General features: G+C 68.9%; 95 protein-coding genes (2 of these 95 running past the window's edge). 54 read left to right on the forward strand and 41 right to left on the reverse strand.

The features are described from left to right. Positions 1–714, reverse strand: the 5' portion of a protein-coding gene (locus DAT35_RS34450) for an AMP-binding protein (protein WP_108073222.1). It extends 927 nt beyond the left edge of the window; only the first 714 of its 1,641 coding nucleotides appear in the window; its start codon is at positions 712–714; its stop codon lies beyond the left edge, outside the window. A gap of 282 nt (positions 715–996) precedes the next feature. Here DAT35_RS34450 and DAT35_RS34455 point away from each other — a divergent pair, with 282 nt between their 5' ends. The 4 genes from DAT35_RS34455 to DAT35_RS34470 all read left to right on the forward strand — a co-directional run bounded on the left by DAT35_RS34455 (position 997) and on the right by DAT35_RS34470 (position 4,603). After that, on the forward strand, positions 997–1,659 hold the full coding sequence (locus DAT35_RS34455; protein WP_108073226.1) for a TetR/AcrR family transcriptional regulator: 663 nt from the start codon (positions 997–999) through the stop codon (positions 1,657–1,659). Between the two features lie 98 nt (positions 1,660–1,757). Continuing rightward, positions 1,758–2,894, forward strand: coding sequence for an MFS transporter (locus DAT35_RS34460; protein WP_108073556.1), 1,137 nt, complete (start codon positions 1,758–1,760; stop codon positions 2,892–2,894). Between the two features lie 134 nt (positions 2,895–3,028). Next, positions 3,029–4,027 carry a BON domain-containing protein gene (locus DAT35_RS34465; RefSeq protein WP_108073230.1) on the forward strand — a complete coding sequence of 333 codons (999 nt, stop codon included), beginning with the start codon at positions 3,029–3,031 and terminating at the stop codon, positions 4,025–4,027. A gap of 39 nt (positions 4,028–4,066) precedes the next feature. Next, on the forward strand, positions 4,067–4,603 hold the full coding sequence (locus DAT35_RS34470; RefSeq protein WP_108073232.1) for a BON domain-containing protein: 537 nt from the start codon (positions 4,067–4,069) through the stop codon (positions 4,601–4,603). Between the two features lie 30 nt (positions 4,604–4,633). On the opposite strand, the gene DAT35_RS34475 is transcribed toward DAT35_RS34470, so the two are convergent. After that, the gene (locus DAT35_RS34475) at positions 4,634–6,268 is read right to left on the reverse strand and encodes a R3H domain-containing nucleic acid-binding protein (RefSeq protein ID WP_108073236.1); all 1,635 of its coding nucleotides are present in this window, start codon (positions 6,266–6,268) and stop codon (positions 4,634–4,636) included. Positions 6,269–6,475: 207 nt separating this feature from the next. Between DAT35_RS34475 and DAT35_RS34480 the strand changes: the two genes are divergently transcribed. Both DAT35_RS34480 and DAT35_RS34485 read left to right on the forward strand, forming a co-directional pair. Beyond that, entirely contained in the window at positions 6,476–6,940 is a 465-nt protein-coding gene (locus tag DAT35_RS34480; protein WP_108073239.1) for a hypothetical protein, read from the forward strand. A gap of 94 nt (positions 6,941–7,034) precedes the next feature. Continuing rightward, complete coding sequence (locus tag DAT35_RS34485) at positions 7,035–7,250, forward strand: hypothetical protein (RefSeq protein ID WP_108073242.1); 216 nt, start codon at positions 7,035–7,037, stop codon at positions 7,248–7,250. 38 nt (positions 7,251–7,288) lie between these two features. Here DAT35_RS34485 and DAT35_RS34490 read toward each other — a convergent pair whose 3' ends face one another. Further along, positions 7,289–8,398: an AAA family ATPase gene (locus DAT35_RS34490; protein ID WP_108073244.1), complete on the reverse strand. Its 1,110-nt coding sequence runs from the start codon at positions 8,396–8,398 to the stop codon at positions 7,289–7,291. 79 nt (positions 8,399–8,477) lie between these two features. Here DAT35_RS34490 and DAT35_RS34495 point away from each other — a divergent pair, with 79 nt between their 5' ends. The 6 genes from DAT35_RS34495 to DAT35_RS34520 all read left to right on the forward strand — a co-directional run bounded on the left by DAT35_RS34495 (position 8,478) and on the right by DAT35_RS34520 (position 15,266). Further along, positions 8,478–9,344, forward strand: coding sequence for a hypothetical protein (locus tag DAT35_RS34495; protein ID WP_108073246.1), 867 nt, complete (start codon positions 8,478–8,480; stop codon positions 9,342–9,344). 74 nt (positions 9,345–9,418) lie between these two features. Further along, on the forward strand, positions 9,419–10,252 hold the full coding sequence (locus tag DAT35_RS34500; RefSeq protein ID WP_233261894.1) for a DUF3396 domain-containing protein: 834 nt from the start codon (positions 9,419–9,421) through the stop codon (positions 10,250–10,252). 145 nt (positions 10,253–10,397) lie between these two features. After that, entirely contained in the window at positions 10,398–11,099 is a 702-nt protein-coding gene (locus DAT35_RS34505; RefSeq protein ID WP_158502028.1) for a DUF2339 domain-containing protein, read from the forward strand. A 1-nt stretch (position 11,100) separates the two neighbouring features. After that, positions 11,101–11,775, forward strand: a complete 675-nt coding sequence (locus DAT35_RS34510) for a hypothetical protein (protein ID WP_108073252.1) — start codon at positions 11,101–11,103, stop codon at positions 11,773–11,775. A gap of 279 nt (positions 11,776–12,054) precedes the next feature. After that, positions 12,055–14,451: a transglycosylase SLT domain-containing protein gene (locus DAT35_RS34515; protein ID WP_158502029.1), complete on the forward strand. Its 2,397-nt coding sequence runs from the start codon at positions 12,055–12,057 to the stop codon at positions 14,449–14,451. An 8-nt stretch (positions 14,452–14,459) separates the two neighbouring features. Beyond that, entirely contained in the window at positions 14,460–15,266 is an 807-nt protein-coding gene (locus DAT35_RS34520) for a GNAT family N-acetyltransferase (RefSeq protein ID WP_108073256.1), read from the forward strand. Between the two features lie 6 nt (positions 15,267–15,272). Here DAT35_RS34520 and DAT35_RS34525 read toward each other — a convergent pair whose 3' ends face one another. Both DAT35_RS34525 and DAT35_RS34530 read right to left on the reverse strand, forming a co-directional pair. Beyond that, positions 15,273–16,121 (reverse strand): DUF3014 domain-containing protein, encoded by an 849-nt coding sequence (locus DAT35_RS34525; protein ID WP_108073258.1) that lies wholly within the window; start codon positions 16,119–16,121, stop codon positions 15,273–15,275. 48 nt (positions 16,122–16,169) lie between these two features. Next, a complete protein-coding gene (locus DAT35_RS34530) occupies positions 16,170–17,750 on the reverse strand; it encodes a sigma 54-interacting transcriptional regulator (RefSeq protein ID WP_108073260.1) in 1,581 nt (526 codons plus the stop codon). Between the two features lie 227 nt (positions 17,751–17,977). Here DAT35_RS34530 and DAT35_RS34535 point away from each other — a divergent pair, with 227 nt between their 5' ends. The 4 genes from DAT35_RS34535 to DAT35_RS34550 all read left to right on the forward strand — a co-directional run bounded on the left by DAT35_RS34535 (position 17,978) and on the right by DAT35_RS34550 (position 20,405). Then, positions 17,978–18,532: a peroxiredoxin gene (locus tag DAT35_RS34535; RefSeq protein ID WP_108073262.1), complete on the forward strand. Its 555-nt coding sequence runs from the start codon at positions 17,978–17,980 to the stop codon at positions 18,530–18,532. Positions 18,533–18,538: 6 nt separating this feature from the next. Next, complete coding sequence (locus DAT35_RS34540) at positions 18,539–19,066, forward strand: carboxymuconolactone decarboxylase family protein (RefSeq protein WP_108073264.1); 528 nt, start codon at positions 18,539–18,541, stop codon at positions 19,064–19,066. Positions 19,067–19,150: 84 nt separating this feature from the next. Further along, complete coding sequence (gene dps / locus DAT35_RS34545) at positions 19,151–19,657, forward strand: DNA starvation/stationary phase protection protein Dps (RefSeq protein ID WP_255415229.1); 507 nt, start codon at positions 19,151–19,153, stop codon at positions 19,655–19,657. Positions 19,658–19,769: 112 nt separating this feature from the next. Further along, positions 19,770–20,405 (forward strand): hypothetical protein, encoded by a 636-nt coding sequence (locus DAT35_RS34550; RefSeq protein ID WP_108073268.1) that lies wholly within the window; start codon positions 19,770–19,772, stop codon positions 20,403–20,405. Between the two features lie 32 nt (positions 20,406–20,437). Here the strand turns inward: DAT35_RS34550 and DAT35_RS34555 are convergent, their stop codons facing one another. The 3 genes from DAT35_RS34555 to DAT35_RS34565 form a co-directional block, all read right to left on the reverse strand. Continuing rightward, complete coding sequence (locus DAT35_RS34555) at positions 20,438–20,818, reverse strand: hypothetical protein (protein ID WP_108073270.1); 381 nt, start codon at positions 20,816–20,818, stop codon at positions 20,438–20,440. Positions 20,819–20,935: 117 nt separating this feature from the next. Next, a complete protein-coding gene (locus DAT35_RS34560; protein WP_108073272.1) occupies positions 20,936–23,158 on the reverse strand; it encodes a prolyl oligopeptidase family protein in 2,223 nt (740 codons plus the stop codon). A gap of 98 nt (positions 23,159–23,256) precedes the next feature. Continuing rightward, the gene (locus DAT35_RS34565) at positions 23,257–25,335 is read right to left on the reverse strand and encodes a M13 family metallopeptidase (RefSeq protein ID WP_108073274.1); all 2,079 of its coding nucleotides are present in this window, start codon (positions 25,333–25,335) and stop codon (positions 23,257–23,259) included. Between the two features lie 256 nt (positions 25,336–25,591). On the opposite strand from DAT35_RS34565, the gene chrA reads away from it, so the two are divergent. Continuing rightward, entirely contained in the window at positions 25,592–26,773 is a 1,182-nt protein-coding gene (chrA, locus tag DAT35_RS34570) for a chromate efflux transporter (RefSeq protein ID WP_233261895.1), read from the forward strand. Between the two features lie 127 nt (positions 26,774–26,900). On the opposite strand, the gene DAT35_RS59340 is transcribed toward chrA, so the two are convergent. Then, positions 26,901–27,062 (reverse strand): hypothetical protein, encoded by a 162-nt coding sequence (locus DAT35_RS59340; protein ID WP_158502030.1) that lies wholly within the window; start codon positions 27,060–27,062, stop codon positions 26,901–26,903. A gap of 269 nt (positions 27,063–27,331) precedes the next feature. Between DAT35_RS59340 and DAT35_RS34575 the strand changes: the two genes are divergently transcribed. Beyond that, positions 27,332–28,105, forward strand: coding sequence for an SDR family NAD(P)-dependent oxidoreductase (locus DAT35_RS34575; protein WP_108073278.1), 774 nt, complete (start codon positions 27,332–27,334; stop codon positions 28,103–28,105). A gap of 17 nt (positions 28,106–28,122) precedes the next feature. Here DAT35_RS34575 and DAT35_RS34580 read toward each other — a convergent pair whose 3' ends face one another. Continuing rightward, positions 28,123–28,935 (reverse strand): glutathione S-transferase family protein, encoded by an 813-nt coding sequence (locus tag DAT35_RS34580; protein ID WP_108073280.1) that lies wholly within the window; start codon positions 28,933–28,935, stop codon positions 28,123–28,125. Positions 28,936–29,122: 187 nt separating this feature from the next. On the opposite strand from DAT35_RS34580, the gene DAT35_RS34585 reads away from it, so the two are divergent. The 7 genes from DAT35_RS34585 (at position 29,123) to hemA (ending at position 36,075) form a co-directional block, all read left to right on the forward strand. After that, positions 29,123–29,929: a hypothetical protein gene (locus DAT35_RS34585; RefSeq protein ID WP_108073282.1), complete on the forward strand. Its 807-nt coding sequence runs from the start codon at positions 29,123–29,125 to the stop codon at positions 29,927–29,929. A gap of 21 nt (positions 29,930–29,950) precedes the next feature. Further along, positions 29,951–30,397 carry a hypothetical protein gene (locus DAT35_RS34590; RefSeq protein ID WP_108073284.1) on the forward strand — a complete coding sequence of 149 codons (447 nt, stop codon included), beginning with the start codon at positions 29,951–29,953 and terminating at the stop codon, positions 30,395–30,397. A gap of 26 nt (positions 30,398–30,423) precedes the next feature. After that, on the forward strand, positions 30,424–31,020 hold the full coding sequence (locus DAT35_RS34595; RefSeq protein ID WP_108073286.1) for a TetR/AcrR family transcriptional regulator: 597 nt from the start codon (positions 30,424–30,426) through the stop codon (positions 31,018–31,020). A 67-nt stretch (positions 31,021–31,087) separates the two neighbouring features. Beyond that, positions 31,088–32,224: an alpha/beta fold hydrolase gene (locus DAT35_RS34600; RefSeq protein WP_233261896.1), complete on the forward strand. Its 1,137-nt coding sequence runs from the start codon at positions 31,088–31,090 to the stop codon at positions 32,222–32,224. Further along, a complete protein-coding gene (locus DAT35_RS34605; protein ID WP_108073290.1) occupies positions 32,221–33,120 on the forward strand; it encodes an alpha/beta fold hydrolase in 900 nt (299 codons plus the stop codon). The genes DAT35_RS34600 and DAT35_RS34605 overlap by 4 nt, the downstream gene beginning before the upstream one ends. 66 nt (positions 33,121–33,186) lie before the next feature. Continuing rightward, positions 33,187–34,452 carry a pyridoxal phosphate-dependent aminotransferase gene (locus tag DAT35_RS34610; RefSeq protein WP_108073292.1) on the forward strand — a complete coding sequence of 422 codons (1,266 nt, stop codon included), beginning with the start codon at positions 33,187–33,189 and terminating at the stop codon, positions 34,450–34,452. Positions 34,453–34,830: 378 nt separating this feature from the next. Then, positions 34,831–36,075: a glutamyl-tRNA reductase gene (gene hemA / locus DAT35_RS34615; protein ID WP_233261912.1), complete on the forward strand. Its 1,245-nt coding sequence runs from the start codon at positions 34,831–34,833 to the stop codon at positions 36,073–36,075. A gap of 48 nt (positions 36,076–36,123) precedes the next feature. Here hemA and DAT35_RS34620 read toward each other — a convergent pair whose 3' ends face one another. Next, on the reverse strand, positions 36,124–37,599 hold the full coding sequence (locus DAT35_RS34620) for a PLP-dependent aminotransferase family protein (protein WP_108073296.1): 1,476 nt from the start codon (positions 37,597–37,599) through the stop codon (positions 36,124–36,126). Between the two features lie 83 nt (positions 37,600–37,682). On the opposite strand from DAT35_RS34620, the gene DAT35_RS34625 reads away from it, so the two are divergent. The 4 genes from DAT35_RS34625 to DAT35_RS34640 all read left to right on the forward strand — a co-directional run bounded on the left by DAT35_RS34625 (position 37,683) and on the right by DAT35_RS34640 (position 42,130). After that, positions 37,683–38,192, forward strand: a complete 510-nt coding sequence (locus tag DAT35_RS34625; RefSeq protein ID WP_108073298.1) for a cupin domain-containing protein — start codon at positions 37,683–37,685, stop codon at positions 38,190–38,192. Between the two features lies 1 nt (position 38,193). Further along, positions 38,194–39,084, forward strand: coding sequence for a dihydrodipicolinate synthase family protein (locus DAT35_RS34630; protein WP_108073300.1), 891 nt, complete (start codon positions 38,194–38,196; stop codon positions 39,082–39,084). 138 nt (positions 39,085–39,222) lie between these two features. Continuing rightward, entirely contained in the window at positions 39,223–41,352 is a 2,130-nt protein-coding gene (locus DAT35_RS34635; protein WP_158502031.1) for an FUSC family protein, read from the forward strand. A 130-nt stretch (positions 41,353–41,482) separates the two neighbouring features. Beyond that, positions 41,483–42,130: a LysE family translocator gene (locus DAT35_RS34640; protein WP_108073304.1), complete on the forward strand. Its 648-nt coding sequence runs from the start codon at positions 41,483–41,485 to the stop codon at positions 42,128–42,130. Between the two features lie 26 nt (positions 42,131–42,156). Here DAT35_RS34640 and DAT35_RS34645 read toward each other — a convergent pair whose 3' ends face one another. After that, the gene (locus tag DAT35_RS34645) at positions 42,157–42,552 is read right to left on the reverse strand and encodes a hypothetical protein (RefSeq protein WP_108073306.1); all 396 of its coding nucleotides are present in this window, start codon (positions 42,550–42,552) and stop codon (positions 42,157–42,159) included. Between the two features lie 553 nt (positions 42,553–43,105). Here DAT35_RS34645 and DAT35_RS34650 point away from each other — a divergent pair. Continuing rightward, on the forward strand, positions 43,106–43,360 hold the full coding sequence (locus tag DAT35_RS34650; RefSeq protein ID WP_108073310.1) for a hypothetical protein: 255 nt from the start codon (positions 43,106–43,108) through the stop codon (positions 43,358–43,360). Positions 43,361–43,656: 296 nt separating this feature from the next. Here the strand turns inward: DAT35_RS34650 and DAT35_RS34655 are convergent, their stop codons facing one another. Genes DAT35_RS34655 through DAT35_RS61180 form a run of 3 tightly spaced genes read right to left on the reverse strand, consistent with a single transcriptional unit; the run spans position 43,657 to position 44,669 of the window. Then, entirely contained in the window at positions 43,657–43,974 is a 318-nt protein-coding gene (locus DAT35_RS34655; RefSeq protein WP_146210015.1) for a hypothetical protein, read from the reverse strand. Next, positions 43,971–44,501, reverse strand: a complete 531-nt coding sequence (locus DAT35_RS34660) for a hypothetical protein (protein WP_146210016.1) — start codon at positions 44,499–44,501, stop codon at positions 43,971–43,973. Before DAT35_RS34660 ends, DAT35_RS34655 begins: the two co-directional genes overlap by 4 nt. A gap of 36 nt (positions 44,502–44,537) precedes the next feature. Continuing rightward, the gene (locus DAT35_RS61180) at positions 44,538–44,669 is read right to left on the reverse strand and encodes a DUF1993 domain-containing protein (protein WP_146210017.1); all 132 of its coding nucleotides are present in this window, start codon (positions 44,667–44,669) and stop codon (positions 44,538–44,540) included. Here DAT35_RS61180 and DAT35_RS34665 point away from each other — a divergent pair. Continuing rightward, positions 44,668–45,090 (forward strand): hypothetical protein, encoded by a 423-nt coding sequence (locus DAT35_RS34665; RefSeq protein ID WP_146210018.1) that lies wholly within the window; start codon positions 44,668–44,670, stop codon positions 45,088–45,090. The genes DAT35_RS61180 and DAT35_RS34665 overlap by 2 nt on opposite strands. 421 nt (positions 45,091–45,511) lie before the next feature. Here the strand turns inward: DAT35_RS34665 and DAT35_RS34675 are convergent, their stop codons facing one another. Next, positions 45,512–46,126: a hypothetical protein gene (locus DAT35_RS34675; RefSeq protein ID WP_146210019.1), complete on the reverse strand. Its 615-nt coding sequence runs from the start codon at positions 46,124–46,126 to the stop codon at positions 45,512–45,514. 1 nt (position 46,127) lies between these two features. Beyond that, on the reverse strand, positions 46,128–46,364 hold the full coding sequence (locus DAT35_RS34680; protein WP_108073325.1) for an N-acetylmuramidase domain-containing protein: 237 nt from the start codon (positions 46,362–46,364) through the stop codon (positions 46,128–46,130). Between the two features lie 187 nt (positions 46,365–46,551). Here DAT35_RS34680 and DAT35_RS34685 point away from each other — a divergent pair, with 187 nt between their 5' ends. Then, positions 46,552–48,156, forward strand: a complete 1,605-nt coding sequence (locus DAT35_RS34685) for a HEAT repeat domain-containing protein (protein WP_108073328.1) — start codon at positions 46,552–46,554, stop codon at positions 48,154–48,156. 191 nt (positions 48,157–48,347) lie between these two features. Here the strand turns inward: DAT35_RS34685 and DAT35_RS60135 are convergent, their stop codons facing one another. Next, positions 48,348–48,623 (reverse strand): FAD-dependent oxidoreductase, encoded by a 276-nt coding sequence (locus tag DAT35_RS60135; RefSeq protein ID WP_199243082.1) that lies wholly within the window; start codon positions 48,621–48,623, stop codon positions 48,348–48,350. Between the two features lie 158 nt (positions 48,624–48,781). On the opposite strand from DAT35_RS60135, the gene DAT35_RS34695 reads away from it, so the two are divergent. The 6 genes from DAT35_RS34695 (at position 48,782) to DAT35_RS34725 (ending at position 55,437) form a co-directional block, all read left to right on the forward strand. Further along, complete coding sequence (locus DAT35_RS34695) at positions 48,782–49,735, forward strand: hypothetical protein (RefSeq protein WP_146210020.1); 954 nt, start codon at positions 48,782–48,784, stop codon at positions 49,733–49,735. Positions 49,736–50,055: 320 nt separating this feature from the next. After that, positions 50,056–50,568, forward strand: coding sequence for a VOC family protein (locus DAT35_RS34705; protein ID WP_233261897.1), 513 nt, complete (start codon positions 50,056–50,058; stop codon positions 50,566–50,568). 245 nt (positions 50,569–50,813) lie between these two features. Further along, positions 50,814–51,437 (forward strand): GNAT family N-acetyltransferase, encoded by a 624-nt coding sequence (locus DAT35_RS34710; RefSeq protein WP_108073337.1) that lies wholly within the window; start codon positions 50,814–50,816, stop codon positions 51,435–51,437. A 399-nt stretch (positions 51,438–51,836) separates the two neighbouring features. Further along, positions 51,837–52,640 carry an SDR family NAD(P)-dependent oxidoreductase gene (locus DAT35_RS34715; protein WP_108073339.1) on the forward strand — a complete coding sequence of 268 codons (804 nt, stop codon included), beginning with the start codon at positions 51,837–51,839 and terminating at the stop codon, positions 52,638–52,640. A gap of 173 nt (positions 52,641–52,813) precedes the next feature. Further along, positions 52,814–54,646 carry a serine/threonine-protein kinase gene (locus tag DAT35_RS34720; RefSeq protein ID WP_158502032.1) on the forward strand — a complete coding sequence of 611 codons (1,833 nt, stop codon included), beginning with the start codon at positions 52,814–52,816 and terminating at the stop codon, positions 54,644–54,646. Next, the gene (locus DAT35_RS34725; RefSeq protein WP_108073343.1) at positions 54,643–55,437 is read left to right on the forward strand and encodes a hypothetical protein; all 795 of its coding nucleotides are present in this window, start codon (positions 54,643–54,645) and stop codon (positions 55,435–55,437) included. Before DAT35_RS34720 ends, DAT35_RS34725 begins: the two co-directional genes overlap by 4 nt. Here DAT35_RS34725 and DAT35_RS34730 read toward each other — a convergent pair. The 3 genes from DAT35_RS34730 to DAT35_RS34740 all read right to left on the reverse strand — a co-directional run bounded on the left by DAT35_RS34730 (position 55,358) and on the right by DAT35_RS34740 (position 59,834). After that, complete coding sequence (locus DAT35_RS34730; protein ID WP_233261898.1) at positions 55,358–58,408, reverse strand: kelch repeat-containing protein; 3,051 nt, start codon at positions 58,406–58,408, stop codon at positions 55,358–55,360. The genes DAT35_RS34725 and DAT35_RS34730 overlap by 80 nt on opposite strands. Before the next feature lie 35 nt (positions 58,409–58,443). Beyond that, entirely contained in the window at positions 58,444–58,863 is a 420-nt protein-coding gene (locus tag DAT35_RS34735) for a hypothetical protein (protein WP_108073347.1), read from the reverse strand. A 62-nt stretch (positions 58,864–58,925) separates the two neighbouring features. Then, positions 58,926–59,834 carry a LysR substrate-binding domain-containing protein gene (locus tag DAT35_RS34740; RefSeq protein ID WP_108073349.1) on the reverse strand — a complete coding sequence of 303 codons (909 nt, stop codon included), beginning with the start codon at positions 59,832–59,834 and terminating at the stop codon, positions 58,926–58,928. Positions 59,835–59,954: 120 nt separating this feature from the next. Here DAT35_RS34740 and DAT35_RS34745 point away from each other — a divergent pair, with 120 nt between their 5' ends. Beyond that, positions 59,955–60,659 carry a glutathione S-transferase family protein gene (locus DAT35_RS34745; protein ID WP_108073351.1) on the forward strand — a complete coding sequence of 235 codons (705 nt, stop codon included), beginning with the start codon at positions 59,955–59,957 and terminating at the stop codon, positions 60,657–60,659. Here DAT35_RS34745 and DAT35_RS34750 read toward each other — a convergent pair. From DAT35_RS34750 to DAT35_RS34760, 3 genes are all read right to left on the reverse strand, one after another. After that, positions 60,651–62,441 carry a cytochrome c gene (locus DAT35_RS34750; RefSeq protein WP_108073353.1) on the reverse strand — a complete coding sequence of 597 codons (1,791 nt, stop codon included), beginning with the start codon at positions 62,439–62,441 and terminating at the stop codon, positions 60,651–60,653. The two genes, DAT35_RS34745 and DAT35_RS34750, sit on opposite strands and share 9 nt — an antisense overlap. Positions 62,442–62,623: 182 nt before the next feature. Then, positions 62,624–63,913: a ribonuclease H-like domain-containing protein gene (locus tag DAT35_RS34755; RefSeq protein ID WP_233261899.1), complete on the reverse strand. Its 1,290-nt coding sequence runs from the start codon at positions 63,911–63,913 to the stop codon at positions 62,624–62,626. Positions 63,914–64,147: 234 nt separating this feature from the next. Further along, positions 64,148–66,565: a DEAD/DEAH box helicase gene (locus DAT35_RS34760; RefSeq protein WP_199243083.1), complete on the reverse strand. Its 2,418-nt coding sequence runs from the start codon at positions 66,563–66,565 to the stop codon at positions 64,148–64,150. A 150-nt stretch (positions 66,566–66,715) separates the two neighbouring features. On the opposite strand from DAT35_RS34760, the gene DAT35_RS34765 reads away from it, so the two are divergent. Both DAT35_RS34765 and DAT35_RS34770 read left to right on the forward strand, forming a co-directional pair. Next, positions 66,716–67,405 carry a phosphoribosyltransferase gene (locus DAT35_RS34765; RefSeq protein ID WP_108073357.1) on the forward strand — a complete coding sequence of 230 codons (690 nt, stop codon included), beginning with the start codon at positions 66,716–66,718 and terminating at the stop codon, positions 67,403–67,405. A gap of 151 nt (positions 67,406–67,556) precedes the next feature. Beyond that, on the forward strand, positions 67,557–73,958 hold the full coding sequence (locus tag DAT35_RS34770) for an AAA family ATPase (protein ID WP_158502033.1): 6,402 nt from the start codon (positions 67,557–67,559) through the stop codon (positions 73,956–73,958). A 140-nt stretch (positions 73,959–74,098) separates the two neighbouring features. On the opposite strand, the gene DAT35_RS34775 is transcribed toward DAT35_RS34770, so the two are convergent. The 4 genes from DAT35_RS34775 to DAT35_RS34790 form a co-directional block, all read right to left on the reverse strand. Further along, complete coding sequence (locus DAT35_RS34775; protein ID WP_108073361.1) at positions 74,099–74,818, reverse strand: DNA-3-methyladenine glycosylase; 720 nt, start codon at positions 74,816–74,818, stop codon at positions 74,099–74,101. Between the two features lie 53 nt (positions 74,819–74,871). Then, on the reverse strand, positions 74,872–75,588 hold the full coding sequence (locus tag DAT35_RS34780) for a double-CXXCG motif protein (protein ID WP_108073363.1): 717 nt from the start codon (positions 75,586–75,588) through the stop codon (positions 74,872–74,874). A gap of 23 nt (positions 75,589–75,611) precedes the next feature. After that, on the reverse strand, positions 75,612–76,337 hold the full coding sequence (locus DAT35_RS34785) for a TIGR02269 family lipoprotein (protein ID WP_233261900.1): 726 nt from the start codon (positions 76,335–76,337) through the stop codon (positions 75,612–75,614). Positions 76,338–76,400: 63 nt separating this feature from the next. Then, a complete protein-coding gene (locus DAT35_RS34790; RefSeq protein WP_108073365.1) occupies positions 76,401–77,909 on the reverse strand; it encodes an FAD-dependent oxidoreductase in 1,509 nt (502 codons plus the stop codon). Positions 77,910–78,132: 223 nt separating this feature from the next. Between DAT35_RS34790 and DAT35_RS34795 the strand changes: the two genes are divergently transcribed. Together DAT35_RS34795 and DAT35_RS34800 are read left to right on the forward strand one after the other, a co-directional pair. Then, the gene (locus tag DAT35_RS34795) at positions 78,133–79,452 is read left to right on the forward strand and encodes a HAMP domain-containing sensor histidine kinase (protein ID WP_108073367.1); all 1,320 of its coding nucleotides are present in this window, start codon (positions 78,133–78,135) and stop codon (positions 79,450–79,452) included. After that, entirely contained in the window at positions 79,449–79,856 is a 408-nt protein-coding gene (locus DAT35_RS34800) for a response regulator (RefSeq protein ID WP_108073368.1), read from the forward strand. Before DAT35_RS34795 ends, DAT35_RS34800 begins: the two co-directional genes overlap by 4 nt. 10 nt (positions 79,857–79,866) lie before the next feature. Here the strand turns inward: DAT35_RS34800 and DAT35_RS34805 are convergent, their stop codons facing one another. The 6 genes from DAT35_RS34805 to DAT35_RS34830 are packed head-to-tail and all read right to left on the reverse strand — an operon-like array spanning position 79,867 to position 86,505. Continuing rightward, on the reverse strand, positions 79,867–80,604 hold the full coding sequence (locus DAT35_RS34805; protein WP_199243084.1) for an RNA ligase family protein: 738 nt from the start codon (positions 80,602–80,604) through the stop codon (positions 79,867–79,869). A 46-nt stretch (positions 80,605–80,650) separates the two neighbouring features. Beyond that, complete coding sequence (locus DAT35_RS34810; RefSeq protein ID WP_233261901.1) at positions 80,651–81,580, reverse strand: DUF4340 domain-containing protein; 930 nt, start codon at positions 81,578–81,580, stop codon at positions 80,651–80,653. An 11-nt stretch (positions 81,581–81,591) separates the two neighbouring features. Beyond that, positions 81,592–83,394: a Gldg family protein gene (locus DAT35_RS34815; protein ID WP_233261902.1), complete on the reverse strand. Its 1,803-nt coding sequence runs from the start codon at positions 83,392–83,394 to the stop codon at positions 81,592–81,594. Next, positions 83,391–84,116 carry an ABC transporter permease gene (locus DAT35_RS34820; protein ID WP_233261903.1) on the reverse strand — a complete coding sequence of 242 codons (726 nt, stop codon included), beginning with the start codon at positions 84,114–84,116 and terminating at the stop codon, positions 83,391–83,393. Before DAT35_RS34820 ends, DAT35_RS34815 begins: the two co-directional genes overlap by 4 nt. Then, positions 84,113–85,045: an ABC transporter ATP-binding protein gene (locus DAT35_RS34825; protein WP_108073374.1), complete on the reverse strand. Its 933-nt coding sequence runs from the start codon at positions 85,043–85,045 to the stop codon at positions 84,113–84,115. The genes DAT35_RS34820 and DAT35_RS34825 overlap by 4 nt, the downstream gene beginning before the upstream one ends. A 50-nt stretch (positions 85,046–85,095) precedes the next feature. After that, complete coding sequence (locus DAT35_RS34830; protein ID WP_108073376.1) at positions 85,096–86,505, reverse strand: TIGR01777 family oxidoreductase; 1,410 nt, start codon at positions 86,503–86,505, stop codon at positions 85,096–85,098. 35 nt (positions 86,506–86,540) lie between these two features. On the opposite strand from DAT35_RS34830, the gene DAT35_RS34835 reads away from it, so the two are divergent. The 5 genes from DAT35_RS34835 (at position 86,541) to DAT35_RS34860 (ending at position 92,053) form a co-directional block, all read left to right on the forward strand. Continuing rightward, complete coding sequence (locus DAT35_RS34835) at positions 86,541–87,512, forward strand: L-threonylcarbamoyladenylate synthase (RefSeq protein WP_108073378.1); 972 nt, start codon at positions 86,541–86,543, stop codon at positions 87,510–87,512. A 124-nt stretch (positions 87,513–87,636) separates the two neighbouring features. Further along, the gene (locus DAT35_RS59345; protein WP_158502034.1) at positions 87,637–88,170 is read left to right on the forward strand and encodes a hypothetical protein; all 534 of its coding nucleotides are present in this window, start codon (positions 87,637–87,639) and stop codon (positions 88,168–88,170) included. A 252-nt stretch (positions 88,171–88,422) separates the two neighbouring features. Further along, a complete protein-coding gene (locus DAT35_RS62180; RefSeq protein ID WP_199243085.1) occupies positions 88,423–89,616 on the forward strand; it encodes a hypothetical protein in 1,194 nt (397 codons plus the stop codon). A gap of 314 nt (positions 89,617–89,930) precedes the next feature. Next, the gene (locus tag DAT35_RS34855) at positions 89,931–90,545 is read left to right on the forward strand and encodes a pentapeptide repeat-containing protein (protein WP_233261904.1); all 615 of its coding nucleotides are present in this window, start codon (positions 89,931–89,933) and stop codon (positions 90,543–90,545) included. Positions 90,546–91,051: 506 nt separating this feature from the next. Continuing rightward, positions 91,052–92,053 carry a hypothetical protein gene (locus DAT35_RS34860; RefSeq protein WP_108073391.1) on the forward strand — a complete coding sequence of 334 codons (1,002 nt, stop codon included), beginning with the start codon at positions 91,052–91,054 and terminating at the stop codon, positions 92,051–92,053. On the opposite strand, the gene hemH is transcribed toward DAT35_RS34860, so the two are convergent. The 6 genes from hemH to DAT35_RS34890 form a co-directional block, all read right to left on the reverse strand. Continuing rightward, on the reverse strand, positions 91,998–93,086 hold the full coding sequence (gene hemH / locus DAT35_RS34865; RefSeq protein ID WP_108073393.1) for a ferrochelatase: 1,089 nt from the start codon (positions 93,084–93,086) through the stop codon (positions 91,998–92,000). The genes DAT35_RS34860 and hemH overlap by 56 nt on opposite strands. 6 nt (positions 93,087–93,092) lie before the next feature. Further along, entirely contained in the window at positions 93,093–93,476 is a 384-nt protein-coding gene (apaG, locus tag DAT35_RS34870; RefSeq protein ID WP_108073395.1) for a Co2+/Mg2+ efflux protein ApaG, read from the reverse strand. Positions 93,477–93,537: 61 nt separating this feature from the next. Continuing rightward, on the reverse strand, positions 93,538–94,527 hold the full coding sequence (locus DAT35_RS34875; protein WP_108073397.1) for a TerC family protein: 990 nt from the start codon (positions 94,525–94,527) through the stop codon (positions 93,538–93,540). Positions 94,528–94,627: 100 nt separating this feature from the next. Then, the gene (gene glgX, locus DAT35_RS34880) at positions 94,628–96,766 is read right to left on the reverse strand and encodes a glycogen debranching protein GlgX (protein ID WP_108073399.1); all 2,139 of its coding nucleotides are present in this window, start codon (positions 96,764–96,766) and stop codon (positions 94,628–94,630) included. Continuing rightward, positions 96,763–99,846 carry a malto-oligosyltrehalose synthase gene (treY, locus tag DAT35_RS34885; RefSeq protein ID WP_199243086.1) on the reverse strand — a complete coding sequence of 1,028 codons (3,084 nt, stop codon included), beginning with the start codon at positions 99,844–99,846 and terminating at the stop codon, positions 96,763–96,765. The genes glgX and treY overlap by 4 nt, the downstream gene beginning before the upstream one ends. A 164-nt stretch (positions 99,847–100,010) precedes the next feature. Beyond that, positions 100,011–100,346: an SWIB/MDM2 domain-containing protein gene (locus tag DAT35_RS34890; RefSeq protein WP_108073401.1), complete on the reverse strand. Its 336-nt coding sequence runs from the start codon at positions 100,344–100,346 to the stop codon at positions 100,011–100,013. 196 nt (positions 100,347–100,542) lie between these two features. On the opposite strand from DAT35_RS34890, the gene DAT35_RS59355 reads away from it, so the two are divergent. The 3 genes from DAT35_RS59355 (at position 100,543) to DAT35_RS34900 (ending at position 109,242) form a co-directional block, all read left to right on the forward strand. Beyond that, positions 100,543–100,701: a hypothetical protein gene (locus tag DAT35_RS59355; protein ID WP_158502036.1), complete on the forward strand. Its 159-nt coding sequence runs from the start codon at positions 100,543–100,545 to the stop codon at positions 100,699–100,701. A gap of 526 nt (positions 100,702–101,227) precedes the next feature. Further along, positions 101,228–105,199: a serine/threonine-protein kinase PknK gene (locus DAT35_RS34895; protein ID WP_108073403.1), complete on the forward strand. Its 3,972-nt coding sequence runs from the start codon at positions 101,228–101,230 to the stop codon at positions 105,197–105,199. Positions 105,200–105,273: 74 nt separating this feature from the next. Continuing rightward, entirely contained in the window at positions 105,274–109,242 is a 3,969-nt protein-coding gene (locus DAT35_RS34900) for a serine/threonine-protein kinase (RefSeq protein WP_108073569.1), read from the forward strand. Between the two features lie 39 nt (positions 109,243–109,281). On the opposite strand, the gene DAT35_RS34905 is transcribed toward DAT35_RS34900, so the two are convergent. Beyond that, entirely contained in the window at positions 109,282–110,748 is a 1,467-nt protein-coding gene (locus DAT35_RS34905) for a D-arabinono-1,4-lactone oxidase (RefSeq protein WP_108073405.1), read from the reverse strand. An 888-nt stretch (positions 110,749–111,636) separates the two neighbouring features. Between DAT35_RS34905 and DAT35_RS34910 the strand changes: the two genes are divergently transcribed. The 3 genes in view from DAT35_RS34910 to DAT35_RS34920 are tightly spaced (at most 17 nt apart) and all read left to right on the forward strand, a layout consistent with a single transcriptional unit that may run on beyond the window. Beyond that, positions 111,637–112,302: an HAD family phosphatase gene (locus DAT35_RS34910; RefSeq protein WP_108073407.1), complete on the forward strand. Its 666-nt coding sequence runs from the start codon at positions 111,637–111,639 to the stop codon at positions 112,300–112,302. 17 nt (positions 112,303–112,319) lie between these two features. After that, positions 112,320–113,933 (forward strand): lactate racemase domain-containing protein, encoded by a 1,614-nt coding sequence (locus DAT35_RS34915; protein WP_108073409.1) that lies wholly within the window; start codon positions 112,320–112,322, stop codon positions 113,931–113,933. 12 nt (positions 113,934–113,945) lie between these two features. Beyond that, positions 113,946–115,343, forward strand: the 5' portion of a protein-coding gene (locus tag DAT35_RS34920) for an AMP-binding protein (RefSeq protein WP_108073411.1). It continues 3,009 nt past the right edge of the window; the window shows 1,398 of its 4,407 coding nt (coding positions 1–1,398); its start codon is at positions 113,946–113,948; its stop codon lies beyond the right edge, outside the window.

The raw sequence follows: 115,343 nt of genomic DNA on the forward strand, positions 1-115,343 counted from the left end.
CACCATGCCGAAGCAGTGGTAGAAGGGCACGGGGATGCAGACGCGGTCCTCGGCGCCCAGGCGCAACGCCTCGCCCACGAAGAAGCCGTTGTTGAGGACGTTGTGGTGGCTGAGCGTGGCGCCCTTGGGAAAGCCCGTGGTGCCGGACGTGTACTGGATGTTGATGGGATCATCGAACTGGAGCGAGGCCTCGCGGTCCGCGAGCGTGCGCTCGCTCACGTGGGCGCCGTTCTTCAGCAGCAGCTCCCAGTCGTCGTCCAGCACCAGGGAGACGCGCAGGCTGGGACAGCGCGGGCGCACCTCCTCGAGCATCTTGCGGTAATCCGTCTGGCGGAAGCCGCGAGACAACAGCAGCACGCTGGCGCCGGACTGCTGGAGCGCGTACTCCAGCTCCGCCGTCTTGTAGGCGGGGTTGAGGTTCACGAGGATGGCGCCAATGCGGGCCATGGCGTACTGGGCCACCACCCACTCGAAGCGGTTGGGGGACCAGAGGCCCACGCGATCTCCCTTCTCCACGCCGAAGGCCAGCAGGCCCAGGGCCACCCGCGTCGTCTGGTCCCAGAGCTGGCGCCACGTGGCGCGGTAACCCTGTGAGACGACGACGAGCGCCTCGCGATCGCCATGGCGCTCGACGGTGCGGCGCAGGTTCTCACCGATGGTGTCCCCGAGCAGCGGGGTGGTGCTGGTGCCGTGGGCGTAGGAAGGAGTGGGCATGGCCGATGATGTCCGCGAGTCGGCCCCCCTCGCAATGAGCAAGGTGTGCGCTCCGGACAGCCCCGCTCACGAGGAGACAGCCCCGGTCTCCTGCCCGGAGAAGGTGGGACGTCCAAGAAAGGCCGGACTCATATCGTTACGGCCCGTATCGAAATCCAGGAGATTTTCTAAGCGGAGGAATGAGCGCGGCCCTGGCAGCCAGAGGGTGGGCCCGAAGCCGCGATTGAATGAATACGCACCGGATTGTAATGCATGGGCGCGTTCTCCCAGGAAGGCCCAGGAATGAGTCCGGTGAAGACCCAGCGGGAAGTGGCTCGGCGGCCCGGCCGTCCTCGCGACGAGCGCCTGGACGCGGCGATTCTCGATGCCGCGCTGGCGGAGCTCTCGGAGGCGGGTTACTCCGGCTTTTCCCTCGAGGCGGTGGCGGCACGCGCCGGTGTCAGCAAGCCCGCCATCTACCGGCGCTGGCCCACCCGGCAGCACCTCATCATCGACACCATCGCCCGCACACTCGGCTCGGATCCCGCTCCGGACACGGGCAACACGCGTGAGGACATCATCACTGGAATCTCCACGCTCGTCTCTTCCTTCGCGGGGACGGTCACGGGCCGGGTGCTGCCCGGACTGGTGAGTGATCTGGCGGAGGATCCACAGCTCACCCAGACCTTTCTGGACCGCACCTTCCGCCCGCGCCGCGCATCAATGATCCGCGCCCTCCAACGAGGCATGGCGCGCGGCGACATCCGGCCAGACATCGACGTGGAGCTCATCCTCGACATGCTGGCCGCGCCCGTCTACTACCGCGTCCTCTTCCGGCACCTTCCCCTGACTCCGCAGGTGGCCGTGGAGGTCGTGGATCTCTTGCTCGCTACCCTTCGCCCCCAGGCGACACGCGAGCAGCAATCGCAGCAGGACCGGCCCCGCCGGCCACGAGGTACCCGATGAAGACCCAGCTCCTCGAATCCACGGTGACCGGCCCGGCCGAGACCGTCACGCACACCCCCTCCGAGCCCCACAGCCTGAGCCCAGGCCTCGTCTGGTTGATGGCGATCGCCGCGGGCATCTCGGTCGCGAACCTCTACTACCACCAGCCCCTGCTCGGAGACATCGGGCAGACGTTCCACGCCTCGGACCAGGAGCTGGGGCTCATCCCCGCCTTCTCCCAGGTGGGCTATGCCCTGGGGCTGCTGCTCATCGTCCCACTGGGGGACAGCCTCGAGCGGCGGCGCACCATCGTCGTCATGTCCGCGCTGGTGAGCCTCGCGCTCATGGGCGTGGCGCTGGCGCCGAGCCTGCCGTGGATGATCGTCACCAGTGGCCTGGTGGGCGTGACGACCGTGGTGCCGCAGTTGCTCATCCCCCTCGCCGCCCACATGGCCCCCGCGACCCAGCGCGGACGGGTCCTGGGCACGGTGATGAGCGGGCTGCTCGTGGGCATCCTCCTGTCGCGCACCGCCTCGGGGTTCCTCGGAGTGCAGTTCGGCTGGCGCGCCATGTTCTGGATCGCCGCGGCGCTGATGCTGCTCTTGACGGTGGTGCTGCGCTTCACGCTGCCGAGCCAGCCCGCGAGCTCGTCCCTCTCCTACCCAGCCCTGCTGCGCTCGCTGGGGTCGCTGGTGCGAGAGGAGCCGGCGCTGCGGCTGCACTCGGTGCTGGGAGCAATCTCCTTTGGCGGCTTCAGCGCCTTCTGGAGCACCCTGGCGCTCTACCTCCATTCCCTGCCGGAGCACTACGGGCCCCAGGTGGCGGGACTGTTCGGAGCGGTGGGCGTGGCCGGCGCCATCGCCGCGCCGCTGATCGGCCGCTACGCCGACAAGCGCGGGGACCGGCTCATCAACATGATCGGCATCGGCATCCTGCTCCTGTCCTTCGTCGTGCTCGGGCTGCTCGGCCGGTGGCTGTGGGGTATCGCGCTCGGCGTCATCCTGTTGGACCTGGGCGCGCAGGCCAATCACATCTTCAACCAGACGCGCGTCTACGCACTGCGCCCCGAGGCCCGCAACCGGCTCAACACCGTCTACATGGTGACGTACTTCGTGGGTGGCGCCACGGGAGCATGGCTGGGCAGCCTCGCCTGGAGTCACTGGGGCTGGAGCGGCGTCTGCGCCGTGGGCGCGGCCCTGGCGTTCATGGGGCTGATGGTGCTGAGGCTCGACGGGGCAAAGCGAAAGGAACCGTAACCGGCGTCCTCCGGTGAGCGAAGTCGTCCATTGCCGGGGAGGCTCGGCCGAGCAGCCTCCCCCACCCCGCCTCCTTGCCGTAGGTGCGAGCCGGTACGACCCTCTGGGCGATCCACACCCCAAGGGAGGTGGCGATGGCGGACGGGCGGCGGCGGCATGGTGTCGATTGGCAGGGACGAGGGCAGGATCCGGAGCGCGGAACCCGGCGTGACGTCACGGAGCGCGGGCGGGACACGGGCCGCACGCGGGAGTTTCGGGATGAGGATCGGGGACCGGGCCGCGGTTATCGCGAGGAGGATCGGGATCGCGACCGCTTCGGCGGGGGTGGCGTGGGCCCGGGAGGACGCGGCATCAGAGCCCGGGACTCGGGCCGCTACGGCCGGGGCTACGAGTATGGCGGTGACGAGGATCTCGGCCGCTTCGATCAGGACAGCCGCGAGGAGTACCAGCGTGGCGGGCTGATGCGCGGGGCTCCGGGGAGGCGTCGGGCCGGCGGCCCCGGCGAGGAGTTCGGCGAGGGCTTCTGGAGCGAAGTGACGCGGGAGCGGACCCGGGGCGACTTCAACCGCTACGGAGATCGCGGCGTCGTACGCACCCAGCCGTATGACACCGAGCGCTGGGACCGGGGTACCTACGGACTGGGAACCGGGGACCCGGGCGACGACCGGGGCTACAACACGCGCGGCTGGGCCTCGGAGGATGTGGCGGCCCTGCCTCTTCGCGAGCGCCCCCAGTACATGGAGCGCCCGGGCGTCGGCTACAGCACCAGCCCCACACGAAACATGGATCGGGACACGGGCCATGGCGCCGGGCGCGGCGGCATGCAGGGGGCATATCCGCGCCAGGGACGCGGGCCGCGCAACTACCAGCGCGCGGATGAGCGCATCCGTGAGGACATCTGCGATCGGCTGATGCAGGGCTGGATGGACGCGGACGCCGTGGACGTCCGGGTGGACGGGGGCGAGGTCACCCTCTCCGGCACGGTGGGGAGCCGGAACGAGAAGCGTGCCATCGAGGACCTGGCCGAGGAGGTGCTCGGGGTGAAGGAGGTCCACAACGAGATCCGGGTCGCCCGCGAGCCTCAGCGGGAAGAGGATCGGGGCGCGCAGCAGCAGGACCGCACGCTGCAGTGAGGCGGGACTTCACGCATCCGACGAGAGAGGAGCCGACGAATGGCACGGCGAGATCAAGACATCCAGGGCCAGGAGCAACGCTTCCCGGTGCGCGCGAGGTGGCAGGAGCATCCAATCCGTGACGAGGGCACACGCCGCGGAGCGGAGGGCCGCCCGGGCTACGGCGCATCCGGTGCCGAGCGTGGTTACAACCAGGGAGGCCGGGGAGGACTGGGCGCCTACGAGCGCGGCTACCAGCCCGGCAGCTATGACTGGAAGCTGGAGCGGAGGGAGGCTCGGCAGGGCCAGGTGAGGCCGCCACGAGGCTACCAGCGCTCGGACGAGCGCATCCGCGAGGACGTCTGCGAGCGGCTCATGGAGGGCCCCGTCGACGTGGGAGAGGTGGAGGTCATCGTCAGCGATGGGGAGGTGACCCTGAGCGGCACGGTGCAGGTGCGCTGGCAGAAGCGTGCCATCGAGGACCTCGCCGCCAGCGTGCGCGGGGTGCATGACGTACACAACCGCGTCCGCGTGCGTCCCGCGGAGGAGGTTTCGGCCTGGGAAGAGCCGAGGGAACAGCCGCACATGGGCACCTGACGGCCCGAGGAGCGCGTGGGGGCTCCGGCCTCAGGCCAGGCCCTCCGCGCCCTCCGCCCCTTCCACCTCCCGGTCCCGGGGCAGGTCCACCAGCGCGCCGAGCGGGTAGATGACGAGGTGCCGCTGGGGCTCACTGCCGTGGCTCACCGTCTCCAGGTGGTAGCGCGAGACGAGCCGGTGTTGCAGCTTGCGCAACCGGGGCGGCCTCGGGGCCAGGGGCACCACCACGCTCTCGCTCAGTACACGCTGGATGGCGTGCTCGGCCTCGAGCACCGCCTCGCGGACCAGGTCCTCATCCATCCCCTCGGCGAGGAGGAAGGCGTCACGCAGCACCCGACGCATCTCCGACGAGCTGTTGCGCTTGATGGCCAGCACGCGCGCCCCCGACTTCTCCGACACCTTGCGCAGCTTCGGGTCATTGGCTCGCGAGCGCAGCGTGATGATGACATCCGCGTTCTCCAAGCGGCCCACCACGCGCGCGTCCGCGCCCAGATCTCGCAACACCCGCTCGAGCAGATCGCGGCTGGTCGCGTGGGCATAGACGCGAGCGGTGCCCTGGCGCAGGCCGGGCTCTCGCCGAGGAGCGGCCACTCCCTCCCGGGAAGGTGGCTCGGTGGGTCTTCCAGGCCGGGCCGGCAGCGGGGCCACCGCCTGCGGCTCCTCCTTCACCTCCACCTGTCCCCCGACGAGCTGGCGCCGCTCGCCGCCCACGTTCTCACCCGCCAGCAGCCGGTCCACCGACTGGGCGGTGTCACGGTGCACCAGCACCTCGTCGCGGCTCACCATCTCCACCACGACGTCGAAGGTGGGCGGCGCCCGCCGCTCGTTGATGGTCTTCTGCGTGTGGCGACGCCGTGCCTCTTCATCGCTGAGCGTGACCGTGTGCACGCCGCCCACCAGGTCCGACAGCGTGGGGTTGAGGACCAGGTTCTCCAGGGTGTTGCCATGGGCCGTGGCCACGAGCTGCACGCCGCGCTCGGCGATGGTGCGGGCCGCGGAAGCCTCGGCCGAGGTTCCAATCTCATCGACGATGATGGCCTCGGGCATGTGGTTCTCCACCGCCTCGATCATCACGTCATGTTGGCGATCCGGCCGCGACACCTGCATGCGGCGCGCTCCACCGATGCCCGGATGGGGGATGTCGCCGTCTCCGCCGATCTCGTTGGAGGTGTCCACCACCATGACGCGCTTGCCCAGATCATCGGCGAGCACGCGGGCCACCTCGCGCAGCTTGGTCGTCTTGCCCACTCCGGGCCGGCCGAGCAGCAGGATGTTCAGGCCGGTGCCGATGAGATCCTTGAGCATGTCGATGGTGCCGTAGATGGCCCGGCCCACGCGCAACGTGAGGCCCACCACCTTGCCCTGACGGTTGCGGATGGCGGAGACGCGGTGGAGGGTGCGCTCGATGCCAGCACGGTTGTCCTCGCTCACCGTGCCCACCTGCGCCAGCACGTGCTCCAGGTCCTTGCGGGTGACGGCGGACTCGGACAGGCGCACCACGCGCCCGGTGAGCCGGGCCTCGGGCGAGCGGCCGAGGTCCATCACCACCTCGAGGACCTCGCCGGGAGGCAACTCCCGCACCGCGGCCTGCAATGGTTCGGGGAGCGTGCCCACGAGGAGCCGGAAGTCGTCATCGGGAACGGCAATGGCGTCGCGCGGGCTCATGGCGTGTCTAAAGGTGAATCCTTCCGAGTCGGGTTGCACGTGTCCCCGTGCCCGAGGGGCAGCGAGGCATCCAATGCTAGCGGGCATCCGGGAGCTCCGCCGCTCTCTCGTGACTGGGTACAGGCTCTCGCCCTGCATAGCTCAGCCGTAAGGGGCATGACTGGGGGCTCCCCGCCTCCAGCCTCCACGCCCGAGGAGCGACCCCAGATGGCCCGGTACGACAAAGACAACGACCGTCCCCTCAACACCCCGAGCACCCAGGAGAACATCGACAAGCCCAAGGGGCAGATGAGCATCCGCGACGCCGCCGCCAGGGAGATGCCGACCCAACATCTCGAGACCGGAAGGCACGCCAAGATGGCGCACGGCTTCGGCAACGGCGCCGAGACAGCGAAGCGCCATACCGAGATGGGCGTGGACATGATGAACCTGGGAATGGAGGAGCCGAGTACGGGTGCGTCGATGACGGAGCTCATCGAGCGTATCTTCCAGCTGCCATTCCAGGCACAGGTCAGCGTGACGCGCATGGTGGCGCTCCGGGTGCTCGGCGCCATGGACGCGAGGGATCAACAGAGCTTCATGAACGACCTGCGCTCGGAGCTCGGCAAGGTGTCGGGTGAGGACAGCACCGAGGTCCGGCCGACGAGCACCGAGGACATCCAGGGCACGTGAGCAGGTCCGCTGGCACTTCGAAGGCCGGGCAGACAGGCCGGGAAGTCATTCCATGAGCATCTTCGGGTGATTGCTCGAGGAGGGAGGCCCACACATGACAGAGCCAATCAAGGAACGAGGCCTGACGGCACCACCCAAGGACGAGCAGTCCGATGAAGCCCGGCAGGAGGCGAGCCGTTCGAGCGGACAGGATGCAGTCCCCGCCTCCCCCGAAGGAGAGGCCAACGCGGGGATGGGCGAGCAGATCGTCGGAGTTGCGATGGACACCATTGTCGACGGCGAAGGGAACATCCTGGAGCCACCGGATTGAGAGACGTGGGGCGAAGACGCGGCGGGCGCGCTGTACCACTAGTCCTCCGGCGCCTCACTCCCCGCCACCATCGTGGCTCCGAGCTCCTTCGTCAGGCGCACCGGCTCCGCACCCGAGCGTTTCGCGATGGCCCGGGCCAGGGGCTCCGCATGGGTCGTCACCCAGACCTGACTGTGCACCGAGGCATCCGAGATGAGTCTCGCCAGCGGCTCCAGCAGGTCCGGGTGCAGGCTCGTCTCCGGCTCGTTCAACGCGAGGAACGCGGGAGGCCTCGGGCTCAGCAGCGCCGCCAGGAGGCAGAGGTAGCGCAGTGTCCCGTCCGACAGCTCGCGCGCCGCCAGAGGACGCAGCAGCCCCGGCTGGTGGAAGAACAGACTGAAACGCCCTCGCGGGGCCTGCACCTCCACCCGCGAGCCTGGGAACGCATCCGAGACAGCCCGCTCCAGGGCCTTCTGGTCCCCAATCTCAATGATGGTCTGGAGCGCGGCGGCCAGGTCGCGTCCATCATGAGCAAGCACGGGCGTGCGCACGCCCACCTGCGGCGAGCGCTGGGGCGCCTCCGGGTCCGTGCGGAAGTGGTGGTAGAAGCGCCACATCCGCAGCACGCGCTGCAGCTCGGCCAGGCGCGGGAAACGGTGGGGCTCGGCGAGCTGAGACATCACCGACTCACCGGCCCAGAGCTGCACGGGGAAGGTGGTCCGGTGGCCCTCCGAGTCCCGTAGGAAGGCGGTGCGGTCCTTGCGCTCCATCAGCACCGCGCGCCGCTTGCCCTCCAGCGCCCACAGGTGCTCCTCTTTCACCTCCGGGTCCAGGTTGAAGAGGCTCAGGGGCTCCCCGTTCTCATCCAGGGCGGGCGGCACCGGTCCGATGCTCAGCTCGTACGCCAGGTCATCGAGGGTGACGCCCACGTTGAGGCGCACGGGCTTCTTCTCGCGCGAGCCCGCCCACAACACGCTGGGCACACCGCCCTCCTCCGCGAGGACCTGCGCGAGCCGGCCCTCGGCGGCGGCGGACAGCAGGTAGAGCGAGCGGTAGAGGTTCGTCTTGCCGCTGCCGTTGGGTCCCACGATGACGGTGAGCGGACCCACGGGCAACGCGAGCCTGCGCACCGAGCGGTACCCGGCGACCTCGAGCTGGGTGATGGCCATGCGCCACACCTTACGCCGCGATCCACCCCACTGGAATCCACTACACTCGAAGTGCACTCCACTTGGAGGAAGTCGAAGCATGTCCATCCGACACCAGCAGCCCATCTCGAGAGTACCGGGGCTGCTCGTTCTCCTACTCCTGGCCGGATGCGCCACGGGGGCACCGGCGGGGAGCATGCCTGGCCCCATCACCGCGGCGAGCCACCGCGCACCGGGCCATTACGCACAGTCCACGGACTCGGCAACAGCCGGCTGCCTGCGCAACCCCGCCTGCTACAACACGCTGCCAGGCGAAGAGGCGATCATCCCCTGGCTGTCGAACGCCGCGAACGCGGCCCGCACCGGCACCACCGTGGCGATGATGCTGCAGGGCGCGGATATCAAAATCATCCAGCAGACCCTGGTCCAATGCGCCCAGAAGGCGAATGAGCAGGTCAACAAGGAGGATGAGGAGCTCCAAGGACAGGAGCCCACCCGGGAGCAGTGCAAACAGGTGGTGCGCCGGGAGGGAAACCAGGATGTGACGCGAGCCATGGACCTCGGAGCCAGGAAGCACAAAGTGGCCCTCGACTGCGTACGAGAGGCATTCGCGAAGCAATTCTCGGAGAACATCCGCGTGGAGCCGACCTACCAGAAGGACCCCAGCACGAGACTGTGGCGATGGATCGACCCCAAGCAGGTCGCCGAGTGGCTGCAACTCGGGCTGACCAGCCAACTCTGGGGAGCACTGGTTCCCGATATCGTGATTCACGCCACGGGCAATCCGAACCAGCTCCAGCGCGTCTACGACTTCAAGTTCCCTTGCCCTGCCACCAATAGTCCCCAATGGGGGCGATACACAAAAGACCAACCTCATCACCCAAATGATCAGGGCAAGATGTATGAAGACGCGCTCCTCGGAGGAAAGAGCAAGCCCATGCGCGTTACTTCCCAGGGAGTCCAATGATGAGCGAGCACTACCCGCATATTCGTATCGATATGCTCTTTGCTCAGAGACGCCTCCTGAAAATCCGGGAGAGCGTGAGCATCACCTTCTACATGAAGCGCTCCCACCAGGAGGTGGTGCAGCACGTGCTACGAGCCCTGGAGGTGTATCGCCGCGCGGTGAAGCCCCCATCACTTGGTTGGTACGCCCATCCCTATAACGAAGATTGGGATGAGCTCGATGACAAGGGCTGGGCGTACATCCGGCAGCACATGCTCGAGGAACCCGCTGCCTATCTCTGGCTGAGCGAGTCCCCCAGTGAAACCCTGGGATACGAATTCCTCTACGACGGCCTTCTGCTCGAGATCTACGAGAGGGATCCCGCGAGCCAGGTGTCCTTCTTCCTCCCCACGGAATACCTGGAGGAGCACGGACCGGGGCGCGTGCGCGAACTGGCGATGGAGCTGGCGGCGGAGTTGCCCTTCAACTCCGGCCACGCGGGGCTCTGCTTCCACTTCCCGGGTGCTGTCCTCGGTATCACCCGCCCCATCCGAGACCTGTCCTTCCGCTACCCGGGCCTGGACATTCCAGAAGCGCGCTCCGCGACCCTTGCTATCGGTACGCGGATAGATGGGGTGCACTGGCTGAACTTCCTGGGGCAGCCCGTATTGGAGGAACTGGGTGGCGCCGAGGGCCTGCGCGCGCGCCTGCACTCGCCCAGCAGCACCGTGCAGGAACTCGATGCCGAGCGGGTCGTGGTGTCGCTGGGAAAGTGGCCCGAGGCGGGGGACACGGAGCAGGGCCACACGCTGCCCGCCTACCGCGAGCTGGCTCGCGTGCTGGAACCCTGGTTGTACATGGCTCGTCCTGTCGAGCCCAGCTTCAGCGAGGAGGACATGCGCCGGTGGGAGCGCCGCTTCCTCGACTGACGTTCGCTGCACATCGCACCTCGCGCCTGTGCGCACCGTTGCACAACCGTTGCACACCGCGCCCTCTCCGTCCCTCTGCGTGACGCACGGCGGCACGGTTGGCTCGCTCGGTGCAATGCCCCCTCGCCCAGGAGGGTCGGAATCCATGAACGCAACGATGTCGACGAAGTGGGATGTCCGCGTGCTGGCTGTGGCGGGCACGGGGATGTTGGGACTCGCGGGCGTATTCCTGTGGAGGGACCTGCAGGTACCGCACGAGCTGCTGCTCGCAGTGGCCGCGGTGCTCGCCTCGGCGGTGGCCCTCGCCGAAGTGCCTCGTGAGCGCCCGCTCGCCGGTCCTCTCGTCCTGCTCCTCACCGGCATCGGCGGCGGCCTCTGGTACGCGGCCACCAAGTCCGGGCTACTGCTCGTGGGCCTGGGTCTCACCGTCCTCACCTCGGCCATCACCGTGGCGCGCACCTGGCGCCACTCCGAGGCACGCGAGGACAGGTTGCAGGCAGTCCTCCTCTGGTACGGGCTGACTGCGGCGGTGATCGCCGCCTCCTGGGCCTTCTACTTCCACTTCTTCACCCTGGGCTTCGCCGCCGATGACATCGGCCGCCGGCTCGTGCTCACCCTCGGCTGGCTCGCCACGGGCGTGGGGCTCGTGGTGTACGGCCGCATGCGCGGAGAGGGCGTCATCCGCGACGCGGGCTTCGCCTTCATCGCCATGGCCCTGGGCAAGGCGCTCCTCTATGACACCACGCACCTGAACGGCACGCTGCGCGTCGCGGGCCTGGCTGGCGCGGGCGCGCTGATGCTCGGCGGCGCCTGGCTGTCCTCCCAGCGCACCGCCCGGAGCGCGTGACATGCATGCCCTCACCGCACTCGTGATGCTGCTCACCGCGGGCTCGCCCAATGACTCCTGCTTCGTCCCCTCGGACCAGACGGCGGGGTGGAAGCGAGTGCTCCTCCCGGAATGGGCCCCGGCCCTCGCCGCTCCGGCGGACGTGGACCAGTTCCGCACCGGCGAACCCGTGCTCCTCTTCGAGCAGGACGCCTCCGCGTACACCGGCGCCGAAACGGAGAACCCCGGCCGCATGGCCTACCGCTTCCGGGTGCCTCGCGGCGCGCGAAGGCTGGAGCTCGGCTTCCTCGGGGATCTGCGCGGCGCGAAGGTGAATGCCGTGGCCTATGCGAGCGACCGCTCCTTCCCGCTGCTCGACGAGAAGCGGCTCTCGGGGACACAGCTCGCGCTCGACTGGACGATGCCGGATGTCGACCACGTGGTGGTGTCCGTGCACCACCACTTGCGCGAAAAGCCCGTGGTGCGCACATGGCGCGTGGGCCGCCTGTTCGAGCCCTGGAAGGATCCGGCGGTCGACCCGGCCTTCTCCACTCCGCACGCGCTCTACTTCCGCCACCCGGGCGGCAAACGGCTGGAGCTGTGCAACGCACCGGGGCGCCCGCTGCAACTCTCCCGCTGGCCCGAGAAGGAGGGAGCAAAGCCCATCAATGCCCTGGTCGTACCGCCGCATCCGTGAGGGCTCCTGCCTCGTCACACCACCCGCTCTCGCATTCTGAGAGCGGGTGAGCCGCGCGGCTGTCCTGTCACATAGCCCGCTCGCCTGCTCCCCCATGGACATGTGTGCCGTGCACGAGGCAACGCACGCGCACGAAGCTCCAAGCTCCCACACTCCCCGTGCCTGCAAGCCATCCCTAGCTCTTGCGCCTCACGCGATGTGCGTGCCTCGAACAAGGGGGATGGTGTGGGACTGGAACACGCGACGCTCCGAGGCATCCTGCGGTCCGCGAGCACGTGGATGAGCTGGCCGCTCGTGGCCGCCCTCTGGGTAGCGCCCGCCCGGGCCGAGGAGCAACCGGCGCCCGGCGCCAAGGACGCGGTCCAACAGAAGGAGGGAGACATCTCCGATCTCGCGGAGAGTGCCTCCTCCCGGCACCAGTTGGACTCCTCGCTGGACAGCGAGAGCGAGGAGGCCCCTCCCGAGTTCACCATCGGACCCTCGGAGCCCGTGGCTCCCGGCGAGCGCCGGTGGGTGCGCAAGTTCGAGCTCTCGGACATCAAGTCCTACTTCGCCGAAGGAGAGCTGGCGAAGGCGAAGGCCGCGTATGACCGGGGCCGCTACCGCACCGCGCGTCAGTTGCTGGAGACCCAGGACGCCACGCCGCCGGTGCGCTACCTCCGGGCGATGAGCGCGCTGCGCATGGGCCAGTGGGCCACGGCAACCGAGGAGCTCGCGTCCCTGGCGGAGGACCATCCGCCCCTGCGGGACTACTGTCACTTCGAGGCGGCGCGCGCCTACGAGCGGATGCGCAAGTGGACCGAGGCCATCCAACACTACGGCGCCGTATCTCCCGGGGCGCGGCGCTACGAGGACGCGCGCTTCGACATGGCGTACATCCTCGAGAAGAAGAAGCGGGACTACGCCGGGGCCGTGGCGGCGCTCACCCCGCTCGTCCAGACGGACTCGCCCAAGCCGAACAATCCCGCCCAGGCCGAGGCGTGGCTGACCATCGCCCGGCTCGCGCGCTACCAGGCCGACTACAACGGCGAGCACCGGGCCCACCTCGCGGTGTGGGCGCTCCATCCCTTCTCCAAGGAGGTCTCCGCGGCCGTGAAGGGGCTGAGAGATCTGCCCTACGTGCCCAAGTGGAAGGTGGCGCGCGCCGAGACGCTGCTGTCCCTGCACCACAACCAGGAGGCGCTGAACATGCTGGAGCGGATGCTCCCGAAGATGGAGCTGCCGGATCCGCTCACCTGCCGCGCGCAGTTCGCCTACGGCACGGCGCTGCGCAAGGAGCGCAAGCACTCGCTGGCCATCCGCGCGCTGCGGCCCGTCGTCGAGCAGTGTCAGGACGCCAACCTCCGGGCCCGCGCGCTGTACGTGCTGGGCTACTCGGAGGGGGTGGTGGAGCCGGACAGCGCCATCGCCACCTATCTGAAGCTGGCGCAGGACTACCCGGAGCACCCGTACGCGGATGACGCGCTCTTCTACGCGGCGCAGAAGTCGCTGGAGCGTGGCAACAAGGCAGCGGCCATGGGCTACCTGGACCAGCTCATCGCCCGCTATCCGGACGGCAACTTCGCCTCCGAGGCCCTCTTCGAGCGCTTCATGGTGCACCGCGCCGAGGGAAAGAATGAAGCGGCGCTCGAGGCGCTCTCGCGCATCGAGGAGCTCAAGGGCAAGGGCTCCACGCACGAGTCGGTGCAGAGGGCCCGCTACTGGCGAGCGCGTGTGCTGCTGTCGCTGGGCCGTGCCGAGGAGTCGCACGCGCTGATGGAGCGGGTGGCGGCCGAGGGAGCGGCCACGTGGTACGGGTTGCTGGCGCGCTCGCGCCTGACGCATGAGGCGCCGGAGCGGGCGCGCGCCGTGCTGGAGCGGCTGCGCAGCCCCGCCAACGCCTCGGCCATCTGGCCCCTGGACGCGGGCAACCTCGCGCAGGATGCGCACTTCATCACCGGCATCGAGCTGATGAGACTGGAGCACCGCGAGGCGCCCGCGGAGCTGCTGGCCGTGGACCGCAAGGGCCGCAGCGAGGAGTCCATCCGGCTGCTCTTCCACATCCTCCACGCGTCCGGCTACGAGCGCTACGCGCGCAGCATCGCCTGGGCCCTGCGGCGTGAGGGACTGGCCGCCCCCACCGAGGCGGAGACGCGCCTCATCTACGCGGCGGCCTACCCACACACCTTCCGCAACCTGGTGGTGCAGCACAGCCGCGCGGCGCGGGTGAACCCGGACCTGATGCAGGCCCTCATCCGCGAGGAGAGTGCCTTCAATCCCAACGCGCGCTCGCCCACGGGTGCGCTGGGACTGGCCCAGCTCATGCCGGCCACGGCCTTCGCGGTGGCGCGCCAGCTCAACGTGCCACTGGCCACGCCGTCGGCGCTGCTCGAGCCCCGGGAGAACATCCGCCTGGGCTCGGCGTACCTGGGCAGCCTGCAGCGGCGCTTCGCGGGCAACCCGGCCTACGCAGTGGCCAGCTACAACGCGGGCCCGGGAGCGGTGGACCGCTGGCTGTCGCGCTTCCCCGACGCCGAGCTGGACGAGTGGGTGGAGCAGATTCCCGTGGAGGAGACGCGCCTGTACGTCAAGCGCGTGCTCGGCAGCGCCGCGGCCTATCAACTCCTCTACACCTCGGGCTCCTTCACCACGCTGGCCTTCGGGGAGCGCGGCTCCAATAATGCGGGCTCTCGCTGAGCCCCCACATGTCCATCGACGAAATCCACGAGTCCAATGTCCGGTTCCATGACTCCTGGCGTTTCTTCGCCAGGAACAGCGTCGCTGGCGAAGTGCACGACCTGCCGGAGGTGTGCGTCGCGTCGAGCAACGTCTCGTGGTCGATGATGAACGCGGCCTTCCTCCCGGCCCCGGTAGAGACGGAGGAGGTACTGGAGCGGGCCGCCGCCGCCGCCGCCCGCTACTTCGTGCCCCGGAGACGGGGGTGGATGCTCGCCCTGTGCGAGGACTGGGTACCGGCGCGGCTGCGAGAGCGGGCCGGAGCACTGTTCGCCCCCCACGGACTGAAGCTGACCATGGTGGCCACCGGCATGGTGGCCGAGCGCCTCGCCCCCCCCATGCGGCCCCTGCCGTTGATGGACATACGCCAGACGAAGGACTCGAGGGGGCGCGGCGACATCGCCGACGTCAACGCCCTCTGCTACGACGTACCGGTTCCGGTGGGGCGCGAGGCCTTCGACGTGCCGGGCCTCTTCGCCGGCGACAGCAAGGGCTTCGTCGGCTACCGCCACGGAGAGGCCGCCACCAGCGCGGCCGTCATCCGGGTGGACGACGTGGCCTACATCGCGATGGTGGCCACCCTGCCCTCGCACCGGAAGCTGGGCTGCGCCGAGGCCGTCATGCGCCACGCGCTCGCCGAGGCGAAACAAGCCTGGGGAATCGAGCGCACGGTGCTGCATGCCACCCCGGTGGGACTGCCCGTGTACCGCCGCATGGGCTACCGGCCCGTGACGCGCTTCCTCTTCTACATGGCGGCGCCCCAGCCGGGCCGGTGAGCCGGCTCAGCGGCTGGCCGTGGGCAGGGCGAGTGCGTTGCGCAGCTCGCGCAGCTTCGCCTGGATGGCTCGGGCGTTGGCCGGCCCCATGCGCAGCAAGTGCTTCTGCGCGGCGCTGAGCTGCTCCAGCTCTGGAGCCGCGTAGGCGTAGTTCACGCCCGGCGTGTCCAGCACCTCGATGTCCCCCTCGGGCACGGGGGTGTCGAGCATCCGCTGGATGGCCCGGGCGAGCGTCTGGTCGAAGCGCTGACCGGGGCGGCTGATCTCCTTGTAGGCCTCGTCGATGAGCGGCTTGAGGGCCTTGTACGTCATCGCGCTGGTCTGCGTATCGAGCGAGGTGATGACACGCGCCACGGAGTCATACCGGGTGAAGCTGTCGGGGGCGATGACGGTGCGGCCGTCGTGCTCGACGACCTGGAAGGCCCCCTGGGGCGCCATGAACGCGAGCGCGGCGCGCGGGCTCTCCCCCTCGGCGATGTTGCCAACGGCCGAGGAGAAGCGCCGCACCAGGTCCTCGGTGGAGGAGAGCCACTTCTGCAGCGTGGGCTCTGGGGACAGCAGGCCCACGAGCTCGCGCACGCGGGTGTCGCTCTGTCCCAGCGGGGGCATGCGCTGAGCGGAAGTCACGGACGCCTGGTCCGTGGACGGCCCCGGGGCCTCGACCACGGGCTGGGCGGGAGGCATCGCCGGAGGAGCGGCCGGCTCCTCCCCTCCCCGGAGCAGCGCGTACCCACCGATGGCCAGGATGGCCACCACCGCAACCACGGTGATGAGCACGGGCGTGCGTGAGGAAGCGGGCTTCGGTGCGCCAGCGGGCGCACCTTCTCGAGGCTGCAGCGGCTGTGGGTCGCTCATGATTCCTCCTGGGAGGGGTGCGCCGGATGGAACGGCTCGGCGCCCCCACTATTTCGCCACGTATTGCTCCAACCGGGCGATTCCCAGCTTCTTCATCCGGCTCTGGAGCGTGGAGGGTTTGAGACCCAACAACGCCGCGGCGCCGCCCGGGCCGTAGATCCGGCCTTGCGTCAGCGTCAGCACGCGCAGGATGTGCTGGCGCTGCACCTCCTCCAGGGTGGGCACCATGCCCTCACGCAGGGGAGGAGCCTCCACGATCACGGGCGTGCCCGGCACGCGGATGGGCAGGTCGAACGCCTCGGCCCCCAGCTCCGGTTTGCGCGACAGGATGGTGGCACGCTCCAGCGCGTTGGCCAGCTCGCGGATGTTGCCCGGCCAGTCGTAGGCCGAGAGCCGGGCGATGCCCTCCGGCGTCACGCTCATCCCCCGCCGTCCGGTGCGCTTCGCCTGCTCCTCCAGGAGGAACGTGCACAGCAGGGGCAGGTCCTCCAACCGCTCGCGCAGCGGAGGCAGCCGCAGCGGAAAGACGCTCAGCCGGTAGTACAGGTCCTCGCGGAAGCTCCGCTGGGCGATGGCCTTCTGCAGATCCACGTGCGTGGCCGCGAGAATCCGCACATCCGCGCGCACCGTGCGGTCGCTGCCCACCGGCTCGAAGGTCTTCTCCTGCAGGGCCCGCAGCAACTTGGCCTGCAGCTCCACCGGCAGCTCCCCCACCTCGTCCAGGAAGAGCGTGCCCCCGTGCGCCATCTGGAAGCGCCCGGCCCTGTCTCGAGTGGCACCGGTGAAGGCCCCCTTCACGTGGCCGAACAGCTCGCTCTCGAGCAGCCCCGCGGGAATGGCCGCGCAGTTGAGCGTCACGAAGGCGCCCTCCGCCCGAGCGCTCCAGCGGTGCACCGCTCGCGCCAGCCGCTCCTTCCCCGTGCCCGTCTCGCCCAGCAGCAGCACCGGCGTGTCCGTCTCCGCCACCTGCCGTGCCCGGAGCGCCAGCTCGCGCACCGCCGGGCTGCGCGACGTCTCCAGCACCCCCACCTCGTCTCCGCCCAGCTGAGACTCCAGCAGCCGTGCGTGCTCGTGCTCCCGCCGGTGCAGCCGCTCGAAGGTGTTCTTCTGCTCGGCTTCCTGGAGCGACGTGGCCAGCATCTGACCGTACACCTCCACCAGGTCCACCACCGCCTGCGGGTACGTCTCGCACTCCGTCCTGTCCAGCGTCAGCAGCCCGTAGCAGTGCTCCCCCGCGCACAACGGCACCACCATGCACGAGTGTCCCGGCGGCAGATCCAGCACCCCATCGAAAGGGTCTCCATCCCCGTGCGCGTGGTCCTCCTGGGTGAAGGCCCGGGCCCGGCGCGTCTCCAGCGCCTGACGCAGCGTGGGGAAGTCCGTCAGCCGCAGCTCGTGGTGCCGCACCTGGTCCGAGGCCAGCGGCCCCTTCGCCGCCACCGCCACCAGTTTCCCTTCTCGCAGCAAGAAGAGCGTGGCCAGGTCGAAGCGCACCACCCGGGTGAGCCAGTCCAGCCCCCGGCGCAGCAGCTCCGCCACGGCCTCCTCCGAAGTCACCAGCTCGATCGGGTTCCGGGCATCCCTGCGCAGCTCGGCCCGCGTTATCGACGAAACGATGTCATCCGCCATGCGTCCGTTTAAATAACCGGGGCGCCACCGAAATGTCAGTGGCGCCGGGCACCGATATTTCGGTATGCACCGGTCCGGCGGCGGCGTCCAGGGAAGTGGGGAGGAGTCAACCCTTTGGAATCACTGGTGGAGATTCCCTGGCACGAACGCTGCTCAAGGTAGTACGCGAAGAAACCCTGTCCGGCCTGCAGACAGGCAGGCCTCAACCCCCAAAGGAGTCGAACCACATGCTGACCGTTGGCGACAAGATCCCCAGCTTCAACCTCACCTCGGTGGTGAGCCTCGAGAAGGGCAAGGAGTTCAAGGAGATCAACCAGGACAGCTACAAGGGCAAGTGGCTGGTGCTCTTCGCCTGGCCCAAGGACTTCACCTTCATCTGCCCGACGGAGATTGCCGAGTTCGGCAAGCGCGACAAGGACTTCCAGGACCGCAACGCGCAGGTGCTGGGCCTGAGCACCGACAGCGAGTACGTGCACCACGCGTGGCGCACGCACCACCCGGACCTGAAGAACCTGCCCTTCCCGATGCTGGCGGACATCAAGCGCGAGCTGAGCGCGGGCCTGGGCATCCTGCACAAGGACGCGGGCGTGGCGCTGCGCGCGACCTTCATCGTGGACCCGCAGGGCATCATCCGGCACGTGTCGGTGAACGACCTGTCGGTGGGCCGCAACGTGGGCGAGACGCTGCGCACGCTGGACGCGTTCCAGACGGACGAGCTGTGCCCCTGCAACTGGCAGAAGGGCGAGGAGACCCTCACCAAGAAGCTGGCGAAGGCGGGGTAATACGCCATGGCGTCGCTCGAAGTCGTTCGCGGTGAGCTGGCGGATGCCCACAAGGACACCCGGCTGAATCTCCAGTCGGTGCTGGAGAACAACAGCCTCACCCCCGAGCAGCGTTGGGGGGTGGCGGTGGCGTGTGCCTATGCGGCTCGGAACGAGCTGCTCAAGAAGGCCATGCTGCACGAGGCCCGCCAGGCGTTGGGAGAGAAGGCCGAGCCCGTCATCGAGGATGCGCGCGCTGCGGCCTCGTTGATGGGGATGAACAACGTCTACTACCGGTTCCGCCACATGGTGGGGAAGGAGTCGTACTCCACCAAGCGGGCCGGGCTGCGGATGAACCGGCTGGTGCAGGTGCTCACCAACAAGGTGGACTTCGAGCTCGTCTGCCTGGCGGTGAGCGCCATCAACGGCTGTGAGATGTGCGTGCAGTCGCACGAGAAGGTGGTCACCGAGGGAGGTCTCTCGGAGGACCAGGTGCACGACGCCGTCCGCATCGCCTCGGTCGTCCACGCGGCGGCCGTGGGTCTCGAGTCGTAGGCGTTCCGCTTCACGCTGACATCAGACGCGCCCTCCGGTGATGACATCGGGGGGCGCGTCGTTTTGTGTCGTCACACATCGAATCTGTCGAACGAACACGAAAGGAACGAACGTATGTACCGCAGCCCGAGCCACCTTCCCGAGCAGAGCCGCTCCACCATCTCCGCCTCGCTCAACGAGCGCCTGGCGGACGGGTTGGACCTGCACAGCCAGATCAAGGTCGCCCATTGGAACATCAAGGGCCCGCAGTTCGCGGCGCTCCATCCGCTCTTCGAGACCTTCGCGGTGAGCCTGGCGAACCACAACGACTCGGTGGCCGAGCGCGCCGTGACGCTGGGAGGCAAGGCGTACGGCACCACCCGGCACGTGGCGAAGACGAGCCGCATCCCGGACTACCCGCAGGAGACGACGAAGGATCTGGAGCACGTGCGGCTGCTGGCGGAGCGCATCGAGGCGTACCTGGCGGGTGCGAGAGAGAGCCGCAAGGTGGCCGAGCAGCATCAGGACACGGACACGGTGGACATGTTCACCGGAATCATCACCGAGTTCGAGAAGCACGCCTGGTTCCTGCGCGCCTCGCTCGAGAACTGAGGCCACACGCCGGGACACTGTCGGTTGGTGGATGCGGTGCCCCCGGTGAAGTGACGGGCCTTCCCGTGCCGGACTAACCTCCTCGTCACGAGTCAACGCGAGGAGCCGCGTCATGGGAGGCCAGGATTCATCCCGTCCACGGGCCGTACCACCCGAGGGCCCGCGGCAGGAGTCGCCGGGCCTGCGCGCGGTGGACGGCAGGGCGGACGCGGACAAGCGCACGCTGAGCGACGCGGAGGTCCAGTTGCTGCGCCGGGTCTTCGGCGACGGCATCTCCTACGGGCCCGTGCGGCTGGTGCGGATGGCCCCGTTCATCGCGAGCATCAACGGCAACCGGGCCTTCGTGCTGGGCAACACCCTCAACCTCCCCTCTCCGGACTACGACGCCCTCCAGCGGGGGGAGAAGGCATGGTTGCTCGTCCATGAGTGCACGCACATCTGGCAGTACCAGCACCACGGCTGGGGCTACGTCGCCGCGTCCCTGTGGGCACAGGGTTTCGGCGATGGCTACGACTACGTGAAGGCACTGCGCGCGGGGACGCCCTGGCGGAAGATGAACCCCGAGCAGCAGGCCCAGTTCATCCAGGACGCCTTCTGGGGCGGATACTTCGAGGAGCCCGGAACACGCTTTGGAGCGACGGGCAACAAGGCGGGGGTCCTCCGTGCCGGAGGGACGCCACTCGAGGGCTTCACCGACCACACCCCCGTCCTCATGGCGGCGGTAGAGGAGTTGCGCAAGCCCGCCTGAAGCCTGCTCCGGGCAGGCTTGCGCTCGTGGGACTAGCGTTGCGACACGCTGGCCGTCGGGCCCTCGTCGATGACGGTGGCCTTGCCTCCCTCGATGGTCTGGCGGTGGTCGGTGTGCCGATCGAAGCTGCGCTCCACGTCCGTGGGGGTCCGCAGCACCGTGTTGCCGGGTGCTTCCTCGGGAGCCCAGATCTGCCCGTCACCGGTGAGCACCGCGTTGCCCGGAGCACCGGTGGGCTCGGCGACGTAGACGGTGGGGGCGCTCATGCGGCTCAGCTGCGCCACCGTCTTCGGGTTTTCGATCTGCGTCATGGGAGGCTTTTCAGCCTGCACCCCGCCGTGCGCGTCCGATTCGTGGGCACAACCCCAGAGGGTGAGCGCACAGGTGGCCGTCAGCAAGGCAAGCGTCTTCATGGAGCATCTCCTTGTCCGAGTCGTCCTCAAGGACAAGGTGGATGCCCTCCAGTCGGAGACAAGGAAGCAAGTGGGCACCCGGGGATGGGCCCGGGTGCCCACTTGCGCCGTCAAGTCTCAGTGGGACTGGTTCGCCGCGACGGCCGGCTCACCGCCCAGGCCCATCTGGTACAGCGAGAAGGCCCACAGGTCGCTGTACTCCTCGATGATCTTGGTGGTGGGCTTGCCCGCACCGTGGCCGGCCTTGGTCTCGATGCGGATGAGCACCGGGGCCTCGCCCTGCTGCGCCGCCTGGGCGGCCGCGGTGAACTTGAAGCTGTGACCCGGCACCACGCGGTCATCGTGGTCCGCGGTGTGGACGAGCATCGCGGGGTAGCGCGCCGGCTTCAGGTTGTGCAGCGGCGAGTACGCGTAGAGCGCCTTGAACTCCTCCGCGTTCTCCGAGGAGCCGTAGTCGCTCGTCCACGCCCAGCCGATGGTGAACTTGTGGAAGCGCAGCATGTCCATCACGCCCACGCCCGGCAGCGCCACGCCGAACAGGTCCGGACGCTGCGTCACCGCCGCGCCAATCAGCAGGCCTCCGTTGGAGCGGCCGTTGATGGCCAGACGCGCGCTCGAGGTGTACTTGTTGGCGATGAGCCACTCGGCCGCGGCGATGAAGTCGTCGAAGACGTTCTGCTTCCTCAGCTTCGTACCGGCCTCGTGCCACTCACGGCCGTACTCGCCACCACCGCGCAGGTTGGCCACGGCATAGACGCCGCCCTGCTCCATCCACACCAGGTTGGCCACGCTGAAGCCCGGCGTCATCGGCGCGTTGAAGCCGCCGTAGCCGTAGAGCAGCGTGGGGTTCGTCCCATCCAGCTTCAGCCCCTTCTTGTGGCTGAGGAACATGGGGACGCGCGTGCCATCCTTGCTCGTGTAGAAGACCTGCGTCGTCTCGTACTGCGACGGGTCGAACTTCACCGACGGCGTCTTGAACACCTGGCTCTGGCCCGTCTTCAGGTCATACCGGTAGATGGTCGTGGGCGTGGTGTAGCTGGAGTAGGCGTAGAAGGTCTCCGTGTCCTGACGCTTGCCATCGAGGCCGAAGGCGGTGCCCAGGCCGGGCAGCGCCAGCTCACCCTTGACCTTGCCCTCGCGCGAGTACAGACGCACCTGGGAGTGTGCGTCCTTCATCACGTTGACGATGAACTGGTCGTTGACCAGGCTCACCGTGGAGAGGGTCTCCTCACCCTGGGGAAGGATCTCCTTCCAGCTCTTGCGCTCCGGCTTGCGCAGGTCCACGGCGACGACCCGGCCGCGCGGCGCATCCAGGTCCGTCTTGAACCAGAAGAGCGTGCCGTCGTTGCTGATGTACTCGTACTCCGCATCCCAGTCCTTGAGGAGCTCGACGACCTTGGCCTTCGGGTCCTTCAGGTCCTTGTAGAAGACGAGGTTCTTCTGCTCGGTGCCGCGCGAGACATTGATGATGAGGTAGCGCCCGTCCTCGGTGGTGAAGCCGGTGAAGCCCCACTCCTTCTGGTCCTTGCGCTCGTAGACGAGGGTGTCCTCGCTCTGCGGCGTGCCCAGCTTGTGGAAATAGAGCTTCTGGTAGAAGTTGGTCCCGCTCAGCGCCTCACCTGCCTTGGGCTCGTCATAGCGGCTGTAGAAGAAGCCCTTGCCGTCCTTCGTCCACGAGGCGTTGGAGAACTTCACCCACTTGACGACATCCGGCAGGTCCTTGCCCGTGCGCACATCACGCACGCGGAACTCCTTCCAGTCGCTACCGGCGGAGGCCACACCGTACGCCAGCAGGTTGCCATCCTGGGTGATGGCCAGACCCGCCAGGGCCACCGTGCCATCCGCGGACAGGGTGTTCGGGTCGAGCAACACCCGAGGCTCGGCTCCGAGCGATTCCGTCGTGTAGAGCACGGACTGGTTCTGCAGGCCGTTGTTGCGGTTGAAGAAATAGCGGGAGCCCTCGCGCCAGGGCATGCCGTACTTCTCGTAGTCCCACAGCTCCGTCATCCGCTGCTTGATGCGAGCGCGGGCGGGAATCTTCTCCAGATAGTCGAAGGTGAGCTTGTTCTCGGCGTCGATCCACTGGCGGGACTCGGGCGAGTCCGGGTTCTCCAGCCAGCGGTAGGGATCTGCCACCTTCGTGCCGTGGTAGTCGTCGACCACGTCCTGCTTCTGCGCGACCGGGTAGGCCAGGCGCACGGGAGCCTGGGACGCGGAGGCGGAAGTGGCCTCGGAAGCGGGAGACGCGCTGGGAGCCTGGGCCTCCAGCTGCGTCGGAGCATGGCTGCAGTGCGTGAGCCAGAGAGCGCACGCAACGGCGGAGAGGGAGCGGATTTTCATGGTGGCGCGCGAACTTAGCAGCCCGGGGGCATATTTCCGAAACGGGCCATGACTTGCCGCCTTGGAAGTGCCCCCGGGTGCGCGCCCTCAGGAAGAGCTCACCAGATCTTGACGCGCTTGTCGGGCGACAGGTACGCGCCGTCGCCCTCCTTCACGCCGAAGGCCGAGTAGAACTCGGGCATGTTGCGCACCACACCGTTCACCCGGTACTCGCCCGGAGAGTGCGGATCGGTGAGCAGTTGCTGCCGGAGCGCGTCGTCGCGGTTGAGCGTGCGCCACACCTGGGCCCAGCCGAGGAAGAAGCGCTGGTCATCGGTGAAGCCCTCGATGACCGGGGCCTTCTGGTTGCCCAGCGACAGCTTGTAGGCCTTGAAGGCCACCGTCAGGCCGCTCAGGTCGCCGATGTTCTCGCCCAGCGTCAGCTTGCCATTGACGTTCAGGCCCTGCAGCGGACTGAAAGTGCTGTACTGGTCGGCGAGCATGCCGGTGCGCTGCTGGAAGGCGGACTTGTCCTCCGCGGTCCACCAGTCGCGCAGGTTGCCGTCGCCATCCGAGCGGGAGCCCTGGTCGTCGAAGCCGTGGCTGATCTCGTGCCCGATGACGCCGCCGATGGCACCGTAGTTGGTGGCATCATCCGCCTCGGGATTGAAGAACGGCGGCTGGAGGATGGCAGCCGGGAAGACGATCTCGTTCATCGTCGAGCTGTAATAGGCATTCACCGTCTGCGGCGTCATGCCCCACTCGAGCCGGTCGATAGGCTTGCCGAGCTTGTCCGCGTTGCGGCGGAACTCGACCTCGCTGGAACGCTTCACATTGCCCACCAGGTCGTTCTTGTCGACGGTGAGCGCGGAGTAGTCCTTCCACTTCTCCGGGTAGCCGATCTTCACGTTGAACTTCGCCAGCTTGGCCTGGGCCTGCGCCTTGGTGGCGGGGCTCATCCACTCGAGCTGGTCGATGCCCTGCTTGAAGGTGACCTGCAGGTTCTTCACCAGCTCCTGCATGCGGGCCTTGCTCTCGGGGGTGAAGTGGCGCTCCACGTAGAGCTTGCCGAGCACCTCGCCCAGCGCGTTGTCCACCGTCTCCACGCCGCGCTTCCAGCGGGGGCGGTTCTCCTGCAGGCCCTGGAGTGTCTTGCCGTAGAAGACGAAGTTCGCCTCCTCGAAGGGGCTGCTCAACAGGGGCGCGTACTCGTCGAGCACCTTGAAGGTGAGGTACGTCTTGAGCGTGGGCAGCGGCGTGCTGGCCAGCACCGTGTCGAGCGCCTGGAAGTAGTCCGGCTGGCGGACGACGACGCCCGGCGTCTTGTCCTCGCCCAGGGCCTTGAGATAGCGCGACCAGGAGAAGCCCGGCGTGAGCTTGTCCAGCTCGGCGACGCTCTTGAGGTTGTAGGTGGCCTCGCGGTCGCGGTTGCGCACGCGATCCCAGTGCTTCTCCGCCAGCGAGGTCTCCAGGGCCAGGATGGCCTTGGCTCCGCCGGCCGGATCCTTCTCACCCGCGAGGCGCAGCAGCGTCTCGATATAGGAGAGGTACGCGGTGCGCGTCTCGACGAAGCGCGGCTCCTGCTTGAAGTAGTAGTCGCGATCCGGCAGGCCCAGCCCGCTCTGGCCGGCATAGACGATGTAGCGGTCCGCCTGCTTCGCGTCCTGCATCACGAAGGAGACGAGCGGCGTCTGCACGCCCAGGCGCACGAACGAGGCAAGCAGCTCCGGCAGCTCCTGCTTGTCCTTGAGCGCGGCGACACGGTTGAGCTCGGGGCGCACCGGCTCGAAGCCGAGCGACTGGATGCGCGCCGTGTCCATGAAGCTCTGGTAGAGGTCGCCCACCTTCTGCGGATCCGAGCCGGACTTCTTGTCCGGGGCCGCGGCGGCCTCCTCGATGATGGCGCGCAGGGCGGCCTCGCTCTTGTCGCGCAGCTCGATGAAGGAGCCATAACGGCCCTTGTCGGCGGGAATCTGGGCCGTCTTCAGCCACGTGCCATTGACGTAGCGGAAGAAGTCGTCCTGCGGGCGCACGCCGGTGTCGAAGTTCTTCGTCTCGACGCCGAGTGCCCGGGGCTTCGCGGTCTGCGCCGCCGCATCCTGCGCGGTGTTGCGCGTGCTGGCCGTGCACCCCAGAAGGAGGCAAGCCCCCAGCGTGCTCGTCGCCCAGGAATTCCGGAGGAACTTCATGCTGTTCATGCGTTCTCGCTGTGCTGTGTGGTGGGACGAAGGTAGGTAACCCCGGAGACGGCTGGGAATTCCCAGAACCGCCCGGATTCCACCGGCCTTCGGTGGCGCGCATGGTGCCCGGACCAGGAGCGCAGCGTCCACCCTCCCCCAGTGGCGCCCTCCGACACGGAGCGTCGTGACAGACATCTGATGTCGTCCAGCGCCGTCTTCCTGCTACGCAGCGGCGAGGGACCCCCGCGGCCCCGTCTGACGCACGGAGATGAATGTGACCGAGGCGACATACCCGCCACCGGATGAGGCAACCCCCCGAGCCCGCGCGCTGCGAGAGCTGGCGCTGCTGTTCCTCCGGTTGGGGACGACGGCCTTCGGCGGCCCGGCGGCCCATATCGCGCTCATGGAGGACGAGGTCGTCCGGCGCCGAAAGTGGCTCACGCACGAGGAGTTCCTGGATCTGCTCGGAGCCGCCAACCTCATCCCCGGGCCGAACTCGACCGAGCTGGCCATCCACATCGGCCACCGGCGCGCGGGCTGGAGCGGCCTGGTGGTGGCGGGCACCTGCTTCATCCTCCCGGCGTTCCTCATCGTGTCCGCCATCGGCTGGGTGTACACGCGCTACGGGCAACTGCCGGAGGTGGGGCACCTGCTCTACGGTGTGAAGCCCGTCATCATCGCCGTGGTGCTCCAGGCCATCTGGGGACTGACGCGCGGAGCGGTGAAGTCGAAGTTGCTCGCGGTGGTGGGCGTGGCCTGCGTGGCGCTCGGCTTCCTCGGGGTGAACGAGCTGCTCCTGCTGCTCCTCGCGGGCGGCTTCGTGGCGCTGTCACGGCGGGTGGCCCGGAGCCGAGAGGGCGGCGGAGTACCCCCTTCGGTGAAGGCGCTCGTCCCCGGCCTGCCGCTGGGCGCGGTGGCGGCGGCGACGGCGGCCCCGGGCTTCAGCCTCGGCGGCCTCTTCCTCTTCTTCCTGAAGGTGGGCTCCGTCCTCTACGGTAGCGGCTACGTGCTTCTGGCCTTCCTGCGCGCGGACCTGGTGGAGCGCTGGGGCTGGCTCACCGAGGCCCAGCTGCTCGACGCGGTGGCGGTGGGTCAGGTGACGCCCGGGCCCGTCTTCACCACGGCCACCTTCATCGGCTACGTGCTCGGAGGGTTCCCGGGAGGAGTGGTGGCCACGGTGGGCATCTTCCTGCCCGCCTTCTTCTTCGTCGCGGTGAGCGGGCCGCTGGTGCCCCGCATGCGCCGCTCGTGGGTGGCCGGTGCCTTCCTCGACGGCGTCAACGTGGCCTCGCTCGCGTTGATGGCCACCGTCACCTGGCAGCTCGGGCGCTCCGCGCTCGTGGACGTGTGGACGGTGGGCCTCGCGCTCGTCAGCGCCGTGCTGCTCATCCGCTACCGCGTCAACTCCGCCTGGCTCGTGCTCGGGGGGGCGGCCCTGGGACTGCTGGTGGGTTGAGCAGGACGTGCTCCGAGAGGCCCAGGCTTCTGACGAGGGAGCCCGATTCCTCGGGCTCCCGACTCCTCATTGTGCGCTCACGTCAGTTCCTCACGTGGCGCATCCGTGCCCGCGATTCGCGGAGTGGTCACTCCTCCGGACAGGGGATGCAACGGCCCCTGCTGTCGCGACAGGTCCAGTCCACCGGGCAGGGGGACATGTCGGACCGCGAGAACGCCACCGCCGCCGTCGCACCACCCAGCACACCCGCGAGCAACACGGCGACCATCATCACGTTCTTCTTCGTCATGTAGCACCTCCAAGGGATGACCAGCCCACTGAGGCTGGAGCCGCAGCACACCGTGAGTGAAGTCTCCTTGTCAACATGTGAAAGCCGGGATGGCACGAGCGCCTGTGCGGCGATGACTGCGTCGGAGCGCTCGCACCAGGTGGCGTCGCTCGCGTGGATGGCCACCGTCACATGGCAGCCCGGACGCCCTCTTGCCACAGTGTTGCATCCATCCGGACAATGCGCGGAGCCGGGGCAGACCCGGCCCATCACTCCCGACAGGGGCAATCATGCAGAGGCTGGGCAACAAGGTCGCCATCATCACGGGCGGCGGTAGCGGCATTGGCGCGGCGACGGCGAAGCTGTTCGTGCAGGAGGGCGCCAAGGTCCTGATCGTCGGCCGCAACGAGGCCAAGCTGCGCAAGACGCTCCAGGAGATCAACCACGAGAACATCAGCTACACCGTGGCGGACGTCTCGCAGGTCGAGGACACGAAGCGCTACATCCGCCATGCGGTGGAGCGCTACGGCGGCATCGATGTGCTGGTGAGCAACGCGGGCACCGAGGGGCCCTTCCAACACATCGCCGAGCACTCCGTGGAGGACTTCGACCAGGTCATCGCCACCAACGTGCGCGGAGTCTGGCTGTCCATCAAGCACGCCTTCCCCGAACTGCAGAAGCGAGGAGGAGGAAGCATCATCCTCACCTCGTCGGTGGTGGGTGTCGCCGGCTTCCCGGCGAGCTCGTCGTACACCGCGAGCAAGCACGCCATCATTGGCCTGGCCCGTGCGCTGGCACATGACGGCGCACCGTTCCGCATCCGGGTGAACGCGGTATGCCCCGGCATCGTCGACAACGACATGATGGTCTCCATCCACGCGCGGCTCGCGCCTGGTGCCGAGGACCAGATTAAGAGCACCCTGTCGGCACGGGTCCCCCTGAAGCGCTACGGCGCCAGCGAGGAGATCGCCCGGATGAACCTCTTCCTCGCCAGTGACGAGAGCAGCTACAGCACCGGCGGCGTGTACATGGCGGACGGAGGCATCACGGCCGGCATCATGTAGCGGGAGCTCCGGCGGCCTCAGCCGCTCGCGGTCTCCGCGCGGGCGCTGAATCCCCGGGCCTGTCCGCGGCGATCCTCCTGGTAGCGCCGCAGCAGCCACTGCCCCGCGGGCCTCGCCATCACGGCCGCGCGCATCTCGGTGACCTCCGGGGGCAGGACCTCACCGGGCCGGAGCACAAACGGGGAGCCCTCGGCGCCCACCAGCGGGGCATAGAGCGACGCCGCGGCGATGTCCGCGATCGACAAGGAGTGACCCGCCAGGTAGCGCGACGGGTCTCCTTGAATCTCGCGCTCCAGCCGGTCGAGCCCCTCCAGCAGCTTCACCTTGGACTCCGCCACCTTGTCGGGAGTCAGCGCGTACTGGCTCCGGATGACCCGCTTGATGACGGGGATCAGCACGTGTCCCACCAGACGCAGCGGCAGCGGGAAGCCGCCGAACATGAGCGGCTCGATGTCCGTGCCACTGGCGAAGAGCTTCGCGTACACCCAGCGGCGCACGTGCTTGCCGGCCATCTCGTCGAAGTAGGCCTCCAGCTCGAGCACCCGCTCGCGCTCGGGCCCCTCGGCGGGAATCAGCGCGGGCGCCGACGGATAGCCCCGCTCCAGGTACAGCGCGATGTCGGTCGAGTCGGTGACGACGGTCCCCCGGTCCACCAGCACGGGCACGGTGCCTCGGGCGCCCTTCGTCAGCCGCTTCGTCACCAGACGGTGCGCGCCGGGAAACAGGTTCTCGATGCGGAACGAGAGCCCCTTGGCGTCGAGGTTCCAACGGGTCTTCTCGCAGTAATGGGAGATCGGGAACTGATAGAGCGTGCGTTCAGCGTGGGCCATGTCGGGAGCCTCGGACGAGGGGCGCGAGCACGGCGACAGCGGCCAGTTTCATCCCCCCCGGTTCAAATCGCCGGGAGCATGCCGCCTTCACGCCTTCCGGTACAACCTTCCGAGCCGCCACCCGGTCATCAGCGCCCCCAGTGTAGGGGTGTCGCCGGGCGCCCCTCGATTCGAGGACAATGCCTCCATGAGAATCCGCGCCTGCCTCGCTCTCGTCATCCTCGCCACCGCCTGCGGCCGGGAGCCGCCCACGAAGGAGGAAATCGAAGACGCGAAGTCACGGGTGGACCTCGCGGTCCACGCGGCCCACCAGGCCCGTGTGGCGCTCGAGTTACTCGGAATCCTGCCCGTCTACACCTGCGGTGAAGCGCGGCGCACCTTCGTGGGCCGCGTCACCGAGGGCGCCCAGGTGAAGGTGGCCTGCATCACCGCCACCACCGAGGCCCTGGACGACACCACCGACGCGGTGGTGCTCTCCTTCCCTGAAGGCCAGTGCTCCGTGAACGGGCACACCGTGTCCGGGCAGAGCGCCTTCCGCTACCAAGGTGGCGAGGACCGGATGGACGTCTTCGCCGACCTGCGCGGACTGAAGGTGGATGGCCAGGCGCTCCAGGCCAAGGTGGGCTACGGCACCTGCGGTGACGAAAAGCGCTTCTGGGCCGAGGCCGCTGGCGACCTGCCAGACCGGGCCGGCAGCAGCTACCGCGTGGACGGGCGGGTGGGCCTGCGCGAGGGCCTGCCCCTCATCGGCGGCACCACGCTCGTGTTCGACGGGCCGGCCGAAGTGTCCGGGCCCCTCGGTACGGATCGCATCACCTTCACCGGGCTGCAGTACGAAGTGGGCGAGTTCCTCCCCGCGAAGGGCGAGGCCCTCATCGAAACCGCCCGTGGCCACCGGGTGAGCGTCCACTTCAGCGAGGTGCTCTGGCGCCTGGGTAAGGTGGAGGTTGAAATTGACGACAAGGCCCCGGTGACGGTCCCCATCGTCCGCTGAGTCCGAGGTACATTCGGGGGCATGAATCCCCCAGACTCCCGCCCCTCCCCTGGCCTGCTCGCCCGTGCCCTCAAGAAGGTCGGAGAGCTCACCAGCCCGGAAACCCGCTCGGGCAAGGTCTTCGCGAAGGCCGAGCAGGGTCTCACCCAGGTGGCCGCGCGCCTCGCCGAGAGCCCCACCTTCCTGCGCGTCAGCGGTGGCCTCATGCGCCGCGGCTTCACCCAGCAGATCCGCCGCACCTCGGTGATGGAGAAGACGCTGCACTCGCTGCGCGTGCCCACCTCCTCCGAGGTCGACGCCCTGCGCGACCAGCTGCGCCGCATGGGCGACCAGGTCGAGGCGCTCGGCTCGCAGCTCGAGCACGTCGTCGAGCTGCTGGAGCGCCAGGAGCAGCAGCCAGCTCCCTCCTCCTCCGTCCTCGACTCCATCCCCTCACCCCGTCGCCGCAAGACTCCGGTCCCCAAGTAGGACTCGCGGCTCCCGGGTCGCCCCTCATGCCTCGAACGGCGCAGCAGAACCAGCGGCTGAAGGAGGAGCGCAGGAGCGCTCTGCTGAAGGCCGCACGCGAGCTCTTCGCTCGTAGGGGGCTCGCGGCCACCAAGATGACGGACCTCGCCACCGCGGCAGGCATCAGCTACGGGCTCGTCTACCATTACTTCCCGGACAAGGAGGCGGTGTTCCTCACACTCGTCGAGGAGGCCGTCCAGGGCGGAATCCAGCTCCTCACCGACGCCCGGAGCGCGCCCGGCTCTCCCTGGGAGCAGCTCCATGCCGTCTGCTCCCGGATGCTGGAGGAAGCCCGGGAGAACTCCTCGTTCCTGCTCATCCTCGTGCAGGCCCAGGCGTGTGAGAACCTTCCCACCGAGGGTGAACAGTCACTCGCCCGCCACACCGCGCGCTTCCTTCAACTGCTGGTGGAGCTCATCGAGGACGGACAGCGCGCCGGCCAGGTGGTGGACGTCCCCGCAGGAGAGCTCGCGCGCACCTTCCTCGCCACCGTGGAGGGGCTCGCGCTGACCCGGCTCATCAAACCCCGCTCGAACCTGCCGTTCCCCTCGGCGGACACAGTTCTCCGGTTGTTCGAGGCTTGAGCCTCCCGCTCCCATGCGGGCCCCGCCGCGCTATGGTAGCGGACCATCTTCCCCCAGGAGTTCTCCTGTGAATCGGCCTGCCCAAGCCTTCCAGCGGATCCGCTCGTTCGTCTCGTCCCAGGTCGACGTGTCGCGCTCGCTCGCGCAGGCCCTGCAGGACCGCTCCATCAACCCCTACCCGTACCTCAAGCCCTTCATCGAGAAGGCCGCCAACGTCCGCGAGCCGCCCATCAGCCCCACCCCGCACGCGGTGGTGTACACGCGCGGCAGCATGCGCCTGCTCCGCTACGCCGCGCCCCGGCGCCGCTACCGCACGCCCATCCTCTTCGTCTACTCGCTCATCAACCGCTGGTACATCCTCGACTTCCTGCCCGGCCGCAGCCTCATCGAGTACCTCACCCGCCAGGGCTACGACGTCTACGCCATCGACTGGGGCCTGGCCGGGCCGGATGAGCAGAACCTCACCTGGAGCGAGCTGCTCGGAGGCCACCTGCGCTCCGCGGTGCGCTGGACGTTGCGCGTGAGCGACAGCGAGGACCTGACGCTCTACGGCTACTGCATGGGCGGCACCATGTCCCTGGCCTACACCTCGCTCTACCCCGAGGGCGTGCGCAACGTGGTGGTCCAGGCCACTCCGGTGGACTTCACCAAGGGTGGCATCTACTCGCTGTGGACGCAGCAGCGGCACTTCGACGTGGACTCGCTGGTGGACGCCTACGGCAACGTGCCCACCTACGTGCTGGAGAGCGGCTTCTTCATGGCCGGCCCCGTGCAGCGCATCACCAAGTGGCTCGACGTGTGCCGGCAGATCGACGACCCGAGCTTCGTCACCACCTTCCTCGCCCTGGAGCGCTGGGGCTCGGACGCGGTGCCCTTCCCCGGCGAGGTCTACCGGCAGTACGTCAAGGACTGCTACCAGCAGAACCTCTTCTGCCAGAACCGCATGGAGGTGGGTGGCGAGCGCGTGGACCTGGGCCGCATCCAGTGCCCCGTGCTCAACATCATCGCGGAGCATGACAACATCGCCCCGCCCGCCATGAGCGAGCCGCTGCCGGGCCTGGTGGGCACGAAGGACTGCGAGACGATGCGCTTCCCGGTGGGGCACATCGGCCTGTCGGCATCCAGCAAGGCTCCGGTGAAGGTATGGCCGCACATCGCCGGCTGGATGGGACAGCGCTCGGCGACGATGGAGGACGGAGCATGAACGAGGCGCGGGTACGGGAGGGCACGGTGCAATCGAGAGAGGGCTCCATCCGGCTGCGCGACGGGCGCAAGCTGGCCTATGTCGAGTCCGGGAACCTGGAGGGCTCGCCGGTCATCTTCATGCATGGCAACCCGGGCTCCCGCTACATGCGGCACCCGGATGACGGCCTCACGGCGAGCCTCGGGGTGCGGCTCATCGCACCGGACCGGCCGGGCTATGGGCTGTCGGACTTCAAGAAGGGCCGCACCCTGCTGGACATGCCAGCGGACATCGAGCAATTGGCCAACGCGCTGGGGCTGGGCCGCTTCGCCGTCATGGGCGTGTCCGCGGGAGGCCCCTACGTGGCGGCCTGCGCGTACCGCCTGGGCGAGCGGCTCACGGGAGCGGCCATCGTCTCCGGCTCGGCGCCGTTCAACCGCACCGGGGCCATGGCGGGGGTGAATCGGGACTACCGCGCCGCCTACAGCATGGCCATGTGGCCGGGCTGGTTGCTGAAGCCGGTGATGACCCTGCATGACCAGTCCGTCCGCAGCAAGCCCGAACGCGCGCTGGAGACGCTGATGAAGGAGTGCTCGGCGGATGACCGGGCCGTGCTGTCGAATCCAGCCATCGGCGCACAGGTGAAGGGCTTCCGCTTCGAGGCCTCACGTCAGGGCGTGCAGGGAATGATTCAGGAGGCCCGCCTGCTCACCTCGCCGTGGGGCTTCCCGCTCGAGGACATCCGCATCCCCGTGCACCTCTGGTACTGGGAGGGAGACTCCATCGTGCCGCTGCAGATGGGGCGCTACCTGCACTCGCGCATCCCGAGCACGGTGCCCCACTTCCTGCCGGGCGGAGGACACTTCGCCCTGTACTCGCACTGGAAGGACATCCTCTCCGCACTGGTGCGCGGGTGACGGGACCAGGACTCGAACGCCGCTTCCCTCGTGAGCCGGAGCCCGTTCTCCGGTAGCGTCCCGGGCGTGAGCGACGATACCTCCCTGCCAGCGTTCCGCACCGTGCCTCGCACGGGCGTCATCTACGTCACCGCCGAGGCCATGCGCCGGGGCTACCGCGGTGGAGACCCCGACTGGTGCAACCTCGGTCAGGGTCAGCCCGAGACCGGTGAGCTCCCCGGTGCCCCGCCCCGCATCGGCAGCGTCTCCGTGGACGTGAATGACCTGGAGTACGCCCCCGTGGCCGGCCTCTGGGAAATCCGCGAGGCCGTCGCCTCCCTCTACAACCGCCTCTACCGCCGCGGCCTCCCCAGCCAGTACACCGCCGAGAACGTCTCCCTCTCCGGCGGCGGCCGTGCAGCCCTCACCCGCGCCGCCGCCAGCCTCGGCTCCGTCAACCTCGGCCACTTCCTCCCCGACTACACCGCCTACGAGGAGCTGCTCGACGTCTTCAAGGCCTTCACCGCCATCCCCATCCTCCTCGAGGGCGAGCGCGGCTACGCCTTCACCCACGAGGACCTGCGCCGCGAAATCCAGGGCCGCGGTCTCTCCGCCCTCCTCTTCTCCAACCCCTGCAACCCCACCGGCAAGCTCGTCCAGGGCGACGAGCTGGCGCGCTGGGTCTCCGTCGCCCGCGAGCTCGAGTGCACTCTGCTCATCGACGAGTTCTACTCGCACTACGTCTGGACGGGCCGCCCCGGCCAGCTCCCCGTGGAGAGCGCCGCCCGCTACGTGGAGGACGTCAACAAGGACCCCATCGTCCTCTTCGACGGCCTCACCAAGAACTGGCGCTACCCGGGCTGGCGCATGACGTGGACCGTGGGCCCTCGCCAGGTCATCGAGGCCGTGTCCAGCGCCGGCAGCTTCCTCGACGGCGGCGGCAGCCGGCCCCTTCAGCGCGCCGCGATTCCCCTCCTGGATGAGCAGCTCGTGGTGAAGGAGACGCTCGCCATCAACCACCACTTCCGCGAGAAGCGCGACCGCTTCCACTCGCGTCTGGAGCGGCTGGGCATCCGCACGGACCGCTCCCCCGATGGCACCTTCTACGTCTGGGGCAACGTGTCCGGGCTGCCCGCGCCTCTCAATGACGGCATGGGCTTCTTCCGCGCCGCGCTCGACCAGAAGATCATCACCGTCCCCGGCGAGTTCTTCGACGTGAACCCCGGCAAGCGCCGCGCCCGCCCCTCGCGCTTCCGCAACTACGTGCGTCTGTCCTTCGGACCCTCCATGGAGGTGCTCGAGAAGGCCCTGGATCGGCTGGAGGCCCTGGTGCTGCGCCACACCAGCGGTTAATCCCTTCGTACACTTCGGCGCGTCCGGAGCCTGAGCCCGCTCGGAGAGCAGCCAGGCTCCATACCCATCACATCCCGGCGCATTCCCATCTACCCAGCAGCAGGAGGAGGCAGACCTCTTCACGGCTGGGCAGCGCAGCAGGCCTCCTGTGCAACACCCAGCCCAGGAGCAACCCCGAATGTTGAAGTTCGCCGGCGTCAAGCTGGGGCCGTAGCCGTAGGAGTCGTGTGTGCTGCTCGGGGACCTCGCGAGAGGGCCCCTTTCCTTCCCTTCGACCGGAGCAGGACGGACATGCGTGGAACCGAGCCTGGCCATCCCTCATCGAAGTCGCACTGGAGCAGTGCCACCCGTGAGGCGCTCGCGGCGGAGTTGCTATGCATGGGCCTGTCCTACCGGACGGCCCCCCTGGCGGTGCGCGAGCGGCTGGCACTCCCCGAGGCACGGCAGTTGGAATTGCTGCAACGGCTCGGAGAAGCACCCGCCGAGGCGCTGCTCATCTCCACCTGCAACCGGGTGGAGCTGTACCTGACCGCGCCGGACGTGGCCGTGGCCCGTCAGCGGGCCCGGGTGAAGCTGGAGCGCCTGGGAGGGACAGAAGTGCTCGAGCACCTCTACGAGCACCAGGGCGAGGCCGCGCTGCTCCATCTCTTCCGAGTGGCCTCGAGCCTGGACTCCATGGTGCTGGGCGAGGCGCAGGTGCTGGGCCAGGTGAAGGACGCCCTGGAACAAAGCCAGACAGCGGGCACTGCGCGCGGCGAGCTGTCGCGCATGTTCGCGGCGGCCTTCCGGTGCGCCAAGCGGGTGCGCACGGAGACCGGCATCGGCATGGCGGCCACGTCCATGGCTGGCGCGGCCGTGGCGCTCGCCAACAGGACCCTGGGCGGGCTGGAGGGCAAGACGGTGCTGCTGGTCGGCGCGGGCGAGATGGCGGGGCTGGCCGCCCGGCACCTGAAGCAGGCGGGAGCGGGCCTCATCGTGGTGGTCAACCGCACACTCTCTCGCGCCGAGGCCCTGGCGGCCGAGGTGGAAGGCATCGCACGCCCCTTCGATGAGCTGTTCACCCTGCTCGTCTCGGCGGACGCGGTGGTGAGCGGCACCTCCTCGCCGGTGCCCCTCTTCCACCGGGAGAACGTGGCGGCGGTGCTCGAGGAACGGGGGCACCACCGGCCTCTCGTCCTGGTGGACCTGGCCGTGCCGCGCAACATCGCCGCCGGGGTGGACTCGCTGGCGCAGGTGCGCCTCCATGACCTGGACGACATCCAGCGGTTCGTGGCCCACAACGAAGCGGTCCGGGCCGAGGAGGCTCGGAAGGCAAGCCAGCTCGTGGATGAGGAAGTGGCGCGCTTCCTGCGCGACCAGGCCGTGCGCGAGGGGATGCCCGTCCTGTGCCGCCTGCGCCAGCGCGCGGACGCCATCGCCCGGGCCGAGGTGGAGCGCACCCTGTCCTCGCTCGGCGAGACGCTCTCCGACAAACAGCGCAAGAGCGTCGAGGCGATGGCGCGAGCCATCATCAACAAGCTGCTCCATGAGCCCACGGCCCGGCTGCGGACAATCGGCGTCGAGCCAGAGGGGGAGCAGTACGCCCATGTCGTTGCCGATCTCTTCGGGCTCATACCCACGTGAGGACCGGCACCGTCTCCCCCGCGCCGCGGCCTGGACGTCCCGCCCTGCTCAGCCCCGCCGCGGGCGAGCGAGGGCCAGGCGCCGCACCCCCTCCCTCAGCTCCTGAGGCGTCAACGAGGCGAAGCCCAGCCGGAAGGCGGAGGGACCGCGTCCCTCGAGCGCGAAAGCACGTCCCGGAGTGACGTGCACGCCCCGCGAGGCCGCACGCTCCGCCCAGGCCTCCACATCGAGCGATTCATCCACCCGGGCCCAGAGCGAGAGACCACCGGCCGGAACCTCGAAGTCCACGCAGCCGCCCAGCTCGCCGCGCAGCGCCTCCGCCAGCACGTCCCTCCGAGCCTGGTACTCACGGCGAGCCTTGCGGGCATGCCGCTGGAGCTCTCCCTCTTCCAGCAGATCCGCCAGGGCCCGCTCCAGCGGCGCATCACCCTGGCGGTCCACCACCGTCCGCAGTGCCGCCAGCGCGCGCACCAGCGGCGCGGGAGCCACCACGTAGCCAAGCCTCAGTCCCGGTGCGACCAGCTTGGAGAGCGAGCCCACGTACACCACACAACCCGCGCGGTCCGAGCTCGCCAGGGGCAGCACGGGCCTGCCCTCGTAGTGGAACTCGTGGTCGTAGTCGTCCTCCACCACCGCCATGCGAGCCTCGGCCGCCACGCGCAGCAGCTCCATCCTCCGGGCGGCGGTGAGAGTGACGGTGGTGGGGTACTGGTGGTGGGGCGTCACGTACACGGCGCGCACCGGCCGCTTCGCCATCAGGGCCTGGAGCGCATCCACCCTCAGCCCCTGTTCATCCACCGGCAACCCCACGAGCCGGGCTCCCGCGAGCCGCAGCGCGTCCCACGCCGGCAGGTACCCGAGCGCCTCGACGGCCACGACATCTCCCGGGCGGACGAGCGCACGCGCCACGAGGAAGAGGGCCATCTGGCTTCCCCTCGTGACGAGCACGTCATCCGCTCCCGCCGCGAGGCCTCGCGTGCGGCTGAGCATCCCCGCGAGCGCCTCGCGCAGGCCGGGCTCTCCGCGCGCATCTCCCGCCCGCAGCGCTGTCCGAGCACGGCTCGTCAGCACGCGCCGGAAGGCACGCGCCAGCGCCACCGCGGGAGCCAGGCGCACGTCGGGAGCCCCATCGTTGAACACCAGCGTCCCCCTGGGTGGGGGCGTCACGAGCCTGGGAGCCACCTCCTCCTGGGGGAGTGAGAAGCCCGGCCGCGCGGGCATCCGCTGCCGGGGCGTGCCACCAAACCCCCTGGGCGCGGCCACCGGGAGCGCCCGGGAGACGAAGGTTCCACGGGAAGGCTCGGCGGCGGCCCACCCCTGGTGGATGAGCTCGCGATAGGCCGCGTCCACCGTGTTGCGATGCACCCCGAGCGAGAGTGCCAGTGCCCTCGTCCCGGGAAGCGCGTCTCCCGGGGACAACCTGCCCCGCTCGATGTCACGGACGACCGCACGCGCCAGCTGAACGAAGAGCGGCACGGACGAGGAGGGCTCCAGCTCGAGGGTGAGCTTCCAGGTGCGCAACACCGGCCCAGTCTACTTCGCGAAACCGGCTCTTTCGAGGGTGCCGGTAGCTCTCTACCTTCCGACTCACACAAGGAGGCCCATTCATGAGCCAGACCGCGAACGCCCCGAATCAGAAGTACCACTCCGCCGACTTCGACAAGACGCCACCCCGCCCGCGCGTGGTGATGCCCGACAAGTTCTCCCACCCCGCCGTGGAGAGCGCCGGCCAGAACGATGGCTACTCGAAGGAGCGCAAGCACCCCGTCTTCTTCGTGGACCTGCCCTCGCATGCCATCAGCATGACGATCGGCTGGCTGGAGCCGGGCCAGTCCTCCAACAGGCACCGCCACACCTACGAGACCGTGCTCTACGTGCTCGAGGGCGAGGGCTACTCGGACATCCAGGGCAAGCGCATCCCGTGGAAGCAGGGGGACGCCGTCTACATCCCGGTGTGGGCCTGGCACAACCACGTCAACACCCACCCCACGCAACGCGCCCGCTACCTGGCCTGCGAGAACGCGCCCATGCTCCAGAACATGGGGGGCATCGCCCTGCGGGAAGAAGTGCCGGAGAAGGGCCAGAAGCCCGCGCTCGCCGGCGGGGAGGAGGACTGACATGAGCCGCCACGTCCCGCTGCACGGCATCATCGGCTACACCCTCACCCCCTTCCGGCATGACGGGAAGGTGGATCTCGACAAGCTCCGGATGCTCACCACGCGCATGGTGGACTCGGGCGTCCATGCCATCGCGCCCCTCGGGAGCACGGGCTGCCTGCCCTATCTGGACGACGAGGAGCGCGAGGCCATCACCGAGGCCACCGTGAAGACCGTCGCGAGCCGCGTCCCGGTGATGGTCGGCGTCTCCAGCCTCACCACCGAGCGCACCGTCCACCACGCCCGCTTCGCCGAGCGCGCGGGCGCGGACGCCGTGATGATCATCCCGATGAGCTACTGGAAGCTCACCGAGGAGGAGATCTTCCGGCACTTCGACACGGTGGCCCGCGCCATCTCCATCCCCATCATGGCCTACAACAACCCGGCCACCGGCGGACTGGACATGACGCCGGAGTTCCTCGCGCGGCTGCTGGAGATTCCCAACGTCACCATGGTGAAGGAGAGCACGGGGGACGTCGGGAGAATGCACCGCCTGCGGCAGGTGGCCGGTGAAGAGGTGGCCTTCTTCAACGGCTCCAATCCGCTCGCCCTCGCGGCCTTCGCGGCGGGAGCCCGGGGCTGGTGCACCGCCGCGGCGCACCTCATCCCCGAGCTCACCCTGGAGCTGTACCGGCAGGTCGCCGACAAGGCCAACCTCGTGGAGGCGCGCAAGGTGTTCCAGAAGCAGCTCCCCCTGCTCCAGTTCATCGTGAAGGGCGGCCTGCCGCGCACGGTGTCCGCGGGCCTGGCGCTGCTCGGCACCGAGGTGGGGCCCCTGCGCGCGCCGCTCCTTCCGCTCCCCGCTCCGGAGGTGGAGGCGCTGCGGCGCATCCTCACGAAGCTCGAGGCGTGAGGAGACCCCTGACCGCACCCGGGGGAGGGGCTGGCAATCGCCGAGCGCCGGCATGACCTCCCCTCCTCCGTCCGAGCAGACACCCGGGTGAGCAGGTGCGCGCTCCCGTCCTCAAGCTCCTCCCTAAAGAGGATCGGCTTGCGAGACCTGAGACGCCTTCTTCACCCCACCCATCTGTGGGATCTGTTCGTGACGTCCGACCCGGACCTGGCACGGTTGCGGATGGGGCTTCGCTCCATGCTGGGTGCCGGCCTGTCCGCCCTCGTCATCTCCCAGCTCGCCCGCCTGCTGGGACAGCCGCCCACCGTCACTCTCGTGGGGACCATGATGGGGATGATGGGATCCCAGCTCGCGAGCGATTCCAACCCTCGTGACCAGCGCATCACGACGCTCCTGATGGTGTTTCCGGCCTCGGCCGCGATCGTCATCGGGACGCTCACCTCGCACCTCTCCCTGCTCGGCGCGGCGGCCTTCGCGGTGACCATCTTCATCGCCACCTACGTGCGGCGGTTCGGGCCCAGAGGGCTCGCGCTCGGGATGATCGGCTTCTTCGCCTTCTTCAATGCGCTCTTCTTCCACGCGCAACTGGCGCAACTACCGGCCCTCGTCGGCGCCATCGTGGTCGCGATCGGCATCGCCTACTGCGTGCGGTTCATGCTCACCCGCGACCGCCCCGGCCTGGACCTCCAGCGCTTCGTCCGCTCCTTCCGGAAGACAATCGCCATCGTGCTGTGGAACCTCACGGACATCCCCGAGCGCCCGAGGGTGACCCGTTCTCTTCAACGCCGCCTCCGCCGGGAAGCCGCCCGTCTGAACGACGCGGCACTCGCGGTGGAGGATCTGCTGACCCGTTGCCAGCCCACCCTCCGGCTGCGGATCTTCGATCTGGAGCTCGCGACCGACCGGGTCATCGCCGCCATCCGCCAGGTGGTGGACTCGGGCGCACTGGAGCCGCATGCGCGCAAGGAGGTTCGAGCAGCCCTGATCGCCGCGTACACCGCCGTACGGAATGGAGATCCAACCGCGCGGCGGATGGTGCAGGAGCATCTCGAGCACCTGCGGGAATTCGTCCCGGGTTCGCCCGAGCCCGAGCGGGCCCTCGCGGATGTCCGCCGCTTCAGCACCGCCATCACGGACCTGGTGGAGGCCGCCGCCAGCCTCCCGGAGGAGCTTCCCCGGCTCGCACCGGCACGAGCGACCACCCCAAACGCGGCCACGAGCCCGGGAGCCATACCGCCGGGAGACGGTCTTCATCCGTCGACACGGCAGGCGCTCCAGGCCACCGTGGCGAGCGTGCTCGCGATGGTGGTGGGCCACGCCGTGTCCTCCGAACGCTGGTACTGGGCCGTCATCACCGCGTTCGTCATCTTCACGCGCACGAGGACGCTCGGTGAGACCCTGCTCCGCGGCTGGTACCGGGTGCTCGGAACGCTCCTGGGCGTCATCGCCGGATTGCTGCTCGCGGGGCTCGTCGCGGGACACCGCTCGGTCGAGCTCGTGAGCGTCTTCGTCTGCATCTTCTTCGGCTTCTACCTGATACGCATCTCCTACGCGTGGATGGTCTTCTGGTTCACCGCCATGCTGTCGGTCCTCTACAGCCTGCTCGGCCGTTTCTCGCCCGGACTCCTCTACCTGCGCATCGAGGAGACGATGATTGGCGCCAGCCTCGGCATGCTCTGCGCAGCCTTCCTCTTCCCGGAGCGGACGACGGAGCACATCCACGCCACCGCGAAGCAGGTCCTGTCCGCCGTCTGCGATTACCTCGAGGAGGCCGTGGTGAAACGCTCGGAGGAGTCCGACCCGGCCCGGCTGATGGACTCCGCGCGAGCCCTCGATGCGCGCCTCCGAGAGCTACGAACGGCGGCGCGTCCCCTCACCGGACCCATGGTGCGGTTCGCCCCCCGGACCGAGCGCACGGTGCACACGGTGTCCGAGCTCGTCGTCTTCGTCCGGCACCTCGCCCTGGGCAAGGCTGTCCTGCACGTGCACGAGGCGGTCCGCGAGATGCTCCGCGAGGCAGGCACCCGGCTCGCGAACAATGCACGCGCGCTCGCGCAGACGTTGGACGCGGAGGAGTTTCCCACGCTCGAGTCCGCATCTCCGTTGCTCGAGCGGGCCCGGAACTCGCTCGTGGGCGAGGAGACCTTGAGGCGGGGCCCCGCGAGCCCTCCCATCCTGCTGCATTGGCTCGCCCGGGTGGACGACACACTCCATGTCCTGGCCAGGACCGCGGGCCCCCTCCCCAGGAGCGAGCTCCCGGGGACGTAGGGACGTCGCCGGCTCCAGCGGCCCGAAGACGTCCTCCGGCCAGGGGGGCGTGACGAGCTCGTTCGCGAGCCGCTCGCACTCCGCCAGGTTGCACGCGGGGGTCGCCAGGTGATTGGGTAGGGCCGCCGCCATGACTCCGCCCGGCCCCCTGCTCGCCTCCATCTACGGTCTGTACCTGCTCGCGGTCATCACGCCCGGGCCGAACACGTTCATCGTCACGCGCCTAGCGCTGTCCGCAACGCGCCGGCGCGCGGCCTTGGCCGTGCTGGGGATTGCCCTGGGAAATGCGGTGTGGCTCTGCATCATTCTCGGCGGCGTCGCCATGCTCTTGCAGCAGCTCCCGGGAGGGATGCGCGCCGTGCGCTACGTGGGCGGGCTGTACCTGCTCTACCTGGGCGTGCGAGGGCTGCGCTCCGCGCGTACGGCCGCTCGGACATCCGAGGCTGCTCCGGCGGTGGCTCCCGTGGAGCGGGCGCTGACGAGCGAGGAAGACCGGCCGTTTCGCAGCGGGCTGTTCGCCAGTCTGTCCAATCCGAACACGATGCCGTTCTACCTGAGCATCCTCACCCCCACGGTGGCACCGGGCATTCCCTTGTGGGTGCGCGTAGCCGCGGCGGCGGGCATCGTGACGCTCGCCATGGCGTGGTACGGAACGCTGGCCTGGGGCCTATCCACCGGGCACGTCCGACGGGCGTACTCCCGGCGGGAGCCGCTCATCCGCCAGGTGCTCGCGCTGGTGCTGGTGGTTTACGGGATTCGGCTGCTGGTTTCGGGATAACTGACATTCCCGTCAGTTTGAATTGCCTACTCGGAATCCTCCCCCGATTCGTCTTCCTCCACCTCTTCGCCTTCAAGAGGTGCGCTCATGAACGTAAACCTCCCAGGCAATCGAACGACCATGAATCCCTTGCCAGCGATTCTGACACGCTCGGCGTCCTCGGCCTTCCCACTGGCGAGCCATTTGTCTGCATCTTCCCGTGTTGCGAACTCGTGGGAGACTTTGAGCTTGAATGAGGGATCAAAGAACTCCTTGTAGAACCTGCGGAAGTCACCCTCTTTCCTCGTGTGGCGGGGATAGATCAACGCAATCTGCGCAAGTTCGATGACGTCCCGTTCCGGGGAGCCCTCCGGATGCTTCTGGCTGATGGCGTCAAGAGCACCGAGGATTGCATCTATGTCGAAGTCTGGAATGTAAGGCATGGTCCCGCCGAGCCTTTCGCGTTTCTTCGGATGCAACGCTTAGTGCTGTCCGGTTTGTTGAGTTCGAAAGTTTCGGGCGATGCAACAACCCGGGTCAACGGCGCTCGAGCCCATGAGGCCACGAGTGCACGGCAGGCGATGTTCTGGGCGGTGGGGGCCACCGGAGCCCGGCATTGGTAGCCCAAGACATCGGCGCCAGAAACCAGCAAGAGGGGCGGAGTGCACGCCGCTCTTCGCCCGGCGAGGGGTCCAAGGGGACTAAACCGGACGGACGCGCATGGACTCGCCCAGGGTGCTGCTGATCCCGAGTGGGAGCGGAGCCGCATTAGCGGCTTCGATTCCCGCTGCCTCTATCAGCGCCCCAGGTTCGCCGGAACCTTTCTGGGGGAGCATCGGTGCCAGGCGCCGTTCGAGCCCTTTGACATCCTCTTGGGAGCCGTGCCCGTCACGCTCCCATCACGCCTGCTCGATAGCTTCCTCCCACCACCTCGGGACTCCCCGCGGGTGGAACAATCCGCTGTTCTGAAAAAACTGCGTTTCAGGAGGAAACATCATGAAGAAGACATGGAAGGTGGGTTCCGTCGCGGTGGCGCTGATGACGGGCGTGGTGGCCGGTGTGGCCATGGGCGCGATGCGGCCCCAGGCCGCCGAAGCTGCTCCGCAGACGCTGACGGGGACGTGCTGCTCCACCTGCACGCCGACGTACAACTACTGCTACTCCCACTGCCCCCCGCGCGACGCGGACTGCAAGACGTTCTGCCGCGACGACTACGACTGGTGCAACGCCACCTGCGACACATCCTGCTGAGGCCCCACCGCCCGCTGCTGGACTGGCGCTGAGCCAACGGCGGCGGGAAAGAGTGGATGCCCGGGCGCCCGGTGCGCTGTACAAGGAGCTGGGCGCCTGTCGAGCTCCATCGCCTCGTTGGAAGAGAACAGCAACTGATGGACTCCTCGGGGGAGCCCAGTCCGACACTCAACAGCCGTATCGAACCGAGAACATCCAGCATGGCCAACTCCCTCCCCATACCGGAACTTGAGACATGCGAAAGCTGCCGATGAGGAGCACCTGAAGGTACGTCTGCATTGACCGGGCGAGCCTGCTCAGCCTTCGATCTTGCGGAAGCGCGGTTGCACGACCCCCTCGTTCCACTCGACCGAGTCCAATCCGCGGCTGCGTGCGTAGTGCTCGGACAGGTGCCAGAGCGTCTGGAGGATGCCCTCACCGCCGCCGTCGATCTGCGCCAGCTCCACGACGAGCCGGGCCTCCTTCACCTGGAACTGGCCCAGCACCTGCGCCGAGCCGGCCTGGAAGACGAGGGGCTCGTCCGCGAAGACGAAGGCGCGCAGCTCCTCGTCGGACAGCCGCAGGATTTCCTCGGGGGTGTAGCCCTCGAGCAGGATGCGCCGGTGGGTCGTCATGGGCTTGAGCTCGCGATGGGGCGGAGCCGGCTCGCGGCCCACGTGGCGTCCACGGCCACCTGGGCCACGGTCTGCAAGCCGAGCTTCGCGGCGGACTCCCAGCCTCGGTCCCGGTTGAGGTCCGTCTCCACCTTCGAGGTCTGTTTCGGGTAGGCCACCCAGAGCACCGTGGTGGGGGTGAGCACCGGGCCGAGCTCCGCCATGCGCTGCGCGAGCTCGGCGCGGTTGTGCACGAAGGCGAGGATGAAGGGCGCTCCGGCTCCGAGCTTCGTCCGCACGCGCGCGCCCTCGGGCAGCTCACCCAGCAGCGTGGCCGCGTCTCCGGGAGCGCCGAGCACCACCGCCTCCATGCCGGGCTTGAGGAGCATCTTCTGCCCGAGCGGTTTGGTGCTCGGAGCGGGCCGGGCTGGCTTCGCCTCGGTGGTCGTCGCGGTGCCTCGGGTGGAGACCTTCTTCGCGGCGGTCTTCTTCACCGCCGTCTTCTTCGCGGCGGGGCTCTTCGTGGACTTGGACGCAGTGCGGGCCATGCGCGTGTGCTTAGCACGCATGGCCCAGAGAAGACGTCAGGGCTCCTGCGCGACGTCGAAGAAGGGCAGCTCGCCGAGGAAGTCGCCCTTGCCCACGTCGACGCCGTTGTGGCGGAGGATGGAGGAGGCCGGGGCGTTTCGCGTTCCAGGGAGTAGGCTCGTGTCCATGCTCACGGTGCATGTGGATACGGACTCCCTGACGCGCGCGTCCTCTGGCTCCATCACGGGCGTGCTGTTCCTTCGAGGCGACGGCGCGGCGTTTCCCGAGGAGGGCTGGAGTGACTTCCCGGTGGTGGTGCTGGCCTGGTGGCTGGAGGCGCTGGAGGGTCTGCGCTCCGGGCGCGCCGCGAGTGCCTCGTGCCGCTTCATGGAGGGCCCCTTCTCCGTGGAGGTGGCGCGGCGGGGCGTCGAGTTCCTGCTGCGCGGTCAGCGCGACGGCCGTCGCGTCGAGGTGCTCGTGGAGGAACGCGTGGACCTCGAGTCCTTCTGGCGCGAGGTGCGAGCAGGCGCCTCGCGCGTGGTCGCGGTGTGTGCCGCGCGGGGTTGGACGTCAAAGGATCTGGAGAGCCTGAGGCGGTGGCTGGACTGAGCTCCCCTCCAGCCCGCCCCCTCAACAGGTCCCCTATCCCGCCTTCTATACGCTTCGATGGCGCGACCCGCCGATGTCCAGGATGCCGACGCCTGATGGGACGTTGAGGGGGGAGGGCTGGTGCAGAGAGGCCGAGGAGAGCCGCTGACAGGTGCCGGCCGAGCTGTGCGCCGGGCCGGTGCAGAGGCCACGCAGCCTCCTTGGGCATGCCTGTCCAGGCCGCCCTCCCATGGGGGGCGCGGCAGGGGCACCAGCTCTCTTGGCTGTGGCGGCGTAAGCCTCAACACCATGCGCCCTGGGGTGTCGCTCGCGCCGGGGTCAGGCTCGCACCTGCCATGGGCAGTCCCAGGTGATCCAGAATCGCTCTCACCCCTCCCTCTTGCTTCACCTACGCCATCACCCGTCGCTCGCCACGGCGGCTCTATTGCGCGGGTGCCGTCAGCTTCTGTGTCGCGGCCGCGCGCACCCAGCCCCGGGTCGTCTTCTTCTTGCCCGGGTATTCCACCTCAAGCCACTCTCCGGACTCGGCGACCACGCCGACGACGTCGCCTGTGACGACGAACGCACGCGTCTTCTTCGCATCGGACGGGGCGGAATGGAAATTGGCGCGCTTATCGACAATCCGCCGGAGTTCGCGCCAGTTCGTCTCGCGGACCAGATCGAGCTCCAGCCCCGATGAGATCTCCGGCAGCAGCACGAGGCCACAGCCGGAATGCTCACGCCCCTGCTCGATGCGCAGCTCCACTCCGTCGCTCTGCGGGGTCAGTGTCCCGGGGAACCGCTGGCTGCTCCAGGTGCTCACAGGCGTTGCGCCGGCGGCGACCTTGCCCGTGAGAAAGAAGCTGCAGGTCTTGGTCACACCCTCGCCCTGCTCTTCGCGATAGTAGCCGGTGATTCCTCCCTGCGGATCGACCGCGAGCATCAGCCCCTCGTAGATCCCTGACCGCAGGCGCGGAGCGGAGGTCTCGGCAAATGCGGAAGCAGCAAACAGCGCCGCACAAAGCAACGCGGCCGACCGGATGAACCACCGTCCCATGCTAGTTACCTCCGTGCTTCTTGTAGGCCTTCGCGATCCGCTTGTCGTAGTCGCCATAGTCTTCGCCGTTGTAGAGAGTCGCCATCTTGGCGAAATTCTTCGCCTTGAGCGCCTCGACCATACCCCCCTTCTGCTTGGCGTATAGGCAGGAGAATGTCCTGCGCAGCTGCCCTGCCCAGTCTACTTGCGGCGTCCTCTCCTTCCTCGGCTCCTGCCTCTCCCCTTCCTCTGGCGCCACGCTCCCCTCCTCTCCTCCGCACCTGGCGGCGCGTCACGCTCCTCTCCTCCGTACCTGCTTGGGGGAGCGCTTCATCGACTGCGCCCGGCGCGCCCATGGCGGCCGGTGAGCCTCCCGGACACCGGGTGCCATCCTGCCCTCCACCGCCTGTCAGACTCCGCGCCCCGCGCTCGTCGGTCGATCCCCTATGAAATCCCTCTCCCCTCGCGCCCGGGCGCTGCTGGATGCGTTGCACACGAAGACAGGCTACCTCGAGCAACTGCGCAAAGCCCGGGGGCCTGAGCGGGACGCCCTCCTGGTCCCTCTCGCGGCGCAGCCGGAGCCGGCCATGGTGCTCCCCGTCTTCTCCATGGTGCAGTGGGCCCAGGATGACGAGGCCCGAGCGCTCTCCCAGGTCCTGCACCACCTCGTCGCGAGCCTCGGCCCGGACGACGCGCGCGCCGTGGACGAGTCCCTTCGCCAGCGCAGCCTCTTCTACACGGACTACTCCGACCTCCGTCCCGAGGAACTGGGCCGCTTCGCGTCACTGTCGCCCTCGGTGATGGCACTGCTCACCTGCCACCCCAATGGCTTCACGCGGCAGGCCGCCCTGCAACACCTGGCCGACAGCGGGGACGTGGCCTGCTGGCCCTTCCTCCTCGTGCGCCTCAATGATTGGGTGGTCCCCGTGCGCGACACCGCGCTACGAGCCGCGAGGGCCGCGCTCCCCCGTGTCCCTCTGGAACTACTCGTCCGGCACTTCCCCCTGCTGGAGACGCTGCGCCAGCTCACGCGTGCGGACCACTCGCCCTTCCTGGAAGCGGCGATGGCGCGGCTGGGCCAACCGGACGCGCTCGCGTGGCTGGAGCGTCACCTCGATTCGCTGAAGTGGCGGTCGCGGCGCTCGGCCTTCCGGCTGCTCATGAAGAGCCCCCAGGAGCTGGCCCGGCGCGCCGTCGAGCGGGGCCTGGACGATTCGGACCCGGTGGTGCGAATGCTCGCGGTGGAGCACGTGGACGCGCTCTACTCCGACGAGGAACTGCCCCCGGTGCTCGCGGACCTGGAGCACTCACGCTCCATGTTCATCCGGCGTGAGGCCTATACCCTCTACGCACGCCGGGTGCCCGCGCTCGCCGCGGCCAAGGTGCGCGAGGCATTGATGGATCCGAGCGGCGCCATCCGTGACTTCGCCCAGCGCCGGCTCTCCGGCACCGTGGACCTCTCCGAGCTGTACCGCGCGGAGCTGCGAGAAGTGCCCGTACGACCCGGAGCCGTCGCCGGACTGGGGGAGACGGGCAACGTTTCGGATGCGCCGCTGCTGCGGGCCCTGCTCGCCCATCCGCTCGTGGCGGTGCGGCGCGAGGCCGTTACCGCACTGGGCCGGCTGGACGGTGACGGCAGCGTGGAGGCCCTGCGCGAGCTGTTCCTCGACTCGTCGCCGAGCGTCTGCCGGGCCGCGGCCGCCGCTCTGTCCCAGCGCGCGGGGCGCATCACCCCCGAGTGGCTGCACCGCTGCCTCTTCCGGCCGGGGTTGCTGCCCCATGCCTTCCGTCAGGCGCTCGAGCTCATCGCGGCCCTGCCGCGCTTCGACGCCCTCCCGCTGCTGCTCGACGCCGCCGCGCTCCCGGACGAGCCCTCGCGCACGCGGGCCCTGCAGCACCTCGAGCGATGGGTAGCCGAGTCCTTCCGGAGCTTCGCCTCCAGTCCCTCGCCGGCGCGGCTCCGGGAGCTGCGGGAGGCAGTGCGCGCGGCCCGGCACCTCGACCCCCGGATGGCCCACGAGCTGGACCACCTGCTGCGCGCGTATGAGTGAGCCCGGACTCCGGGAGTTGGGTCCCGCGAGCCTCGTGCTCTAGTGACTGCTTGACCGCTGCCTGGGGTGCCACGCTCGCTCCCTCCTCTCCTGCTTGGGGGAACCGCGCGGTCAAGCACCCCGCGCCAGTCCTTGTTCGTCAGGTCCGGGTTCTGCTCGGAGCCCGAGAGCGCGAACTCCTTCTTGATGATTCACTGATTCAGCACGAACCACGAACGTGAGCGTCCCCTTCTCCCGCACGGCCTGCGCCCGCCGCACGAAGGGCGCGAGCACGCCTGGCCCGGTGCCCCACGTCGCGAGTCCACCAGGAACAGCCCGCCGAAGGACCAGAAGGCCTGGCCTCCCAGGCTCTGCTCCCCTTCCTGGTCCAGCACCGTGACGCGCTTGCCCGCGTCCGCGAGCTCCGTCGCGGTGACCAGCCCCGCCAGCCCACCGCCCACGACGATGACGTCCGCTTCCTGTCCCATCGGCGCGCCGCCAGGTGTCCCTTCCGGGGAAGGCTGGATGATAGGGGAACACCCCGGGGCGGCGGTGAACTTCAGACCGGGCGCTGGAGCCGCGGCCTCCGCGAATCTCTCGCGCTCACTCCGTCATCCGCTCGAAGCCGGTGTATCCTGCGGGGCGCATGCTGTCGCGACTCCAACCGCTTTATCTCCTTCTCGTCGTGGAACCGTCTGTCTGCCGAGAGCGCGAACGCGAAGTCGAGGCGTGGGAGAGACGCACCGGTCGTCGCGTTCCCGAAGTGGTGCGCGAGTTCTTCACGACGAACGCCACGATTCCGATGGCGCCGAACGAACACAAACGCACCGTGTGGAACGAACCCGAGGTCGGGGCGCGGATCGCCGGTCGCGTGACGGACGACTTCTGGGAAATCGCAATGACGGACTTGTGGGCAGAATATTGGGACGGCGCGATGGAGGCGCTCCCGAGTCTGCTCTCGTCCATCGAGCGCGCGCGAGCAGGTGAGGCCGCGCCGGAGCGCGAAGGAATCGAACCTCCAGCCGACCTTCGCGGGCCTCTCGTCTATCTGCAAACCGACGTCATGCGCAGATGGCGCTGCTTCTTCGAGCTCGACGGCTCGGCGGATCCGCCGCTTCGTGAGCACGGTCGCGGTCACGGTTGGTCCGAGACGCTTACGTTCTCGTCGTGGCTTTTCCGGTCATTCGCCGATTCTTACGTCTCCCAAGATTGGACGCCGAGCTCCTTCTGGGGCAAGGCCGCCGATCTCGCGCGTTCTGAAGAGGCTTCGCCAGTCCAGCCGTTCAAGAATGGGCTCTGGCTACGCGCATCCCAGGGTCCTTTGGGGGCGGAGGCGCATGCAGCGCTCCAGACGCGGTTCTCCTGCACCTCGCGCCCCTACGCGACGGGAGCCACACTTCATCACTTCAGCCAATCGGACGATGGCTGGATTTGGGTCGTCGAGGACGACGATTCATCGGTCTGGTGGATCCATGGCAAGACCGACGACGAGCTTCTCGACCTTGCTCGTGATGCGCGAGAGCTCGGCCGGCTGACGGTGCCATTCGTTGCCGATACGCGCGAGGGGGCAAGAGTTCTCGCGCGATTGCACGACGTGTAGCGATGGCTGCCCGCCGCGGCGCCCGCGTTCCGTAGAAGCCCACGCCCCTGCTGCCCCTTGCTGGAGTTGCGCCATGTCCAACGTGAAGGACGACAAGGCCCGCTGGAAGAAGAGCCTTTCCCTCGCCTTCGACCTGCCCACGCAGATGGACAGGGCCCCGGACAGCCCCCGCGCCCGTGGCGAGGTGAGCAAGGTGGGCGTGTCCATCTCCTCCCGGAAGGAGGTGGGCGAGCAGGGCGCGCCCATGGACGCGCTCAGCGGCTGGCGTGGTTCGACCGTGTGCGAGAACTACCGGCGTGGCGCAACAGCGAAGCGGTCTGGTGAGCGCCATCGCAGCGAAAATTATTTTCGCACGCTTGTCGATCTCATGCGTCATCATTCGTCGCCCGGATGCAGGACCCGTTATTCAACTCACCTTTCGACATGGGGACGTCATGAACAAGCAGATCATCTTCAACCTGCCGGTCAAGGACCTGGACAAATCCAAGGCCTTCTTTTCCACTCTCGGCTTCAGCTTCAATCCACAATTCAGCAACGAGAGCGCGGCGTTCATGGTCATCGCGGATGGCAGCATTCATGCCATGCTGACGACCGAAGCGTTCTTCAAGACCCTCATCGACAAGCCCGTCGTGCAGGCGAAGGAGGCCAACGAGGTCGTCATCTGCCTGAGCTGCGAGAGCCGGGAAGAAGTGGACAGTCTGATCGCCAAGGCCGTCGCCGCCGGCGGCCGTACTCCGCACCCGCCCGAGGACCACGGCTTCATGTATGACCAGGGCTTCGAGGACCTCGACGGCCACCTGTGGAACCTGGTCTGGACGGCGCCGCAGGCCTGATGCGGCCGGCCGGGCTGCTCAGCGCTCGTCCCAGTAGCGCCTGAGCAGCCCGTGTGGGCGGCGACGTCGCGCTCGTCCATCGGGCGCAAGCCAACCCACCAGCTCACCCTCCGCTCGCTCATCCCGACCGCCCGAAACTGCGAAACTCGAACTCAGGGTTTTCTATCGCCTTGTCCACGGGTTCGATTCCCCCCGCCTCCACTCTTCAGGGCCCCAGGTTCTCTCGCGGGGTAGGCTCGGCGGACATGCGCCCTTCCCTTCATCTTCGGCCCTACCACCCGGATGACCGGGGCGCTGTGTATGACATCTGTGTGCGTACGGGCGCGGCCGGTCAGGATGCCCGAGGCCTCTACCGGAGCGACGAGCTGCTGCCCGACGTCTACGCGGGCCCCTACCTCGAGCTCGAGCCACAGCTGGCGTTCGTGGTCGATGAGGGCGGACGCGCGGTCGGGTACGTGCTCGGCACCGCCGACACTCCGGCCTTCGTGGAGGCCTGGCGTACCCGGTGGCTGCCGCGCGTGGCTGGCCGTCATCCCCGTCCGGCCGAGCCGGCCATCACCGCGGACGAGCGGCTGATCGCCACACTGCACCATCCCGAGTGGATGCTCGCTCCCGAGCTGGCCCCCCACCCGGCGCACCTGCATGTCAATCTGCTCCCCCATGTGCAGGGGGGCGGGTACGGCCGGCGCCTCGTGGAGACCTTCCTCGCCGCGGCGGCTGCCTCGGGCGCGCCCTCGCTCCATCTGGGCACGAGCAACGACAATACCCTGGCACTGCGTTTCTATGAGCGTCTGGGTTTCCAGCGGCTCACCGTCGCGGGAGCCGTGGGCACCACGTATTTCCAGTGTCCCACGGGGACGCGCGGTTGACAGAGTCCCGAGCCCTTTCCGCTGCCCCGCTTCCGTTGTGAGACCAGGGCTGAGCGGACTACCGCGAGGCCACGCAGTGCGAGGCGGGCCTGCGCATCGAGGTGCGCCCGACCATGATGTCGATGAGCTTCCTCGCGCGGCGCCAGACGCTCTCCTGCACGTACGGCACTTACGAGCACACCGGTGCCAGGAACGCCCCCGTGACGAGGGACTGACGCGTCAAACGACACGGCCGACCTGTCAAACGATACGGATGACGCGTCAAACGACACGGCTGATACGCCAGGAGCCGCCGCGACGGACCCCGGACAGGGGGAGCTCGACCCCGCCGAGCGGGTCCCGTGGCATCGACATTGCTGACATGGACCTGGACGACTCGAAGTGCCGGAAGAGGATGCAATGGCAAGCTACAGTTTGAAGGGTCGCAGGGCATTGATCACCGGGGGAGCACGCGGCCTGGGAGCCGGCATCGCCGGGGCCATGGCGCGCGTGGGCGCGGACGTGATGGTGGCTGACGTGCTCGAGGAGGAGGGGCGCGCCACGGTGGACACCCTGCGCAAGGCAGGGGCCCGGGCCTCCTTCGTGAAACTCGACGTGACGTCCGAGGCGGACTGGGAGCGCGGCGTCGCGCGCACTCTCGAGGAGCTCGGCGGGCTGGAAGTCCTCGTCAACAACGCGGGCATCGAGATCTCCGCGCTCGTCGTGGACATCGACCCCGGGCAGCTGCGCCGCATGCTGGACGTCAACGTGGTGGGCGTGGCGCTCGGCCTCAAGCACGGCCTGCGCGCCATGCGTCCCGGAGGCAGGGCGGGCGCCGGCGGGAGCATCATCAACCTCTCCTCCGTATCGGCCACCATCGCCCTACCGGGCATCGCCGGCTACTCGGGCACCAAGTCGGCCGTGGATCGCATGACCCGCGTCGCCGCGCAGGAGTCCGGCAAGCTCGGCTATGGCGTGCGCGTCAACTGCATCTACCCCGGGCTCGTCCCAACGGCGATGGGCACCGGGCTCGCCGAGAGCATGGTGAAGCTCGGGCTCGCGCCGAGCATCGAAGCGGCCGTCCGCGACGTCATTGGCCAGACGCCCCTGGGCCGGCTCGGCGAGGTGTCGGACATGGCGGATGCCGCCGTGTTCCTCGCCTCGGACGCCTCGCGGTACATCACGGGCATCGGCCTGCCGGTGGACGGCGGCATGGGCATGTGATCGGGCCGGAGGCGCGTGGAGTCCATGGGAGCGTGACTCTCCGTGGGGGTAGCCGGGGGGTCTGCCTGGTGTGGTAGACCGGCGGGGCGAACCGTTCCCCCATGAGTCCGCCTGCCCCTCGTTCCTGCCCGAGTTGTGGCGATGCGCTGTCTCCCAGCGCGACGGCGTGTCCCGTGCACGGCCTTCTCGCGGAGTCACCGGCCAGCGGAGCCCCGGAGCAGAGCTCGGAGGAGGAGAACGCGCTGGTGGGCCGGCGGCTCGGCGACTACCAGGTGCGCCGGTGCATCGGCCGCGGAGGCATGGGCATCGTCTATGAGGCCGAGCATGTGGCCATCGGCCGCCGGGTGGCCGTCAAGGTGCTGCGCGAGGACCACGCCCGCAGCCCCCACGCGAGAGATCTGCTGAGCGAGGCCCGCGCGGCGGGCGCCATCCAGCACCGCGGCATCATCGACGTCTTCGGCTTCGGTCAGGAGCCGGGCATCGGCCAGTACCTCGTCATGGAGTACCTCGAGGGCCTGCCACTCAGTGAGCTCCTCGAGCCGGGGGTTCCCCTGGCGCCCTCCCGGGTGCTGAGGCTGCTCGGCGAGGTGCTCGAGGCACTCTCGGCCGCCCATGCCCGGGGCGTCATCCACCGCGACCTCAAGCCGAGCAACATCTTCGTCGTGCTCGAGCCGGACGGCACCGAGTCCGTCAAGGTGCTCGACTTCGGGCTCGCCAAGCGCAGCACCGTGCCCGACGGCACCGCGCCCCAGACGCGCTCGGACCTGATCGTCGGCACGCCCCACTACATGGCGCCGGAGCAGGCCCTGAGCGAGGCGGTGAGCCCCCGGACCGATCTGTACGCGGTGGGCGTCATCGCCTTCGAGATGTTCACCGGGCGGCGGCCCTTCCCGGGCCGTTCGTCCATGGAGATCGTCGCCCATCACCTGAAGAGCCCTCCCCCCAGACTTTCCTCCTATGTGGAGCTGCCTCCTCCGCTCGACGAGCTCGTCCTCCGGTTGCTCGCCAAGGAGCCCGCGCAGCGCCCGGGTTCGGCCAGCGAGGTGGCCCGGGAGCTGAGGGCCCTGCTCCAGGAGCCGGAACGGCCCGGGAGCCCGCCTCCCCCCGTCCTCACCGGGCCGAAGCTCGCCCCCGCCCTCGCCTTCATGGATGAACCGACCCTCCAGCGGCCGTCCGCCGCGTCCGGGTCCCATGCCGGGGAGGGACAGGCTCTCCCCGCGCGCTCTCCGTCCCTGGTGACGCCAGCGCCCTCTGCCCCCCTGGCGACTCCAGCGCCCTCGCTGTCTCCATTCACCCCGGCGCCTTCACTGTCTCCCGTGACGCCAGCGCCTTCACCGCTCCCGGAGTCCCCGCCGCTCCCGGTCCCGGTGCGCGGCCCGCGTTGGCGGCAGGGCGCGGTGGCGGGCGGACTGCTGGTGCTCGCGCTCGGGGGAATCCTGGTCCTGGGCCGCGAACCTGCTCCCGAGGCTCCCGGAGCAGAGGTGCCCGGTGTGGCCAGGCAGCGGCCCGCCCCAGTGTCGCCCGTCTCACCGCCGCCCGCGGTCACGCCCTCGCCCGAGCCCCACTCCACCCCGGCCTCTTCGCCCGCGAGAGCCACCTCCCTCGCGTCGAAGAGGCAGACCCGCCCGGCTCCCGCGCAGGCGGCGGAGACCCCGCCCGCGAAGCCCGAGGCCTCCGGGCCTGACTCCCACGGGCCGGCCTCCGCCACGCAGGCCGCCGCGCCGCCAACCCCACCCGAGGCCGATCCTTCGTCCGTGGCCACGCGCACGACCGGAACGCTGCGGCTCATCGTCAAGGGCGCCTGGGCCGATGTATGGGTGGATGGAGAGATGCTCGGGAGGGTGCCGCCCCTGCACAGCTACGTCCTGCCCGCGGGCGAGCATGAGCTCGAGCTGCGCAACCCGGGCCTCGAGCCCCATCACACGAAGATCGTCATCTCCCCGGGCGAGCTCCTGACGTACACCACCCGGCTCGAACCCGCTGAGCAGGCCTCCTCCCCTCCATGAGCCCGAGCTTCCTCGCCGCCGTGGTGTTGTTGCTCCTCGCTTCCGCTGCCCGCGCGGACACACCGCCGTGCATCCAGCTCTACGAGGAGGGCCAGTACACGGCGGCGCTCCAGGCCTGTGAACAGCTACTGGACCGCCCGGGGCTGTCCTCCGAGGAGCGGGGAACGGCGCGCATCTACCTGGCCGCCTCGCTGCATGTGCTCCTGTATTCGAGCCGGGCCCAGCAACAGCTCGAGCTGCTCGCGCGCGAGAACCCGGAGATGCGCGTGGACCCCATCCGCTTCCTGCCCGAGCTCGTCGCCCTCGCGGAGACCATCCGGGAGCGGGTGGAGGCCGAGAAGCGGTACGAGGCGGAGCAGGCGGCCCTGCGCGAGCGCGAGGCGCGGGAGCGGGCGCGAAACGCTCCACGCCTGCGGCCCGAGATCCTCGGTCTCGTCGAGCCCCTCAACCGCATGTGGAGTCCGGGCGCGGGGCTCTCCTTCCGCCAGGGCCTGCTGGAGGGCAGCGCCCGGGCGTGGCTGGGCAGACCTCCGACCTTCCAACTCCAGGGGGGGCTGGTGCCGGGCACGGGGAGCCTGAGGCCCTGCGTGGGCCTGCGCGCCACCCTCAACCCCGGCGCGGGAGGCTATGCCGGGGGCCTGGTGGTGGGCGGCAGGCTTTCGTTGCCCGCGGGCTTCGTCGCGCTGCTGGACGTGGGGGCGGACTACTTCTTCATCGGCGATGAGGCCCACCAGCGCCTCGCGCTGACGGCCCAGGCGGGGCTCGGTTTCGACGTGCGCCTTCACGAGTGAGCCAGCAGGCCACCAGCCCCCAGGCCCAGAGCAGCGGGGAGGCGGGAGCGGAGGCGCAGTTGAAGCCGAAGTAGCTGCCGGGTGTGGCGAGGGTGAAGGAGGAGGTGGCAGGCGCGCTGGTGTTGCCCGCCCGGTCCGTCGCGGTGACCGAGACGCCATGAAGCCCGAGCGCCAGGGGCTGGGGAGGCGTGAAGCTCCAGAAGCCCGCACCATCGGCCTTCAGCGTCACGGCTTCGCCCGCGTCCAGCGACAGCCGCACCGTGCTCTCCGGCTCGGCCCTGCCCAGGATGTCCGGCGTCCGGTGGGAGTAGAAGGTGATGCCGTCGCCCGGGGCCGTCACCTCCGGAGCCTCGGGGGCCCGCGTGTCCACGGTGAAGCCGAGCGCCTCGGAAGCCGGGCTCTCGTTTCCGGCCTCATCGACGGCGGTGAGCGAGGCCGTGTAAGGCCCCTCGGCCAGCGCCGTGTCCGGGGTGTAGCTCCAGGCGCCTCGCACGTCGGCCGTGAGCGTCCACGTCCCGCCTCCGGACAGCGCCAGCCGCACCGAGCTGCCCGGCTCGGCGGTGCCGGAGAAGGTGGGCCGGGAGTTGTTGAGCCACGTCCCGCGGCCCGGAGCCGTCACCTGGGGCGGAGCCGGAGCGGTGCCATCCACCCGGAGCAGTTGCCCGCCGGGGATGCCGTTCACCATCACGGACAGCAGGTAGTACCCATCCCTCACCGCGGGCAGGGAAACGCTGACGGCCGAGCCCGAGAAGTCGCTCCCCGGAAGGCGCACGAGCGTGTCCCCCTCCAGGGCCCGCAGGGTGACCAGGGGGTAGTTGGTCGCGGAGCCCTGGGTGACGCCGCCGCTGGCCTCGGACAGGCCCTGGAAGCCGCGCCCGGTGAGCCGGAGCACCGAGCCGGGCTTCTTCACGGTCAACGCGTCCACGGCCGGGCGCCACGCTGCGAGCACCCGCGGCTCCGAGTACAGCACCGCGTGGGAGGCCGTCAGGGCGCTCGTGCCGCCGACCCCCAGCGCCTGGCCCGTGGGCAGCAGCGTCGTCGTGTGCCCGGAGCGTGCGTCGGGCAGTATCCCTGTCTCGCTCCAGAGGCCCGTGGCCGGGTCGTACACCTCCGTGACGGCCTCGCCGCCCACGCCGCCGGCGGCCAGCACCTGACCCGAGGGCAGCAGCGTCGCCGTATGGCCGGAGCGGCTCGTCTTCATCGCTCCCGTCGCGCTCCAGGTGCCCGTGTCTGGGTCGTACACCTCCGCGCTGGACAGGTTGTCCGCCGCGTCCCCCTGGCCCCCGGTGACCAGCACCTGGCCCGAGGGCAGCAGCGTCGCCGTGTGGTGGGCACGGGCCTGGCTCATCTCCGTCGTCGTGCTCCAGGTGCGCGCGGCCGGGTCGTAGAGCTCCGCGCGAGCCGTCCCTCCTCCGGCGACCAGCACCTTGCCCGACGACAGCAGCGTCGCCGTGTGCCCGGTGTGGGCCGTGACCAGCCGGCCCGTCTCGCTCCAGGTGCCCGTGCCCGGCTCGTACTCCTCGGCTTGAGCCCCGCTGACCACCAGCACCCGGCCCGAGCGCAGCAACGTCGCCGTGTGCCCGGAGCGACTCGTCGCCATCGCCCCCGTCTCGCTCCAGGTGCCCGTGTCCGGGTCGTACACTTCCGCGCTGGCCGTCCCGCCACCGGCCGCCAGCACCCGGCCCGAGAGCAGCAGCGTCACCGTATGCCCGGAACGCGCGTGGGCCAGCGCCCCCGTCTCGCGCCAGGTGTTCGTGGCCGGGTCATAGAGCTCCGCGCGGGCCGTCCCCTCGCCCGCGGCCACCAGCACCTGGCCCGAGGGCAGCAGTGTCGCCGTGTGGCCCCGATGGGCCAGGGCCGGCACGGCCACGGGATTCCAGGTGCTCGTGGCGGGAGGCGTGTACACCTCCGCCTGCTGGCCGTGGACGATCAGCACGTTGCCCGAGGGCAGCAGCGTCGCCGTGTGCAGGGCGAGGCCCGACATGAGGAGCGGAGCCGTCTCGCTCCAGGTGCCCGTCACGGGGTCGTACACCTCCACGCGGGAGGGGGCACCACCGGGGCCTCCCCCGGCCACCAGCACCCGGCCCGAGGGCAGCAGCGTCGCCGTGTGTTGGATGCGAGCCGTGGCCAGCGCGCCCGTCTCGCTCCAGGTGCCCGTGGCCGGGTCGTACAACTCGGCGCTGGTCAGCGCGCCGCCATCCGGCCCCTCGCCCCCGGTGACCAGCACCTGGCCCGAGGGCAGCAGCGTCGCCGTGTGGTTGCGACGGGCCTGGTGCATGGACGCCGTCGTGCGCCAGGTGCCCGTGACCGGGTCGTATATCTCGGCGCTGGCCACCGGATGGTCCACCGCGTAGCCCCCGGTGATGAGCACCTCACCCGAGGGCAGCAGCGTCGCCGCGTGCTCGAGGCGCTCCGTGGCCATCGCACGCGTCGCGCGCCAGGAGTTGGTGGCCGGATTGTACTCCTCCGCTTCACCCTGACTCACCACCAGCACCCGGCCCGAGCGCAGCAACGTCGCCGTGTGAAGGGAGCGGCCGTTCTTCATCGCACTCGTCATGCCCCAGGTGCGCGTGGCCGGGTCGTACACCTCCGAGGTGAGATAGCCACTGGGGTCCAGGAAGTCCCCGGTCACCAGCACCTTGCCCGAGGGCAGCAGCGTCGCCGTGGCGGTGTAGCGGGCGTCGACCATCGGGCCCGTCGAGCTCCAGATGCCCGTGGCCGGATCGAACTCCTCGGCGCTCGTGTCCGGCCCCCCGGCCACCAGCACCTTGCCCGAGGGCAGTAACGTCGCCGTGTGGAATTCGTGGTAGCTGCGCAGCGTCGACACGGGCCCGGCCGCCAGCGGAGCCCGGCGCCGCCCCTGTGTCACGGCGGCACGGCCGTCCTCGTGAAGCGCCCGTGCGTCCTTCCCTCCGGGCACGCCGCAGCCCAGCCACACCCAGACCAGTGGCAGCAGACTCCAGATGCTCACGGGTGAAGGCGACCCTCTGCCCAACCACGAATGCTTCATGCTCGCTCCATCAGGAGCGGTCCAACGAGCAACCCCTCCGCGGACTGGGGCTCGCCGAGACTCCGGCTCTGCCCGGTTCCGCTGTAGGGGTACACCAGGAACAGCGAGGAGTCGCGCGTCTCGACCTGGATGCCCAGGCCGGACTCGCTTCCGGACTCGAGCGTGGTGACGAGTGCGATCGCCCCGACGCCGCCCGAGCCGATACTGCGCTCGAGATGCGCGATGGTGGCATCGAGCAGCTCGTCCCACGAGGCGCGTGGCAGTTGGTCCCGGGGAAACCAGGTCTTTGGATGGTCACCCGCCGTATCGAGCGTCAGCCCGAACGGGAGCACGGTGCCATGCTTGCGGAGCAGGAGCAGGCCCGCCTCTTTCGCCACGTACAGCGTCTTCTCCAGCAACTCCTGGTCGTTCATCATCCAGGAAGAATGCTTTCGAGCCGCGTCCGGGCGCCATCACGAAATCGCGACCCGGCGCGTCCTCAAGGTGAGAGGGCGCGCGCCTTCTGGGCGAGACTCTCAACCAGGAATTCCACCGTCGCCCGGACACCGGGCAACTGGCCGCGCCGGTGGGGCATCAGGAGGGTCGTCGTCACGGTCCCCGCCTTCCACTCGGGCAGCACCCGGACCAACTCGCCCGATCGCACGGCCGCGCGACACATGCTCTCGGGCAGGCAGGTCACGCCGAGGCCGGCCCTGGCGGCGCCGAGCAGCACGGTCGATTCGTTGGCTGCCATGACGGTGATCGGGCTGACCTCGACGCGCTCTCCTTCGGGGCCGAGCAGGCGCCAGCCGGTCGAGCCCGGCGCGTTCACGAGACCATCATGGCGCCCGAGCTGTTCGGGCCGCGCCAGAGGCTCCCGCGCTGCCAGGTAGCCGGGGGCGGCCACGAGGATGATGGGCTCGCTCGCGATCTGCCGCTGCACCAGACCCGAGGCCGGAAGCGGTGCGAAGTGGGAGCGCACCGCGATGTCGTAGCCCTCCTGCACGACATCCACGAAACGGTCGGTCACGTCCAGATGCACCTGCAGCTTGGGGTAGGCGCGCGCGAGCTTCGGCAGTTGCTCGGCCAGATAGAGCTGTGCCGTCGGCACGCTGGCGGTCAGCCGGACCGTGCCGCTGGGCTCGGCGACGCGCCTGCGCACCACCTGCTCGGCGGCCTCCGCCTCGATGAGCACCGCGCGCGCGTGCTCGTGGAAATCACGCCCGGCCTCGGTGAGCGTGAAGCTGCGCGAGGTGCGGTGAACGAGCCGGGCATCGAGGCTCGCCTCGAGCTCCGCCACCCGCTTGCTGATGGTCGCCTTCGGCACGCCGAGACGGCGCGCCGCCGCCGCGAAGCCGCCGTGTTCGATCGCCGCCACGAAGAGAGCCAGGTCGTTGAGGTTGAGCATCGAGGTTCCAAAGTCCATGGACGTAGACGCTGCGTCGCCGTTCGAGCCTCTACCGGCTCAAAGTCCACGGAGACAGATTGATGGCACCCGAATCAACGGGTTTCAACCACGGAGAATCTCGTGACCCCCATCCTCTTCTACGGTGTCCCGTCGGGCTGCTCGTTCGGCTCCATCGTCGCGCTCGAGTGGCTCGGCCGGCCCTACCGGCTCTGCCGCATCGAGATGCCGAGCGTCGTCACGAGCGACGCGTACAAGCGCATCAATCCCGTCGCGGAGACGCCCTCCCTGATGACGGCCGACGGCAAGGTCATCAGCGAAAGCATCGCCATCCTGAATCACCTCGGCGCGCTCGGTATCGACCGGCGGCTCGCCTTCCCCCAAGGCACCCACGACTTCGATCGCTGGAACCAGATGTTGGCCTTCCTCAACACGACCTTCTTCAGCTCGTTCGGCCCGCTCTGGTATGCCTACGAGCATGAGCTGGAGCCGGCGGCGAAGAAGGCGCTGACCGACTACGGCCGGGCCAAGGTCCAGAAGGCCCACGCCCGACTCGAGGCCCTGCTCGGAGACCGCCCCTGGCTGCTCGGCGAGCACCGCACCCTGGTGGACGCCTACTTCATCGGAATCGCCCGCTGGAACGAGTACCACGACGCGGTCGACCGCCGTGCCTTCCCGAACCTGCAGCGGCTCTTCGAGAAGCTCGAGGCCGATCCGGCCGTGAAGTTCGCCCACGCGATCGAGCAGCAGAAGCCCGCCGTCTCGGCGGGTGGCTTCGAAGGCGAGATCCGTCTCGAGGAAGCGGCGGCGCCCACAGGCTCAGAGTGACTTCATGTACTCGAGCAAGTCCCGCTTCTCCTCGTCGGACAGGTCCGTGCCGTACTCGTGTCCTCCGTTGCCGTTGCCAGGCATCGACACGTCGAAGATGAAGCGGGGCTTGCCGGAGACCTCGGTGAAGTAGCCCACCTTCTCCGGGTCGTAGTCCTGCTGCCCCACGGCGAAGCGTGACGGGCGCGCCGACACGGGCAGGAGCAGGTCCCACAGCGTGGGCACGGAGCCGTTGTGCAGATAGGGCGCGGTCGCCCAGATGCCCGTGAGCCGCCGGGACACGTATCCCACCGGCGCGCGCCAATAGATGATGCCCGGCTCCAGGCGACGGACCTCCGCATCATCCAATCCCTCGCGCGCACAGGCCCTCTGCTTCACCCGCGCGAGCACGTCCTGCAACGCCGCGGGGAACTCCAGGTCCCCGACCTTCGCCGCGAAGCTCCGGGCCCGGTTCCCATCGGTGCCCACCTGCTCCAGCGGTATCACGCTCGGCCCGCCCTTCCCATGGCAGCCCTCGCAGTTGCGCGCGAAGAGCTCGCGCCCGCGCTCGACGCGTGCCGCGTCCAGTGGCCCGAAGAGGTCCTCCGGCCAGGGAGGCGTGACAATCTTCTGAGAGAGCCGCTCGAGCTCCGCCAGGTTGCGCGGGAGGATGGAGGACTCGAAGGTACGCAGGTCCACCGTCGCCCCCATGCCGAGCGCCTGGCCGATGTTGCGCTCCATCATCGAGTTGGTGTTCCCGTCCCAGTGCAGCCACGGGCTCGTCTGGAACTCCCAGAGACAGGGGAGGCTCACCGGAGCGGCCAGCACTCCCGCGGCCTCGGGGCCGAACAGCACCCCACGCGCAACCCCGAAGGCATCCACCCGGCCCGGACCCGCGTAGGCGCCGAACTTCAGCCTGCCGAGTCTCATGAAGTACAGCAGGTGCCCCCGCAGCACCCGGATGGCATCGGGGACCGTGCGCACCTGCTTGCGGCTCAGCTCGTGGATGTACTGAGAAAGCTGTTGGTCGAACTCGCGCCCACGCTCTGGCTCGGGCCCGAGCTTCGGCGGCGCACAGACGCCCGGGCCCTGGGCGCAGTACCACTCCACCTCGGCCTCGAGCTTCTCCCGCGCGCTCGAGTTCCCATCCGGCGTCAGGTCCGTGTCGGGATAGGCCGCCTGCAGCCCGCCTTCCCTTGTCTGCGTGGGGAGTTGCGTGGACAGGCGCTCGAGGAAGCCCAGCAGTTGTGTCTGGTCCGCGAGCGTCCTGGACATGACCTCGACCGCCTCCCGGTTGAAGTCATCCAGGCTGAGGAGACCCGGAGCCCCATCCACCCGAACCCGGGCGCCGCGATGGTGGAATTCGCCGACGTGGCAGGCCGCGCAGTTGATGCCCACGCGAGCCACGGGCTGGCGCTCGGAGATGGGGACGTAGGCAACCCCGACCGGCAGGCCCTCGGGGTGGTCGGGGTCCGGCAGGAAGCCGAAGCGCTCGGGTGCGTCCAGGAAGGCCTGGAACCCGGCCACCCGGCCCTCCAGCATGTCGCGGCTCGGCAGCGCCCGGAGGACGGCGAGCCAGAGGTGCTCGTTGCCCTGGGGCAGGTGGTAGAAGACCTCGCGTTCCCGCTGGGACAACCCGACCGCCGGGCCGGTGTTACCCGAGGGCGCCTCGCTGCCCCCCGTGGCCGTGTCACTGCCTCCCGTGTCGGGAGGTGGAGTGGAGCGTGGAGCCGAGGCACAGCTCCCCAGCACTCCCGCGAGGACCAGCCAGACGAGCACCCCTCCTGCATTCCTGCCGCCCATACCGTCACCTCCGCCTCTCCACTGGGAGAAATCGGCCCGCCCTACTTGGGAAGTACCCGGGTGCGGTTCAAGTGGCGGCAAGGGCCCCCTGCACCGTGACCGGATGGAAGGAGCCACTGTCTGACAATGAATGGGCCCGGGAGGGAGGATTGCTCCGTCCAATCCCAATCATGCCCCGCGACTCACGCCCCGGTCCGGGGCCGCGCGGCCCCGAAATCCAGCGTGTACTCGCGTGTCACACGGGAGAGCTTGCGCTCCAGGCGCTCGATGCGGCGCCGCAGCGCGTCGGGGCTCTCGGCGGGCGCGGCGAGCCTTGCGTGGTGCAAGGCGCGCGGGAGGTCCTTGAGGTCATGCTCGTACAGCTTGGCGAGCGCGAGGTGGAGGGGCGCCGCCTGGTCCGCCCGCGCCGACGCGAGCGCCCGCTGCAGGTTCTCCGCCGCCGTCGCGTCATCTCCCGCCCGGCGTGACAAGCGGGAAGCCAGGGCGAGCGCCTCGACACCCACGGCCCCCTCGTCCCCCGCCGCGGCGGCCCGGGCGAAGGCGTGGGCCCGCTCGTAGTCCCGCGCCCGGAGCGCCACGCCCGCGAAGCCCAGCAGATCGCGTGGATCCTTCCCCTCGGCACCGTTCGCGCGGAAGCGCCGCACCAGCACGCCCAGCAGCGCCGCCAGCAGGAGGAGATCGTTCGCGTTGTGTTCGAGCACCGGCGTCAGGGCCGAGCCGTCCGCGCCTCGCAGGAAACGGAAGTAGAGGTCTGGAATCAGCGACCCGTCCACATCCCCCACCCGGTGGTACCCGAGCACCTGCTCCTCCAGGTGCACCAGCCGCGTCCCGGAACCTCGGTACTTGAAGACGCGGCGGGCGCAGTGCAGCAGGTCCAGATGTGGCAGCTCCACGGGCGGGGCCACGCGGTTGAGCACGAAGCGCGTGCGCAACAGCGGCCAGTCGAAGCTCTTGCCGTTGAACGTCACCAGACAGGAGGACTCCGCCATGCGCTCGGCCAGCACGCGAAGCATCGGCGCCTCCTCGCCCAGCTTGCGCAGGAAGAGCTGGTGCACGCGCAGCGAGCGGCCCTCGAACCATGCCAGCCCCACCAGGAAGGGCACGGTGCCCGTACCACCCGCGAGCCCCGTCGTCTCCGTGTCCAGGAAGAGCATCCGCTGGAAGTCCACGCCCGCCAGCCCCGGCTGCAGCGCGAGGCTCGCCACCAGCGGAGGCTCCACCTCCAGCGCCTCCGCGAGCGGCGCGTTGCCGTGGTGGTGGTCCGATGGAAGCAAGCGCTCGGCGACGTGGACGACTCCGTGCGGCGTGGTCCGGGCTTCGGCGGGCAGCGGACCCGGGCGTGGCGCCGCGGAGGGGCCCCGGCGCGCCACCGCCGCGTCCTGACGCTCGGCCCAGTCTCCGAGCAGCCGGCGCAGGGCGACCACTCGCGAGCCCAGCTCCTTCCGAGGCTCCGCGGCGGGAGGTGCCTCCACCGGAGAAGGAGGAGCTTCAGCTGGCGAGGGCGAGGCTCCAATCGGAGAGGGCGAGGCTTCAACCGGCGAAGGCGAAGCTTCAGTCAGCGAAGGCGGGACATCCGCCACCGGAACGACGGACGCCTCCGCCTCCGGGGATTCCGGAGCGGGAGACGGTCGCGCCCCCGGCTTGCTGCCGGGACCCACGCCGCCGAGCCTCGCCAGCTTGCGTTTCAAGTCCACGGCGCACCTCGCCTACTGCAGGGCCACGACTCCGAGTGCCGACAGGATTTCCAGACCGAGCCGCTTGCGCGGATGGGCATCCACCGGCGCACTGCCAGGCATGGCGCCCGCGGCCGGGCCGATGCACGCGGGGCATCCGTCCTCACAGCCACACGACTCCAGGAGCCGCCGGGCACGGCGCAACAGTTCCTCACGCAGGTCGAACAGACGCGCGGCCAGCCCCACCCCGCCCGGGATGTTGTCGTAGAGGAAGATGGTCGGATCGAAGCCCACGCCGCCGTCCTTGCGCGGCGGTCCGTCCGCGTCGTCCTTGCTCCCGAGCGTCTTGCCCAGGTCCCTCGGGTCGATCATCAGACCCACGCAGGCCACCGTTCGCAGCGCGCTGGCGATGCCCCGGAGCGCGTCGATGACAGCGGGCCGAGGCGCCCCCATGGAGCGCACCACGCTCTCCGGCACGGTGAGCCAGAGCGACGTGGTGTGCATCTGCATCTCGGGCAGGCGCACGTCGCCGTAGCCCACGTTCTCGTGGGTGTGGAACTTGATCTTCTTGTAGCCCACCACCTTCTCGATGACGCTCACCTCGCCCATGCCCGCGTGCAGGTCCGGACCGAGCGCGGCGCCCTGGTCCTCCTGGATGACGTTCACCCGCACGTACGTCATCGCATCGGTGAAGTAGTCCGGCGCCACCTTGCGCACGTAGGCCTTGTGGTTCTCGTAGTCGAAGCGCTCGACCTGGTACTGCTCGGCCTCGTGCTGGTAGATGGCCTGCTCGTGCAACATCGTGTGCGCCGAGCGGAAGTCCATCTCCGCCAGCGTCCGATCCGTCCCCAGCTCGATGATGACCACGTTGTCCCAGCCCACGCTGCGCAGCGAGACGTGGTTGGCCGGGTACGCGTCCGCGGACCAGTGGAACATCTTCTTGCCCTGCGGGCCCGGCGTGGGGTGCACCACCTCGTGCTGCGCGAGGAACCCGAGCGCGTCCGTGGTGGACTCGGCCGGCACGTCCCCGAAGGTGTCTCCCTCCTCGAAGGGCAGCTCGAAGGCGGCGCACTTGAGGTGTTGCACGAGGATCTCCACGTTGTCCGGGTCGATGCGCGCGTGCTCCACCGGAGCGCCGGTGAGGTACTTCGGATCCCCCGCGAGGTACTGGTCCAGCGGCGCGCTCGAGGTGACGAGGAGCGCGAGGCTGCCCGCTCCCCGGCGTCCCGCTCGGCCGAAGCGCTGCATCAGCGCCGCCACCGAGCCCGGGTAACCCGCGCACACCACCGCATCCAGCGAGCCGATGTCGATGCCCAGCTCCAGCGCGTTGGTGGCCACCACGCAGCGCACCTCGCCCGCGCGCATGGCGGCCTCGGTGGCCCGGCGAGTCCCCGGCAGATAGCCACCGCGGTAACCCTGGATGAGGTTCGGGTCCATCTTGTCCGCGATGAACTGATCCCTCAGGTACTTGAGCATCACCTCGATGTTGTTGCGCGACTGGCCGAAGAGCAGCGTGGACACCTCGGCGCGAACCAGGTCCGACACCAGCCGCACCGCGCTCTTGAGGTAGCTGGCGCGGATGCCCAGTTCCGCGTTCACCACCGGCGGGTTGTAGACCATGACCCGGCGCTCACCGGAGGGCGCGCCGCTCTCGGAGACGAGCGACACCTCGCGGCCCAGCATCCGCTCGGCGTGCGCCTTCGGGTTGCCGATGGTGGCCGACGCCAGAACGAACACCGGCGAGGAGCCGTGGAAAGCCGCCACGCGCTGCAACCGGCGCAGCACATTGGCCAGATGCGAGCCGAAGACGCCCCGGTACGTGTGCAGCTCGTCGATGACGACGTAGCGCAGGTTGGAGAAGAGCCGCGCCCAGTTGGCGTGGTGCGGGAGGATGCCCGTGTGCAGCATGTCCGGGTTGGTGAGCACCACGCCGCTGCGCTCGCGCGCCGCACGCCGCGCATCCCCTGGAGTGTCCCCGTCGAAGGTGATGGCGCCGTGCTCCAGACCCGCCTCGCGCATGAAGACGCGCAGCGACTCCTCCTGGTCTCGCGAGAGCGCCTTGGTGGGGAAGAGGTAGAGGGCGCGCGCCTGCGGCTCCCGCGCGAAGCGGTCCAACAGCGGCAGGTTGTAGCAGAGGCTCTTGCCCGAGGCCGTGGGCGTGGCGATCACCAGGCTGCGCCCCGAGCGCGCCAGCTGGTAGGCCTCGGCCTGGTGCGAGAAGAGCCGGTCGATGCCCCGGCGCTGGAGGGCCTCGCGCACCTGGGGCGCCACGTCCTCGGGGATGGGCGCATAGGAGCCGACCCGGGCCGGCGTCACCTCATCGAGGGCGATGTTGGGCCAGACCTGCTTGTCGTCGCGCCATCCCTGGAGGACAGCGTCGAGACCGCGGGGACCCTTCCAGGGCTTACGCCGGGCTCCGGTGAAAGCCCCCTCTTCCTTCTCGGACTTCATGGGGTCGGGCACTGTACAGACGTGCACCCGGCGAGGCAACGCGCGAGCGCACCCACTCCCCGTGGGGGTCCGAGCAAGCGTCGCGGCCCGCACTTCCAGGAGGCTTCCCGGCGTTGCAGCGCATGGGGGTACGGCGCACGTTGTGCGCAAATGAGTACCCCCTTCCGTCACCGGACCGAGGCCGGTGAGATGCTGGCCCGGTTGCTCTCACACCTCGCCGGACGCGAGGACATCACCGTGCGCGCCCTCCCCCCCGGCGGTGTTCCCGTGGCCTTCGAGGTCGCCCGCGCGCTCGAGGCGCCGCTCGACCTGGCCGTGGTACAGCCCATCCTCCACACGATGGGAGCGCCCGGCCGGGAGGTGACGCTGGGGCTGCTGGGATACCCCGCGGCGATGCAGCTCCACGATGCCACGCTCAATGCGCTGAACCTCTCCGACGAAGCGCTCGATCACGCCATCGCCTGCGCCCGGCAACAGCTGCGGCAGAGGGTACGCGCCATGCGGCCGAGTGCGCCGGCACTTTCGGTCGAGGGCCGCACCGTGGTCGTCGTGGACGACGGCACGGCCGCGGGAGTGGCGCTCCGGCGAGCAGCGGGACTGCTGCGCAGGGCCGGAGCGCGGGCCCTGGTGGCCGCCGTGCCCGTGGGAGCCAAGGAGGGGCTGCGCCTGCTGGCCAGCGAGTTCGAGGAGGTCGTCTGCTGCTCCCGGCCCGAGCCCTTCGTCGCCGTGCCCGAATGGTACGAAAGCTATCCGGAGGTCACGGATGCGCAGGTGCGCGAGTTGCTGAGCCGAGCGTGGAACCGCGGCATGCCTCGAGAAACGAGCGAGGGCTGCAGGTAGAAGCTGCTCGCGTGATGTCGATGTTGGTGAGCAGGTTCTCGACTCGGCAAGCCACCACCCTGCGCGGCGTCCGTCCCAGATGTGGTGACTCCGGAAGGGTTGTTAACGTTCCGGCATGCCCGTCGGTGCGCCTGTCCTCCCGGGATACACAGTGACCGAAACGCTCCAGGAGGGAGCTTCGACCCTCGTCTACCGCGCGTTGAGGGAGCAGGATGGGCGGCCGGTCATCCTCAAGCTGCCCCGCGCCGAGCCCCCAGCCCTCCGAGAGCTCGAGCGACTGAAGAGTGAATACGAGATAGGGAAGAAGGTGGGGGGCCCGGCGGCGGTGAGGCCCTATTCCCTGGAGCGCAGCCGGGACCGGCTGGTCCTCGTCCTGGAAGACTTTGGCGGCCATTGCCTCTCGCGATTCCTCGGCGCTCCCATGGAGCCCGGGCGATTCCTCGAGCTTGCCATCCGAATCACCCAGGCCCTCGCCGAGGTCCATCGGCACGGCGTCGCGCACAGGGACCTCAAGCCCCAGAACATCCTCGTCCACCCCGGGACCGGCGAGGTGAAGCTCACCGACTTCGGGAGCGCCTCACTCCTTCCCCGGGAATACCAGGGGATGAGCAACCCTCGGCTCCTCGAAGGCACTCTCCCCTACCTGTCTCCCGAACAGACGGGAAGGATGAACCGGGCCGTCGACTATCGCAGTGACCTGTATTCGCTTGGAGTCACCTTCTTCGAGATGCTCACCGGCACCCTGCCCTTCCAGGCCAGCGATGCCCTGGGCTGGGTCCACTGCCATATCGCCCGGCCTCCGCCGAGTCCCTCCGACATCCTCCCCGCCGTTCCCGAGGCGCTCTCCCGGGTCGTCCTCAAGCTGCTGTCCAAGATGGCCGAGGAGCGCTACCAGAGCGCGCTCGGCCTGAAGTCCGATCTGGAGCGGTGTCTCGAGCAGTGGAAGGCGCATGGGTCCATCGTGTCCTTCCCGCTCGGTGCGCATGACGTCTCGGAACGTTTCCAGATTCCGCAGAAGCTCTACGGCCGCCAGGAGGAGGTCGCCACCCTGATGGGTGCCTTCGAGAGGGTCGTCTCCAGCGGGGCCCCCGAGCTCCTGCTCGTCTCCGGATACTCCGGCATCGGAAAGTCCTCGCTGGTGCGCGAGCTGCACAGGCCCATCGTGAGGGAGAGAGGGCTCTTTCTCTCGGGCAAGTTCGATCAGTTCAAGCGGGACACGCCCTACGCCACGCTCTCCCAGGCCTTCCATGAGCTCGTGCAGCAGCTCCTCACCGAGGATGAAGAGCAGATCTCAGGCTGGAAGCGGCGGATCCTGGGCGCCGTGGGGCTCAACGGGCAGCTCATCATCGATGTCGTTCCCCAGATGGAGCTCATCATCGGCAAGCAGCCACCCCCCCAGGAGCTGCCGCCACTCGAGGCACAGCACCGCTTCCACCGGGTCTTCCAGCAGTTCATGGGAGTGTTCACCCGCGAGGATCACCCGCTGGCCCTCTTCCTCGATGACCTCCAGTGGGCCGATGCCGCCAGCCTGCGACTGCTCCAATACCTCATCACCCACCCGGAGACCCGGCACCTCCTGGTGATTGGCGCCTACCGGGACAACGAGGTCAGTCCCTCCCATCCCTTGATGCTGACCCTGAGCAATATCCGTCAGGCGGGGGCGGTCGTGAACGAGCTCGTCCTCTCGCCGCTCTCCGTCGAGCACCTCAACCTGCTCGTGGCCGATACCCTGCACCAGGAGCCACGCCAGACCTGGCCGCTGGCCCGGCTCATCCACGAGAAGACGCAGGGAAACCCCTTCTTCGCCACCCAATTCCTGACGATGATCTATCAGGAGGGTCTGGTTGAGTTCGATCGGACGGCGGCAGCATGGCGATGGGATATCACGCATATCCAAGCCAAGAGCTATACAGACAACGTCGTCGCATTGCTGGTGGAGAGGCTGAAGCGCCTCCCGGTCTCGACCCGGAACGTGCTGATGCTCGCCGCCAGTGTCGGCGAGCGCATCGAGGCCTGGCTGCTCGCGGTGATTCGCGACAAGCCGGAGGAGGAGATCCACCAGGAGATGTGGGAAGCGGTCCGGGAAGGACTGATGCTGAGGACGGGGAATTCCTATCGATTCCTTCACGACCGGGTCCAGCAGGCGGCCTATTCTCTCATCCCCGACAACGAGCGAAGTGAGGTGCACCTGCGCAGCGGCCGCCTCCTGCTGGCCCACCTCTCGCCAGCGGAGGTCGAGGAGCGGGTTTTCGACGTGGCGGACCAGCTCAACCTCGGTGCCTCGGCCATCGTCTCCCCCGAGGAGAAGGAGAGGATGGCGGGCCTCAACCTCCTGGCTGGGAGGAAGGCCAAGGCATCCACCGCCTACCGCTCCGCCGTCAACTATCTATCCGCCGGAGTGACGCTGCTCACCGGGAGCTGCTGGGAGGACCAGTACACGCTGGCGTATGCGCTGCATGAGGAGCTGGCGGAGTGTCAGTTCTTCAGCGGCGGCACCGAGGAGGCGGAGCACCTGTTCAATCGGGTCATCGAACGGGCCAGGACGCGCGTCGACAAGGCCGCAGCCTATCGTGTCTTGATCGAGCTCCATGTCACGAAATCGGAGAACAAGAGAGCCGTCGATGTCGCCCTGGAATGCCTCGAGCTCCTCGGCATCCGCATGTCGCCCCACCCCAGCTGGAACGAGGTCGAGGTGGAATACGAGAAGGTCTGGGCGAGCCTGGGCGACCGTCGCATCGAGGAATTGATCGACCTCCCCCTCATGACGAACCTCGAGATACAGGCTGCCATGAGGGTGCTGTCGGCCCTGGTTGTGCCGGCCTTCAACACGGACTCCAACCTGTACCACCACCTCTTCTGCCACATGGTGAACCTCAGCCTCCGCCATGGCACCACCGACACCACGCCCCACGGCTATGTCTTGTTCGGCCTCATCCTCGGCCCCTCCTTCCACCGTTACCAGGACGCCTACCGCTTCGGGAGGCTGGCCTGCGAGCTCGTCGAAAAGCACCACTTCCTCGCCGTCAAAGCCCTCGTCCATATCCCCATGGCGCATATCGCCTGCTGGAGCCGGCCGCTCCCTGAGGCGCTCGACCATTTCAAGACCGCATTCCAGGTAGGCATCGAGACGGGCCACATCGCCCACTCCTGTTACGCCTGTCATCACATCGTCATGAACCTGCTCGTCCAGGGAGTCCCACTGAGCGAGGTCTACCGTGAGTCCGAGCTGCGGCTGGACTACGTGCGCAAGGCCAGATTCCAGGACATCTGCGACACCATCGTCAGCATTCAATGCTTCATCCGGAACATGCGAGGGCTCACCCGGACGTTCTCGACCTTCACCGACGAGAGGTTCTGCCAGGAGGAATTCGAGGCCCGGCTGACCGGGAACCGGATGACCATGATGGTCTGCCGGTACTACATCCTCAAGCTGCGGGCCCGCTTCATGTCCGGAGACTACGAGGAGGCCCTCGCGGCGGCGTCCCGAGCGAGGGAGCTCCTGTGGGCATCGAGAGGAATGCTCGATATCCATGCGTACCACTTTTATGCCGCGCTCACCCTGGCAGCCTGCCATGACAAGGTTCCACCCGATGAGCGTGCGAGTCACCTGGAGACGCTCGCCACCCATCAGCGGCAGCTCCAGGAATGGGCGGAGAGCTGCCCGGAGACCTTCTTCAACATCTCCGCGCTGGTTTCGGCGGAGATCGCCCGCCTCCTCGGGAGAGACCCGGAGGCCATGCGCCTGTACGAGGAGGCGATCCGGTCAGCGCGGGAGAACGGCATCGTCCAGAACGAGGGCCTCGCCTACGAGCTGGCCGCCCGGTTCTACCTCCAGCGGGGATATGAAGACTTCGCCCACACCTACTTCCGGAGAGCCCGGGCCTGCTACGAGCGCTGGGGGGCCGACGGAAAGGTCCGGCAGCTCGACGAGCGCTACCCGGATCTGGTGGAGCGACCCGTGAGCCCCGTGAGCGCCACGATCATGGCGCGCCCGGAGCAGTTGGATCTGCTCTCGGTGATGAAGGCCTCTCAGGCCATCTCCGGGGAGATCGTCCTGGTGCGGCTCCTGGAGACCCTGATGCGCGTCCTGCTCGAGCAGGCTGGCGCCCAGACGGGCTTGCTGATGCTGCGCCGAGGAGAGGAGCTGTCCACCAGCGCCGAGGCGTGGCTCGAAAGGGGGGAAGTGGTGGTCCGGCTCTTCCCTCCGACAGCCTCGGCCCGGGCTCCGCCCCAAGCCCTCATCAACTACGTGAAGCGGACCCGGGAGCGAGTCATCCTAGGGGATTCATCCGCCCCGGGGCTGTCTGGCTTGGACGACCCCGCCGCTTCGAGCAGATCCGCTCTGTGTCTGCCCATCTTGAGACAGGGCGAGATGGTGGCGCTCCTGTATCTGGAGAACGACCTGACGAGGAACGCCTTCTCCGCGGACCGGGTGGCGACACTCGAGCTCCTGGCATCCCAGGCCGCCATCTCCCTCGAGAATGCCAGGCTCTATTCCGAGCTCCATGCCAAGGGCCAGCTCCTCCAGTCCATCGTCTCCAGCATGGGCGAAGGCGTGACAGTGGCGGACGAGAACGGACGGCTCGTGCTCTTCAACCCGGCAGCGGAACAGATCGTGGGAATCGGTGTGACCGACGCGCCCCCCGGGCGATGGTCGGAGCGCTATGGCATCTACCTGCACGACCAGGTCACCCCCTATCCATCCGAGGAGCTGCCACTGGCCCGGGCCATCCGGGGTGAGGCCGTGGACAGGCAGGAGCTCTTCATGCGCCACCCCGCGAGACCGGCGGGAGCGTGGCTGCTCGTGACCGCCCGTCCACTCAAGGACAACCTCGGCGCCCTCCGAGGAGGAGTCGCCGTCATCAGCGACGTGACCGACATCAAGGAGGCGGAGGAGTCGCTCCGCAGGAGCCAGCGCCAGCTCCAGTCAATCATCGACAATACCCCCGCGCTCGTCTCCATCAAGGACTCCCAGGGGCGCTTCCTCCTGGTCAACCGGCGCTTCGAGCGCCTCTTCGGGGTCACGGCGGAACAGCTCATCGGCAAGAGCGACGAGGAGGTCTTCCCGAAGGAGCTGGCGGATGAATTCCGGGCCCATGACCTCGAAGTGCTCGAGGCTGGCAGGCCGTTGGAATGGGAGGAGGTGATGCCCCACGAGGACGGCCCACATACCTACCTCTCCATCAAGTTTCCCCTCGAGAACGCGGCCGAGGCCTCCTACGCGCTCTGCGGCGTCTCCACGGACATCACCGAGCGCAAGCGGATGGAAGTGGCGGAGCGCTTCCTGGCCGAAGCCAGCCGGGAGTTGGGGACGTCGCTCGACTATGAGACCACGTTCCAGCGCATCGCCGAGCTCGCCGTCCCCGAGCTGGCGGACCTGTGCATCGTCTTCGCGCTCCACGAGAGCGGGCAGCACCATCCGGTAGCGGTGGCCGATGTCCTCCCAGCTCGAGCCGGACGCGTGCGCGAGTTCCTCCAGAGCCATCCGCTGGACGCCAGCACCTCGACCGGCCCGCACCGGGTGATATGCACCGGCCAGCCGGAGACCTCCCCGGGAATGCCCGGGCTCCTGGGACAGCCCCTTCCGGAGGCGGCCCGGTGGAACGCACTGAGGGATCTGGAGGGGAAACCCTCCATCTGCGTGCCGCTCTGGGCGAGGGGGCGCTGCCTCGGCGTGCTGTCGCTGCTCTCCACGCAGTCGCGCCGTGGATATGGCCCAGCCGAGCTGGCACTGACGGAGGAGCTGGGGCGCCGAGCGGCGTTCGCCATCGACAATGCCCTGCTCTACCGCAAGGCCCAGGAGTCCATTCGCGTGAGGGACGAATTCCTGTCCATTGCCTCGCACGAACTCAAGACGCCCCTCACCTCCATGAAACTGCGCGCCCGGCAGATGGAGCTCGCCCTCGCGCGCCAACCCCTGGGGCCACAGCTCGGCGGCAAGGTCTCGAACATGCTCGAGACCTTCAGTGACCAGATACAGCGGTTGACGCAGCTGATTGAGCAGCTCCTCGATGTCTCCCGCATCAACACGGGACGGCTCGAGCTGTACCCGGAAGAGGTAGATCTCGCCGCCCTCGCGCGGGCGGTAGCGGACCGCCTCGCCGAGCAGTTCGAGAGAGCCGGTTGCATTCTCACACTGGAGCTCGAGTCCCCGGTGATTGGAGAGTGGGACAGGCTTCGCCTCGAGCAGGTCGTGATGAACCTGCTCACGAATGCCCTGAAGTATGGAGCCAGGCGCCCCATCCGGATGAAGGTGTGGAGCGAGGGAGAAAAGGCGCTGCTGCGGGTCGACGACCGAGGCATGGGCATCCCCAAGGAGGACCAGACGAGGATCTTCGAGCGTTTCGAGCGCGCTGCCTCGCACAACTACGGCGGGCTCGGCCTCGGGCTCTTCATTTCGCGGCAGATCGTCCAGGCGCACACCGGGCGAATCTGGGTGGAAAGCGAGCCCGGGAAGGGGACGGCGTTCTTCGTCGAGCTCCCGCGAAGCGCCAGCCAGAGGCAACAGGCGCCGCTGCCGAAGACGGCCTGGGATGCGTCCATGAGGAAATAGAGCGCAGGTCCAGGCTTCAGGCGACGAAGTCTTGCAAACGTGCGCTCGTCATCGGCATGGGCAAGCACCGGCTCCGCCACTGGCTCCACGACCGGCGCCCGCGCCAGCAGCACGGGGTGGGCATCCACCTCCGCTCAGGGTCACGCCCTTCCGCCTCCAGAGGATGCGGGTTTGTCGGACAGCTCCAGCGAGCGCCACAGGTACCAGCTCGCCACCGAGCGCCACGGACGCCAGCGCTCACCGTAGGCCAGCAGTTCCTTGGGGCGCGGCATCTCATCCAGGCCGTACGTGCGCATGAAGCCCTTGCGGATGCCGTAGTCGTCCACCGGCAGCACGTCTGGCCGGCCCAGCCGGAACATAAGCAACATCTCCACCGTCCACTGGCCGATGCCGCGCACCTTCGTGAGGTGCTCCACCAGCTCGGCGTCGCTCATGCGCCGCGCTCGGGCCAGCGTGGGCACCTCGCCCTCCAGCGCCTTCGCCGCCAGGTCTCGCAGCGCCGCCGTCTTGGCCCCGGACAGTCCCGCCTCGCGCAGGCTCTCCACCGGATGGGCGAGCACCGCCTCTGGAGTGAAGCGCCGCCCCGTGCCCACACGCTCGCAGACACGGCCAAATATGGTGGCCGCCGCCTTCCCCGTGAGCTGCTGGTAGACGATGGACTCCGCCAGCGCCAGGAAGGGGCTCTGAATCGAGTTGACCTTCATGCGGAAGGGGCCCACGCGCTTCATCAGCGCGCTGAGTGTCGGGTCCGCCTTCGTCAACACCCTGCGCGCCGCGGGAGTGAAACCCTCGGGCAGGAGGCTCTCGGAGGAAGGAGTGGAGTCGGTGGCGGGGAGGACACGAGCGGTCGCTGCGGGCATGGGCCCATCGTGCCACCGGCACGGGTCCCGCGCAGCCCCCGTGTCGAGGCGCCTCACTTCGACGGCACGGGCTTGAAGGCAACGCCGTCCAAGCCCAGGCGCGAGCAGGCGTCCACGAAACGCTCGGTGCAGACAATCACCTGAGAGAAGTCCTCCAGACGGAACAAGTCCAGGTCTCTCGGAAGGGTGGTGGCATCCAGCACGAGGTCATCGGGCAGCGGAACAAAATTCCGGCCACAGCGCGAACAGGAAGACGGTTGGCAATCGGGAGGCAGACAATCCCGGTGCAGTCGGCCCATGGGGAGGATTTCCAGATCGAACAACTCAGGCGCGTTGCGCTGGCGAAAGCGCAACTCGGCACGGCAACCCTTGAGTCCTCGCAGCCCCTCGGCCTGGAGGTTCTCCAGCGCCTCGCGCTGCACCATCAGCACCCAGGAGTAGTTCATGACGAGCGGCCCGAAGCGACCCTGCGCCTTGCCGACCGATGGGCCAAAATCCGTCCCGGGTCGCAAAATGGCCCCCGGAGGCAGCAGGGGACGTACCAGCTCGCACAGCCGTTCATACTCCTCGATGGGCTCGGGCCGGGCCGTCTCGAAATCAGCCAGGGCCGTCACCGGAGTCAAATCCACGCAGGGGTACGAGAAACCAGCCCCCCAGGTGGTCTTGCAAACAGGGCAGTCGCGGACACCCGGCAGCCCCCACTTGGGTGCGGCATCAACAAAGCCCGTGTAGCCCGCGGACCTGTCTTCCTCGATGACGAAGTATTTCATGCGTGTGCTCGCCACCTGACCGTTCAATCACAGAAGTAGGGCACGAGTGGCCCGTTCACGCCAAACCGCATCATCAACTCGCCCGCGAACCGCCACATGTCCTCAGCCTTGGCGGTAGTACGGTTCGTCCTCATGAACTGCCGCCACGCTTCATTCCACTGTCCACCCTGGGGCCCTCCACTGTGCAGCCATCGGTGGAAGCTCCTGGGCAGGCGGATGGTGAAGGCATGGATGTCGATGCCTTCGCGCGTGAACCATCTGGCCAGCACTGCCTCTTGAGGGAAGATGTGGTGCTTCTCGAAGGGCTCGCGCGGAGGGTTGAGGCACTGGTGGCGGTAGAGCCTGGGCGAGCTCAACTCCCGCGTCTTCCAGTTGTGCCAGGGGATTTCGAAGACGGGAGAAGCCGAGCGGGGTTCCCCGAGTGGGTGTCCCCACCAGCGGCTCGCGCCAGGCCCCTCCACCAGTGGCTCGGGGAGCATCGGCTCCGCCATGGGCTCCATGACCGGCGCCTGCGCCAGCAGCACGGGGTGGGCGTCCACATCCGCCACGTCCTGGCACCGCCAGACCGCGCAGCGCTCCTCGTCGCACAGCGGCACCACGCACGTCGGGTCCGCTCGAGCCTCGTCCCACGAGGCGGACACGACCTCGGGCGCCTCGGCCTCCTCGCGCACCTCGGGCGCGGCGGTGACACAGGCACTCAGCAGCACGCCGAGGAGCGCAAGTCCCATCCTGGAGCGCAAGAAGCTCATGCCGCCCATGCTACGAGCCGCCGCCTCGAACTTCACCGCTCCCGAGCCGTCTCCTCCCCCGGCTCAGCGGATCTTCTTCGACGGCAGGCCCTTCACGGCCGGGCCGTTGAGCACCTCGCCCGTCGGGCTGTAGCGCGATCCGTGGCATGGGCAGTCCCACGAGCGCTCGGCCTTGTTCCAGTGCACGTGGCACCCCAGGTGCGTGCACACCGGGCTCACCGCGTGCACCGCCCCGCTCTCCTCGCGGAAGACGGCCACCTTCTTCCCGTCCACCTCCAGGATGCGACCCTCCCCGGCTGGCACCTCGGACAGGTCGTGCCCGTCCGGCTTCGCCAACCGGTCCGCCACGAAGCGGAACGCCACCTCCGCGTTCTCCTGGATGAAGTCCATCGCTCCCGCTTTCGGCTTCACCCGCGTCGCATCGTAGAGCGCCGCGTACGGGTTCTGTCTCCCGAGAATCAGGTCCGTCAGAATCACCCCCGACAGCGTCCCGAACGTCATGCCCGTGCCCGAAAAGCCCGTGGCCACCCACACGTGTCTCGAGTTGCTGTTGCGCCCGATGTACGCCAGTCCGTCCGCCGGCTCGATGACCTGGCCGGACCAGCTGTACTCCACCCGCGTCACCGGGAAGCGCCGCCGCGTGTACTCCTCCAGTGCCTCGAAGTGGCGCTCCGTGTCCTCCTCCATCCCCACCTTGTGGTCCTCGCCCCCGACGATGACGTAGTCCACTCCCTCCACCCGCTGCGTACGGATGTAGTGATACGGCTGTTGGCTGTCGTAATAGAGCCCCGCCTCCATCGGCTTCTCGAGCGGCGCCGCCACCGCGTAGCTCCGGTAGGGGTACAGCTTCGTGTGCAGGAAGACGCGGTTGAGCGGAGTCGTGGTCGCCTCCACCACATCCCGGCAGGTGACGACACCCCTCGGGGTGTGCACCCGGCACGGCACCCCCTCGTACAGCTCCGTCACCTGCGTCTCCTCGAAGATGAAGCTGCCATCCCCCTGAATGCCCTCGGCGAGCGCCAGCAGGTATTCGCGTGGGTGGAACTGCGCCTGATCCTCCACGCGCAGCGCCAGCTTCACCGCGTAGGGCAGGGGCACCTCGTTCGTCAGCGAGCACATCAAGCCCGCCTGCCGGGCCGCGGCTGCTTCGCGCTCCAGCTCCTTCGCCTCGCGCTCCGTCTCCGCGTAGCGGAAGGCGGGCAGCCGCTGGAAGCCGCACGAGATGCGCAGCCGCTCCACCAGCCCGGCGATCTTCTCGATGGAAGCCCGGGTGGACTCGGCGGCCATCCGCGCTCCCTTCTCCCCGAAGTCCGAGGCCAGTGTGGAATAGGGTGTGTCCAGCAGCTCGGTGAGGTGTGCCGTGGTCTGCCCCGTCTGCCCCGTCAGCAGCCGGTGCATCTCCACCACCGCCACGCGCCTGCCCTCCTGCTTGAGCAGGTACGCCGTGGTGAGACCCGCGATTCCGCCACCCACCACCACCACGTCCACCTCGAGGTCCCCGTGCAACACCGGGTAGCGCCGCGCCGGGGCCGATACCGTCCACAACGACTTGTGCGTGCGCTCTTCCACCATGCTCAAAGGCTAAGAACTCGCCCGGGGGCTGGTAGGGCGAGCAGCCAGCCGTCCCCGCCCGCCTGCTTGTCCTCCATTGAAGCCTCGGGATGTGTACGAGCCAACAACCTGCGCCGGGGGGTGTTGGCGATGGGCTGCAGGTGTCGCACAACCCAGGGAAGCCTCGGCACCATTGAACCGCCACTCTCGCCCCGTCTCCCGAGGACCCCAGGAGCGTCGCGTCTTGCCATCCACCGCCGCCCTGCCGTCGCTGCCCGCGCCCGGCCCCGAGGCGCGACTCGCCTTCGCCGAGCTGCTGCTCGGGTGCGATGAGCCCCGGACGTGTGCCGAGGCCGCGGTGGCGTGGCTCGTCCAGCATGCCCGTGTGGAGCAGGTGCTGTGCCTCGCGCCCGACGAGTCGGACTCGCACTGCCTCGTGCCGCTGGCCTGGCATGGCCTGTCCGGCGCGGAGGGCTTCATGCTCGCCCTGCATGATCCGAAGCATCCGCTGGTGGAGGCGCTCCAGTGGAACGAGCCCCGTTGGTTCCATCCCGGACAGCTCCCGCCGGAGTTGCCGCTGTCGAGGACGGGCCTCTTCACCCTGTCGCTCGGCAAGGCCACCGCCGGGATACCGCCTCCCGGGCTGTTGATGGTGGGCTCGCCCGTCCCGGAGCTGTCCCCCGAGGCCCCGTGGCTCGCCGGACACCTGGGCATGCACCTGACGCGCCTGTACAAGGGCCACCAACTGGCGCGGCTCGAGGCGGCCTCCACCGAGCTGGCCGCCCGGGTGAACGCCGCCACCGAGGAGCTGGCCACACAGAACGAGCTGCTGCGCCGCCAGGCCATCCAGCTCGAGCAGGCGAGCGCCGCCAAGTCGCAGTTCCTCGCCAACATGTCCCACGAGCTGCGCACGCCGCTCAACGCCATCCTCGGCTACACCAACATGCTGTTGCAGGGCGTCAACGGTGAGCTCACCCCGCCCCAGCGCCGCAGTCTCAGCCGCATCGACTCCAACGGCCGCCACCTGTTGGAGATCATCAACGAGATTCTCGACATCACCCGCATCGAAGCGGGCCGGATGCCGCTGCACCTGTCCGAGTTCCGCCTCCCCGAGCTCATCCAGGAGGTCATGGCCGAGCTGGATCCCATCATCGTGCGCTCGAAGCTGGCGGTGAGCTCCTCGCTGGAGCCGAACCTGCCGCCGGTGCACAGCGATCGGCAGAAGGTGAAGCAGATTGTCGTCAACCTCCTGTCCAACGCCCTGAAGTTCACCCACGAGGGCTCGGTCAAGGTGCTCGCCTCGTACGAGGTCGCCACCGCCACGCTCCACATCTCCGTGGCGGACACCGGGATTGGCATCGATCCCATCCACCAGGAGAAAATCTGGGAGGACTTCCAGCAGGTGGACAGCTCGCCCACGCGCGCCTATGGAGGAACGGGCCTGGGTCTCTCCATCTGTCGGCGGCTGGCCGCCATGCTCGACGGGCGCATCTCGCTCAAGAGCGCCGCGGGCCAGGGCTCGACGTTCACACTGCACCTCCCACGACGCACGAGGCGGACATGAACAGTGCAGCTCGCAATGACACCTCGCCCCTCGTCCTGATCGTCGACGACTACCAGGATGCCCGGGAGATGTACGCGGAGTACCTCGAGTACTCGGGCTTCCGCGTGGCCGAGGCCCGCAATGGCCTGGAGGCCGTGGAGAAGGCCTTCGCGCTGCACCCCGCCGTCATCCTCATGGACCTGTCGCTGCCGGTGATGGATGGCTGGGAGGCCACCCGGCGCCTCAAGGGAGACCCACGCACACGCTCCATCCCCGTGGTGGCGCTCACCGGCCATGCGATGGACGGGCACTCGCGCGAGGCGCAGGAAGCCGGCTGCGATGCCTATGTCACCAAGCCGTGCCTGCCGGATGCGTTGGTGCGCGAGGTCGAGCGGGTGCTCGCGACCGTGTCCCCGGCGGCGTAGAGCGGACCTGCTACGACTCCGGGCGCCAGTTCCAGATGGCGGCGCGCCCGGTGTTCTCCGGCAGCAAGCAGCCATCCACCTTGTCGGAGCGCACGTACTTGGTGAGGAACTCCACGCGGGCCGTGCCACCCTCGCACCGCTCCATCCGCCAGATGGCGCCCTCGACCGGGTCCAGCGCTCCGTGAAAGCCACCGCCCTGGAGGCGCTCCAAGGCGGCATCGATGCGCAACGCGCCGCCCTGGTGGAGGAGCCCCGCGGTCACGAAGCCGCCCGGACGGACGCGGGCCGTCACTTCGTGCCAGGGGAGCCGCTCATGTCCGCGCATGAGATCGAAGCAGACGAAGGGCTCGTGCGTCAGCGCGTAGCGGGTGCCGTGCGCGAGGGCCAGCCACTCGCCGACGAGGCGCTCACCGGGTTGGAGCACGGAGAGGAAGCGCTCCGCGTTCGCGGCGACCCATCCGGCCCAGAGCCGCCGCGCGTCGTTGGGGGAGAACCTGGCCAGGCGCCCTTCCCGCCCCAGCGCGACGACCGAGTCCCCCAGGCGCGCGGCGGCCACGCAGGAGCCATCGAGCTTCTCGAGCACCACCACATGGTCCTGCGCATCGCGCGTCCGCTCGGTGCACCACCGCGTCAGCGCGGGCGAGAGGTGACGATCCGCGGGACCGGTGCGAGAGCCCGGGAGGTGCGGAATGGAGCCGTAGGCCTTGCCACCGAGTGGGCGGAATTCCGGATCGGACGGAGGATGCACCCGCGGAAGGGTAGCACCCCATGGGCCGGAAGCAGGACAGGGCCCCTCAGCGCCTCGCGGCCACCTTCTCCGCATCCGCGGCGATGGAGTCTGCCCAGGGAGGCAGCTTCGCCCAGCCCGCGGTGTATTCGGTGCGCGCATAGAGCTCGCCGCCCGCGCCGCGCGCGACAGTGAGCTGGCCGAGGCCCTTGTCCCCACGCCGGTACTCCACGCGGAACACCTCGTGCGGAGGACCTCCGGGAGGCTCCTCGCCTCGCCCGAGGAAGTCCGCCTGCGCGGGAGAGAGCAGCCAGACCCGCTCGTGCCACTTGCGCGCCGTCTCGTCCGGTGAGTCCGGTGCATCCCGGGGCACGAGCTCCATCGGACGCTGTGCCCGCAGTCGGACGAGGAAGGTGTGCGAGGCGTTCCCCGAGGTGACGGTGAGGACGTCGTACTCGCTGGACCCGAAAGCATGCAGCGTCCGGTCCACGAGCCGATAGGCGGCGTTCTCCAGGTCGGGCAGCAGCGAGGGCGCCAGGAGGAAGACGTTCCCGTCCGTCTCGCGCCGCAGATACGGGCTGCCCCAGCCAATCGAGGCGGCGGCCAGGGTGAAGGTGTGCTCCCCGCCGGACAGCGTCACCGCCAGCGTCCGGGGGCTGTCTTTCAATCCGACCTCGGAGAGCGTCTCCGCGTTCAGCACTCCCAGGCTTCGCATGGCCCGCAGCGGTGCGAAGCGGGTGAAGAGCTGCTCCGCCGTCTCGTTGGCGCGCAGCTCCCTCGGAGGCTTCGTCCCCAACCGCAGCCACAACGCGCCGTTCCCGGGCTCCTCGCGGAACAGCTCCACCTGGCCGGACGCGTCCTCGTAGCGCACGCGCTTCAATGCCTGCCTCGGCGCGTCCAGCACCACCACCTCGCCAGGAAGGCCCGCTGGCTCCCGCCGCCAGACGAAGAAGGCCGAGGCCAGTCCCGCCACGGCCAGTGCCGCCTGGAATGCCACGCCGCGCGCCCTCATCGCGCACCTCGCCGTCTCCGGCGCCGCGTCACGAGGAAGCCCGCCCCCAGCACCATCGCCGGAGCAAGGAAGACGGCCGAGTAGAACCAGAGGACATCCTGCTGGCGGGTGTGTTGCAGCGGCACGTCCTCCTCGTTGGACACCGTGCCCGCCAGCTCCTCTTCGCCGAGCAGCCAGAGCACCGTGTCCACCAGCAGGTAGGGGTTGCCATAGCCGCGCGGGCCGCCATCCGTCATCACGTCCGAGTCGCCCATGGCCACCACGCGTGCGGGCGAGGCACCCGACACCCCCGCCTTCTCCACCGCCACCACCAGGGGCCAGGCCTGCCGTGGCTCTCCCTCGTCCGCGGTGAAGTCGTGGTCGAGGTCCTGGTAGGTCTCCGGGGCCGCTCGCACCGACACATCCTGGGCCACCCCTCGGGGCAGGGGCTTCACCGGCTCCAGCGCCGCCGCTCCGGAGAAGACGACCGCCGCGTCGCTGCCCAACGAGGCCAACGTCCCCACGGAGGCATGCGCGGAGAAGCTCGCCGTCACCAGGTTGCCGCGATCACTGCGCTGGTGACTCATGAGCAGGAAGCGCTGGTCATTCGCCAGGGGCACGCGCAGCAGCTTCAACCCCAACGGCTCCAGCAGCGGCTCGAAGCCGGGCCCGTCCGGCTCCAGCGCGAGCCACAGCCGCCCGCCATGCTCCAGGTACCGGCGCAGCGCGGCCCCCTCCTCCGGGGAGAAGTCCCGCTCGGGCCCCACCACCGCCACCACCGCCGCATCCCGGGGCACCTCCGTCCCCAACCCCTCCGCCATGCCCAGCGTGCGCACCTCCACGTTCAGCACCCGCAGCCATTCCTCGAGCTGCGACAGGCCGGGCCGCGCCTTCTCCAGCGCCGTGGCCGCCTGGGGCAACAGCCCCCGCTCGCCATGCCCCGCCGTGAGGTACAGCACCCGGCGAGGCCGCGACACCACCCGCAGCCGCCGGTACACGTCCTCGTCCAGCCGCTGCAACTGCCCCCGGGCAAGGTCCAGTTCCAGCGGCACCTTCAATCGCTCGAGGCGCTGGCCCCGGCTGAACACCACGGAGCCGTTCTCCCCCACGCCCAGCGCCCTGGCCCGAGCCCGCTCCACCGCTTGATCCAACACCTCCACCCGGAGATACCCGGACTCCCGGGCCAGCTCCCGGAAGTACTGCTCCAGGGCCTGCCGCACATCGTTGGCCGGGGGGAAGAAGAGCGTCACCTCCACCGGATCCGGAAGACGGCGCACCAGCAGGCGCGTGGCATCGCCCGGCCGCGCGGTCCGGAAGTACGCCAGGTCCCACGAGACGTCCGCCCGAGTGGCCACGTACTGACTCGAGAAGGCGAAGACGAGCGCGAAGGCCAGCCCCAGCCCCGAATGGAGCGCGGCGCGAATCCGGCCCGGCTCCAGCACCGGCCCTCGCGCCATGGACGCGGCCGCCATCTCCACCAGCGCGAGCGGCAGCAACGCCGTGGCGAGCAGCGAGGGGAAGAGCGCCTCGCAAACGCCCGCCAGGGAAGTGCCCGCGTCCGGCGGGAGGAAGTAGAGGGCCACCCCCAGCCCTCCCAACAGGAAGAGGCCGAGCAGCCACCGCTCCAGTCCACGCCTGTCCCCCGAGGCCCGCACCACCCTCGCCACGCGCCATGCCACCGCGAGCCCCGCCAGCGCCAGGCCCCCGCCGCTCAGCACGAGCCACCCCGTCCCGGCCCCCGCAACGCGCTCGCCGAGGAAGACGGACACCAGGCCCGCCACGTACAGCCCGGACACCCAGGGGTTGGGCCGGAGGCTCACCGCCACCTCCGCGCCTCGAGCACCCGCGTCGCGGCGAAGAGCGCCACGTAGGTGACGAGCAGGTAGTAGACGACGTCGCGCACGTGCACCACGCCCGCCTGGAAGGGCTGGAAGTGCTGGTTCCACAGCGCCAGCGCGCTGAAGATGTCCGAGAGCGGCTGCTCGGTGATGCGCGCCAACAGCCAGCACGTGAGCAGCGCCACCACCATGCACCCGGAGAGCACGGCGGCCAGCACCTGGTTGCGCGCCAGCGCCGAGCCGAACGTGCCAATCGCCAGCGACGCGCTCCCCAGCAGCAGCAGCCCCAGGTAGCCGGCGGCGATGTGGCCCAGGGACAGCTTGCCATGCACCATCACCAGCAGCGGCATGAACACCGTGGCCAGCGTCATCAGCGCCAGGAAGGCCAGCGCCGAGAGGAACTTGCCCAGGACAATCTCGTGGTCCTTCACCGGCGAGGAGTACAGCAGGGCCAGGGTGCCCGCCTGCCGCTCCTCGGCCAGCAGCCGCATGGAGATGAAGACCGAGGCCACCATCGTGGTGCCGCTGGAGAACAGGAAGAAGAGCGAGAGCACCTCCGAGGAGCGCTTGCTCACCCCGCCCAGCGCGTAGGCGTTGAAGAGCAGGCCGTCCACCGCCAGCACCATGGCGATGATGACGTACCCCTGGAAGGTGCGCAGGTAGGCCGCGAGCTCGCGGCGAGCGATGAGCAGCGTCCGCATCATGGTGCGCGCCCCTCCCCGCCATGGGTGAGCCGCAGGAAGAGGGACTCGAGCTTCTCCACTCCCCGGTCCAGCCGCAGTAGCTCCAGGCCCGCGCTCACCACCACCTGGGCCACCCTCGGCCGCAGGTCCACCGGGGCATCCACCCGGAGCGTCACCACCCCCTCCGCCTCGCCCGTCACCCGCACCGGGCCCACGCCCGCGAGCACCGCCAGCACCCGCTCCCGCTCGCCCCGCACCTCCACCTCGATGAAGCCCCCGCCCCCCAGCCGCTGGCTCAGTTCCTCCTCGGTGCCCTGCGCCACGAGCTCCCCCTCCTTGATGACCAGGAGCCGGTCACAGGTCTGGCTGATCTCCGACAGCAGGTGGCTGGAGACGAGCACCGTGTGCTCTCCCCGCAGTCCTCGAATGAGCGCACGCATCTCCACCATCTGCCGGGGATCCAGTCCGCTGCCCGGCTCGTCGAGGATGAGCAGCGCCGGCCGGTGAACGAGCGCCTGCGCCACACCCACGCGCTGCCGGTAGCCGTGACTCAGCGAGGAAATGGGCGCGTCATCCACATCGCACAGGCCCGTCTTCTCCTCGGCCTCGGCGACGCGGGCGAATACGTCGCGCGAGCCCACCCCGCGCAGCCTCGCCACGAAGGCGAGGAACTCCCCCACCCCCATCTCGTCGTAGAGCGGCGGCGTGTCCGGGAGGAAGCCGATGCGCTGGCGCACCTCGTGCGGGTGGCTCACCACGTCGTAGCCATCGATGATGGCCCGCCCCGAGGTGGGCAGCAGCACGCACCCCAGAATCTTCAGGGTGGTCGTCTTCCCCGCGCCATTGAGTCCCAGGAAGCCGATGACCTCGCCCCGGCCGATGCGGAAGGCGAGGTCCCGGATGGCCGCGTGGCTGCCGTAGTACTTGGTCAGCCCCTCGACGTGGATCATCGCGGCGTTCTTTCGCGCGGCCCGGGGGAAGTCAAGCCAGGCCGAGGCCCTCAGCCATGGCGGAAGCGCGGCCCCTCGGTCGTCTTCCCGAGCGTGAAGCGCAGGGCCTGCTCCAGCGAGGGGTGCAGGAAGGAGAAGCCCGCGCGCTCGGCCACCTCCGGGCGGATACGGGAGCTGAGCAGGAGCGTCTCCTCGCCCATCTCCCCGAAGAGGGTCCGCACCGCGGGGGCGGGCAACGGAACCAGCGCCGGCCGGGAGAGCACCTGGCCGAGCGTCCGGGCGAAGTCCTCCTGCCGCACGGGGTTGGGCGCCACCGCGTTGACGGGCCCACGCAGCGCCTCGGTGAACAGGGCGAAGTGCACCAGGCCGATGACGTCCTCGAGGGAGACCCAGCTCATCCACTGCTGGCCGTCCCCGATGCGGCCGCCCGCCCCGGCCTCGAAGGCGGGCAACATCTTCACCAAGGCACCACCCCTGGCACTCAGCACCACCCCCAGGCGCAGGTGCACCACGCGAATGCCGGCCTGCTCCGCCGGAGCGGTGGCCGCTTCCCACTCGCGGGTGACGTCGGCGAGGAACCCCTCCCCGGATGCACTGGACTCGGTGAGCACCTCGTCGCCCCGGCTGCCGTAGAACCCCATGGCCGACGCGCTCACCAGGACTCGCGGCGGACGCGCCAGGCGCGCGAGCGACTCGGACAACACCCGGGTGCCCTCGACCCGGCTGCGGCGGATGAGGGCCTTGCGCTCCGGCGTCCAACGCCCCTCGGCGATGGGCGCCCCGGCCAGGTGCACCACCGCGTCCACACCTTCCAGCGCCACCACATCCATCTCGCCCTGGCCCGGTGCCCAGGCGATGTCCCCGGCGCCGGGCCGGCCGCGCACCAGCCGCCGCACCCGGTGGCCTCCCGTGGTGAGGAAGGGCACCAGCGCGCTGCCCACCAGCCCCGATGCGCCGCTCACCGCCACCGTCAGCTGCCTCTGCCCGGCGAAGGCCGCGTGGCGCCGCAGGTCCTCGCGCGTCACCGAGTGGCGGTAGGCGAACATCCGCTCCAGCCGGTGCCGCGCGTAACCGCCGCCCACCACCCGCCCGAGCGCCCCCACCGGCAGCGCGTACTCCACGTCATCCTCCAGCACCGAGCCCCCCGACGGCTCATCCCACATGCGGTGGGTGTGGACCCAACGGGCGAAGGGCCCCGACTCCTGCACGTCCTGGAAGAGCGAGCCGGGGCTGTAGCGGGTGTGCCGCGCCACCCACTGGAGGGAGACCGGCCCCACGCGCATGCGCATCACCACCCGGGAGCCCTCGCGGATGCCGTCCCCGTGATGCTCCACCACCTCGACGGGCTCCCAGGGGGGCGTCAAGCGCTGGAAGGCCCCCTCGCGCGCATGCCAGGCGAAGACCTCCTCGGCGTCCACGGGCATCTGGCTGCGAGCCTCGAACACCTGCGACTTGCCCATCATCCCCTCCGGGGGCCAGATTGCGCCCGACAGGCATGCTTACCTCGGACATCCTCACCCAGGCAGTGGAAACGCTCCGGCGCGGCGGCGTCATCGCCCTGCCAACAGAGACGGTTTATGGGCTGGCGGCCAATTGCGAGGACGAACTCGCCGTGCGCCGCGTCTTCGCCATCAAGGGGCGCCCCGCCACCCACCCCCTCATCATCCACATCGCCCGCGCCGAGGAGCTGCCCTCCTGGGCCCGCCAGGTCCCCGAGGACGCCTGGCGTCTGGCGAAGGCCTTCTGGCCGGGGCCCCTCACCCTGGTCCTCCCGCGCACCCCGCGCGCCACGGATGCCGTGACGGGGGGACAGGACACAGTGGCCATTCGAGTGCCGAACCACCCGGTGGCCCTGGCCGTGCTGGACGCGCTCGGGGGCGGAGTGGCCGCGCCGAGCGCCAACCGCTTCGGCAAGGTGAGCCCCACCACGGCGGAGCACGTGCGGGCGGACCTGGGAGACGCGGTGGACCTCATCCTCGACGGAGGCGCGTGCACGGTGGGCGTGGAGTCCACCATCGTCGACTTGAGCGGCCAGGAGCCGGCGGTGCTGCGGCCCGGAGGCCTGGCGGTGGAGGAGATTGAACGCGTCCTGGGGCGCCGGGTGCCGGTGCGGACCTCGGCCACGGTGCGCGTCTCGGGCAGCCTCGCCTCGCACTACGCGCCCCGGGCGGGGGTGGTGCTCTCCGAGCCCTCGGACGTGGTGTCTCGCGTGAAGACCCTCCAGGCCCAGGGACAGAGCGTGGGCGTGCTGGGCCCACCGAGCCTCGCGTTGCCCCCGGGAGTGCCCCGGTATGACGTGCCGGAAGACCCGGCCGGTGCGGCGCGAGTCCTCTACACACGGCTGCGCGAGGCGGATGAGCGGGGCCACGACGTGCTGGTGGCCTGCCTCCCCCGCGCCGAGGGCCTCGGCATCGCGGTGAGGGATCGACTGGCCCGCGCCGCCGCCCCCCGGCCCCCTGAAGGCTGACGCGGAAGATGCATTCCGAGACGCCACGCACCGGCGTCCGATGAGCAGTACCGCGCGGGAGCGCCCATCCCACCACCGGGTGTGAGCGGTCATGTTACACTGCGCCACCTGGGAGGTGGTGCGCATGAGCGAAGCCGGAGCGGGCAGGCCCGTGGACGAGCAGGAGCGGCAGCGGGTGTCGCGGCACTTGCGGATGCGGCAGCTCGTGAATGATTCGCCAGAGGAGCACCTGCCCCAGGTGGGCATGAAGGTGGCCGGCTACCGGATGGAGGCGAGGCTGGGCACCGGCGGCCAGGGCACGGTGTTCCGAGCCCGGCGCAAGGGCCGGCTGTTCGCGGTGAAGTGCATCTTCCTGCCGCGTGCGGAGCACCGGGCCTGGCGCGAGCTGGAAGTCATGGTGAAGCTGTGGGACGCCGGAGGCCTGCCGCTGGAAGGACATGGCCTGTGGCCCGCCCACGAGCCCCTCTTCCTCTTCCTCGTCACGCCCTTCGTGCGCGGGCTGCCGCTGGACGATTGGGCCCGGGAGCACAACCCCAACACTCGCGTCGAGCTCTACCAAGTTGGTGAGCACCGAGGGCGTGCAGCTGCGGGTGCTGCGCGTATGGCCGTCGGAGCCCCTTCTGCCCGAACAAAGGTGGCAGCTCGCGGTGGTGGCTGAGGCCACGGCAGAGCAGCTGCGGGGGACCTTTCTCCTCCGGCTGGGCGAGGCGAATGGGCCGCGCACCATCACCGTGCGCGGCGTGACATTCCCGTGAGCATGGGGGCAATCCTGCCTGCGCGGCTGCGACCAGGCTGTCAGCATGGCTCGACCTCGGACCACGGGAGGAGCGGAAGTACCGCGAGCATCGTTCCGCCACGGATGGAGCGCTTCTACCCTGTCAGGCTGGCCATTCCACACAGGAGGTGGGCCATGACATTCCGCCAGACGGGCGCCGTTCTGCTGATATTGCTGACCGCGTGCGCGAGCACGACGCGCTACCAGCCCCAAGGCGAGCCCCCGGACTATACGGCGAACACTCAGTGGTACGACGTGGACGACGTCGAGCCGGGCGCCGTGGCGACGTGTCCGGTGCCGGTGGACAAGAGTGAATTCCAGCGTGCGATCCGGCAACTCGCCCGTGAAGTCCGGTGGGACACCCCACCCCAGGAGGCCGCCCGAGCGCTGTTGAAGGAGGGACTGGAGGGGGAGTGGGTGGCGGAGGTGTACCGGGGCCGCGTCCTCACCCTGGTGCCCCAGGAGGACGATGGCCCGCTCGCCCCCCAGGAGGCAGAGGCAATGAGGGGCGAGTACGCGGGTTGGTGCCAGGCTCGGGGTGGAGGGGACTGCCTGGGCCTGTACGCGGACGGTCCCTACCTGCGCGCGGACGACCGGCGCACGCTGGCCTTCGCCCTGGCCTTCAGCTCCGTGCTGGACGAGACGCGCGAGGCCCTGGTGCGCGAGGTGCTGGACCCCCGGGCGGTGGTGGCCACGCTGGCCTGGACGGGAGCCATGTACCTCACCATGTGGCTGGTCCCCGAGCCGACCACCAAGGCAGTGGCCGGGGTGCTGACCGTGGCCATGATGTGCTGGCTGGGGGCGGACGCGCTGTGGGGCATGGTGTACGGGTGGGCCCGGCTGGCCTACCGAGCCCACGAGGCACGCACCTTCACCGAACTACATGAGGCCGGGCGGGAATACGCCAAGGCGATGGGGGAACACGCCGCGCGGGCGCTGGTGATGGCGGTGGGGGCAGCGATGGGGAGCACGGCGGCGCAGGTGGCCCGGCGGGTGCGCGCACTGCCAGGGTATGCACGAGCGCTGGTGCAGGCCGAGGCGCAGGGCGTGCGACTGGAGGCGATGGCAGAGGTGGAGGCGGTGGCGGCGACCTCGGAGGGCCGCTTCTCGGTGATGATGCGCGGACGACGGGGCGGGGCGGCGCGGCGAGCGCGGCACCGAAGCCGCAGGGTCCTTCCGTCACCACCGTCATGCGCCACCGGGGCGGCAACCAGCAGGTGGTACTCAGCAATGGCCAAAGGTGGCACTTGCCGCGCGGCAAGTCACCCAAGGACATTCCCGCGTCGGACCCGCTGGGGGACGAGCTCCAGACCGCTGCTACTCGGATAGCCAAGAAGTGGGGGCCAAACAGGCTCACCCGTGAAGAGAAAGACGCCATCCAGAAGGCCCTTGAACAGGGTGAACATTTCCAGGCCTCCCGGCTGGAGGGGCAAGCCCGGGGGCGCTGGGTAGAGAAGCAGCTGAAGCGCCAGTTCGGGCACCTGGAATGGAATTCCCAAGGGGTCGATATCACGGGGCCCAACGGGTCCAAGTACCACTATGAGGTGCTCGCCGGGACGACGGATAATTTCGGGCGCCACGGTCGCCGGATGTCCGACGTCTTTTTCCGGATGATCTCCTTCTGACAAGGGATGCTGAAGCACATGAACATCATCTACAAGAATCGGGAGATGGAGGACGACAAGTTGGAACTGACCGACAAGACGGTCAATTACTATCTTGGTCCGAACCTCACCCTGCGGCACTGCACGATCATCGTCCGTGTGCCAGCGACGCAATTCCTCATCCTGCCCACGCGCTTCATCGACTGCACCATCGAGGTGAAGCAGGAGTTGAAGAACCATCAAGACTGGGTAAGTGCGTCCCTGAAAGGCTGTCGGTTCACGGGGAGTCTGCGTGGGTGCGATTTCGGCCACTGGCCCCACTTCGCAGAGGGGTGGGAGCACGGAGCCATTGAGGACTGCGACTTCTCTCAGGCACGCCTGGACGCTTGCCGCTTCCACGGTTGTGATACCAGCACGTTGCGCTTCCCTCCGTGGCCCTGCTTCACCTTCCTGGACCCTATTGGTAGGAGCCGCGAGTTAAACAGCGTCGAGTGGCCGGGACTCTTCGGGAGCGTCGTCGTGAAAAACCTGCACACCGATCCTCCATCCACCGTGGCCCTGACCTACCATGCCCCTTCCGTTGCGAAGCGATTCGAGACCACCGCCGAAGAGCTCAAGGCCGTCCTCGAGAAGCTCGACGGCATCGTCTACTGACGCAGACGAGACTCTCTCCAGCACGGAATCAAACCGGGCGAAGCGCTCAAGGCTGTCATTGAGGAACTCAGCTGATTTGCCCACGGGTGCAGACACAGTGGGAGTCCGCGCTTCACACCTGACCGTCTTCACCCATTGAAGACAGCCATCGCCGAAGCAAGCTCCCCGCGCAACAAGACCTGGAGCCACCACACCCGCTGCGCTGCCCGTCCCCGGATTGCACCGCGCGTCTCCACTCCCAACCGGTGGGACTCGAGCGCCTCCCCGCGTCCCCGCGCGCTGCTGGAGCTCCCGCATGGCACCATCGCATCGCACTCCAGACTCCGGACGCCGCCCCGGACGACCCCACCTCTCCCACATTCCCCGCTCCCCCAGGTGGCCCCCCCTCTCTCCCCCTTCACCTCGGGTGAACCACACCTCGCGTGCACCTGGAGGGCGGCCTGCCGTAGACTCCTGGACACTCCGGAATCCGGAGTCCCCTTTGCCTCCACCCCAGGAGCCCCTTCGTGAATCGGCGCCTCATCGGCCTGCTGGCCGCCCTCTGTCTCACCTCCGCCTGCAAGGAGGAGCCCGTCGGCAAGATGGAGCCCATCCCCCGTCCGCCCGACATGCCCGCCGCTCCGGCGAAGAAGGCCGAGGCGCCAAAGCCCGCCCCCGCCCCCGAGCCGCCGCCGGACCCCTCCAAGGTGACGCTGCGCTGGAAGCTCGACGCCCCCACCGCCTTCCGCCTCACCACCACCGCCTCCGAGTCCGCGCCGCCCCCTCCGGCCCCCAAGGGCAAGAAGGACAAGGCGCCTCCAGCCCCCGCGGCCAGGCAGAGCGAGACGACCGCCATCTTCGTCCTGCAGAAGACCGAGTCCGGCGACTACGCCTTCCGCATCGTCCCGCAGGGACCGGGCGGTGAGGCGGATCAAGGCACCATGAGCGAGCGCGGCTTCGTGCTGGACGGACTCTCCGGGCCGCTGCGCAACACGGCGGTGCTGGTGCTGGAGTTGCCGCGTGACGCGGTGGGCCAGGACGCCGCCTGGGCGCTCGGGACGGACCTGGTGGACATGGGCTCCGTGCCCAACTTCGTGGAGAAGAAGGCCGAGCGGCGCAACCAGGTGAAGCTCACCGCGCTCACCCCCGGCGACAATGGCGAGCAGGTGGCGACACTCGAGTACGACCTCTCCGAGACCATCTCCGGGCAGTTGCGCCCCTCCCGGCAGAGCCTCCCCAAGCCGCCGAAGCTCGAGGAGGCGCACGCCAAGAAGGGGGCGGACAAGCACGATGACCACGACGAGGACGAGACTCCCGCCGGGCCCCCAGCCGCCTCCGCCGGAGTGCAGGTGAAGGGCCGAGGCGAGTTCCTCGTGAAGGCCGGCCGCTGGCGCTCCTGGGAGGCCACCATCACCACGAGCATCGAGGGCGCCACCCTGCCCGGCACGCTCAATGGCGAGCGCAAGCTGCGCCTCACCCCGCTCGACTCGGTACCGGCGGACCTCCTGCAGCCGCAGGCGAAGAAGTAGCCACCGCCTCCGACTCACCGACGAGCCGCACCACGGCGTCCACCCAGGCCGGGTGCGCGTTGAGCGAGGGGACGAGGGTGAGGGACTCGCCCCCGCTCGCGAGGAACTGCTCGCGTCCCCGGATGGCCACCTCCTCCACCGTCTCCAGGCAGTCCGCGACGAAGGAGGGGCACATCACCGCCAGGCGCTTCACCCCTCGCGCGGCCAGCTCCGGCAGCACCACGTCCGTGAAGGGCCGCACCCACGGCGTCCGCCCCAGACGGGACTGGAAGGACACGCTCCAGCCCTCGGGGGCCAGTTCCAGCCGCTTCGCCAGCTCCCGCGCCGTGGCGTAGCACTGGGCCCGGTAGCAGTGGCGGTTGGCGTCCGTGAGCGCATCACAACACCCCGCCGAGGCCAGGCAGTGCGAGCCGGACGCATCGGTACGGCGCACGTGGCGCTCGGGCACGCCGTGGAAGCTGAAGAGGACATGGTCCGCCCGGGCCTCGGAGATGACGGGGCGGGCCACCTGCGCGAAGGCGTCCAGAAACGCGGGATGGCCGTGGAAGGCCGGCACCGCGCGCACGTTGGGCACATCCCAGGGCTCGGCCAGCACCTCGTAGGCGCGCGCCAGCGAGGAGCCCGAGGAAGACGGGGCCTCCTGCGGATAGAGGGGCAGCACGGCGAAGTCCGCCACGCCTCGCGCCCGCAACCGCGCCACCGCGTCCGGCAGCGAGGGGTTGCCATAGCGCATGGCGAGCTCCACCTCGTACTGGCCGGAGAGCCGCTCGGCCACCGCCGCCGCCAGGGCGCGCGAGTACACCATCAGCGGCGAGCCCTGCTCCATCCAGACAGTGCGGTAGGCGTGCGCGCTCCGGGGCGAGCGGAAGGGCAGGATGATGAAGTTGAGCAGGAACCAGCGGCCCACCGGGTGGATGTCCACCACGCGCGGATCACTCAGGAACTCGCGCAGGTAGCGGCGCACCGCGCCGGTCTCGGGGGCATCCGGCGTGCCCAGGTTGACCAGGAGCAGTCCCTTGCGTGGGGGCGTCATGTCCGGTCAGTGCAGGGAGTGGGGCTGGGTGAGGGCGAACTCGCCAATCCGGGCCTCGAACTGGCGACCGTCCGGCCGCTCCATCGTGTAGGAGCCCCGCATGGAGCCGAAGGGCGTGCGCAGCTGGGCCCAGCTCGTGTACTCGAAACGCTCTCCGGGCCCCAGACGTGGCTGCTTGCCCACGACGCCCTCGCCCTTCACTTCCTCCACCTTCCCGGTGGCGTCGGTGATGATCCAATGGCGGCTGCGCAGCTGGGCCACGTCCTGGCCCGTGTTGACGATCTCCACCGTGTACATGAAGGCGTACTGGTGGGACTCCGGGGCGCTCCGCTCCGGCCAGAAGTTGGGCTTGACGGTGATGCGGATGCCTTCGGTGGTGACGGAGGACATGCCGCACAATTGGCTGGCTCGGCGCCCGGACGCAAGCCAAACGAAGCGCCCCCCCAGGGGCTCAGGGCTTGATCCCCTCCCGGTCCTGCGGGGCCTGCGCCGGCTCGGCGGGCTCCTGGGGTGCCTCGACCTTGGGCCAGATGAGCGACGCCACGATGGAGGCCACCAGGATGCCGCCGATGATGCCCAGCGACAGCCCGATGGGGACGTGGATGTCGAAGAAGACGATGAGCATCTTCATGCCCACGAAGCCGAGGATGGCGCCGAGGCCCACCTTGAGCAGGTGGAACTTCTCCATGAGGCTCGACACCACGAAGAAGAGCGAGCGCAGGCCGAGGATGGCGCACACGTTGGACGTGTAGACGATGAAGGCGTTCTGGCTGATGCCCAGCACGGCGGGGATGGAGTCCAGGGCGAAGAGCAGGTCCGTGGCCTCCACCACCATCAGCACCAGGAAGAGGGGCGTCACCTTGCGCCGGCCGTCCTCGAGGATGAAGAAGCGGCTGCCCTGCCCTTCGCGCGCCACCGGCAGCATCCGCCGGGACAGCCTCACGATGAAGGTCTGCTCGGGGTCCGCGGCCTCGTCGTCGTCCTTGGAGAAGGCCATCTTCGCGGCGGTGAAGACGAGGAAGGCGCCGAAGATGTAGAGCAGCCAGTGGAAGCGTTGAACGAGCGCGGTGCCGGCCAGGATGAGGGCGGCGCGCATGACGAACGCGCCGAGAATCCCCCAGAAGAGCACGCGGTGCTGCACCTCCAGCGCCACCCGGAAGTAGGCGAACACCATGAGGAAGACGAAGAGGTTGTCCACCGAGAGCGCGTACTCGATGACGTAGGCCGTGACCCACTCGGTGGCCTGGCGCGTCGTCCAGAAACCGGAGTACCAGACGCCCCAGCAGAAGAGCAGGCTGAGGACGATCCACACCACCGTCCACGCCCCCGCCTCCTTGGGCGTCACCACGTGCTCTTTGCGGTGGAAGAGGCCCAGGTCCAGGGCCAGCATGGCCAGGACGAAGACGTTGAAGCCCACCCAGAGCGCGACTTGTGTGTTCACGAGCGTGTTTCCCTGACCCGGCGGAGACGGCGGACGCCTCCCTATAGCGGTCAGGCGCCCCGCCGTCGATAACCTTGAACCCCAAATGCCCGAGGGGTGTCTACTCCGTGGCCGGGCGGCGCAGCACCACCAGGGACCGGCCGGACATCCGCACCGTGCCTCCCGCGGGTGTATGGGGGTGCAGGGACACGCGGGACTGCCCGGTGTCCACCACCTCCTCCCAGTCCGCTCCCCACTCGATGGCGGGGAGGTGGAAGGTGATGGGTTCGTGGTGCGCATTCATCAGCACCAGGAGCGTGTCCCCGACGATGCGGTTGCCCTCGTCGTCTGGGGTGGCGATGGCATCGCCGCCCAGCAGGAAGGAGATGGAGCGCACGTAGGGCTTCTCCCAGTCCTCCTTCTTCATCTCCTGCCCATCTGGGCGGAACCAGGCCAGATCCTTCAGCTCGCTGTCCCAGATGTGGGATCCGCGGAAGAACTTGCGCTTGGTGAGCACCGGCTGCTCCCGGCGCAGCCGGCTCAGCAGACAGGTGAACTCCAGCAGCTCGCGCTGGGACTCGGTGAGGTTCCAGTCCACCCAGGAGAGCGCGTTGTCCTGGCAGTAGGCGTTGTTGTTGCCGCGCTGGGTGCGGCCCAGCTCGTCACCGGCCAGCAGCATGGGCACGCCCTGGGACAGGAAGAGCGTGGCGAGGAAGTTGCGCTTCTGCTGCTCGCGCAGCGCGTTCACCTCGGGGTCGGATGTCTCGCCCTCGATGCCGCAATTCCACGAGTGGTTGTCGTTGGCGCCGTCCCGGTTCTCCTCGAGGTTGGCCTCGTTGTGCTTCTGGCTATAGGTGACGAGGTCGTGCAGGGTGAAGCCGTCGTGGGCGGTGATGAAGTTGACGCTCGCGGTGGGCTTGCGGCCGCTCAGCGCGTACAGGTCCGACGAGCCGGTGAGCCGGTAGCCGATCTCCGCGGCCTGCCGGTCATCGCCCTTCCAGTAGCGGCGGATGGTGTCGCGGTACTTGCCGTTCCACTCGCTCCACAGCACGGGGAAGTTGCCCACCTGGTAGCCGAAGTCGCCCACGTCCCAGGGCTCGGCGATGAGCTTCACACAGTTGAGAACCGGATCCTGGTGCACCATCTGGAAGAAGGCGGCGCGGGTGTCGTAGCCATGCCGGTCCCGGCCGAGGGTGGTGGCCAGGTCGAAGCGGAAGCCATCCACGTGCATCTCGCGCACCCAGTAGCGCAGGCTGTCCATGACGAGCTTGAGCGCGTAGGGGTGGGTGGCGTTCCACGAGTTCCCCGTGCCGGTGAAGTCCTGGTAGTAGCGCGGATCCTTCTCCTGCAGCCGGTAGTAGGCGGAGTTGTCCAGGCCCTTGAGGGACAGGGTGGGCCCCAGGTGGTTGCCCTCGCAGGTGTGGTTGTAGACGACATCGAGGATGACCTCGATGCCGGCGCGGTGGAGCGCCTTCACCATGGACTTGAACTCGGAGACCTGACCGCCGAGCGAGCCCGAGGAGCTGAAGCGCGCGTCTGGAGCGAAGTAGCCCAGGGTGCTGTAGCCCCAGTAGTTGGTGAAGCCCTTGTTGACGAGGAAGGGCTCGTCCACGTGGGAGTGGACGGGCAGCAATTCCACGGCGGTGACACCCAGCTTCTGGAGGTGGTCGATGATGGCCGGGTGGGCCATGGCCGAGTAGGTGCCGCGCTGGTGCTCGGGGATGGCGGGGTGGAGCTTCGTGAGGCCCTTCACGTGGGCCTCGTAGATGAGCGTGCGGTTCAAGGACACGCCAGGAGGACGGTCCCCCTCCCAGTCGTAGTCATCGGTGAGCACCACCGCCTTGGGCACACCGTGGGCGCTGTCGCGCGTGTCGAAGCTGAGGTCCTGCTCCTCGTCCCCGGGCACGTAGGCATAGAGGGGGGCGGAGAAGTCCACCTTCCCGTGCAGGGCGCGGGCGTACGGGTCCACCAGCAGCTTATGCGGGTTGAAGCGCAGCCCGCGCCGGGGCTCGTAGACGCCGTAGGCGCGCAGGCCATAGAGGGTGCCCGGCTCCAGCCCCGGGATGAAGCCGTGCCACACGTGCTGGGTCTGCTCCGGCAGGACGTAGCGGCGCAGCTCGCGCGAGGGCTGCTTCGGGTCGAAGATGCAGACCTCCATCTTCCGCGCATGCTCGCTGAAGACGGCGAAGTTGACTCCACTGCCAAGGTACGTGGCGCCCAGGGGATACGGCTTGCCCGGTAGCACCTCCGCCCGCTTCATCCATCGCTCCTCTCCAACAGCACCAGCGGGAAGCCGGCCAGCAGCGGTGACAGGGGCAGCACCACGCTACCCGCCTGACGCCCCGGCCGAACCTCCTGCCCGGTGAATACGTCCCGGAACGTCATGCTCGCATAGGACTCGGGCAATTCCAGGGACGTTTCTTCATAGGCCGCTGTGAATCCCCCCGGGGACTCCAGGGCGGAGAGCGTGTAGCGCGGTGCGGCGGCGATGACCACGGACTGCGCGTGCTCGCGGGCGAAGGCCACCACCGCATCCGCGCGCGGGCCCACCGGATGCAACTCCCGGTACCCGCCCCGATGGAAGAGGGCCGCCTGACGCTGGCGCAAGCGCAGGGCCTCGGCCAGGACGAAGAGCTTGATGCGGCCATCGTCCATGTCCGCCACCAGCCGGGCGCACAGCCCGAGCCGATCCCCCTTCGCCTCCGCGTCCAGTGCCGCCAGCAACCGGTCCCGGAGGCCGTAGTCCACCGGGCGGCGGTTGTCGGGGTCCACCAGGGACAGGTCCCAGAGCTCGCAGCCCTGATAGGTGTCCACCACCCCGGGCGAGGCCAGCTTCAGCAGGAGCTGTCCGAGCGCGTTGTGCTGCCCGGCCCGCTCGATGCGGCGCATGAAGGCGCGCAGATCCTCGAGGAAGGCACGGCCACGGTCCTCGTCGAGGGAGGCCTCCACGAAGCGGGACACGCCCTCCTCGTAGTCCGGGTTCGGGTTGGTCCACGAGGTGCGGACCTTCGCCTCCTTGATGGCCTTGAGCATGTAGTCGCGGATGCGGCCGCGGAAGTCCGCGAGCGCCTCCGGGGAGAGGGATGGGCCCATGGGCCAGGCCCCCACCACCGTCTGGTAGAAGAGGTACTCGTCATTGCGGGACGGCGCGGGGCCACCGGGCAGCTCCGTGCGGAAGTCCTGCGTCAGCTGCGACCAGCGCTCCACCCGCTGGCGCCACTCCCCGGGCAGCTCGGAGAGGACATGGATGCGAGCGCGCACGTCCTCGCTGCGCTTGGTGTCGTGCGTGCTGGTGGTGAGCATGCTCGCCGGCCAGTGCGCCCCGCGCTCCTGGTTGCGGACATGAAAGACCTCGGTGGTGGTGCCGAACTGCTCCGGCTCCCCGCCCACCTCGTTGAGCGAGACGAGCCGGTGGTACACGTAGAAGACGGTGTCCTCCAGCCCCTTGGCCATCACCGGGCCCGTCACCTGCTGCACCTTCATGGCGAAGGCCAGCATCTCCGCCCGCTCGTGGGGCCCCAGGTGCTCCGGGTAGCGCCGCAGCAGCACGTCCCCCAGGAAGTCGAAGATGCTGGCGTTGACGGTGGCGTTGCGCGCCTTGGCGTGCCGCAGGGTGTCCTGGATGTAGCGCACGTCGCGCTCGTCCAGCTCCGGCCGCCAGTCATCCACGTAGGTGCGGTACACGGGGAAGAGCGCGATGAACTCCGCCAGCGCCCGCCTCAGGCTGTTGAGCGTGAAGTCCCGCGTGCGCCGGTTCAGCTCCGAGATGCGGTTGAGCCGGTGCGCGAGCATGTTCAGCTCGCTCGCCATGAAGTCGCGCAGGACGAGGCGCTTCTTCTGGTGGACCAGCTCCTCGAAGTCCGGCGCCTCGCCGATGAAGCGGTGGTACGTCTCCGTCAGCGCCGCCTCGGCGTCCGGCCGCACGAAGACGCCCCCCACCGCGTTGGCGAAGCGGTAACCCGTGGTGCCATGCACCGCCCAGTCCTCGGGGATGCGCTCGCGCCCGCCTTGAATCTTCTCCACCACCACGTACAGCGCCTTGCGCAGCGGCGAGTCCGCGTGGGTCCCCGTCTCCGCCTGCCACCGCTCGCGCAGCCGCTGCTCCACCTCCGGCCAGAGCCCCGGTTGCTCGCCGTGCTCGGCCTCGAAGAGGGCCCGCGCCCGCTCCACGAAGTACTGCTCCTGCAGGTTGAGGAAGTAGGCCGTGGGATCGTAGAGCCCGTCCGGGTGGTCGATTCGCAGCCCAGTGACACACCCCTGGCGCAACCAGTCGAAGATGCGCTGGTGGGCCTCGGCGAACACGTCCGGGTCCTCCACTCGGATGGCCGCCAGCCCGTTGATGTCGAAGAAGCGGCGGTAGTTGATCTCATCCCCCGCCACGCGCCAGTGGGCCAGCCGGTAGCTGCAATCCTCCAGCAGCGCATCCAGCTCGTCGAAGGAGCGCGCGTCCCCGGGGTTGCCGTTGAGCGCCTCCACGTTGCCGGCGATGTGGCCCGCCACCTCGGGGCTGGCCCCGGCCAGGGCGGACAGGCGGCGCTTGATGACCTCCTTCTCGCGGTTGCGCTCGATGAGCTTGGCGCGCTCGGTCTCCGTGCGCGCGGGCAGGTGGCTGATGGCGGTGAGGATGGAGTGCAGCTCGGTGAGGTGCGGGTGCTCCGCTCCCAGCCGGGCCTCCAGCTCCTCCAGGTTGCGCCGCAGCACCCGCCCGTACTGCCGGGGAGCCAGGGGCAGCAGGCGGTCGTAGTAGTGGACGAAGAAGGCCCCACCCCGGAAGCCCAGCCTCAGCTCGCCCCGCTCCAGCACCACCCCGTACTGGTCCCCCAGCACCGGCAGGAGGACCTTGCCCTCCAGCTCGTCCTTCACCGGATTCCAGTCGATGTCGAAGAAGCGCGCGTACAGGGACGCGGGGCCATTCTCCAGCACGTCGAACCACAGCGGGTTGAAGGCATCGATGCCCATGTGGTTGGGCACCACGTCCAGCACCTGGCCGAGCCCGTGCGCGCACACGGCGGAGCAGAAGGCCGCGTGCTCCTCGGGCGAGCCAACCTCCGGGTTGAGCTGCTTGTGGTCCACGCAGTCATAGCCGTGGGTGCTGCCCGGGCTCGCCTTGAGGTAGGGCGAGCAGTACACGTCCGTCACCCCCAGCCGGGCCAGGTAGGGCACCACGTCCCGCGCCGCGGTGAAGGGAAATCCTTTGTGCAGTTGCAGACGGTAGGTGGACAGCGGCATGGCCCGTCCCAGCAACTCCTCCCGCACGCGCGCGTACAACGTCCCGGCCAGGGCCTCCACGCCCGCCTGGCCCACGTCGCCTCCCGGCACAACCGTCCCCTCGAGTCGCATACGGCTCAGTCGTAGGGCCGCCCGGCCCATCTGACCACCTCGGAGGCGCTCTTCCGCACGCTATCCAACGCTCTCCGGGCGTTCGAGCCCTCGAAAGTGCAGAGGGCCCGCCACATGGTGGCGAGCCCTCTAGCGACAGCACCCGGTGGGACCGGTGATCCGGTTCAGCTCAGGTTCTTGTTCACCAGCGCCGTCATCTCGAACATGGTGACGGACTTCTTCCCGCCGAAGATGGGCTTGAGCTTGTCATCGGCGTTGATCTGCCGCTTGTTCTTCGCGTCCTGAAGGTTGTTCTTCTTGATGTAGTCCCAGATCTTGCTAACGACCTGGGTGCGGGGCAGCGGCTTGCTGCCGACGATCTCCGCCAGGGCGGCAGACGGAGTCATCTCCTTCATGAACGCCGCGTTCGGCTTGCGCTTGCCAGCCGCAGACTTCTTGGCGGCGGGAGCCTTCTTCGCGGCGGGAGCCTTCTTCGCGGCGGTGGTCTTCTTGGCGGCCATTCTGTTCGGATCTCCTCCCCCTGTTCGAGTGTCCGGGGGCGTTGCACGGCTTGTTCACACCCAGAGCCGTCGAGCGCCTAGTACCACGCCCGAGGCCGAAAAACAGCCCTCCGCTGCATTTTTCCCTCTGAGGGCTGAGGGGAAAATAGTGGTTCTCCCTCGGAAAGGAAGAGTGTTTTCTCTGGGGAAACACACCATGGTGAACAGAGTCGTCTCCGGCGAGGACGGTTTTTGGGCCTCCGCGCGAGGGCGCGTGCTCGTCGCGCGGGGGCACGAGGAGGCCTGTTCACGGCATCCCGGAAGTGACGTCGCGAGTCTGGTGGGGTGGCAGGACGAGAAGGCGGCGCGAGCGTGAGGGACGCATGCGTCCTGGCCCTCCTGGATGGCGCGAAGACGAGGAGGACGCCGTCCAACCTATGAAGTGGGATGGTTGGGAACGAGGCCGGGGGCATCGCTCTCGTGTCCGTGGATGGGCTGCGGGTGCGTGCCGCGGCCCCCCGAATCAGGGGCCGGAGACCCCGAGCGCCTGCTCCGCCTCGAGCGGGTGCCGAGAGGCCCACGGCAGGAGCTGGGCAGCCCCCCCAGGCTGATGCCGTCCTCCACCAGACGGCCGGTGAGGGTGCGCCTGGCCGATGTGGACGGGGTGGGTGCCATGCTGCCCGGCCTGGACAGGAGCGAGCGTCAGGTCCGAACGGCGGCCAGGCTTCCGAGCTATGAAAGACGTGAGCGGCGCTGGGAGTGGGGTGCGTGCCCTGTGGAGGCTTCACGCCCGGTGGGCATCCAGGCATCATCGGACGCAGTGCGTCGTACACGTGGTGAGATGACCTCCTACGACTCCAGCGTCCCCACGTGCCTGGGGTATCGTTGGCCGCAAATCGCGCATGGCTTCAGACAGCACGTTCACTTCTCCGACCAGTCCCCAGTCCGGGGGGGGCTCCGCTCCACCCCCTCTGCCGCAAGGCGGGACCGTCCTCGCTGGCCGTTTCCGCATCGAGGAGCTGGCGGGCCGTGGCGGCATGGGCTCCGTCTTCCGCACCACGGATCTCCAGACCGGTCAGACCGTTGCCCTCAAGCTGCTGCACACCGTGAGCTATCCCGAGGTCACCCACCGCTTCAACCGTGAAGCCGTGCTGCTCTCGGAGCTGCGCCATCCCGCCATCGTCTCCTACGTGGCCCATGGCACCTCCGAGGAGGGCCAGCCCTTCCTCGTCATGGAATGGCTCGAGGGTGAAGACCTCTCACACCGGCAGATCCGCCAGCCGCTCGGGCTGACCGAGGCCCTGACGCTGGTACGCCGCGTCGCCGAGGGACTCGCCATCGCCCACCGGCAAGGCATCGTCCACCGCGACATCAAGCCCTCCAACCTCTTCCTGCGCGGAGGCAATCCCGAGAACGTGGTGGTGCTGGACTTCGGGCTGGCGCGCTACACCCTGCCCACGCTGGGGGGGGTGACCCGGACCGACATGGTGCTGGGAACGCCAGGCTACATGGCACCGGAGCAGGCCTCTGGCCAGTCAGAGATTCCTCCCTGCGCCGACATCTTCTCCCTGGGCTGCGTGCTGTACGAGTGCCTCACGGGTCAGCCCCCCTTCAAGGCGCCCCACTTCTCCGCCGCGCTGGCGAAGATCCTGTTCGCCGAGGCGCCCCCCCTGAACGCGCTGCGTCCGGGCCTGCCCTCGGGACTGCAGGGGCTGATGGACGGCATGCTGGCCAAGGACACCCGGCGGCGGCTGCCGGATGCCACCCATCTGCTCGAGGCGCTCTCGGCGCTCGACTCGCTCCCCGAGATGTCACCCCCCCGCGCCGTGGGAGGGCTGCGTCCCACCAGCCTGTTCGATGCCGAGCGGCAGCTCGTCAGCGTCCTGCTGGTGTCGCTCCCCGCGCGGCCCGCGGACGAGCAGGAGGAGCAGCGGAAGAAGGGGCTCGCACTGCGCGACTCCATGCGGGCGGCGCTCGCGCCCTTCGGAGCCCGGGTGGAGCGGCTGGCGGACGGCACGTTGGTGGCCACGCTGACGCCGGACCGGGGGACCGCCACCGACCAGGCCGCACTGGCCGCGCGCTGCGCCCTCACCCTCAAGGACCGCTGGCCCGAGGCCGCGGTGGTGCTGGCCACCGGGCTTGGAGTCATCGACGAGCACCTGCCGATGGGCGAGGCCATGGACAAGGCGGGCCGGCTGCTGCGCCAGCTCGAACAGGCACCCATCCGCGCCGTCGTGATGCTGGACGAGGTCACCACCGGCCTGCTCGGGCCCGGCTTCCAGCTCTACCGCTCCAACACGGACGTCTTCCTGCTGCGCGCCGAGCAGTTCAGCGCCGACACGTCCCGGCCACTGCTGGGCAAGCCCACCCCGTGCGTGGGCCGTGAGCAGGAGCTGGCCCTGCTCGAGTTCACCCTCTCCTCCTGTTACGAGGAGTCCTCCGCCCGCGCCCTGCTGGTGACGGCGCCTCCGGGCACCGGCAAGTCCCGCCTGCGCCACGAGTTCCTGCGCCGCATCGAGCGCCGGGACCAGCCGGTACTCGTGCTGCTGGGGCGTGGCGAGCCCATGAGCGCGGGGGCCTCCTACGGCCTGCTGGGCCAGGCCCTGCGCATGCTGTGCGGCGTCGTCGAGGGTGAGGACGCCGAGTCCCACCGCGCCCGCCTCACCCAGCGCTTGTCCAAGCACCTGCCCCCCGCCGAGGCGAAGGAGACCGTCGAATTCCTGGGCGAGCTGTGCGCCCTCCCCTTCCCCGACGACACCAATCCCCGCCTGCGCGCGGCGCGCGGTGACCCTCGGCTGATGAGCGCCCAGGTGAGCCGCGCCGTGGTGTCCTTCCTCAAGGCCGAGTGCGCCCATCACCCGGTGCTCCTGGTGCTGGAGGACCTGCACTGGAGCGATGCGCTCACCATCAAGCTGGTGGACGAGCTGCTGCGGGAGCTCGCCGAGCAGCCCCTCCTGGTGCTGGCACTGGCGCGGCCCGAGGTGAAGACGCTCTTCCCGAGCCTGTGGTCACGGCGGCTGCAAGAGGTGCCGCTGAGCGGGCTGAGCCGCAAGGCCAGCGCCCGGCTGGTGCGCGAGGTGCTCGGGTCCCAGGTGCCCGACAACATCGTCCAGAAGGCGGTGGAGCAATCGGACGGCAACGCGCTCTTCCTGGAAGAGCTCATCCGCATGCTGGCCGAGGGGCGCGGAGAGGTGGTGCCGGAGACGGTACTGGCGGTGCTCCAGGCGCGCTTGATGCGGATGGAGCCGGGGGTCCGCCAGACGCTGCTGGCCGCCAGCATCTTCGGCCGCACCTTCTGGTCGGGCGGCGTGAAGGAGCTGCTGGTGTGGCAGGGCTCGGGCGAGAAGTTGGAAGAGCACCTGCGGAGGCTCGTGGAGCAGGAGGTCATCGAGCCCCAGGCCGACAGCCGCTTCCCCGCGGAAGCCCAGTACCGATTCCGCCATGCGCTGGTGAGGGATGCCGCCTATGGCCTGGTGCCCGAGAACCACCGACCCATGGGTCACCGGCTGGCGGGCGACTGGCTGGAGCGGATGGGTGAACCAGAGCCGCTGGTGCTCGCCACGCACTACCAGCGCGGCGAGTTACTGGTGCGCGCCGTCCATCTCTACATCCAGGCCTCCGAGCGACTCTTCGAGCGCAATGATCTCCCGGGAACGCTGCAATGCGTGGACTCGGCGCTGGCGTGCGGCGCGAGGGACGAGGATCTCGTCCGGCTGCGCGCGTTGCAGGCCGTGGCGGCCTTCTGGGGGGATGACCTCGCCCGGGCGCTGGAGCTCGGGGGCCCGGTGCTGGATGAGCTGGGGCCGGGGAGCCGGCTGTGGTGCTGGGTGGTGGGCGGCCTGGTGGTCGCCGATGTCTATTCGGGCCAGCAGCCGGGACAATCCGCCCGGCTGAGCCAGCTGCTGCTGAGCACCACCCCACAACCCGAAGCGGTCTCGGCCTACTACTGGGCCGTGGCCTGCCTGGGCCTGGCGCACGTGCTGTCCGGGGCTCGCTGGGAGGCCCAGGCCGTGATTGAGCGGCTGTGGGAGATGGTCGCCGACGGCATGAACCCGGGCTGGGCCCGCTACATCCAGGCCTTCTTCCATTTCCGCTTCGAGGCCAAACCCTGGCAGGCCTTCCTGCAGGCCGAGCAGGGGATGCGGGACTTCCGCGAGCTCGGCCTGGAGCGCGACGCGCTCATCCTGCAGACCATCTCGGGGATGGCCCTGGCGGCGCTGGGGGATGTTCCCGGCGCCGTGGAACGGATGCGGGACGTGCTGATCGTCAGCCAGCAGTGGGGGGCACACCTGGCCAATGGCGCGGCCCAGAACTTCCTGTGCCAGGTGATGGCCGACAGTCCCGACCTGGAACACCGGCGCGAGGCCCATGCCCAGGCACGCGAGTGGGTGGTGGGCGCGGAGAACGGCTATGCCTACCGGCAGGGCACGGTGCACGCCGTGCTGGCCAAGGTGATGACGGACAGTGGCGAGCCGCGCGAGGCCGAGCCCTATGCGCGCAAAGCGTGTGAGCTGCTGGCCATGCACCAGACCGAGCTGATCCACGCGCGCACGTACCTGAGTGCCACGCTGCTCGCCCAGGGACGCGCCGCGGAGGCCCGGCAGGAGGCGGAGGTGGGCGTGCGGCAGTTGGAGCAGATGGGCAACGCGGGCGTATATGCGGTGGCCATGCACCTGGTGCTGGCGGAGGCCTGCTTCGCTCAGGGAGACGTCCGCGCGGGAGAGCTCGCCTTGCGCGAGGCCCTGCGGTGTGTGCGGGACCGGGCCAACGACATCACCGACCCGTCCCTCCAGGAGCGCTTCCTGCGCCAGGTGCCCGAAAACGCCCGCACCCTCGAGCTCGCCCGTCAGCGCTGGGGCGGCTCTGTGGAGTAGAGCACTCGCGCCGAGAAGAAACGCGCTGCGCGTCTGGGGTGTCAACACGCCTGGTATAAGGTGTGGACCCCATCATGGCCGCCGACAGCACGGAGACTTCTCCTCTTCTCGTACCTCTGGCCGGAGGAGGCGGGCCCCCTCCCCCGCCTCGTGGAACCCTCATCGCGGGCCGCTTCCTCATCGAGGACCTGGCGGGCCGCGGCGGCATGGGCTTCGTCTTCCGGGCCACCGACCAGCGCACCGGTCAAACCGTCGCCCTCAAGCTGATGAAGGCCGTCACCTCCCCGGCCGCTGCCTACCGCTTCAACCGGGAGGCCGTGCTGCTCTCGGAACTCCACCATCCCGCCATCGTCTCCTACGTGGCCCATGGCACCTCCGAGGAGGGCCAACCCTTCCTGGTCATGGAGTGGCTCGAAGGCGAGGATCTCGCACGCCGCCTGCTCCGCGAGCCCCTCGACCTCTCCGAAACCCTGGCGCTGGTACACCGCGCCGCCGAGGGCCTTGCCATCGCCCACCGTCAGGGCATCGTCCACCGCGACATCAAGCCCTCCAACCTCTTCCTGCGCGGGGGCAGGCCCGAGGACGTGGTGCTGCTGGACTTCGGGCTCGCCCGCCATGTCGCGCCAACCCTGGTGCGGGTAACGAGCATCAACACGGTACTCGGCACTCAGGGCTACATGGCGCCCGAGCAGGCCTCCAGCGAGCCAGAGATTCCTGCCTGCGCCGACATCTTCTCCCTGGGCTGCGTGCTGTACGAGTGCCTCGCGGGTCAGCCCCCCTTCAAGGCGCCTCACTTCTCCGCCACGCTGGCGAAGATCCTCTACACCGAACCAAAGCCCCTGCACGAGCTGCGTCCGGGCCTGCCCCAGGGACTGCAGGTGCTGGTGGACTGCATGCTGGCCAAGAAGACGCAGCGGCGGCTGCCGGATGCCACCCACCTGCTCGAATCGCTCAAGGCACTCGAATCGGTCCCCTCGCTGCTGCGCGCCGAGAAGAAGTCCCAGCCCACCGGCCTGGCCGGCGCAGAGCAGCAGCTCGTCAGCGTCCTGCTGGCCTCCGACCCTGGGCGAGACACCGGGGAGCAGGAGGAGGACACGAGACGAGGGCTCACGCTGCGCGACTCCATGCGGACGGCGCTCGCCCCCTACGGGGCCCAGGTGGAGCGGCTGGCGGACGGTACGCTGGTGGCCACGCTGACGCCGGAGCGGGGCACCGCGACCGACCAGGCCGCGCTGGCCGCGCGCTGCGCCCTCACCCTCAAGGACCGCTGGCCCGAGGCCGCGGTGGTGCTGGCCACCGGCCGCGGGGTGCTCGCCGAGCACCTACCAGTAGGCGAGGCCATGGACAGGGCGGGCCGGCTGCTGCGTCAGCTCGAACAGGCCCCCACCGCCTTCGCCTGCGTGCTGATGGACGAGGTCACCGCCGGTCTGCTCGGGCCCGGCTTCCAGCTGTCGCGCTCCTCCTCGGGTTCATTCCTGCTGCAAGGTGAGCAGCTCGGCGCCGACACGTCCCGGCCGCTGCTGGGCAAGCCCACCCCGTGCGTGGGCCGTGAGCAGGAACTGGCCCTGCTCGAGTTCACCCTCTCCTCCTGCCACGAGGAATCCTCCGCCCGCGCCCTGCTGGTGACGGCGCCTCCGGGCACCGGCAAGTCCCGCCTGCGCCACGAGTTCCTGCGCCGCATCGAGCGCTGGGAGCAGCCGGTGCTGGTGCTGTTGGGGCGTGGCGAGCCCATGAGCACGGGGGCCTCCTACGGCCTGCTGGGCCAGGCCCTGCGCATGCTGTGCGGCGTCGTCGAGGGTGAGGACGCCGAGTCCCACCGCGCCCGCCTCACCCAGCGCTTGTCCAGGCACCTGCCCCCCGCCGAGGCGAAGGAGACCGTCGAGTTCCTGGGCGAGCTGTGCGCCCTCCCCTTCCCCGACGACACCAATCCCCGCCTGCGCGCGGCGCGCGGTGACCCTCGGCTGATGAATGCCCAGATGGGCCGGGCCCTGGTGTACTTCCTCAAGGCCGAGTGCGCCCATCACCCGGTGCTCCTGGTGCTGGAGGACCTGCACTGGAGCGATGCGCTCACCATCAAGCTGGTGGACGAGCTGCTGCGGGAGCTCGCCGAGCAGCCCCTCCTGGTGCTGGCACTGGCACGGCCCGAGGTGAAGACGCTCTTCCCGCACCTGTGGTCGCGGCGGCTGCAAGAGGTGCCGCTGAATGGGCTGAGCCGCAAGGCCAGCGCCCGGCTGGTGCGCGAGGTGCTCGGGCCCCAGGTGCCCGACAACATCGTCCAGAAGGCGGTGGAGCAGTCGGACGGCAACGCGCTCTTCCTGGAGGAGCTCATCCGCATGCTGGCCGAGGGGCGAGGAGAGGAGGTTCCGCAGACGGTGCTGGCGGTGCTCCAGGCGCGCTTGATGCGGATGGAGCCGGGGGTCCGCCAGACGCTGCTGGCCGCCAGCATCTTCGGCCGCACCTTCTGGTCGGGCGGCGTGAAGGAACTGCTGGGCGGGTCCAGAGAGAGCAAGGCGCAGGAGCAGCACCTGAGGTGGCTCGTGGAACAGGAGGTCATCGAGCCCCTGCCCTCCAGCCGCTTCCGCGCGGAGAACGAGTACCGCTTCCGCCATGCGCTGGTGAGGGATGCCGCCTATGGACTGGTGCCCGACGACCATCGGCCCATGGGCCACCGGCTGGCGGGCGACTGGCTGGAGCGGGTGGGCGAACCAGAGCCGCTGGTGCTCGCCACCCACCACTGGCTGGGCGAGCGGCCAGAGCGAGCCACCCATTTCTACACGCGTGCCGCCGAGCAGCTCTTCGAACGGCACGACCTGCAGGGGACGATGCGCTGCGTGGAGGGTGCCCTCGGCTGTGGTGCGAGCGGCGAGTTGCTGACCCGGCTGCGCGCGCTCCAGGCCGTGGTTGCCTTCTGGATGGATCAGCTCCCGAGAGCGCTGGAGCTCGGCATTCCGGTCCTCGCCAGGATGAAGGCGGGGAGCGCGCTGTGGTGCAGGTTGATGGGGGACTTGAGCCTGGGGAGCGCCCTGGACCGGCATGGGGAGCACGTGGCCCGGCTGAGCGACCTCCTACTGCACACCACGCCGGAGCCCGATGCGGTGGCGGCCTATCTCGAGGCCATCAACCGCCTGGGGGCCGCGATGTCCTGGTCCGGCGCGCGCCAACGGATGGAGCTCCTGGTCGCACGGGCGCTGAAGGTGGGCGCGGGCATGGAGCCCCTGGGTGCCCGGGCGCGTGGCTGGATGAGGTTCGCCCAGGCCTACTTCCTCTACTACTTCGAGGCGAGGCCCTGGCAGGCCTTCACGTTGATCGAGCTGGCGGAGCGAGACTTCCGAGAGATCGGCTCGGAGCGGGACGCGACCCTGGCTCGAGCCTTTTCGGGGGCGGCCCTGGCCGCGCTGGGAGATCTCCCCGGAGCCGTGGCGTACCTGCGAGAGGCCCTGGCCGTTGCCCAGCGCACGGAGCAGCGTCTCGCGGTGACCTATGCCCAGCGGTACCTGGCGACGACGCTCGCCCGCAGCCCGGAACTGGAACACCAGCGGGAGGCCGAGACCCTGGCAGAGGAGTGGATGAACAGCACGGACGCCTACAAGTGGGGCAACGCGCACGCCATGCGGGCCTGGACACTGGCGGCCCGTGGCGAGCCGCGCGAAGCCGAGCCGTATGCGCGCAAGGCGTGTGAGCTGTTGATGCCGTTCCTGAACTTCCTGGCCCCCGTGCGCGCGCTGCACAGCACCGTCCTGCGCGCCCAGGGACGCGCCGTGGAGGCCCGGCACGTGGCGGAGCTCGGCATGGGAGAGCTGGCTCGGATGGGCAACGAGGGCGTGCACGCGGTCGCCGTGCATCTGGCGCTGGTGGAGGCCCGCTTCGCGGACGGCGACGCCAGCGCGGGAGAAGCCGCCCTGCGCGAGGCCCTCCGGTGCGTGAGGGAGCGGGCCAGCGACATCTCTGACCCCACCCTCCGTGAGCGATTCCTGCACCGGGTGCCCGAGAACGCCCGCACCCTCGAACTGGCCCGCCAGCGCTGGGGTGAATCCCCGCCGTAGGGCGCCCTCACGCCCTGGCGCCGCACCTGGGACAGACGCTCAGCTGGCGATGCGCGTCCGCTCGTCCTCGACCTGCCGCACGGGGCGACTCGCCTCGTGGTCCGCGAGAATGCGTGCGACGAAATCGTTGACGAACTTCCCCTCGGGATCCTGCTGCTGTTGCACCCGCCGGAATTCCCGCCATCTCAGCCCATACATCTTCTTCATCGCTTCGCCGGTCACCCTGGTCGCCTTGCCGAGATGCACCTGCCCTCCATACGTCAGGAAGATGCGCTCGGCCTCGGCGAAAACCTCTGTCGGATCGACGGACAGACTCGGCACGAGATTGATGTAGCAGGTACGCCGGCCCGCTCCGGGAGCGATCGTCGCCTGAGAGGCATCGGGCGTGAATCGAACCTCGATGACGGTCACGAACCGCCGGCGCTTCAGCATCTCCAGGATCTCCTGCAGGCATTGCTTGTACTTCTCGTAGGGAATGCCGTACTCGATCTCATCGTGGTGGTAATAGAGGCTGCGCGAGAAGCCCACCTGCGATGGATACACACAACTCCTGCCGTTCATCAGGAGCTTGAGGAAGAAGAGGCCGGCCTTCGCGAACACCTGGGCGAAGTCCAGGACCCTCGCCAACCCCAGCAGATAGCCCATGAACAGCATGTCCATCAGCTCCTGTATCACCTTGAGCACGCGATACAGCCGGGAGGGCGGCTCCTGCGTGTGCTGCCACGTATTCATCAGGACCTTCCTGATGTCGACACCGCCGATGTAATAGAAGCTGAGATGATTGTATTGCCGCAACAACAGGTCGATGGAGCCCTCGGCCATCGCCCTATCCACCACCTGGGTCGACTTCTTCAAGTTGAAGGCAGGCACGCACTGGAGCTCTGCCTCGGTGACGATGCCGCAGGTGCCGATTCCACCGATGGCCGCGTGGAACTCCGGTGCGCCCCGCCGATACGTCTTCACATCACCGGCTGCGTTCACGATTCGCAGTGACCGCAGTTGCTCCGACAGGAAGCCGTTGTCCCGTCCGGTACCGTGGACGTCTGTCCCAATCAACCCGCCGATACTCTGCGCATCGGTGGAGCCCTGCACCGGAAGAGCCAGGCCATTCTCACGCAAGATCTGGGTGAGCTCCCTCAGCCGGATCCCCGTCTGCACATAGGCGCGCATCTTCGCCTTGTCGATGCGCACCGCCTTGTAGTCTTCCAACGAGATCAACGTTCCGCTCGTGAGAGGAGAGGCATTGAAACCGTGGCCAGAACCCACGACGCGGACCGTCTCCGAGCTCCGGACGATGTTGCGGATCTCCTCCTCGGTACGGGGCCTCTTGAAGTACTCCGGCTGGCATTCGAACGTGCGGCTCCAATTGACCCACGTCCCACGCCACTCCAGGAAGCGCCCCTCGTGCAGCAGCTTCGCCCCTCCCGAAAGGAGGAAGACCAGGGAGTTGACGGTGTTGATACGCCACGTGCGCGCGATGCGCAGAATCCTGCCCAGAAGTTTCATGTGCTCTCCCCCGTGATTGAGCAATACAATAGAAACGTCTGGCGTCTTCTGCTGTGAGCTCAGTAACAGCCTGTGAGCGAAGCAGTTCACAACCCCTGCAGGCCCATCCGGGAGGCTTCGCTGGCTTCTCCATCCTCCGGAACGGCTCTCGTGTCATGAGAACGGGACAGTTGGGGGGAGCAGGTGCTCCAGGGACTCGGGTCGGATGAACGTGAGGTCATCGTCACGCCCCCGTCAGCGCACCCGCCAGGTGGTACCCCAGCCGCCCACCCCAGCAGTCCCACGACGCGGAATGGCCCAACCCCGCGGGCCCCAACTCCAGACGTGCGAAGGGTAGGCCGACCTTCGCGGTTGGGTGCGCCCCCCGCCGGAAGCACCTCGCGATCGCACAGGGAACAGTCCTGGTCGCCGCGCCTCTGCCCCATGCACCTCGGTTCTGGACCTCCACCAGAAGTGATGGGGCTCCATCCGCCCCTTACTCGTTGACGCCAGAACGTAAGCTAAACTACTACGTGGGACAAACACACTCACCCGCTGAGGCCTGAGTGACTCGCGTCTGGACCCCCGGGAGGGCCGGGCCAGCTACCGCCGCCGAGGTTCCGCGCTGGCCTGCCCGGCGCCCCGGACGGAGCGCCCCATGCCCTCGCTGCTCCGACGACCCGACGATGAACCGCCGCCTCCTCGGTGTGGCGTGCTCGCCCCCCGCGCCCACGTGCGTACGCGCCGTTCCACTGGCTGCGTACTCACCGAGCCACCACTCGGTTCTCCAGACGGCTCGGGCGCACGGCTCGACTGCCTCCCGAGCTTCGCACTGCTCCCGGCGAATTCCGTACTGCTTCGCATGGTTGACACACGCCTGACTCCGGTGTCAGGAAGCCCGCCTTGCCCATGCCCGCGAAAGCTGCCTTCTACGATGTTGACGGGACGCTGGTGAAGACCAACGTCGTCCACGTCTACGCCTACTATGCGATGAACCGAGGCACGTTCCTGGGCATCGCCGGGAGGACCCTGGCCACCGCGGCCAGCGTGCCCCTCTTCGCCGCCATGGACGCGGTGAACCGCAAGGCCTTCAACGAGTTCTTCTACAGGTATTACGCCGGCTTGTCCGAGGATCGGCTCGTCTCCGTCGCCGAGGACATGTTCGAGGACGTGCTCAAGCCCGCCATCTACGAGCAGACGCGCGACCTCATCGACCAGGCGCGCCGCGTGGGCTGCCGCATCGTGCTCGTCACCGGAGCCCTGGACTTCAGCATGCGCCCGCTGGCCCGCTACCTGGGTGCGGACGACATGATCGCCAACAAGATGCAGTTCGTCGGCGGCAAGGCCACCGGGAAGGTCATCCCCCCCATCATCGAGGGGGCGAACAAGGCCAACGCCATCCGCTCGTACTGCGTCCGGGAGGGCCTGGCCTTGGATCAGTGCCACGGCTACTCCGACAGCGCCTCCGACTACGCCATGCTGTCCGTGGTGGGGCGGCCCACGGCCGTCAATCCGGACATGCGCCTGCGTTCCATCGCCCGGGCCTACAACTGGCCCATCCTCGACCTCAAGTAACGAAAGTTCAGTACGACATGCGCCCGCTCAAGACGCTCCAGAAGCTCTACGACGAGGAAAGCCAGGTGGTCATCACCGAGAAGGGCAGCCCCCCGCGGGCGCTCTTCTACGGCGAGGGTTTCCTGCTCGAGGACCTGCCCGTGGGCACCCGGGTCATCTTCCCTCGGCCGCCCCTGGCCGGCGTGCCCAACGTCAAGGCCGCCATCCGCTGGGCCATCAACCACCCCGAGGGCATGGAGCCGCTGCACGCCCTGCTGCGCCCCGGCATGCGGCTCACCTGCGTCATCGACGACATCTCCGTGCCGCTGCCGCCCATGGCGACGCCGGACGTGCGCCAGTCCATCCTCGAGGTGGTGCTGGAGTTGTGCGCGGACTCGGGCGTGGACGACGTGCACCTGGTCATCGCCAACGCCCTGCACCGCCGCATGACGGAGGGCGAGATGCGGCGCATGGTGGGCCAGAAGATCTTCGACGCCTACTACCCGGACCGCTACTACAACCATGACGCCGAGGATCCGGACGGCATGGTGGAGTTGGAGCGCACGCCGTGCGGCTCGCACGTGGTGGCCGTCAACCGGCGCGTGGCCGAGAGCGACCTCATCGTCTATGTGAACGTCAACTTCGTGCCCATGAATGGCGGCCACAAGTCCATGGGTACCGGCGTGGCCAACTACGCCAGCCTCAAGGCGCACCACAACCCGAAGACGATCCGCGAGTCCAAGAGCTACATGGAGCCGGGTCACAGCGAGCTGTACCGGCGCAACGAGCGCATCGGCAAGGCGATCGACAAGCACCTCAAGGTGTTCCACATCGAGACGTCGCTGAACAACCGCATGTTCGGCCCCGGCGTGGACTTCCTCCACAAGAAGGAGGAGGACTACACCGAGGGGGACCGGCTGAAGCTGCACGGCATGCGGTACGCGCTGTCGAAGATGCCGCGAGCGGCGGCGCGCAAGGTGCTCAACTCCATCCCCGCGCCCTATGACGTGACGGGTGTGTTCGCCGGAGCCACCGAGCCCACCCACGCCAAGACGCTGGAGAAGAGCTGGCAGCAGTACGTGGTGCCGGTGCAGGGGCAGAGCGACATCGTCATCTTCCCCATCCCGTTCATCTCGCCCTACAGCGTCAACTCCATCCTCAACCCGCTGCTGGTGCAGGTGATGGGGCTGGGCTACTTCTTCAACCTCAACCGCGGCGTGCCGCTGGTGAAGAAGGGCGGCGTGCTCATCCTCACCCACCCGGCCTTCGACGAGTTCGATCCCGTCCAGCACCCCAGCTACATCGAGTTCTTCAACCGGGTGCTGCCCGAGACGCGCGACGCGGTCCAGATTGAACAGAAGTACGAGCGCGAGTTCGCGGAGAACCCCAGCTACGTGCACCTGTACCGCAAGGGGAACGCCTACCACGGCGTGCACCCGCTCTACATGTGGTACTGGGGCGAGAACGGCCGCCAGCACGTGGGCAAGGTCATCGTCGCGGGCGCGGAGAACAACCACGTCCCGGCGCTGCTCGGCTGGGAGCGCACCGACACCCTCACCGAGGCCATCGAGGAAGCGCGCGGCTTCATGGGCCGCTCGGCCAGCATCAGCCTGCTGCGCATCGCCCCCACCGTCATGGTCGACGTGAAGTAGCCCCGGGTTCCCATGATGAGTCTTCCCGAGCTGAACGTCTCCCAGGTCTTCACCGGCAAGCGCCTGCTCTTCGCGGGCTCCACCGGCTTCGTGGGCAAGGTCACCCTGTCCATGCTCCTGTCGCGCTACGGCCAGGAGCTGGACAAGCTCTACGTGCTGGTGCGCAAGGGCAACGCCCCGTCCGCCGAGCGGCGCTTCTTCGACAAGGTGGCCACCAGCGAGCCATTCCAGCCGCTGCGCGACGCCCTGGGCGAGGAGGGCGCGCTCGAGTTCATCCGCCGCAAGTGCGAGGTGCTCGACGGCGACATCACGGATCCGCTCATGGGCCTCACGGCGGAGCAGGCGGACGCGCTGACGGGCAAGGTGCACGCCATCGTCAACTGCGCGGGCCTGGTGTCCTTCAACCCGTCGCTGGAGGTGGGCCTCAACGTCAACACCCACGGCGTGAAGTACACCGTGGAGCTGGCGCTCAAGTGGGGCGTGCCGCTGGTGCACATGTCCACCGCCTTCGTGGCCGGCAACCGCAGCGGGCTCGTCTTCGAGGACGAGGACGTGGTGGGCTACTTCCCGCGCCGCGACGAGCTGGACGGGCGGGACTTCAGCCTGGCGCAGGAGCTGGCGGACGCGGAGAAGATCGTCGCCCGGCTGCGCGAGCAGGCGGATGACAAGGCGCTGGCGTCGACCTTCCGAAAGAAGGCGCTGGAGCGGCTGGAGCAGGAAGGCCGCGACGCCACGGACGAGAAGACGCTGCGGCTGGCGGTGGGCCGCGAGCGCAAGCTGTGGCTCACCGGCGAGCTGGTGCGCGCCGGCATGGAGCGGGCGAAGCACTGGGGCTGGCCCAACACGTACACGTACACCAAGAGCCTGGGCGAGCAGGTCATGGCGAGCACGCCGGGCCTGCGCTACGCCATCGTCCGGCCCTCCGTCGTCGAGTCCGCCCAGCACTTCCCCTTCCCCGGGTGGAACGAGGGCTTCACCACGTCGGCGCCGCTGGCCTTCGCCGGCATCAAGGGCCACCGCAACATCCCCGCCGGCGAGCGCGCCATCCTGGACATCATCCCGGTGGACCACGTGGCCGGCGCCACCATCGGCATCACCGCGCACTCCCTCCAGGTGGAGGAGCGGCGCGTCTACAACCTGGCGAGCGGTGATGTGAATCCGTTCTACGCCAGCCGCTCGGTGGAGCTGGTGGGCCTGTACCGCCGCCGCTACTACCGCAACAAGGAGACGGGCAACGCGCTGCTCAACGAGCTGCGCTCGCGGATCGAGCCGGTGCCAGCGAGCCGCGCCGTCTTCGAGAACCTCAGCGCCCCCATGTTCGTCAAGGGCGCGCGCTTCCTGCGCCAGGTCATCGACGAGGTGAAGCCCACCTGGGGCGCACCCAACGTGCAGGCCGTGCTGGAGAAGGCC

Source organism: Vitiosangium sp. GDMCC 1.1324, from assembly GCF_003044305.1.
In the GTDB taxonomy this organism is placed as follows: Bacteria; Myxococcota; Myxococcia; order Myxococcales; family Myxococcaceae; genus Archangium.

Excerpts from the sequence above, each read along its gene's own strand:
- treY (WP_199243086.1), bottom strand. The coding sequence starts at position 99,846 with ATGCGACTCGAGGGGACGGTTGTGCCGGGAGGCGACGTGGGCCAGGCG.
- DAT35_RS34695 (WP_146210020.1), top strand. The coding sequence starts at position 48,782 with ATGCTGTCGCGACTCCAACCGCTTTATCTCCTTCTCGTCGTGGAACCG.
- hemA (WP_233261912.1), top strand. The coding sequence starts at position 34,831 with ATGGGCCTGTCCTACCGGACGGCCCCCCTGGCGGTGCGCGAGCGGCTG.
- DAT35_RS34710 (WP_108073337.1), top strand. The coding sequence starts at position 50,814 with ATGCGCCCTTCCCTTCATCTTCGGCCCTACCACCCGGATGACCGGGGC.
- DAT35_RS34905 (WP_108073405.1), bottom strand. The coding sequence starts at position 110,748 with ATGAAACTTCTGGGCAGGATTCTGCGCATCGCGCGCACGTGGCGTATC.
- DAT35_RS34655 (WP_146210015.1), bottom strand. The coding sequence starts at position 43,974 with ATGACGACCCACCGGCGCATCCTGCTCGAGGGCTACACCCCCGAGGAA.
- hemH (WP_108073393.1), bottom strand. The coding sequence starts at position 93,086 with ATGACGCCCCCACGCAAGGGACTGCTCCTGGTCAACCTGGGCACGCCG.
- DAT35_RS34665 (WP_146210018.1), top strand. The coding sequence starts at position 44,668 with ATGCTCACGGTGCATGTGGATACGGACTCCCTGACGCGCGCGTCCTCT.
- DAT35_RS34550 (WP_108073268.1), top strand. The coding sequence starts at position 19,770 with ATGGGAGGCCAGGATTCATCCCGTCCACGGGCCGTACCACCCGAGGGC.
- DAT35_RS34645 (WP_108073306.1), bottom strand. The coding sequence starts at position 42,552 with ATGCCTTACATTCCAGACTTCGACATAGATGCAATCCTCGGTGCTCTT.
- DAT35_RS34715 (WP_108073339.1), top strand. The coding sequence starts at position 51,837 with ATGGCAAGCTACAGTTTGAAGGGTCGCAGGGCATTGATCACCGGGGGA.
- DAT35_RS34820 (WP_233261903.1), bottom strand. The coding sequence starts at position 84,116 with ATGATGCGGACGCTGCTCATCGCTCGCCGCGAGCTCGCGGCCTACCTG.
- DAT35_RS34895 (WP_108073403.1), top strand. The coding sequence starts at position 101,228 with ATGGCTTCAGACAGCACGTTCACTTCTCCGACCAGTCCCCAGTCCGGG.
- DAT35_RS34900 (WP_108073569.1), top strand. The coding sequence starts at position 105,274 with ATGGCCGCCGACAGCACGGAGACTTCTCCTCTTCTCGTACCTCTGGCC.
- DAT35_RS34830 (WP_108073376.1), bottom strand. The coding sequence starts at position 86,505 with ATGGGCAAGTCGCAGGTGTTCGAGGCTCGCAGCCAGATGCCCGTGGAC.
- DAT35_RS34625 (WP_108073298.1), top strand. The coding sequence starts at position 37,683 with ATGAGCCAGACCGCGAACGCCCCGAATCAGAAGTACCACTCCGCCGAC.
- DAT35_RS34725 (WP_108073343.1), top strand. The coding sequence starts at position 54,643 with ATGAGCCCGAGCTTCCTCGCCGCCGTGGTGTTGTTGCTCCTCGCTTCC.
- glgX (WP_108073399.1), bottom strand. The coding sequence starts at position 96,766 with ATGAAGCGGGCGGAGGTGCTACCGGGCAAGCCGTATCCCCTGGGCGCC.
- DAT35_RS34465 (WP_108073230.1), top strand. The coding sequence starts at position 3,029 with ATGGCGGACGGGCGGCGGCGGCATGGTGTCGATTGGCAGGGACGAGGG.
- DAT35_RS34890 (WP_108073401.1), bottom strand. The coding sequence starts at position 100,346 with ATGGCCGCCAAGAAGACCACCGCCGCGAAGAAGGCTCCCGCCGCGAAG.
- apaG (WP_108073395.1), bottom strand. The coding sequence starts at position 93,476 with ATGTCCTCCGTCACCACCGAAGGCATCCGCATCACCGTCAAGCCCAAC.
- DAT35_RS34585 (WP_108073282.1), top strand. The coding sequence starts at position 29,123 with ATGAGAATCCGCGCCTGCCTCGCTCTCGTCATCCTCGCCACCGCCTGC.
- DAT35_RS34485 (WP_108073242.1), top strand. The coding sequence starts at position 7,035 with ATGACAGAGCCAATCAAGGAACGAGGCCTGACGGCACCACCCAAGGAC.
- DAT35_RS34580 (WP_108073280.1), bottom strand. The coding sequence starts at position 28,935 with ATGGCCCACGCTGAACGCACGCTCTATCAGTTCCCGATCTCCCATTAC.
- DAT35_RS34750 (WP_108073353.1), bottom strand. The coding sequence starts at position 62,441 with ATGGGCGGCAGGAATGCAGGAGGGGTGCTCGTCTGGCTGGTCCTCGCG.
- DAT35_RS34510 (WP_108073252.1), top strand. The coding sequence starts at position 11,101 with ATGCATGCCCTCACCGCACTCGTGATGCTGCTCACCGCGGGCTCGCCC.
- DAT35_RS34530 (WP_108073260.1), bottom strand. The coding sequence starts at position 17,750 with ATGGCGGATGACATCGTTTCGTCGATAACGCGGGCCGAGCTGCGCAGG.
- DAT35_RS34575 (WP_108073278.1), top strand. The coding sequence starts at position 27,332 with ATGCAGAGGCTGGGCAACAAGGTCGCCATCATCACGGGCGGCGGTAGC.
- DAT35_RS34855 (WP_233261904.1), top strand. The coding sequence starts at position 89,931 with ATGAACATCATCTACAAGAATCGGGAGATGGAGGACGACAAGTTGGAA.
- DAT35_RS34915 (WP_108073409.1), top strand. The coding sequence starts at position 112,320 with ATGCGCCCGCTCAAGACGCTCCAGAAGCTCTACGACGAGGAAAGCCAG.
- DAT35_RS34460 (WP_108073556.1), top strand. The coding sequence starts at position 1,758 with ATGGCGATCGCCGCGGGCATCTCGGTCGCGAACCTCTACTACCACCAG.
- DAT35_RS34775 (WP_108073361.1), bottom strand. The coding sequence starts at position 74,818 with ATGCCCGCAGCGACCGCTCGTGTCCTCCCCGCCACCGACTCCACTCCT.
- DAT35_RS59355 (WP_158502036.1), top strand. The coding sequence starts at position 100,543 with ATGGTGAACAGAGTCGTCTCCGGCGAGGACGGTTTTTGGGCCTCCGCG.
- DAT35_RS62180 (WP_199243085.1), top strand. The coding sequence starts at position 88,423 with ATGACATTCCGCCAGACGGGCGCCGTTCTGCTGATATTGCTGACCGCG.
- DAT35_RS34520 (WP_108073256.1), top strand. The coding sequence starts at position 14,460 with ATGTCCATCGACGAAATCCACGAGTCCAATGTCCGGTTCCATGACTCC.
- DAT35_RS34650 (WP_108073310.1), top strand. The coding sequence starts at position 43,106 with ATGAAGAAGACATGGAAGGTGGGTTCCGTCGCGGTGGCGCTGATGACG.
- DAT35_RS34535 (WP_108073262.1), top strand. The coding sequence starts at position 17,978 with ATGCTGACCGTTGGCGACAAGATCCCCAGCTTCAACCTCACCTCGGTG.
- DAT35_RS34780 (WP_108073363.1), bottom strand. The coding sequence starts at position 75,588 with ATGAAATACTTCGTCATCGAGGAAGACAGGTCCGCGGGCTACACGGGC.
- DAT35_RS34555 (WP_108073270.1), bottom strand. The coding sequence starts at position 20,818 with ATGAAGACGCTTGCCTTGCTGACGGCCACCTGTGCGCTCACCCTCTGG.
- DAT35_RS34560 (WP_108073272.1), bottom strand. The coding sequence starts at position 23,158 with ATGAAAATCCGCTCCCTCTCCGCCGTTGCGTGCGCTCTCTGGCTCACG.
- DAT35_RS34740 (WP_108073349.1), bottom strand. The coding sequence starts at position 59,834 with ATGCTCAACCTCAACGACCTGGCTCTCTTCGTGGCGGCGATCGAACAC.
- DAT35_RS34595 (WP_108073286.1), top strand. The coding sequence starts at position 30,424 with ATGCCTCGAACGGCGCAGCAGAACCAGCGGCTGAAGGAGGAGCGCAGG.
- DAT35_RS60135 (WP_199243082.1), bottom strand. The coding sequence starts at position 48,623 with ATGGGACAGGAAGCGGACGTCATCGTCGTGGGCGGTGGGCTGGCGGGG.
- DAT35_RS34525 (WP_108073258.1), bottom strand. The coding sequence starts at position 16,121 with ATGAGCGACCCACAGCCGCTGCAGCCTCGAGAAGGTGCGCCCGCTGGC.
- DAT35_RS34800 (WP_108073368.1), top strand. The coding sequence starts at position 79,449 with ATGAACAGTGCAGCTCGCAATGACACCTCGCCCCTCGTCCTGATCGTC.
- DAT35_RS34480 (WP_108073239.1), top strand. The coding sequence starts at position 6,476 with ATGGCCCGGTACGACAAAGACAACGACCGTCCCCTCAACACCCCGAGC.
- DAT35_RS61180 (WP_146210017.1), bottom strand. The coding sequence starts at position 44,669 with ATGGACACGAGCCTACTCCCTGGAACGCGAAACGCCCCGGCCTCCTCC.
- DAT35_RS34475 (WP_108073236.1), bottom strand. The coding sequence starts at position 6,268 with ATGAGCCCGCGCGACGCCATTGCCGTTCCCGATGACGACTTCCGGCTC.
- DAT35_RS34640 (WP_108073304.1), top strand. The coding sequence starts at position 41,483 with ATGACTCCGCCCGGCCCCCTGCTCGCCTCCATCTACGGTCTGTACCTG.
- DAT35_RS34765 (WP_108073357.1), top strand. The coding sequence starts at position 66,716 with ATGAGTACCCCCTTCCGTCACCGGACCGAGGCCGGTGAGATGCTGGCC.
- DAT35_RS34515 (WP_158502029.1), top strand. The coding sequence starts at position 12,055 with ATGAGCTGGCCGCTCGTGGCCGCCCTCTGGGTAGCGCCCGCCCGGGCC.
- DAT35_RS34910 (WP_108073407.1), top strand. The coding sequence starts at position 111,637 with ATGCCCGCGAAAGCTGCCTTCTACGATGTTGACGGGACGCTGGTGAAG.
- DAT35_RS34825 (WP_108073374.1), bottom strand. The coding sequence starts at position 85,045 with ATGATCCACGTCGAGGGGCTGACCAAGTACTACGGCAGCCACGCGGCC.
- DAT35_RS34660 (WP_146210016.1), bottom strand. The coding sequence starts at position 44,501 with ATGGCCCGCACTGCGTCCAAGTCCACGAAGAGCCCCGCCGCGAAGAAG.
- DAT35_RS34455 (WP_108073226.1), top strand. The coding sequence starts at position 997 with ATGAGTCCGGTGAAGACCCAGCGGGAAGTGGCTCGGCGGCCCGGCCGT.
- DAT35_RS59345 (WP_158502034.1), top strand. The coding sequence starts at position 87,637 with ATGAGCGAAGCCGGAGCGGGCAGGCCCGTGGACGAGCAGGAGCGGCAG.
- DAT35_RS34590 (WP_108073284.1), top strand. The coding sequence starts at position 29,951 with ATGAATCCCCCAGACTCCCGCCCCTCCCCTGGCCTGCTCGCCCGTGCC.
- DAT35_RS34495 (WP_108073246.1), top strand. The coding sequence starts at position 8,478 with ATGTCCATCCGACACCAGCAGCCCATCTCGAGAGTACCGGGGCTGCTC.
- DAT35_RS34685 (WP_108073328.1), top strand. The coding sequence starts at position 46,552 with ATGAAATCCCTCTCCCCTCGCGCCCGGGCGCTGCTGGATGCGTTGCAC.
- DAT35_RS59340 (WP_158502030.1), bottom strand. The coding sequence starts at position 27,062 with ATGACGAAGAAGAACGTGATGATGGTCGCCGTGTTGCTCGCGGGTGTG.
- DAT35_RS34785 (WP_233261900.1), bottom strand. The coding sequence starts at position 76,337 with ATGAGCTTCTTGCGCTCCAGGATGGGACTTGCGCTCCTCGGCGTGCTG.
- DAT35_RS34760 (WP_199243083.1), bottom strand. The coding sequence starts at position 66,565 with ATGAAGTCCGAGAAGGAAGAGGGGGCTTTCACCGGAGCCCGGCGTAAG.
- DAT35_RS34835 (WP_108073378.1), top strand. The coding sequence starts at position 86,541 with ATGCTTACCTCGGACATCCTCACCCAGGCAGTGGAAACGCTCCGGCGC.
- DAT35_RS34790 (WP_108073365.1), bottom strand. The coding sequence starts at position 77,909 with ATGGTGGAAGAGCGCACGCACAAGTCGTTGTGGACGGTATCGGCCCCG.
- DAT35_RS34540 (WP_108073264.1), top strand. The coding sequence starts at position 18,539 with ATGGCGTCGCTCGAAGTCGTTCGCGGTGAGCTGGCGGATGCCCACAAG.
- DAT35_RS34470 (WP_108073232.1), top strand. The coding sequence starts at position 4,067 with ATGGCACGGCGAGATCAAGACATCCAGGGCCAGGAGCAACGCTTCCCG.
- DAT35_RS34505 (WP_158502028.1), top strand. The coding sequence starts at position 10,398 with ATGAACGCAACGATGTCGACGAAGTGGGATGTCCGCGTGCTGGCTGTG.
- DAT35_RS34630 (WP_108073300.1), top strand. The coding sequence starts at position 38,194 with ATGAGCCGCCACGTCCCGCTGCACGGCATCATCGGCTACACCCTCACC.
- DAT35_RS34565 (WP_108073274.1), bottom strand. The coding sequence starts at position 25,335 with ATGAACAGCATGAAGTTCCTCCGGAATTCCTGGGCGACGAGCACGCTG.
- DAT35_RS34490 (WP_108073244.1), bottom strand. The coding sequence starts at position 8,398 with ATGGCCATCACCCAGCTCGAGGTCGCCGGGTACCGCTCGGTGCGCAGG.
- DAT35_RS34735 (WP_108073347.1), bottom strand. The coding sequence starts at position 58,863 with ATGATGAACGACCAGGAGTTGCTGGAGAAGACGCTGTACGTGGCGAAA.
- DAT35_RS34605 (WP_108073290.1), top strand. The coding sequence starts at position 32,221 with ATGAACGAGGCGCGGGTACGGGAGGGCACGGTGCAATCGAGAGAGGGC.
- DAT35_RS34675 (WP_146210019.1), bottom strand. The coding sequence starts at position 46,126 with ATGGGACGGTGGTTCATCCGGTCGGCCGCGTTGCTTTGTGCGGCGCTG.